This is a genomic window from Martelella radicis (assembly GCF_014196625.1).
GTDB lineage: Bacteria > Pseudomonadota > Alphaproteobacteria > Rhizobiales > Rhizobiaceae > Martelella > Martelella radicis.
The window spans coordinates 398,584-513,926 of the sequence record NZ_JACIDZ010000001.1; the positions used below are offsets into that span (position 1 = coordinate 398,584).

The 115,343-nt window shown below is 61.6% G+C and carries 98 protein-coding genes, 1 tRNA gene, 1 pseudogene and 1 riboswitch (1 of these 101 running past the window's edge); of the genes and pseudogenes, 59 read left to right on the top strand and 41 right to left on the bottom strand.

Features of this window, described 5'->3' with window-relative positions; all coding sequences use genetic code 11:
- Positions 1 to 752, top strand: partial view of a ComEC/Rec2 family competence protein gene (locus GGR30_RS01840; RefSeq protein WP_183481771.1) — the 3' end only. It extends 2,113 nt beyond the left edge of the window; 752 of the gene's 2,865 nt are visible here — the last part of the coding sequence; its start codon lies off the left edge, out of view; the stop codon is at positions 750 to 752.
- Here the strand turns inward: GGR30_RS01840 and lexA are convergent.
- Positions 706 to 1,413: a transcriptional repressor LexA gene (lexA, locus tag GGR30_RS01845; RefSeq protein ID WP_183481774.1), complete on the bottom strand. Its 708-nt coding sequence runs from the start codon at positions 1,411 to 1,413 to the stop codon at positions 706 to 708. The two genes, GGR30_RS01840 and lexA, sit on opposite strands and share 47 nt — an antisense overlap.
- Positions 1,414 to 1,593: 180 nt before the next feature.
- A tRNA-Lys gene (locus tag GGR30_RS01850) sits at positions 1,594 to 1,669 on the bottom strand.
- A gap of 351 nt (positions 1,670 to 2,020) precedes the next feature.
- Between GGR30_RS01850 and GGR30_RS01855 the strand changes: the two genes are divergently transcribed.
- Both GGR30_RS01855 and GGR30_RS01860 read left to right on the top strand, forming a co-directional pair.
- A complete protein-coding gene (locus tag GGR30_RS01855; RefSeq protein ID WP_183481778.1) occupies positions 2,021 to 2,755 on the top strand; it encodes a cytochrome c biogenesis protein CcdA in 735 nt (244 codons plus the stop codon).
- Between the two features lie 26 nt (positions 2,756 to 2,781).
- The gene (locus GGR30_RS01860) at positions 2,782 to 3,732 is read left to right on the top strand and encodes an AEC family transporter (protein WP_183481781.1); all 951 of its coding nucleotides are present in this window, start codon (positions 2,782 to 2,784) and stop codon (positions 3,730 to 3,732) included.
- 9 nt (positions 3,733 to 3,741) lie between these two features.
- Here GGR30_RS01860 and GGR30_RS01865 read toward each other — a convergent pair whose 3' ends face one another.
- Positions 3,742 to 4,926 (bottom strand): UbiH/UbiF family hydroxylase, encoded by a 1,185-nt coding sequence (locus tag GGR30_RS01865; RefSeq protein WP_183481784.1) that lies wholly within the window; start codon positions 4,924 to 4,926, stop codon positions 3,742 to 3,744.
- Between the two features lie 178 nt (positions 4,927 to 5,104).
- On the opposite strand from GGR30_RS01865, the gene pcsA reads away from it, so the two are divergent.
- From pcsA to GGR30_RS01905, 8 genes are all read left to right on the top strand, one after another.
- A complete protein-coding gene (gene pcsA, locus GGR30_RS01870) occupies positions 5,105 to 5,854 on the top strand; it encodes a phosphatidylcholine synthase (RefSeq protein ID WP_183481787.1) in 750 nt (249 codons plus the stop codon).
- A 184-nt stretch (positions 5,855 to 6,038) separates the two neighbouring features.
- Positions 6,039 to 7,619 carry an ABC transporter ATP-binding protein gene (locus GGR30_RS01875; RefSeq protein ID WP_183481790.1) on the top strand — a complete coding sequence of 527 codons (1,581 nt, stop codon included), beginning with the start codon at positions 6,039 to 6,041 and terminating at the stop codon, positions 7,617 to 7,619.
- Positions 7,609 to 8,697: an ABC transporter permease gene (locus GGR30_RS01880; protein ID WP_183481793.1), complete on the top strand. Its 1,089-nt coding sequence runs from the start codon at positions 7,609 to 7,611 to the stop codon at positions 8,695 to 8,697. Before GGR30_RS01875 ends, GGR30_RS01880 begins: the two co-directional genes overlap by 11 nt.
- Positions 8,694 to 9,611, top strand: a complete 918-nt coding sequence (locus GGR30_RS01885) for an ABC transporter permease (protein ID WP_183481796.1) — start codon at positions 8,694 to 8,696, stop codon at positions 9,609 to 9,611. Before GGR30_RS01880 ends, GGR30_RS01885 begins: the two co-directional genes overlap by 4 nt.
- A gap of 45 nt (positions 9,612 to 9,656) precedes the next feature.
- Positions 9,657 to 10,733: a BMP family ABC transporter substrate-binding protein gene (locus tag GGR30_RS01890; protein WP_183481799.1), complete on the top strand. Its 1,077-nt coding sequence runs from the start codon at positions 9,657 to 9,659 to the stop codon at positions 10,731 to 10,733.
- Between the two features lie 263 nt (positions 10,734 to 10,996).
- Positions 10,997 to 12,352, top strand: a complete 1,356-nt coding sequence (glmU, locus tag GGR30_RS01895) for a bifunctional UDP-N-acetylglucosamine diphosphorylase/glucosamine-1-phosphate N-acetyltransferase GlmU (protein WP_183481802.1) — start codon at positions 10,997 to 10,999, stop codon at positions 12,350 to 12,352.
- 24 nt (positions 12,353 to 12,376) lie between these two features.
- The gene (glmS, locus tag GGR30_RS01900; RefSeq protein ID WP_183481805.1) at positions 12,377 to 14,206 is read left to right on the top strand and encodes a glutamine--fructose-6-phosphate transaminase (isomerizing); all 1,830 of its coding nucleotides are present in this window, start codon (positions 12,377 to 12,379) and stop codon (positions 14,204 to 14,206) included.
- A 60-nt stretch (positions 14,207 to 14,266) separates the two neighbouring features.
- Positions 14,267 to 14,767 (top strand): GNAT family N-acetyltransferase, encoded by a 501-nt coding sequence (locus tag GGR30_RS01905; protein WP_183481808.1) that lies wholly within the window; start codon positions 14,267 to 14,269, stop codon positions 14,765 to 14,767.
- Between the two features lie 6 nt (positions 14,768 to 14,773).
- On the opposite strand, the gene recG is transcribed toward GGR30_RS01905, so the two are convergent.
- The gene (recG, locus tag GGR30_RS01910) at positions 14,774 to 16,873 is read right to left on the bottom strand and encodes an ATP-dependent DNA helicase RecG (RefSeq protein WP_183481811.1); all 2,100 of its coding nucleotides are present in this window, start codon (positions 16,871 to 16,873) and stop codon (positions 14,774 to 14,776) included.
- A gap of 93 nt (positions 16,874 to 16,966) precedes the next feature.
- On the opposite strand from recG, the gene GGR30_RS01915 reads away from it, so the two are divergent.
- Entirely contained in the window at positions 16,967 to 17,269 is a 303-nt protein-coding gene (locus GGR30_RS01915) for a succinate dehydrogenase assembly factor 2 (protein WP_183481814.1), read from the top strand.
- A gap of 16 nt (positions 17,270 to 17,285) precedes the next feature.
- Positions 17,286 to 20,792, top strand: a complete 3,507-nt coding sequence (gene mfd / locus GGR30_RS01920) for a transcription-repair coupling factor (protein WP_183481817.1) — start codon at positions 17,286 to 17,288, stop codon at positions 20,790 to 20,792.
- On the opposite strand, the gene GGR30_RS01925 is transcribed toward mfd, so the two are convergent.
- Both GGR30_RS01925 and GGR30_RS01930 read right to left on the bottom strand, forming a co-directional pair.
- A complete protein-coding gene (locus GGR30_RS01925) occupies positions 20,789 to 21,442 on the bottom strand; it encodes a DsbA family oxidoreductase (RefSeq protein ID WP_183481820.1) in 654 nt (217 codons plus the stop codon). The genes mfd and GGR30_RS01925 overlap by 4 nt on opposite strands.
- Before the next feature lie 130 nt (positions 21,443 to 21,572).
- The gene (locus GGR30_RS01930) at positions 21,573 to 23,390 is read right to left on the bottom strand and encodes an extracellular solute-binding protein (protein WP_183481823.1); all 1,818 of its coding nucleotides are present in this window, start codon (positions 23,388 to 23,390) and stop codon (positions 21,573 to 21,575) included.
- Positions 23,391 to 23,645: 255 nt separating this feature from the next.
- On the opposite strand from GGR30_RS01930, the gene GGR30_RS01935 reads away from it, so the two are divergent.
- Positions 23,646 to 24,290 (top strand): invasion associated locus B family protein, encoded by a 645-nt coding sequence (locus tag GGR30_RS01935; protein WP_183481826.1) that lies wholly within the window; start codon positions 23,646 to 23,648, stop codon positions 24,288 to 24,290.
- Between the two features lie 83 nt (positions 24,291 to 24,373).
- On the opposite strand, the gene hspQ is transcribed toward GGR30_RS01935, so the two are convergent.
- From hspQ to GGR30_RS01950, 3 genes are all read right to left on the bottom strand, one after another.
- Positions 24,374 to 24,703, bottom strand: a complete 330-nt coding sequence (hspQ, locus tag GGR30_RS01940; RefSeq protein ID WP_138749051.1) for a heat shock protein HspQ — start codon at positions 24,701 to 24,703, stop codon at positions 24,374 to 24,376.
- Between the two features lie 152 nt (positions 24,704 to 24,855).
- A complete protein-coding gene (gene glnA, locus GGR30_RS01945; RefSeq protein ID WP_183481829.1) occupies positions 24,856 to 26,265 on the bottom strand; it encodes a type I glutamate--ammonia ligase in 1,410 nt (469 codons plus the stop codon).
- Positions 26,266 to 26,338: 73 nt separating this feature from the next.
- Positions 26,339 to 26,677, bottom strand: a complete 339-nt coding sequence (locus GGR30_RS01950; RefSeq protein ID WP_024707846.1) for a P-II family nitrogen regulator — start codon at positions 26,675 to 26,677, stop codon at positions 26,339 to 26,341.
- 356 nt (positions 26,678 to 27,033) lie between these two features.
- Here GGR30_RS01950 and GGR30_RS01955 point away from each other — a divergent pair, with 356 nt between their 5' ends.
- Positions 27,034 to 28,500, top strand: coding sequence for an NAD(P)H-hydrate dehydratase (locus GGR30_RS01955; protein ID WP_183481832.1), 1,467 nt, complete (start codon positions 27,034 to 27,036; stop codon positions 28,498 to 28,500).
- Here the strand turns inward: GGR30_RS01955 and GGR30_RS01960 are convergent.
- Positions 28,493 to 29,296 carry a DUF72 domain-containing protein gene (locus tag GGR30_RS01960; RefSeq protein WP_183481834.1) on the bottom strand — a complete coding sequence of 268 codons (804 nt, stop codon included), beginning with the start codon at positions 29,294 to 29,296 and terminating at the stop codon, positions 28,493 to 28,495. The genes GGR30_RS01955 and GGR30_RS01960 overlap by 8 nt on opposite strands.
- 17 nt (positions 29,297 to 29,313) lie before the next feature.
- Positions 29,314 to 32,235: an excinuclease ABC subunit UvrA gene (gene uvrA, locus GGR30_RS01965; protein ID WP_183481837.1), complete on the bottom strand. Its 2,922-nt coding sequence runs from the start codon at positions 32,233 to 32,235 to the stop codon at positions 29,314 to 29,316.
- 246 nt (positions 32,236 to 32,481) lie between these two features.
- On the opposite strand from uvrA, the gene GGR30_RS01970 reads away from it, so the two are divergent.
- Positions 32,482 to 32,994: a single-stranded DNA-binding protein gene (locus GGR30_RS01970; protein WP_183481841.1), complete on the top strand. Its 513-nt coding sequence runs from the start codon at positions 32,482 to 32,484 to the stop codon at positions 32,992 to 32,994.
- A 126-nt stretch (positions 32,995 to 33,120) separates the two neighbouring features.
- Here GGR30_RS01970 and GGR30_RS01975 read toward each other — a convergent pair whose 3' ends face one another.
- Positions 33,121 to 33,765 (bottom strand): MarC family protein, encoded by a 645-nt coding sequence (locus GGR30_RS01975; protein ID WP_183481843.1) that lies wholly within the window; start codon positions 33,763 to 33,765, stop codon positions 33,121 to 33,123.
- A 245-nt stretch (positions 33,766 to 34,010) separates the two neighbouring features.
- Between GGR30_RS01975 and gyrA the strand changes: the two genes are divergently transcribed.
- From gyrA to GGR30_RS02020, 9 genes are all read left to right on the top strand, one after another.
- Entirely contained in the window at positions 34,011 to 36,809 is a 2,799-nt protein-coding gene (gyrA, locus tag GGR30_RS01980; RefSeq protein WP_183481846.1) for a DNA gyrase subunit A, read from the top strand.
- Positions 36,810 to 36,889: 80 nt separating this feature from the next.
- Complete coding sequence (locus tag GGR30_RS01985) at positions 36,890 to 37,606, top strand: methyltransferase (protein ID WP_183481849.1); 717 nt, start codon at positions 36,890 to 36,892, stop codon at positions 37,604 to 37,606.
- Between the two features lie 72 nt (positions 37,607 to 37,678).
- Positions 37,679 to 38,173 (top strand): pantetheine-phosphate adenylyltransferase, encoded by a 495-nt coding sequence (gene coaD / locus GGR30_RS01990; RefSeq protein ID WP_183481852.1) that lies wholly within the window; start codon positions 37,679 to 37,681, stop codon positions 38,171 to 38,173.
- A 37-nt stretch (positions 38,174 to 38,210) separates the two neighbouring features.
- Positions 38,211 to 38,789 (top strand): peptidylprolyl isomerase, encoded by a 579-nt coding sequence (locus tag GGR30_RS01995; RefSeq protein ID WP_183481855.1) that lies wholly within the window; start codon positions 38,211 to 38,213, stop codon positions 38,787 to 38,789.
- Positions 38,790 to 38,824: 35 nt separating this feature from the next.
- The gene (locus GGR30_RS02000; RefSeq protein WP_183481858.1) at positions 38,825 to 39,325 is read left to right on the top strand and encodes a peptidylprolyl isomerase; all 501 of its coding nucleotides are present in this window, start codon (positions 38,825 to 38,827) and stop codon (positions 39,323 to 39,325) included.
- A gap of 126 nt (positions 39,326 to 39,451) precedes the next feature.
- Positions 39,452 to 40,528, top strand: a complete 1,077-nt coding sequence (gene queA, locus GGR30_RS02005) for a tRNA preQ1(34) S-adenosylmethionine ribosyltransferase-isomerase QueA (RefSeq protein ID WP_183481861.1) — start codon at positions 39,452 to 39,454, stop codon at positions 40,526 to 40,528.
- Entirely contained in the window at positions 40,525 to 41,658 is a 1,134-nt protein-coding gene (gene tgt / locus GGR30_RS02010) for a tRNA guanosine(34) transglycosylase Tgt (protein WP_183481864.1), read from the top strand. Before queA ends, tgt begins: the two co-directional genes overlap by 4 nt.
- A gap of 144 nt (positions 41,659 to 41,802) precedes the next feature.
- A complete protein-coding gene (locus GGR30_RS02015) occupies positions 41,803 to 42,567 on the top strand; it encodes an SDR family NAD(P)-dependent oxidoreductase (protein WP_183481867.1) in 765 nt (254 codons plus the stop codon).
- Between the two features lie 124 nt (positions 42,568 to 42,691).
- On the top strand, positions 42,692 to 43,138 hold the full coding sequence (locus GGR30_RS02020; RefSeq protein ID WP_183481870.1) for a MerR family transcriptional regulator: 447 nt from the start codon (positions 42,692 to 42,694) through the stop codon (positions 43,136 to 43,138).
- Positions 43,139 to 43,353: 215 nt separating this feature from the next.
- Here GGR30_RS02020 and GGR30_RS02025 read toward each other — a convergent pair whose 3' ends face one another.
- Complete coding sequence (locus GGR30_RS02025) at positions 43,354 to 43,854, bottom strand: invasion associated locus B family protein (RefSeq protein WP_210287897.1); 501 nt, start codon at positions 43,852 to 43,854, stop codon at positions 43,354 to 43,356.
- Positions 43,855 to 44,158: 304 nt separating this feature from the next.
- Between GGR30_RS02025 and GGR30_RS02030 the strand changes: the two genes are divergently transcribed.
- The 3 genes from GGR30_RS02030 to GGR30_RS02040 are packed head-to-tail and all read left to right on the top strand — an operon-like array spanning position 44,159 to position 47,349.
- Positions 44,159 to 45,412, top strand: coding sequence for an efflux RND transporter periplasmic adaptor subunit (locus GGR30_RS02030; RefSeq protein WP_183482625.1), 1,254 nt, complete (start codon positions 44,159 to 44,161; stop codon positions 45,410 to 45,412).
- Between the two features lie 10 nt (positions 45,413 to 45,422).
- A complete protein-coding gene (locus tag GGR30_RS02035; protein WP_183481876.1) occupies positions 45,423 to 46,151 on the top strand; it encodes an ABC transporter ATP-binding protein in 729 nt (242 codons plus the stop codon).
- Positions 46,141 to 47,349, top strand: a complete 1,209-nt coding sequence (locus GGR30_RS02040; protein ID WP_183481879.1) for an ABC transporter permease — start codon at positions 46,141 to 46,143, stop codon at positions 47,347 to 47,349. Before GGR30_RS02035 ends, GGR30_RS02040 begins: the two co-directional genes overlap by 11 nt.
- A gap of 162 nt (positions 47,350 to 47,511) precedes the next feature.
- Here the strand turns inward: GGR30_RS02040 and GGR30_RS02045 are convergent, their stop codons facing one another.
- The 5 genes from GGR30_RS02045 to cysG all read right to left on the bottom strand — a co-directional run bounded on the left by GGR30_RS02045 (position 47,512) and on the right by cysG (position 52,399).
- A complete protein-coding gene (locus GGR30_RS02045; protein ID WP_183481881.1) occupies positions 47,512 to 48,324 on the bottom strand; it encodes a ferredoxin--NADP reductase in 813 nt (270 codons plus the stop codon).
- 145 nt (positions 48,325 to 48,469) lie between these two features.
- A complete protein-coding gene (locus tag GGR30_RS02050; RefSeq protein WP_183481884.1) occupies positions 48,470 to 48,973 on the bottom strand; it encodes a DUF934 domain-containing protein in 504 nt (167 codons plus the stop codon).
- Positions 48,974 to 48,983: 10 nt separating this feature from the next.
- On the bottom strand, positions 48,984 to 50,639 hold the full coding sequence (locus tag GGR30_RS02055; RefSeq protein WP_183481887.1) for a nitrite/sulfite reductase: 1,656 nt from the start codon (positions 50,637 to 50,639) through the stop codon (positions 48,984 to 48,986).
- 1 nt (position 50,640) lies between these two features.
- The gene (locus tag GGR30_RS02060; RefSeq protein ID WP_138749094.1) at positions 50,641 to 50,958 is read right to left on the bottom strand and encodes a DUF2849 domain-containing protein; all 318 of its coding nucleotides are present in this window, start codon (positions 50,956 to 50,958) and stop codon (positions 50,641 to 50,643) included.
- Positions 50,948 to 52,399: a siroheme synthase CysG gene (gene cysG, locus GGR30_RS02065; RefSeq protein WP_183481890.1), complete on the bottom strand. Its 1,452-nt coding sequence runs from the start codon at positions 52,397 to 52,399 to the stop codon at positions 50,948 to 50,950. The genes GGR30_RS02060 and cysG overlap by 11 nt, the downstream gene beginning before the upstream one ends.
- 217 nt (positions 52,400 to 52,616) lie before the next feature.
- On the opposite strand from cysG, the gene GGR30_RS02070 reads away from it, so the two are divergent.
- Positions 52,617 to 53,204 (top strand): deaminase, encoded by a 588-nt coding sequence (locus GGR30_RS02070; protein ID WP_183481892.1) that lies wholly within the window; start codon positions 52,617 to 52,619, stop codon positions 53,202 to 53,204.
- 26 nt (positions 53,205 to 53,230) lie between these two features.
- Positions 53,231 to 54,064, top strand: a complete 834-nt coding sequence (gene mazG, locus GGR30_RS02075; RefSeq protein WP_183481896.1) for a nucleoside triphosphate pyrophosphohydrolase — start codon at positions 53,231 to 53,233, stop codon at positions 54,062 to 54,064.
- Between the two features lie 80 nt (positions 54,065 to 54,144).
- Here the strand turns inward: mazG and GGR30_RS02080 are convergent, their stop codons facing one another.
- The 6 genes and pseudogenes from GGR30_RS02080 to clpP form a co-directional block, all read right to left on the bottom strand.
- On the bottom strand, positions 54,145 to 56,343 hold the full coding sequence (locus tag GGR30_RS02080) for an esterase-like activity of phytase family protein (RefSeq protein ID WP_183481899.1): 2,199 nt from the start codon (positions 56,341 to 56,343) through the stop codon (positions 54,145 to 54,147).
- 95 nt (positions 56,344 to 56,438) lie between these two features.
- A complete protein-coding gene (locus tag GGR30_RS02085; RefSeq protein ID WP_183481902.1) occupies positions 56,439 to 57,320 on the bottom strand; it encodes a DMT family transporter in 882 nt (293 codons plus the stop codon).
- Between the two features lie 95 nt (positions 57,321 to 57,415).
- Positions 57,416 to 57,566: riboswitch (FMN riboswitch) on the bottom strand.
- A 173-nt stretch (positions 57,567 to 57,739) separates the two neighbouring features.
- Positions 57,740 to 58,015, bottom strand: coding sequence for an HU family DNA-binding protein (locus GGR30_RS02090; RefSeq protein WP_018066007.1), 276 nt, complete (start codon positions 58,013 to 58,015; stop codon positions 57,740 to 57,742).
- 278 nt (positions 58,016 to 58,293) lie between these two features.
- Positions 58,294 to 60,643, bottom strand: a pseudogene (gene lon, locus GGR30_RS02095) (endopeptidase La); the annotation flags it as partial.
- Positions 60,644 to 60,884: 241 nt separating this feature from the next.
- Positions 60,885 to 62,162 carry an ATP-dependent Clp protease ATP-binding subunit ClpX gene (clpX, locus tag GGR30_RS02100; protein WP_183481908.1) on the bottom strand — a complete coding sequence of 426 codons (1,278 nt, stop codon included), beginning with the start codon at positions 62,160 to 62,162 and terminating at the stop codon, positions 60,885 to 60,887.
- Positions 62,163 to 62,508: 346 nt separating this feature from the next.
- Positions 62,509 to 63,135, bottom strand: coding sequence for an ATP-dependent Clp endopeptidase proteolytic subunit ClpP (gene clpP / locus GGR30_RS02105; RefSeq protein ID WP_183481911.1), 627 nt, complete (start codon positions 63,133 to 63,135; stop codon positions 62,509 to 62,511).
- A gap of 250 nt (positions 63,136 to 63,385) precedes the next feature.
- Between clpP and GGR30_RS02110 the strand changes: the two genes are divergently transcribed.
- Positions 63,386 to 64,609, top strand: a complete 1,224-nt coding sequence (locus tag GGR30_RS02110; protein WP_183481914.1) for a GGDEF domain-containing protein — start codon at positions 63,386 to 63,388, stop codon at positions 64,607 to 64,609.
- Between the two features lie 107 nt (positions 64,610 to 64,716).
- Here GGR30_RS02110 and GGR30_RS02115 read toward each other — a convergent pair whose 3' ends face one another.
- Positions 64,717 to 66,000 (bottom strand): O-acetylhomoserine aminocarboxypropyltransferase, encoded by a 1,284-nt coding sequence (locus tag GGR30_RS02115; RefSeq protein WP_183481917.1) that lies wholly within the window; start codon positions 65,998 to 66,000, stop codon positions 64,717 to 64,719.
- Between the two features lie 124 nt (positions 66,001 to 66,124).
- Between GGR30_RS02115 and GGR30_RS02120 the strand changes: the two genes are divergently transcribed.
- Positions 66,125 to 66,511 carry a DUF6455 family protein gene (locus tag GGR30_RS02120; RefSeq protein ID WP_183481920.1) on the top strand — a complete coding sequence of 129 codons (387 nt, stop codon included), beginning with the start codon at positions 66,125 to 66,127 and terminating at the stop codon, positions 66,509 to 66,511.
- Positions 66,512 to 66,518: 7 nt separating this feature from the next.
- Here GGR30_RS02120 and GGR30_RS02125 read toward each other — a convergent pair whose 3' ends face one another.
- Positions 66,519 to 66,953, bottom strand: a complete 435-nt coding sequence (locus GGR30_RS02125) for a CoA-binding protein (protein WP_183481923.1) — start codon at positions 66,951 to 66,953, stop codon at positions 66,519 to 66,521.
- A 77-nt stretch (positions 66,954 to 67,030) separates the two neighbouring features.
- Here GGR30_RS02125 and GGR30_RS02130 point away from each other — a divergent pair, with 77 nt between their 5' ends.
- Both GGR30_RS02130 and poxB read left to right on the top strand, forming a co-directional pair.
- Positions 67,031 to 67,384 (top strand): hypothetical protein, encoded by a 354-nt coding sequence (locus tag GGR30_RS02130; RefSeq protein ID WP_183481926.1) that lies wholly within the window; start codon positions 67,031 to 67,033, stop codon positions 67,382 to 67,384.
- A 227-nt stretch (positions 67,385 to 67,611) separates the two neighbouring features.
- Complete coding sequence (poxB, locus tag GGR30_RS02135) at positions 67,612 to 69,333, top strand: ubiquinone-dependent pyruvate dehydrogenase (RefSeq protein ID WP_183481929.1); 1,722 nt, start codon at positions 67,612 to 67,614, stop codon at positions 69,331 to 69,333.
- A gap of 108 nt (positions 69,334 to 69,441) precedes the next feature.
- Here the strand turns inward: poxB and GGR30_RS23280 are convergent, their stop codons facing one another.
- Positions 69,442 to 70,779: a threonine/serine exporter family protein gene (locus GGR30_RS23280; RefSeq protein WP_246413496.1), complete on the bottom strand. Its 1,338-nt coding sequence runs from the start codon at positions 70,777 to 70,779 to the stop codon at positions 69,442 to 69,444.
- 378 nt (positions 70,780 to 71,157) lie between these two features.
- Here GGR30_RS23280 and pstS point away from each other — a divergent pair, with 378 nt between their 5' ends.
- From pstS to GGR30_RS02170, 5 genes are all read left to right on the top strand, one after another.
- A complete protein-coding gene (gene pstS, locus GGR30_RS02150; protein ID WP_183481932.1) occupies positions 71,158 to 72,195 on the top strand; it encodes a phosphate ABC transporter substrate-binding protein PstS in 1,038 nt (345 codons plus the stop codon).
- A gap of 138 nt (positions 72,196 to 72,333) precedes the next feature.
- Entirely contained in the window at positions 72,334 to 73,305 is a 972-nt protein-coding gene (gene pstC / locus GGR30_RS02155) for a phosphate ABC transporter permease subunit PstC (protein ID WP_183481935.1), read from the top strand.
- Positions 73,306 to 73,326: 21 nt separating this feature from the next.
- On the top strand, positions 73,327 to 74,223 hold the full coding sequence (gene pstA / locus GGR30_RS02160; RefSeq protein WP_183481938.1) for a phosphate ABC transporter permease PstA: 897 nt from the start codon (positions 73,327 to 73,329) through the stop codon (positions 74,221 to 74,223).
- Positions 74,224 to 74,242: 19 nt separating this feature from the next.
- The gene (pstB, locus tag GGR30_RS02165; RefSeq protein WP_183481941.1) at positions 74,243 to 75,073 is read left to right on the top strand and encodes a phosphate ABC transporter ATP-binding protein PstB; all 831 of its coding nucleotides are present in this window, start codon (positions 74,243 to 74,245) and stop codon (positions 75,071 to 75,073) included.
- Positions 75,074 to 75,281: 208 nt separating this feature from the next.
- Positions 75,282 to 75,959, top strand: coding sequence for a hypothetical protein (locus GGR30_RS02170; protein ID WP_183481944.1), 678 nt, complete (start codon positions 75,282 to 75,284; stop codon positions 75,957 to 75,959).
- A gap of 6 nt (positions 75,960 to 75,965) precedes the next feature.
- Here the strand turns inward: GGR30_RS02170 and GGR30_RS02175 are convergent, their stop codons facing one another.
- The 3 genes from GGR30_RS02175 to GGR30_RS02185 form a co-directional block, all read right to left on the bottom strand.
- Positions 75,966 to 76,958, bottom strand: coding sequence for an MDR family oxidoreductase (locus GGR30_RS02175; RefSeq protein WP_183481947.1), 993 nt, complete (start codon positions 76,956 to 76,958; stop codon positions 75,966 to 75,968).
- A gap of 61 nt (positions 76,959 to 77,019) precedes the next feature.
- Positions 77,020 to 77,943, bottom strand: coding sequence for a pseudouridine-5'-phosphate glycosidase (locus GGR30_RS02180; RefSeq protein ID WP_210287898.1), 924 nt, complete (start codon positions 77,941 to 77,943; stop codon positions 77,020 to 77,022).
- Positions 77,936 to 79,066: a carbohydrate kinase gene (locus GGR30_RS02185; RefSeq protein WP_183481950.1), complete on the bottom strand. Its 1,131-nt coding sequence runs from the start codon at positions 79,064 to 79,066 to the stop codon at positions 77,936 to 77,938. Before GGR30_RS02185 ends, GGR30_RS02180 begins: the two co-directional genes overlap by 8 nt.
- A 280-nt stretch (positions 79,067 to 79,346) precedes the next feature.
- Here GGR30_RS02185 and GGR30_RS02190 point away from each other — a divergent pair, with 280 nt between their 5' ends.
- From GGR30_RS02190 to GGR30_RS02200, 3 genes are all read left to right on the top strand, one after another.
- The gene (locus GGR30_RS02190; protein ID WP_183481953.1) at positions 79,347 to 80,561 is read left to right on the top strand and encodes an NADP-dependent isocitrate dehydrogenase; all 1,215 of its coding nucleotides are present in this window, start codon (positions 79,347 to 79,349) and stop codon (positions 80,559 to 80,561) included.
- Between the two features lie 130 nt (positions 80,562 to 80,691).
- Positions 80,692 to 81,309 carry a glutathione S-transferase family protein gene (locus GGR30_RS02195; RefSeq protein WP_183481956.1) on the top strand — a complete coding sequence of 206 codons (618 nt, stop codon included), beginning with the start codon at positions 80,692 to 80,694 and terminating at the stop codon, positions 81,307 to 81,309.
- 118 nt (positions 81,310 to 81,427) lie between these two features.
- Positions 81,428 to 82,057 (top strand): glutathione S-transferase family protein, encoded by a 630-nt coding sequence (locus tag GGR30_RS02200; protein WP_183481959.1) that lies wholly within the window; start codon positions 81,428 to 81,430, stop codon positions 82,055 to 82,057.
- 34 nt (positions 82,058 to 82,091) lie between these two features.
- On the opposite strand, the gene metH is transcribed toward GGR30_RS02200, so the two are convergent.
- Entirely contained in the window at positions 82,092 to 85,868 is a 3,777-nt protein-coding gene (gene metH, locus GGR30_RS02205) for a methionine synthase (protein WP_183481962.1), read from the bottom strand.
- Positions 85,869 to 86,186: 318 nt separating this feature from the next.
- On the opposite strand from metH, the gene GGR30_RS02210 reads away from it, so the two are divergent.
- From GGR30_RS02210 to GGR30_RS02220, 3 genes are all read left to right on the top strand, one after another.
- Positions 86,187 to 87,440, top strand: coding sequence for an AGE family epimerase/isomerase (locus GGR30_RS02210; RefSeq protein WP_183481965.1), 1,254 nt, complete (start codon positions 86,187 to 86,189; stop codon positions 87,438 to 87,440).
- 101 nt (positions 87,441 to 87,541) lie between these two features.
- Positions 87,542 to 88,468 (top strand): N-acetyl-gamma-glutamyl-phosphate reductase, encoded by a 927-nt coding sequence (gene argC, locus GGR30_RS02215; protein WP_183481968.1) that lies wholly within the window; start codon positions 87,542 to 87,544, stop codon positions 88,466 to 88,468.
- 90 nt (positions 88,469 to 88,558) lie between these two features.
- Positions 88,559 to 89,392 carry a DODA-type extradiol aromatic ring-opening family dioxygenase gene (locus tag GGR30_RS02220; protein WP_183481973.1) on the top strand — a complete coding sequence of 278 codons (834 nt, stop codon included), beginning with the start codon at positions 88,559 to 88,561 and terminating at the stop codon, positions 89,390 to 89,392.
- Positions 89,393 to 89,398: 6 nt separating this feature from the next.
- On the opposite strand, the gene GGR30_RS02225 is transcribed toward GGR30_RS02220, so the two are convergent.
- On the bottom strand, positions 89,399 to 90,490 hold the full coding sequence (locus tag GGR30_RS02225) for a COX15/CtaA family protein (protein WP_183481976.1): 1,092 nt from the start codon (positions 90,488 to 90,490) through the stop codon (positions 89,399 to 89,401).
- Positions 90,491 to 90,627: 137 nt separating this feature from the next.
- On the opposite strand from GGR30_RS02225, the gene GGR30_RS02230 reads away from it, so the two are divergent.
- Positions 90,628 to 90,843, top strand: coding sequence for a DUF2842 domain-containing protein (locus tag GGR30_RS02230; protein WP_138749127.1), 216 nt, complete (start codon positions 90,628 to 90,630; stop codon positions 90,841 to 90,843).
- 111 nt (positions 90,844 to 90,954) lie between these two features.
- Positions 90,955 to 91,245 carry a helix-turn-helix domain-containing protein gene (locus GGR30_RS02235; protein ID WP_183481979.1) on the top strand — a complete coding sequence of 97 codons (291 nt, stop codon included), beginning with the start codon at positions 90,955 to 90,957 and terminating at the stop codon, positions 91,243 to 91,245.
- Positions 91,246 to 91,450: 205 nt separating this feature from the next.
- On the opposite strand, the gene GGR30_RS02240 is transcribed toward GGR30_RS02235, so the two are convergent.
- Together GGR30_RS02240 and GGR30_RS02245 are read right to left on the bottom strand one after the other, a co-directional pair.
- Positions 91,451 to 91,900 carry a DNA polymerase III subunit chi gene (locus tag GGR30_RS02240; RefSeq protein ID WP_183482628.1) on the bottom strand — a complete coding sequence of 150 codons (450 nt, stop codon included), beginning with the start codon at positions 91,898 to 91,900 and terminating at the stop codon, positions 91,451 to 91,453.
- Positions 91,901 to 91,917: 17 nt separating this feature from the next.
- Positions 91,918 to 93,408, bottom strand: coding sequence for a leucyl aminopeptidase (locus tag GGR30_RS02245; RefSeq protein WP_183481982.1), 1,491 nt, complete (start codon positions 93,406 to 93,408; stop codon positions 91,918 to 91,920).
- Between the two features lie 155 nt (positions 93,409 to 93,563).
- On the opposite strand from GGR30_RS02245, the gene GGR30_RS02250 reads away from it, so the two are divergent.
- The 7 genes from GGR30_RS02250 (at position 93,564) to rsmA (ending at position 102,063) form a co-directional block, all read left to right on the top strand.
- Positions 93,564 to 94,376, top strand: coding sequence for a phosphatase PAP2 family protein (locus tag GGR30_RS02250; protein WP_246413498.1), 813 nt, complete (start codon positions 93,564 to 93,566; stop codon positions 94,374 to 94,376).
- Positions 94,377 to 94,421: 45 nt separating this feature from the next.
- Positions 94,422 to 95,588 (top strand): LptF/LptG family permease, encoded by a 1,167-nt coding sequence (locus GGR30_RS02255; RefSeq protein WP_183482630.1) that lies wholly within the window; start codon positions 94,422 to 94,424, stop codon positions 95,586 to 95,588.
- Positions 95,585 to 96,655, top strand: a complete 1,071-nt coding sequence (gene lptG, locus GGR30_RS02260) for an LPS export ABC transporter permease LptG (RefSeq protein ID WP_183481985.1) — start codon at positions 95,585 to 95,587, stop codon at positions 96,653 to 96,655. The genes GGR30_RS02255 and lptG overlap by 4 nt, the downstream gene beginning before the upstream one ends.
- A gap of 152 nt (positions 96,656 to 96,807) precedes the next feature.
- Positions 96,808 to 99,000: an LPS-assembly protein LptD gene (locus tag GGR30_RS02265; RefSeq protein ID WP_246413539.1), complete on the top strand. Its 2,193-nt coding sequence runs from the start codon at positions 96,808 to 96,810 to the stop codon at positions 98,998 to 99,000.
- 256 nt (positions 99,001 to 99,256) lie between these two features.
- Positions 99,257 to 100,210, top strand: coding sequence for a peptidylprolyl isomerase (locus GGR30_RS02270; RefSeq protein ID WP_183481991.1), 954 nt, complete (start codon positions 99,257 to 99,259; stop codon positions 100,208 to 100,210).
- Positions 100,211 to 100,219: 9 nt separating this feature from the next.
- A complete protein-coding gene (gene pdxA / locus GGR30_RS02275) occupies positions 100,220 to 101,239 on the top strand; it encodes a 4-hydroxythreonine-4-phosphate dehydrogenase PdxA (RefSeq protein WP_183481994.1) in 1,020 nt (339 codons plus the stop codon).
- Positions 101,236 to 102,063 carry a 16S rRNA (adenine(1518)-N(6)/adenine(1519)-N(6))-dimethyltransferase RsmA gene (gene rsmA, locus GGR30_RS02280; RefSeq protein WP_183481997.1) on the top strand — a complete coding sequence of 276 codons (828 nt, stop codon included), beginning with the start codon at positions 101,236 to 101,238 and terminating at the stop codon, positions 102,061 to 102,063. Before pdxA ends, rsmA begins: the two co-directional genes overlap by 4 nt.
- Before the next feature lie 42 nt (positions 102,064 to 102,105).
- On the opposite strand, the gene gmk is transcribed toward rsmA, so the two are convergent.
- The 7 genes from gmk to fabD all read right to left on the bottom strand — a co-directional run bounded on the left by gmk (position 102,106) and on the right by fabD (position 108,850).
- Complete coding sequence (gmk, locus tag GGR30_RS02285) at positions 102,106 to 102,744, bottom strand: guanylate kinase (protein ID WP_183482000.1); 639 nt, start codon at positions 102,742 to 102,744, stop codon at positions 102,106 to 102,108.
- A gap of 5 nt (positions 102,745 to 102,749) precedes the next feature.
- The gene (locus tag GGR30_RS02290) at positions 102,750 to 103,637 is read right to left on the bottom strand and encodes a YicC/YloC family endoribonuclease (RefSeq protein ID WP_183482003.1); all 888 of its coding nucleotides are present in this window, start codon (positions 103,635 to 103,637) and stop codon (positions 102,750 to 102,752) included.
- Positions 103,638 to 103,742: 105 nt separating this feature from the next.
- A complete protein-coding gene (mltG, locus tag GGR30_RS02295; protein ID WP_183482006.1) occupies positions 103,743 to 104,888 on the bottom strand; it encodes an endolytic transglycosylase MltG in 1,146 nt (381 codons plus the stop codon).
- A 194-nt stretch (positions 104,889 to 105,082) separates the two neighbouring features.
- Positions 105,083 to 106,345, bottom strand: coding sequence for a beta-ketoacyl-ACP synthase II (fabF, locus tag GGR30_RS02300; RefSeq protein WP_183482009.1), 1,263 nt, complete (start codon positions 106,343 to 106,345; stop codon positions 105,083 to 105,085).
- Between the two features lie 231 nt (positions 106,346 to 106,576).
- Positions 106,577 to 106,813, bottom strand: coding sequence for an acyl carrier protein (locus GGR30_RS02305; protein WP_018062986.1), 237 nt, complete (start codon positions 106,811 to 106,813; stop codon positions 106,577 to 106,579).
- Positions 106,814 to 107,100: 287 nt separating this feature from the next.
- Positions 107,101 to 107,838 carry a 3-oxoacyl-[acyl-carrier-protein] reductase gene (fabG, locus tag GGR30_RS02310; RefSeq protein WP_183482012.1) on the bottom strand — a complete coding sequence of 246 codons (738 nt, stop codon included), beginning with the start codon at positions 107,836 to 107,838 and terminating at the stop codon, positions 107,101 to 107,103.
- Positions 107,839 to 107,905: 67 nt separating this feature from the next.
- Positions 107,906 to 108,850, bottom strand: a complete 945-nt coding sequence (gene fabD / locus GGR30_RS02315; protein ID WP_183482015.1) for an ACP S-malonyltransferase — start codon at positions 108,848 to 108,850, stop codon at positions 107,906 to 107,908.
- Positions 108,851 to 109,073: 223 nt separating this feature from the next.
- Between fabD and GGR30_RS02320 the strand changes: the two genes are divergently transcribed.
- From GGR30_RS02320 to GGR30_RS02340, 5 genes are all read left to right on the top strand, one after another.
- Entirely contained in the window at positions 109,074 to 110,117 is a 1,044-nt protein-coding gene (locus tag GGR30_RS02320; RefSeq protein WP_183482018.1) for an aldo/keto reductase, read from the top strand.
- A gap of 111 nt (positions 110,118 to 110,228) precedes the next feature.
- Positions 110,229 to 111,158, top strand: a complete 930-nt coding sequence (locus GGR30_RS02325) for a calcium/sodium antiporter (RefSeq protein WP_183482021.1) — start codon at positions 110,229 to 110,231, stop codon at positions 111,156 to 111,158.
- A 246-nt stretch (positions 111,159 to 111,404) separates the two neighbouring features.
- The gene (locus tag GGR30_RS02330; RefSeq protein ID WP_183482024.1) at positions 111,405 to 112,919 is read left to right on the top strand and encodes a BCCT family transporter; all 1,515 of its coding nucleotides are present in this window, start codon (positions 111,405 to 111,407) and stop codon (positions 112,917 to 112,919) included.
- Positions 112,916 to 114,763 (top strand): glycine betaine ABC transporter substrate-binding protein, encoded by a 1,848-nt coding sequence (locus GGR30_RS02335; RefSeq protein ID WP_246413500.1) that lies wholly within the window; start codon positions 112,916 to 112,918, stop codon positions 114,761 to 114,763. The genes GGR30_RS02330 and GGR30_RS02335 overlap by 4 nt, the downstream gene beginning before the upstream one ends.
- A 91-nt stretch (positions 114,764 to 114,854) precedes the next feature.
- On the top strand, positions 114,855 to 115,229 hold the full coding sequence (locus GGR30_RS02340; RefSeq protein WP_246413502.1) for a sodium:calcium antiporter: 375 nt from the start codon (positions 114,855 to 114,857) through the stop codon (positions 115,227 to 115,229).
- Positions 115,230 to 115,343 lie beyond the last annotated feature (114 nt).

Sequence of the window (115,343 nt, forward strand, 5' to 3'; positions counted from 1 at the left end):
TTTCCGGCGGCGCGATTGCCGGCTCCGGCACGCTCAGCGTGGCGCAGATCTTTCGCCCCGCACTTGACGGTCCGGCTTGCGATCATGCCAATATCGTGATCAGCGTCTATCGTCCGGGATTTGAGGCCTGCCGCTCGGGAAGTTTTCTCGTCACACCGGCGCTGCGGCGCCAGACCGGAACATTGCGGTTCGCTTTCCTGCCATCAAGGGACGGCGACCGGGTGCGGGCACTTGTGTCACAACAACCGGGCGTTGGCGAAATCGGCGGGGAGGACGCTCAGGTCGATGTCGTGGGACATGGCAACGCCGAAAGTCTCAAGGAAGGCGTCGCGGTCGCTCGCGCCGGCGAAGGCGGATTGGTCGCCGAGAACCCATTCTACGACCGGGGCGAGTACGATTCGCACTTCATGATGGCGCGCCGGTCGGCTGTCGGGCCATATGAGGGCCGCAAGAGCATTTCGCCCGAAGGATCAGACGGAGTTCCGTCGTCGATGCCCGGCGACGGCCTTCAGCGCGCCGCTGCAAAAAAGACCACCAAAGGAGACAGTTCGTCAGCGCTTCCTGACGGAGCCTGCCGCACAACGCTGTTGAGCATCACGCCGGCGATCTCATCGGTTACCCGTCCCTGGAACCGGCATCGCCTTTATGATTGGCGCTCGGAAAGTTATGATGCGCCGCTCGACCTGCCGAATACACTCAATTTCGTCAATGGTAGCGACGAATCAGGCCGACAAGCTTGCCCTGAACCTTGACCTGATCTGCCGCGAAAATACGGGTCTCATAGGCAGGATTGGCGGCCTCCAGCGCGATCGAGGCACCCTTGCGACGGAAGCGCTTCAGCGTGGCCTCCTCGTCATTGACCAGCGCGACAACGATGTCCCCGGGGGAGGCGGTGCTGACGTTGCGGATGATCACAGTGTCGCCGTCGAAGATGCCGGCTTCGATCATCGAATCGCCCTGTACCTCGAGCGCATAGTGTTCGCCCGTCCCCAGCATTTCGGCCGGCACGGCGATGGCGTGCGTATTTTCCTGTATGGCGGAGATCGGCACGCCGGCGGCGATCCGCCCCATGACGGGAATATCGGACGAACCGCTGTCGCTTGATGCGCTCGCCGGTTTGCTGGCAGGTGGCGTCTTGCCCAGACTGCCCTCTATCACGCTCGGAGAAAAACCGCGGCGCGGCGGCTGCGCCGCCATGCTGTCGGGCATGCGCAGGATTTCAAGCGCGCGGGCGCGATTGGGAAGCCGGCGAATGAAGCCGCGTTCCTCGAGCGCGGTGATCAGCCGGTGGATGCCTGATTTCGATGCGAGATCCAGCGCTTCTTTCATTTCATCGAAAGACGGGGGAATGCCTGTCTCCTTCATCCGCTCATGGATGAAATAAAGCAGTTCCTGTTGTTTGCGCGTCAGCATCTTCAGCCCCTTGCCCTCGAAACAAATACAGAACGTTTATATCTGTTCTTACTGTGTTCCGCAAGTTGAAATAGATAAACAGTGTGAGGCGGTGAAATAGCGAGGCGGAAACAATAAGCCGACGCAACCGGATGCAACCAGTTGCACAAACAGTGCGGAATGATGGGTGTTTCTGGTTGATGGTGAGCGCGCAGGGGTTCGAACCCTGGACCTACTGATTAAAAGTCAGTTGCTCTACCGGCTGAGCTACGCGCTCCCTCGTCCGGCCCCTTTCGAAGGGGCCAGCGGAAAGTGGGCGGAACATAGAAAGGGTCTTTGAGAAGGTCAACCCGGAATTTCGGCCATCGGCGACAATTCGGCGTCACGGCTTCTTTGCGGAAAGGTGATTGGAATTGATCCCCGCTCTGGTTTAAGAAGCCGCTGGCTGCGGCGATGCAGGTTCAGCGTGGCGCCGTCGGGGTGAGCGTGGATATTGAATGTCGTGATGGGCGTCGGAGAGCGTGCAGCAGACATTCTGTTAAAAACGCTCGAGAACAATGCAGTAGAGCTATCAGCAGATGTGAGTTCATCGCGATCCGCTCTTGCCGAAACGATGGGAGAAGACCTGGTGTCGATTGGCGATATCTCACTTTGGACTGCGCTTTTCGCCGGCGCGCTTTCCTTTCTGTCTCCCTGCGTTCTACCGTTGGTGCCGCCTTATCTTTGCTATATGGCCGGGATATCGATCGACCAGTTTCGCGGCGATACCAAGGTGAGAGCGGCAAGCGTGCTGCTGCCGGCGCTGTTTTTCACGCTCGGCTTTGCGACGGTCTTCGTGGCGCTCGGGGCAGGGGCGTCGTCGATCGGCCAGCTTCTGCGGCAATATATGGATATTCTTGCCAAGGTCGGCGGGGTGATCATCATCATCATGGGGCTGAATTTCCTTGGCGTGCTGAGAATTCCCTTCCTGTCGCGCGAGGCGCGGTTTCATGGCGGCGGCAAGCCGGCCAGCATTTCCGGCGCCTATGTGATGGGTCTTGCCTTCGCCTTCGGTTGGACGCCGTGCATCGGTCCGGTTCTGGGCGCAATCCTCGCGGTGGCGGCAACGAAGGCGACGGTGGCCAACGGCGCTGTGCTGCTCGCAATCTATTCGCTCGGCCTTGCCGTGCCCTTCTGGATCGCGGCGCTTTTCTCCGGCGCCTTCATGCGCTTCCTGTCACGCTTCCGCAAACATCTGGGCGCGGTGGAAAAAACCATGGGCGCGCTGCTGATTCTGACCGGGCTAGCCTTTCTTTTCGGCTTCATTGCCGATATGGCGATCTGGTTCCAGCAGACCTTCCCCGTTCTCTCGCAAATCGGCTAGGGCCTGCGAAACCAAGGTTTCGCATCATGTCAGGCATATTCGCGCTTCTGTTTCCCTTCTTCGGATTGATTGCCGTCGGCTTTATCGCGGCGAAGCTCATCAAACAGCCGGAGGCGGGGCTCGTCTGGCTCAACGTCTTCATCGTTTATGCGGCGCTTCCGGCGCTGTTCTTCAAGCTCGTTTCCAACACGCCCTTCGACCAACTCACGAGGCTTGACTTCATCTCGGTCGACCTGATGGCGACCTATGCCGTATTTGCCCTGCTGTTTGTCGCCGGCTATTTCTGGAAGCGCAATGGCGTGCGAGAAAGCACGATCCAGGCCTTTGCCGGGTCCTACGGCAATATCGGCTATATGGGACCGGGCCTGGCGCTTCTGGCGCTCGGAGAGGCTGCGGCCGTGCCGGTGGCGCTGATCGTCTGTTTCGAGAATGCGCTTCATTTCATTGTCGCGCCGACGGTGATGGCGGTGGCAGAGGGCGGCGCGGTGCGCAAGGCTGCGCTTGCCCGCCAGGTGTTGACAAAGGCGCTGCTGCACCCCTTCATCGCCGCGACGGCGCTTGGTTTCATCGTTGCCGCAAGCGGCGCGGATCTGCCGGCCGCCTTCGACAGGCTGGTCGATTACCTGGCGCAGGCGGCCGCGCCCTGCGCGCTTTTTGCCATGGGGGTCACGCTTGCGCTCAGGCCGGTCAAGCGGGTGCCGGCGGAGATCGGCTATATCGTGCCGGCCAAGCTGATCCTGCACCCGGTTCTGGTTTATGGTTTCATGATGATCCATGGCGGCTTCGACCCGGTCTGGGTCGAGGCGGCGGTGCTCCTGGCAGCCTTGCCCACGGCCACCAATGTCTTCGTCATCGCCCAGCAATACGGCATCTGGTACGAACGCGCTTCGGCCACGATCCTGATCACCACCATATGCTCGGCGGCTACGCTCGCCATTCTGCTGGCGCTGATCGATGGTCAGGTCTTGCCGCTTTGAGCCGGCGCGTCAGCCGGCAAACAGCGCACGCACACCGCGGAGCGGCTGCACACCCTCGCGCATGGCGAACTGCCGCAACGGCGGCACGGCGGAGAGCATGTAAAGGCCCGCGGAACGGGCAAGCTGGGCGGGAATGAAATCGGCCAGCAGCGAACGGTTCAGAAGGTCGACGCTCGCCGTCCTGCTCCAGACATCGGAGCGGCGCAGGAAATCATAACGTTCGCCGGTCCTTGGCGAAATCTTCGAGCCGTCGATGCCGTCCAGCATGCGGGCGAGGCGCATGATGTCGCGCAGCGAAAGATTGAGCCCCTGCGCGCCGATCGGTGGAAACGCATGGGCAGCCTCGCCGACGAGAACCATCCGGCCCTTGCCGAAGCGGTTCGCCACCATGGAGGAGAGCGGCCATTTTTGAACCGGTCCCTCAACGGTGACGGCGCCCAGGAGCGACTGCATGCGCTCTTCGATGGCAGCGGCGATTTCGGTTTCCGTCCGGGCGGCCATCGCCTCGGCGTCGGGCGTATCCATCACCCAGACAAGGCTGGAACGGTTCCTGTCCGGCAGCGGCACCTGCGTGAAGGGGCCGCCCCTTGTGTGAAACTCCGTTGAAATATCGTCATGGGAGAGCGCATGGCTGAAATTCAAGACGACGGCGGATTGTCTGTAGGACCACTGCCTTACGGCGATATCCGCACTTTGACGGACCTTCGAACGGCGTCCGTCCGCACCGACCACGAGTTCCGCCGAAACATCTCTGCCGTCGGCAAGCGTCAGTTCGACGGCGTCCTTGCCGACGGCAATCGCGTCTGCCGTGGTTTCAAGGTGGGTGATATTCGGCTCCGCTTCGACCGCTTGCGCCAGTTTTGTCACGAGAACCGCGTTCGGGATATTATAGCCAAAGGCCTCGAGATCGATCTCCGCCGAGCGGAATGCAACGGTCGGCGCGCGTACCAGGCGACCAGTGCCGTCGATGATGCGCATGGTCTTCAGGGCGGCGGCTTCTGGTCTGATCGCCTTCCAGAGGCCGAGGCGGGCGAGGAGCGCGATCGAGTGATCCATCAGCGCCGTGGTGCGATGGTCGCCCGCCTTTGGCGAAGGCGCGACGAGGGTGATGCTGCGACCGGCGCGGGCCAGAGCGAGCGCAGAGATCATTCCGGCTGGTCCGCCGCCGACTACGGCAATCTCATAATCTGACATTCGATAAACCTCGTCTCAACCAGGATCCGTTCGCATCCGATATAATGCGACTTGCCCGGTTTTGCCGCGAAAAATTATGGAAAAACATGTTTTTTTTGTACCTCGGCCCGGTTCTGGTGCATTGTGTGCCCAATCGAGGCCGAAGGGCCTTTTCTGGCCAGAACGTGACGGGAATCGAATGGGTTTATTCAGTCAGCGCAAAGTTCCTTATGCGGAGATCCGGGCGTTTTCCGTCCACATTCTGACGGCATCGGGTTCGTTTCTGGCTTTCCTTGGCGTGGTTGCCGCAGCCGAAGGGCGATTCGTGGCCATGTTCTGGTGGCTGGCCGCTGCCCTTCTCGTCGATGGCATTGACGGTCCCATCGCGCGACGGCTTCGAGTAAGCGAGGTTCTGCCGAGCTGGTCGGGCGTGATGCTCGACAACATCATCGATTATGTGACCTACGTATTGCTGCCGGCCTTTGCGCTCTATCAGTCGCACATGATCGGCGAACCGCTGTCCTTCGTCGCGGCGGCGCTGATCGTCGTCTCGAGCGCCATCTATTATGCCGATAGCGGAATGAAGACGGACGAGAATTTCTTCTCCGGCTTTCCCGTGGTCTGGAACATGGTTGTGTTCTCCTTCTTCGTGATCGAGCCTTCCTCTTTGCTGGCCATGGCGATCGTGCTCGTTTCCGTCGCGCTCACCTTCGCGCCCGTCAACTTCCTGCATCCCGTCAGGGTTAAGCGACTCCGGCCGCTCAATCTGGGCGTCTTCGCGGTCTGGTGCGTAACCGGTTTCATCGCGCTTCTCGCGCGCTTCGACGCGCCGGTCTTCATAGAGGCGCTGTTTGTCGCCAGCGGAGTCTATCTTTATCTGATCGGGATCGTATTGCAGTTTCTGCCGAAGCTCGGTTCGCGCGCGGCCGAGACCAGGGCGGAGTTCTAGGACGGAGCGGCATCGCAAACAAATAAAGTGGTTGGCAAACCGGCGAAAGTCATTGCGTTTCAATGAGGGTTCGTGCTTCATTTATGCGCAATGCGGGGGATGTTCTATTTTTTAGTCAATTTCCGGGATGTGATGCGTGCGGCAGTACCGGGGGTGCGTTTTCGGGTGAAGGCCGGAGGGCAGTTTGAACCAAAACAATAATCAGGAGAGCGGATCGCTGCTGTCCGTTCGGGGTCTGACAAAATATTTCGGGACTTTCGCCGCATGCGACGGCATCGATCTCACCATCGACAAGGGCGAAATTCACGCTTTGCTCGGCGAAAACGGCGCTGGCAAATCCACACTGGTGAAGATGCTGTTCGGGGTGCTGGAGCCCTCCGAAGGCGAAATCCTGTGGGAGGGAAAGCCGCAGCGGATTGAGGCGCCGGCCGCCGCCCGTAAGATCGGCATCGGCATGGTGTTCCAGCATTTCTCGCTGTTCGAGGCGCTGACCGTTGCCGAAAATATCGCACTGTCGCTCGATCCCGGCATTTCGCTTGCCAAGATCGCGGAGGAATCGCGCAGGCTCTCCGTCGAATACGGCCTGCCGCTCGATCCGCGCGCCCATGTGGCGGATCTGTCCGTTGGCGAGCGCCAGCGAATCGAGATCGTGCGCGCGCTGCTGCAAAATCCAAGTCTGATCATTCTCGATGAACCGACATCGGTGCTGACCCCGCAGGAGGCGGACCGGCTGTTCGAGACGCTCGCCAAACTGAAGGCGGAGGGACGATCAGTTCTCTACATCTCCCACCGGCTGGAGGAAGTGCAGCGCATCTGCGACAAGGCGACAGTGCTGCGCCACGGCAAGGTGACGGGCGACTGCAATCCGCGCAACGAGACGGCGTCCTCTCTGGCCCGCATGATGGTCGGTGGCGAAGTATCCGAGATTACCCGACCGGAAGCGATGACGGCCGGCAGGGTTCTGCTTGAGGCAAAGGGGCTGACCGCGCCGGCGCGCACCCCGTTCTCAACGGCGCTGAAAAACATCTATCTCGAGGTCAAGGCGGGAGAGGTGCTGGCGATCGCTGGGGTGGCCGGCAACGGTCAGTCGGAGCTGTTCGACGCGCTTTCGGGCGAATATCCGGTGGACGACAACATTTCCATCCAGATCGACGGCCAGCCTGTCGGCTCGAAAGGCATCAATGCCCGGCGAAAGCTCGGCGCGGGGTTCGTTCCCGAGGAGCGCCACGGGCATGCCGCGGTGACCGGCATGACGCTTTCGGAAAACCTCATCCTCGCGCGCAACCAGGCCGAATCGGAGACCTTTCTGGCCGCTGGGCCGCTGAGAGTCATCCGCCGCGCGGTCGCCCGCGCGAGGACCGGCGAAATCGCCGGCTTCATGGATGTGCGCAAGAGCGGCGAGAACCCGGCGGCGGGTTCGCTCTCCGGCGGCAATCTGCAGAAATTCATCGTCGGGCGCGAGCTTGACCGCAAGCCCAAGGTCATCATCGTCAATCAGCCAACCTGGGGCGTGGATGCCGGCGCTGCGGCCCATATCCGCCAGTCCTTGGTCGACCTTGCCAAATCCGGTTCCGCCGTTCTGGTGATCTCCCAGGATCTCGACGAGATCTTTGAAATTGCCACGAGGATCGCCGTGATTTCCGAGGGGAAGCTGTCCGACAGCCATCCGGCCGAAACGATGACGCGCGAGCGGATCGGGTTGTTGATGGGCGGCATCCATGGCGAGGATGCGGGCAAGGATGTGGAGACTGCCGATGCGCATTGAACTTGAACGGCGCGCCGACAGTTCGCCGCTGTTTTCGCTGCTTTCGCCGCTGATCGCCTTCGGCCTGACCGTGTTTTTCGGCGCGATCATGTTCGCGCTTCTGGGCAAGGACCCGATCGAGGCGCTCTACAGCTTCTTCATCGAGCCGCTGTTCGACATCTGGTCGCTGCACGAACTGATGATCAAGGCCGCGCCGCTGATCATGATCGCGGTGGGGCTGACGGTCTGTTACCGCTCCAACATCTGGAACATTGGCGCGGAGGGTCAGTTCACCGTCGGCGCCATCGTCGGCTCCATCGTGCCAGTCTATTTCTACGAATGGTCATCGCCGCTGCTTCTGCCGATCATGCTTGTCATGGGCGCTGTCGGCGGCGCGCTTTATGCCGGCATTCCCGCGCTGTTGAAGAACTATTTCAACACCAATGAGATCCTGACCTCGCTTATGCTGGTCTATGTCGCTCAGCTTTTCCTCGACTGGCTGGTGCGCGGCGCGTGGCGCAATCCGCAGGGCTTCAATTTTCCGCAGACGCGCGAATTCGTCGATGCCGCAATGCTGCCGGAAATGGTTGCTTCCGGCCGTGCCCATTACGGTTTCGCGCTTGCGATTCTGGCCGCGCTCGTCGTCTGGTTCATGATGCGCTTCACGCTGAAGGGCTTTGAAGTGAACGTCATCGGCCAGTCGCAGCGGGCAGGGCGGTTCGCCGGCTTCTCGTCGCGCAAGATGGTCTGGTTCTGCTTCCTGCTCTCCGGCGGGTTGGCAGGCCTTGCCGGCATCTCCGAGGTCTCCGGCGCGCTTGGTTATCTCCAGCCGCAGATTTCGCCCGGCTACGGCTTCACCGCCATCATCGTCGCATTCCTCGGGCGTCTCAATCCGCTTGGCGCGATTGTCTCCGGTCTGGTGCTAGCGCTGACCTATATCGGCGGCGAGGGCGTGCAGTTCACGCTGGGCGTCTCCGACAAGGTGACGCGCGTGTTCCAGGGCATGCTTCTGTTTTTCGTTCTCTCCTGCGACACTCTGATCCTCTACAAGGTGCGGGTCGTCTTCGCGGGCAAGTCGTCTGAGGGGAAAGCGTCATGATCGTCGAAGCCATTCTCCTCACCGTCATCACCGCATCGACGCCGCTGGTGCTGGCCGCAATCGGCGAACTCGTCTGCGAGCGCGCCGGCGTCCTAAACCTCGGTGTTGAGGGCATGATGGTCATGGGCGCTGTCGGTGCCTTCGCCGCCGCTCATGCCACCGGTTCGCCCTATGTTGGCATGCTGGCCGGCCTTGCAACCGGCGCGGTCTTCTCGCTGCTCTTCGGGTTCCTCACGCTGACGCTGGTGGCCAACCAGGTTGCGACGGGCCTGGCGCTCACCATTCTGGGGCAGGGGCTCTCGGCGATGATCGGCGAAAACCTTGTCGGCCGGGCCGGGGTGAAAATGCCGTCATTTGACATTCCGGTGCTTTCCGATATCCCCTTCATCGGACCGTTGCTGTTTGATCAGGATCTGTTCTTCTACCTGTCGATCGCCATTGTGGCCGGCACCTCCTGGTTCCTGTTCAAGACGCGCAAGGGCCTCGTGCTCCGCGCCGTCGGCGACAGTCACGCCTCGGCTCACGCGCTCGGCATCAATGTCATCGGCATTCGCTATCTCGCCGTCATGTTCGGCGGCGCGTGCGCGGGCCTTGCCGGCGCGCAGCTTTCTCTGGTCTACACGCCGCAATGGACGGAGAACATGGCCGCGGGCAGGGGCTGGATCGCGCTGGCGCTGGTGGTGTTTGCCTCGTGGCGGCCCTGGGGCGTTCTGCTCGGCGGTTATCTTTTCGGCGCCGTCACCATCGGCCAGCTTCATGCCCAGGCCTTCGGCATCGCCATCCCCTCGCAGTTCCTCTCGGCGCTGCCTTACGCGGTGACCATTCTCGTCCTCGTCATCATCTCGCAGAACCGCAGGATGACGCTGATCAACACGCCGGCGGCGCTTGGCAAACCCTTTGTGCCGGACCGCTAGGCAAGGTAAACTTATCATTTCAGATCAAACCGAAAGAGGTGAACGATGAAATCCCTGAAACTCGCACTTGCCGCCTCAGCGGCTGTCATGGCCGGCTTTGCTGCCACGGGCGCCGCTGCCCAGGAAGACGTCAAGGCCTGCTTCGTCTATGTCGGTTCGGCGACCGACGGCGGCTGGACCCAGGCCCATGACATAGCCCGTCAGGAGCTGGAAGCCACGCTGGACGTTGAAACCGCCTATATCGAAAATGTTCCGGAAGGCCCGGACGCCGAGCGTGCGATCGAGCGCATGGCCCGTTCCGGCTGCACCATCGTCTTCACCACCTCCTTCGGCTTCATGGAACCGACGCTGAAGGTTGCCGCCAAATATCCGGACGTGAAGTTCGAACACGCAACCGGTTACAAGACGGCGGACAATGTCGCGACCTACAATTCGCGCTTCTATGAGGGCCGTTACATTTCCGGCGTTATCGCCGGTTCGGTCTCCGAAAGCGGCATCGGCGGCTATATCGGATCCTTCCCGATCCCGGAAGTCGTGATGGGCATCGATGCCTTCCAGCTCGGCGCGCAGTCGGTCAACCCCGACTTCACCACCAAGGTCGTCTGGGCCAATACGTGGTTCGACCCGGGCCGCGAAGCCGACGCCGCCAAGGCGCTGATCGACCAGGGCGTCGACGTTCTGGCGCAGCATACCGACACGACCGCGCCGATGCAGATTGCCGCTGAGCGTGGCGTCAAGGCTTTCGGCCAGGCTTCCGACATGATCAAGGCTGGTCCTGAAACGCAGCTGACGGCGATCCTCGACACCTGGGCGCCCTATTACATCAAGCGCGTCAAGGCGGTTGAAGACGGCACCTGGACCTCGGAACAGAGCTGGGACGGCCTGAAGGACGGCATTCTGTCGATGGCGCCCTACACCAACATGCCCGATGACGTGAAGGCGCTGGCTGAAGAGACCGAGGCCAAGATCATCTCCGGCGAATTGAAGCCGTTTACCGGTCCGGTCACCCTGCAGGACGGCACGCCGTGGCTCGCCGAAGGCGAGGAAGCCGATGACGGCACTCTGCTCGGACTCAACGTTCTGGTCGAAGGCGTTGACGGAACAATTCCGAGCTCGGAATGATCCCGGCACAACCGATACAGGAAAGGCGCCCGCAAGGGCGCCTTTTTTGTTGCGTCCCGGCTAGCGCATCGGCCCGAAAATCGGAATCGATTTTCGGAAAGCACGATGCGTAGATTCAATAGTTAGAGCGTCCTTTGTGCGTCCGAATGGACGCACAAAGGACGCTCTAATGTCTGAAACGGATAAACTTCATTCATAATTTTTGAATAGGTCTCGGGCACGAATACGCTAAAAGCGGTAACCGGTTCGCATATGGAGGTTTCATGTCACGCAGCGCTCTGGCCATTGTTCTTGCCGCCGGCGACGGCACCAGGATGAAATCGGACAAGACCAAGATGCTGCATGAAGTGGCCGGCCGCGCCATGGCGGCCCATGTGGTCGACACCGTTGCCCGCTCCGGCGTGAACGAGACGGTGCTTGTCGTCGGGCGGGACGGCGACAAGGTCGCTGCCGCCTGCGCCGCGCCGCAAAAGGCGCTTCGAACCTTCGAGCAGACGGAACGCCTCGGCACCGCCCATGCCGTGCTTGCCGCGCGCGAGGCGATTGCCGCCGGCTTTGACGACCTCATCGTCACCTATGGCGATACGCCCTTGATCACCGCCGAAACGCTCGGCCGGGCCCGCTCCGCGCTGGCCGAAGGCAGTGACGTGGTGGTCATCGGCTTCGAAGCCGGCGATCCGACGGGCTACGGCCGACTGCTGGTGCGCGACGGGGCGCTGACGGCAATCCGCGAGGAAAAGGATGCAAGCGCCGACGAACGCGCGGTGAGGCTCTGCAACAGCGGCCTGATGGCGCTCAACGGCCGTCGCGCGCTCGCGTTCCTCGATGCGATCGGCAATGACAACGCCAAGGGCGAGTTTTACCTGACGGATGTGGTCGAAGTGGCGCTCGCAAAGGGTGGTAAGGCGAGCGTGGTGATGGCCGAGCCCGACGAGGTGCTTGGCTGCAACAACCGCGCCGAGCTCGCCGAACTTGAACGCATCTGGCAGGCGCGCCGCCGCCGCGAACTGATGCTTGAGGGCGTGACCATGATCGCCCCGGAGACGGTGTTCCTGTCCTATGATACCGAGATCGGGCCCGACACGGTGATCGAGCCCAATGTCTGGTTCGGGCCGGGCGTGCGCATTGCCGCCAATGTCACCATCCATGCCTTCAGCCATATCGAAGGCGCTTCGGTCGCTTCCGGCAGCCAGGTGGGGCCGTTTGCGCGCCTCAGACCCGGCGCGGTGCTGCATGACGATGCCAAGGTCGGCAATTTCTGCGAAGTGAAGAACGGCGATATCGGCGTCGGCGCCAAGGTCAACCATCTGAGCTATATCGGCGACGCCAGCATAGGCGCGAAGGCCAATATCGGCGCGGGAACGATCACCTGCAATTATGACGGCGTCAACAAGGCACGGACAACGATCGGCGACAACGCCTTCATCGGCTCCAATTCGGCACTGGTCGCGCCGGTCGCGATCGGCAACGGCGCCTATGTCGGCTCCGGCAGCGTGATCACCACCGACGTGCCGGACAATGCGCTGGCGATCGCGCGCGGTCGGCAGGAAAACAGGGAAGGGCGGGCCGAACTGATCCGCGCCCGCGCCATCAAGGCGGCGAAACAATCAAAATCCTAGAATTTCAGCGGAGAGAACAGCGGAATGTGCGGAATTGTCGGAATTGTCGGCCGCGAGCCGGTCGCCGAGCGGCTTGTCGATGCGTTGAAGCGCCTGGAATATCGCGGCTATGATTCCGCCGGCATCGTCGTCATCGAGGCTGATGGAGCGCTTTCCAGAAGGCGCGCGCCGGGCAAGCTTGAAAACCTGCGCGCCCGCCTTTCAGAGGATCCTGTCGACGGCGTGACCGGCATAGCCCATACCCGCTGGGCGACCCATGGCGTGCCGAACGAGACCAATGCGCATCCCCATGTCGCCGGCGATGTCGCCGTGGTCCACAATGGCATCATCGAGAATTTCGCCGAACTGCGCGCCGAGCTTGCGGCGGACGGCGTGGTGTTCGAGACCGAGACCGACACGGAAATCGTCGCGAGGCTGCTGGACAAGCACCGCCGCGCAGGCCTTGCGCCGCGTGACGCAGTGCTCGCCATGCTGCAAAGGGTCACCGGCGCCTTCGCCCTGGTGATCCTGTTCCAGGACCGGCCGGAAACGCTCTATGTTGCCCGCTACGGTCCGCCGTTGGCCGTCGGTTACGGTTCCTCGGAAATGTATGTCGGTTCGGACGCGATCGCGCTTGCGCCCTTTGCCGACGGAATTTCCTATCTCGAGGACGGCGACATGGCGATCATCGATCGTGACGGCGTCGAGTTCTGCGATTTCTCCGGTGCGCCCGTTTCCCGCAAGCGCCAGCCGCTGCAGCTCTCCTCGATGCTGATCGACAAGGGCAATCACCGCCACTTCATGGAGAAGGAAATCTTCGACCAGCCGGAGGTGATCTCGCACACGCTCGGCCATTATTGCGATTTCGCCAACCAGCGGGCGCAGACGGATGGCGACGGGATCGATTTCTCGAACGTCTCGAAGCTGGCAATCGCGGCCTGCGGCACCGCCTACCTGTCCGGCCTGATCGGCAAGTACTGGATCGAGCGCTTCGCCCGGCTGCCCGTCGAGATCGACGTCGCATCGGAATTCCGTTATCGCGAAATGCCGCTGTCGGAAGACCAGCTGGCGCTGTTCATCTCGCAGTCCGGCGAGACCGCCGATACGCTGGCATCGCTGCGCTATTGCAAGGCCAACGGTGTCAGGACCGGCGCGCTCGTCAACGTCACCGGCTCGACGATTGCTCGCGAGGCCGATGCGGTCTTTCCCATTCTCGCCGGGCCGGAGATTTCGGTCGCCTCGACCAAGGCCTTCACCTGCCAGCTCGCGCTGATGGCCTCATTGGCGCTGAGAGCAGGACGCGAACGCGGGACGTTGTCGCTGGAGGAGGAGCAGGCGCTCGTTCACCAGCTTTCGGAAGTGCCGCGACTGATGAACCGGGTGCTGCATGCAGTCCAGCCGCAGATCGAACGCCTGGCGCGGGAACTGTCGCGCTTCCACCACGTGCTCTATCTCGGCCGCGGCACAAGCTATCCGCTGGCGCTGGAAGGCGCGCTGAAGCTGAAGGAAATCACCTATATCCACGCCGAGGGCTATGCCGCGGGCGAACTGAAGCACGGACCGATCGCGCTGATCGACGAAAATATGCCGGTCATCGTCATCGCGCCGCATGACCGGTTCTTCGAAAAGACGGTCTCCAACATGCAGGAAGTCGCCGCCCGCGACGGCCGTATCGTCTTCATCACCGATGAGGCCGGAGCGGCCGCGTCCGACCTGAAGACCATGGAGACGATCGTGCTGCCGGACATGCCGGAATTCATCGCGCCCATGGTGTTCGCCCTGCCGATCCAGTTGCTGGCCTATCACACGGCCGTCTTCATGGGCACGGATGCCGACCAGCCGCGCAACCTTGCCAAGGCCGTGACGGTGGAGTGAGACGTATCAAGTCGCATTCCTATCAAATGTGATAATCTACGCGGCCAGGAGGATCACACCATGAAGATACGCCGCGAACGCTTCGAAGATGTCAGAGCCGTTGATGCGCTTGTGCGTCGCGCCTTCTACAACCATCCGCACAGCGACGGGAGCGAACCGGATATCGTGCGGCGGCTCAGAAAGACCTGCGCCCTTGCTCTGGCCCTTGTCGCAGAGGAAGACGGCAAGGTTGTCGGCCACATCGCGTTCTCGCCGGTTGGCTTTTCCGATGGCGCCAGAGACTGGTTCGGCGTCGGTCCCCTTGCGGTCGATCCCGACTACCAGCGCAAGGGCATCGGCTCGTCGCTGCTGCTGGGCGGGCTTGAACTCCTGAAGGATGATGGCGCGCGCGGCGCCGTTCTGGTCGGCGATCCCGGCTTTTACGGACGTTACGGCTTCCAGGCGGAACCCAGCGTGACGCTTGAGGGCGTGCCGCCCGAAAACCTTCTGCTTCTGCCTTTCGATGATGACGTGCCTTCGGGCGCGGTTGCCTTCCATCAGGCGTTTTTCGGTGAAGTGTGAAGGGCCTCAGCCGGCGCTGAGATTGCGGATCGCCTCGTCCCGGCGGAAGAGATAGAGCAGCATGCGCAGCGCCTTGCCGCGCTCCCCCTGAAGCTCGGGGTCTTGGTTGACGACATAAGCGGCGTCCTTGCGGGCAAGCGCCAGAATGTCGCCATGCGCCTCCAGATGGGCAAAGCGGAAGCCCGGCATGCCGGACTGGCGCGTGCCGAGAAGCTCGCCTTCGCCGCGCAGCTTCAGGTCTTCCTCGGCGATCCGGAACCCGTCATTGCTCTCGCGCAGGACGGAAAGCCGCGCCCGTCCGGTCTCCGACAACGGCCCCTTGTAGAGCAGGATGCAGGAGGAGGCCTCGTCGCCGCGGCCGACCCGCCCGCGCAGCTGGTGAAGCTGGGCTAGGCCGAAGCGCTCGGCATGCTCGATGACGATGATTGTCGCGTCCGGCACGTCGACGCCGACTTCGACCACGGTGGTTGCCACCAGAAGCCGTGTCTCGCCGCTCTTGAAGGCCTCCATGGCCGCTTCCTTGTCGGCGGACGACATGCGGCCATGCACGAGGCCGACATGTTCCGGCCCGAGCGCCTTCGCCAGCGTCTCCCGGCGCTCCTCGGCGGACACGAGATCGACGGCCTCCGATTCTTCCACCAAAGGGCAGATCCAGTAGGCTTTCTTTCCTTCGTCAAGCGCCTGCCGCAGACGGCCGACGACATCGCCGATCCGCTCTGTCGGGATCGTCACGGTCTGGATCGGCTTTCGTCCGGCCGGCTTCTCGGTCAGGTTGGAGACATCCATGTCGCCAAAGGCTGCCAGCACCAGCGTGCGCGGGATCGGCGTCGCGGTCATCACCAGAAGATGCGGCGACATGCCCTTGGCGGTCAGTTTCAGCCGCTGGTGCACGCCGAAACGGTGCTGCTCGTCGACGATTGCGAGCCGCAGATCATGATAGCTGACATTGTCCTGAAACAATGCGTGGGTGCCGATAACGATCCGCGCCGTCCCGTCGGCGATTTCCGCCTCGATAACGCGGCGCTCGGCCGCCTTTGTCTTGCCGGTCAAAAGCTTGACCGCGACGCCCGCCTTTTCCGCCAGCGCGGCGATGCCTTCAAAGTGCTGGCGCGCGAGGATCTCGGTCGGGGCCATCAGAACGGCCTGTCCGCCATCCTCCACCACCGCCAGCATGGCCAGAAGCCCGACGACCGTCTTGCCGGAGCCGACATCGCCCTGGAGCATGCGCAGCATGCGCGTTTCCTGGGCCATGTCCGCAAGGATCGCCGAGACGGCTTCTTCCTGGCCGGAGGTCAGCGCGAAGGGCAGGGCGGCGCGGACCTTGCCGGAAAGCGCGTCCGTCGGGTGAACCGGCCGTCCCTTTGTCCGGCGCATCCGGCTTCTGACAAGGGCAAGCGACAGCTGGCCAGCCAGAAGTTCGTCATAGGCGAGCCTGCGCCGTGCCGGGGCCTGCGGTTCGAGATCGGTTTCGTCGCGCGGATTGTGAAGCGCAAGCAGCGCTTCCCTCAGCGCCGGAAAGCCTTGGCGCCTGACAATTTCGCCGTCAATCCATTCAGGAAAGGCCGGGACCCGCTCGCTGGCACTGTCGATCGCCCGCCGCAGAACTTTCGGCGAGAGCCCCGCGGTCATCGGGTAGACCGGTTCGCACTCCGGCAGCGTATCCGCCTTGTCGGCGGTTACCATGTAATCGGGATGCACCATGGAGGGGCGGCCGTTGAACCATTCGGCCCGGCCGCTGACCAGCACCGTCTCGCCGACGGGAAGCGCCTTTTCCAGCCAGTCGGCCTTGGCGCGGAAAAAAGTCAGCGTCAGCTCGCCCGTGTCGTCATGGATGAACACCCGGTAGGGCGCACTGGAGCGCGCCGGCGCCGGCTGGTGCCGGTCGACACGGCCTTCGACCGTCACGATCGCGCCTTCGGGCAGATAGGCAATGCCCGGCCTCAGACGACGGTCGATCAGCGAGGTCGGCGTATGGAACACCAGATCGATGACGCGCGCCTCGTCGTCGCGCCCGGTAAGGCGGGCGAGAAGCTTTTCAAGCTTCGGCCCGATCCCGGAAAGCGAGGTGACGGGCGCGAACAGGGGGTCGAGCAAAGCCGGGCGCATTATTCCCAATTGGACCCAAGGAAGCGCTTTGGCAAGGCTGACAAGCGCGAAACGAGCGGTTATAGAGACCAATCAACAAAGAAGGTTTTTGAAATGACCGGTCTGAAACGTTCGAGCGCCGATCTCGACCCCCGCCGCCGGCGGATCCTGTTTCGCTGCTGGCACCGCGGCATCCGCGAGATGGATCTCGTTCTCGGCCAGTTCGCCGAGGAGAATCTCGCCGACATGGATGACGAGACGCTCGACGCGCTCGAAATGATCATGGCCGAGGAAGACAATGACCTGATCAAATGGATCAACGGCGCCGAACCGGTGCCAGACCACTTGCGTATTCCGCTCTTCGAACGCATCTGCGCATACAGGCCGGATTTCGATCCGGTCGAAAAAGACATCTGAAGATTTTTGCGACAACATGATAGCCGGATTTAACCCGAAAAAGCTGGATGGCCTCAGCGGCGCCGTCACCATCGCCAATGCCGTGCCGGGAACCGAACCGCTGGTCTTGGCAGAGATGGCGCGCGCCGGCCAGTCGGTTGCCTATGTGCTGTCCGACGGCCAGCGGATCGCCGATTTCGAGCAGATGCTCGGCTTTGCGGCACCTGACATTCCGGTGCTGACGCTGCCCGCCTGGGACTGTCTGCCCTATGACCGCGTTTCACCGGGAGCGGACACGTCCGCGCGGCGGCTTTCGGCTCTGTCGGGCCTCATTGCGCATGCCGAAAAGCCGCATCCGGCGATCATCCTCGTCACCGTCAATGCCATGCTGCAGAAACTGCCGCCGCGCGAGATTGTCGCGACGCTCGGTTTTTCCGCCCGCGCCGGCCAGGTGATCGACATGGAGGTGATTGTCCGCCGGCTGACCGATGCGGGCTTCGAGCGCGTGCCGACCGTGCGTGCCGTCGGCGAGTATGCGGTGCGCGGCGGCATTCTCGATGTCTTTGTGCCGGGAGCCGAAAACGGCCTGCGTCTCGATTTCTTCGGCGACACGCTGGAATCGATCCGCGCCTTCGATGCCGCGACGCAGCGCACCATCGGCTCGGTCAAGGCGTTCACGCTCAACGCCATGAGCGAGGTGACGCTGAACGACGAGAACATCGCCCGCTTCCGCAAGAACTACCTGTCGCTCTTCGGCGCCTCAACGCGTGATGACGCGCTCTACCAGGCGGTTTCGGAAGGCCGTCGCTATGCCGGCATGGAACACTGGCTGCCGCTGTTCTACGAGCGTCTGGAAACCATGTTCGATTATCTTTCCGGCTTCCGGATCGTCTTCGACCATACGGCGCGCGAGGCGGCGAATGACAGGGCGGATCTGATCGAGGACTATTACGAGGCCCGCCGCACCAATCTCGGCGCCGCCCATGGCGGGCAGGGCGCGCCCTACAAGCCCGTGCCGCCGGACATGCTCTATCTCGATGAGACCGCATTTGCCGCCGGGCTCGAAGCGAACGCGGCCGTGCGGCTTTCGCCCTTCAACGAGGCATCCTCGCTCGGCAAGCCGGTGATCGCGCTCGAGGCCCATGCCGGCCCGCGCTGGGCCGTTGCCGCGCAGGCGCGAAAACAAGAAGACGGCGAGCGGGCGAATGTGTTTGAGGAGGCCGTCCGGCATATTGCCGACACGCGCTCGAAGGGCGGCAAGGTGCTGATCACCGGCTGGTCGGAGGGCTCGCTCGACCGTCTGCTGCAGGTCCTGAAGGAACACGGGCTTTCGAAGATCAAGCCGGTCAAGGCGCTTGCGGACCTTCAGAGCCTTGCCAAGGGCGAGGCGGCGAGCGCGGTCCTCAGTCTTGAGGGCGGTTTCGAGACCGGCGACCTGCATGTGATCGGCGAGCAGGACATTCTCGGCGACCGGCTGATCCGAAAGACCAGAAAGAACAGGAAAGCCAGCGACTTCATCACCGAGGTTTCCGGACTGGATGAAGGATCGCTGGTCGTTCACGCCGAACACGGCATCGGTCGTTTCACGGGACTGAGGACGATCGAGGCGGCCGGCGCGCCGCGTGATTGCCTGGAACTGCATTATGCAGACGATGCCAAGCTGTTCCTGCCGGTCGAGAATATCGAACTCCTGTCGCGCTATGGCTCCGATGCGGCCGATGTGCCGCTGGACCGGCTTGGCGGCGGCGCCTGGCAGGCTAAGAAGGCGCGTCTGAAGAAGCGGCTTCTCGACATGGCAGACGAGTTGATCGCGATCGCTGCCAAGCGTGCGACGCGCACCGCGCCGCCGCTGGTGGCGGCCGAGGGGCTCTATGACGAGTTCGCCGCCCGTTTCCCCTATGAAGAGACGGAAGACCAGTATAACGCCATTGAAGCCGTGCGCGGCGACCTCGGCCTTGGCCGGCCGATGGACCGGCTGATTTGCGGCGATGTCGGCTTCGGCAAGACAGAAGTGGCGCTGCGGGCTGCTTTCCTGGCGGCCATGAACGGTGTCCAGGTGGCCGTGGTCGTGCCGACGACGCTGCTGGCGCGTCAGCACTACAAGACCTTCATAGAGCGTTTCCGCGGACTGCCCATCAAAGTTGCCCAGGCCTCGCGTCTCGTCAGCGGCAAGGAACTGGCGCAGACCAAGAAGGACCTTTCCGAAGGCAAGGTCGATGTCGTGGTCGGCACGCATGCGCTCCTCGGCACCTCGATCAAGTTCGCCAATCTCGGCCTCCTGATCATCGATGAGGAGCAGCATTTCGGCGTGCGACACAAGGAGCGGCTGAAGGAGCTGAAGAGCGATGTGCACGTGCTGACGCTCTCGGCGACGCCCATTCCGCGCACGTTGCAGCTTGCCATGACCGGCGTGCGCGAACTGTCGCTGATCACCACGCCGCCTGTCGACCGCATGGCCGTCAGGACCTTCATCTCGCCCTTCGATCCGCTGGTGATCCGCGAGAACCTGATGCGCGAACACTATCGCGGCGGCCAGAGCTTTTATGTTTGTCCGCGGCTTTCCGATCTGGAAGAGGTGCAGGCCTTCCTGCAGGCGGAAGTGCCGGAACTGAAAGTCGCCGTCGCCCACGGGCAAATGGCGGCGGGCCAGCTCGAGGACATCATGAATGCCTTTTATGACGGCAGCTATGATGTGCTGCTGTCAACGACGATCGTCGAATCCGGCCTCGACGTGCCGACGGCCAACACGCTGATCGTCCACCGCGCCGACATGTTCGGCCTGGCCCAGCTCTACCAGTTGCGCGGCCGGGTCGGCCGTTCGAAGATCCGCGCCTTCGCGCTGTTCACGCTGCCGGCGAACAAGCGCATGACGGATACGGCGGAGCGCCGGCTGAAAGTGCTGCAGTCGCTCGACACGCTCGGCGCCGGCTTCCAGCTTGCAAGCCACGATCTCGATATTCGCGGGGCGGGCAATTTGTTGGGCGAGGAGCAGTCCGGCCACATCAAGGAGGTCGGCTTCGAGCTTTACCAGCAGATGCTGGAGGAAGCGGTCGCCGAGGCCAAGGGCGACGAGGATGCCGGCGGCAGCGACTGGTCGCCGCAGATTGGGCTCGGAACCTCGGTGATGATCCCGGAAAGCTATGTGCCGGACCTAAACCTCCGCATGGCGCTCTATCGCCGCCTTGGCGAACTGACCGATGCCGGCGAGATCGACGCTTTCGGCGCGGAACTGATCGACCGGTTCGGGCCGATGCCGGAGGCGGTGCAGTCGCTGCTGAAGGTGGTCTTCATCAAGTCGCTCTGCCGCACGGCCAATGTCGAAAAGCTCGATGCCGGGCCGAAGGGCATCGTCGTCACCTTCCGCAACAAGGAATTCCCGAACCCGGCGGGCCTTGTCCAGTTCATCGCCGAACAGAGCGTCTCGGCCAAGATCAGGCCGGACCAGAGCGTGTTCTTCAACCGCGACCTGCCGACGCCCGAAAAGCGCCTCGGCCAGGCCGCGATCATCATGAACAAGCTATCGAAGATTGCCGAAGCTGGTTAGGCGACGTCGCCGGAGGCGAGCTGCTGCAGTGCGTTCTGCAGCACTTCGGCCGGCTGGGCGCCGCTCAGGGCGTATTTCTGGTTCAGAATGAAGAAGGGCACGCCGGTGACGCCCATCTGTTCGGCATTGGCGATTTCGTTGCGCACCATGTCGACATCGGCGTCACTTGCCAGAAGCCGCGCGACCATCTCGCGGTCCATGCCGCATTCGGCGGCGATATCGGCCAGCACCGCATGGTCGCCGAGGTTGCGCCCCTCCTCGAAATTGGCCTTGTAGAGCCGATTGACCACCACATTCTGCATGGCGATGCTTTCGGTATGGGCCCAGAGCAGCAGGCGGTGGGCATCGAACGTGTTCGGCCTGATCAGGATACGGTCGAAATTGAAGGTGATGCCTTCCTCGCGGCCAAGATTTGTGAGTTGTTCATGCATCTCGTCGCGGCGGATCGGACTACCAAGCTTTTCGGCGAGCATGGCCTGATTGTCGACGCCCTCCGGCGGAATGGTCGAATCAAGCTCGAAGGGACGCCACTGCACGACCACTTCGACATCCCCCTCGAGCGCGGAGATGGCGCGGTCGAGACGTGCCTTGCCGAGATAGCACCATGGGCAGACGACATCGATGACGGCGTCGATGGTTACGGTGTTCATACCGTTCCTTTCCAAAATTAGGAGGCGCTGGTTGGCCGTTTTGCCCGCCGGCAGGCTTACCCTTTCCGGTGTCACTCCCGGGTCAAGTCCGAGTATGGCTCAAGAGGGGGCGCCGGCATGCAGGCAGGCCTCACTGCGCGGACGCATCCCACCAGGTGGGAAGCTGATAGCCATAGATAGGTGTTTCAGCCGGCGGCTCAATATCGCTCCAGCGCGCCACCCACTGACCGTCCCGATGATAGAGCGGCAGCATGTAGTGACCGTTGACGAGCAACCGGTCAAGGGCGCGCACGGAATCGGTGAAGTGCTCGGTCGAGCGCGCCTCCAGCATGTCATTGATCATGCGGTCGACATCGGTGTTGGCTACGCCGGCGAAATTGAACGTGCCCTCGATATCGCGCGAGCGCGTCTCCCAGCGCCAGATCTGCTCGGCGCCCGGTGACAGCGATGACGTATAGTAGAAGCCCGGCGCGACCAGCACGATCATGTCGTAGTCGAAGGTGTTGAGCCGCTTCTGGTACTGGGCGTCATCCACGGTGCGGATGGTCATCGCCACGCCGATGAGGTTCAGCGAATGCTGATAGGCGAGCGCCAGTTTCTCCTGGGCGGAATTGGTTGTCATCACCTCGAAGGACAACTGGTTGCCGTCCGGTCCGATCATCTTGCCGCCGTCGATCTTGTAGCCGGCTTCGGCCAGAAGACGCACGGCAGCGCCCAGCACCTTGCGGTCGGAACCGGATCCATCGGTGACCGGCATGGCGTAGTCGCCGGCGAGGATTTTCGGGTCGATCACGTCGATCGCGTCCTCGAGCAATTCGCGCTCGGTTTCGGTCGCGGGATTGCCGTATGCGCCAAGCGCGGAATTCTGCCAGTAGCTTTCGGTGCGCTGATAGGCGTTGTCGAAGAGGGTGCGGTTGACCCACTGAAAATCGAAGATATTCGACAACGCCTCGCGCACCCGCGCGTCCTCGAACTTCGGACGGCGCGTGTTGAAGACGAAGCCCATCATGCCCGTCGGCGTCTCGGGCGAAAACGTATCCTTGATCACCTGGCCGTCATTGGCGGCGGGGAAATCATAGGCCCTTGCCCAGTGGCTGGGGTCGTCGTCGGGATAGATATCGACCGCGCCCTTCTTGAACGCCTCGAAGAGCGTCGAACTCTGCAGGTAATAGTCGACGGTGATCTTGTCGTAATTGGCGAAGCCAACCATCGAGGGCAGGTCCTTGCCCCAGTAATCGTCGCGGCGGGTGTAGACGATCCGCTGGCCGGGCTCCACCGTGTCGATCGTGTAGGGGCCGGAACCGAGCGGCATGGCCATCGTATTCGTGTCGAAGGTTTCCGGATCAAGCGCATGCGCGGGGAAAACCGGCATCAGCGCGAAGATCAGCGGCGTTTCCCGGTTGGCCTTGTCGTTGAAGGTGAAGCGCACGCCGCGCTCGCCGACCTTTTCCATCGTTTCGACCAGATCGAGGCGGCGGTTATAGGGCGGGCGGCCCTTGTCCTTCAGCAGGTTGAAGGTGAACATCACATCCTCGGGCGTCACCGGCTCGCCGTCCGCCCATTTTGCGCGCGGATCCATGTTGAACTGGATGTAGCTGCGTTCCGCGTCCCATTCGGCCGTTTCCGCGAGAAGGCCGTAAAGCGTGAAGGGTTCGTCGCGCGAGCGTTTCATCAACGGCTCGTAGACGAGGTGGCCGAACTCTTCCTCCCACAGGCCGCGGGCGGATGAGCGCATGCCCTTCAGCACGAAGGGATTGAGCGCGTCGAAGGAGCCGACCACGCCATAGGTGATATCGCCGCCCTTCTTGACATCCGGATTGACGTAACTGAAATGCTGATAGTCCGGCGGCAGGGCCGGGTCGCCATGCATGGCGATGCCGTAGAGCGGATCGGCGACGGCCGCGCCCGCCCACGCCACGGAAAAGAGGAGAGGAACAATGATGCGCATCGATTCGTCCTGTCTTGATCCCTAGTTGCCCGAGACTAGCATGGGCGCAGCGGCTTGCGAAATACAGGCGGGATTTTGCGGTTTCGCGGCAATTTAGACGTTTTCGGGGGTAGAACACGAACGAATGTGACGATATCAGGGGAAACACTGGCGGTTGAGGCCCGAATGAGGGATGGTCTGCCGCATTTCGGTAACATTAGGCATGCAGGTTCCAGCACCATTGACCTCATGCAGACGAACCAGGAGAGATATTTCATGCTTTCACGCGCCAGATTTATGAAGCATGTCGCGGTTTGCGCTTTCACTATTGCCGGCATCTCCGCCGGCGGCGCATCGGCCCAGGACCAGCAGGCGGCCCAGCAGCAGGGCCAGGGACTGCCCACCCAGGGCTGGTTCAAGACCTGTAACGACAACGGTCAGGCCAATGTCTGCATCGTTCAGAATTATGCCCGCGCCGAGAACGGCCAGGTGCTGACCGCCGTTGGCCTGATCACGCCGCAGGGCGGCAACGGCCAGCCGATGCTGCAGATCACCGTGCCGACCTTCCGCGTCATTCCGGCCGGCGTGACCATGCAGATCGACAATTCGAGCCCGCAACGCGTCGACTATGCGCTCTGCACCAACGAACAGTGCATCGCCCAGGCGCCGCTGACCGACACGCTCGTCAACGCCATGAAGCGCGGCGGCAAGGTGACCTTCACCTCGGTGAACGTGCGCCAGCAGCCGAACCCGGTCGACGTGACGCTCAGTGGCTTTACGGCCGCCTTTGACGGCGACCCGATCAGCCAGCCCGATCTCGTCGAGAGCCAGCGCAACCTAGACGAATCGATCAAGAAGATGGCCGTCGACCGCCGCAAGAAGATCGAGGAAGCCCAGCAGAGCGCCACCGGCGGCAATTGATCAGGCAGATCCGAACAAAAAGAAAGGCCCGGTCGCCCCATGGCGGCCGGGCCTTTTCATGTCGGGTCAATATCCGCATCACATCAGTGGGAGACTGCGTAACGCGGGGCAAGCTGTCCATTGTCCGTCACGGTGAAAATCTCGCCGATCTGCGGGTTGCGCAGCGGTTCGCCGCTCAGATCATGTTCGAGATTGCCTTCGGAGACATAGGCCACATAGCCCTTCTCGTCGTTTTCCGCGACGAGGTGATAGAAGGGCTGATCCTTGTCCGGGCGGATTTCCGGCGGAATCGAATTGTACCATTCGTCGGTGCGGGAGAATTCCGCGTCCACATCGAATATCACGCCCCGAAAGGGAAGCGTACGATGGCGGACGATGTCGCCGATATTGTATTTCGCTTCGCGTATCTTCATGAGCATTTCCTTTCGAATACTATATGGAAACGCACCACGGAGACTGCAAGAGGCGCATCGGTTTTGCCGCAAAAGCTTTTGAAAACAAAAAGAAAACCGGCCGCCCGAGGGCGACCGGTCTTGATCTGTCCGAAAGACGGCTCGGGCTGAAATCAGACCGAGTAGTACATGTCGAATTCGACCGGGTGCGGCGACATTTCGAAACGCAGCACTTCTTCCATCTTCAGGTCGATATAGGCATCGATCTGGTCGTCGTCGAACACGCCGCCGGCGGTCAGGAAGGCGCGGTCGGCATCCAGGCTCTCGAGCGCTTCGCGCAGCGAACCGGCAACCGTCGGGATTTCCTTCAGCTCTTCCTTGGGCAGGTCGTAGAGGTCCTTGTCCATGGCGTCGCCGGGGTGCAGCTTGTTCTTGATGCCGTCGAGGCCGGCCATCATCAGGGCTGCGAAGGCGAGGTAGGGGTTAGCGCCCGGATCGGGGAAGCGGACTTCAACGCGCTTTGCCTTCGGCGAGGAGCCGAACGGAATACGGCAAGAGGCCGAACGGTTGCGGGCGGAGTAGGCCAGCAGAACCGGAGCTTCAAAGCCCGGGACCAGACGCTTGTAGGAGTTGGTCAGCGGGTTGGTGAAGGCGTTGATGGCCTTGGCATGCTTGATGATGCCGCCGATGTAGTAGAGGCAGGTTTCCGACAGACCGGCATACTCATCACCGGCGAAGGTCGGCTTGCCGTCCTTCCAGATCGACTGGTGAACGTGCATGCCCGAGCCGTTGTCGCCATAGACCGGCTTCGGCATGAAGGTTGCGGTCTTGCCATAGGCATGGGCAACCTGGTGCACGCCATACTTGTAGATCTGCGTCTTGTCGGCCATGCGGGTCAGCGTGTCGAAGACCATGCAGAGCTCGTGCTGGGCGGAAGCCACTTCGTGGTGGTGCTTTTCGACGGTGATGCCCATTTCGGCCAGAACAGTCAGCATTTCCGAACGCATGTCCTGGACGCTGTCGACCGGGGGAACCGGGAAGTAGCCGCCCTTGGTGCGCGGCCGGTGACCCATATTGCCGGTTTCATATTCTGTGAAGGCGTTCGACGGCAGTTCGGTGCTGTCGAGCTGGAAACCGGTGTTGTAGGGATCGGCAGCGAAACGAACATCGTCGAAAACGAAGAATTCGGGCTCGGGGCCGAAGAAGGTGGTGTCGCCGATGCCGGTCGACTTCAGATAGGCTTCAGCCTTCTTGGCCGTGCCACGCGGGTCGCGGTTATAGGCTTCGCCGGACAGCGGCTCGAGAACGTCGCAGAAAACAGCCATTGTGGACTGTGCGAAGAAGGGGTCCATGTGGGCCGTTGCAGTGTCGGGCATCAGGACCATGTCGGACTCGTTGATGGCCTTCCAGCCCTCGATCGACGAACCGTCGAACATGATGCCGTCGGCGAACATGTCTTCATCGACAGCCGAAACGTCCATCGTCACGTGCTGCAGCTTGCCCTTGGGGTCGGTAAAGCGCAGATCGACGAACTTGACGTCGTTGTCTTTGATTTGTTTCATAATTTCAGCAGCTGTCGTCATTTAACGTTTTCCTTGCATAAGAAGATGACGATAGGGATTCCCCGTCTTTCCGGATGGAAAGAGGAGGGATGGATCAGATGGCGTCAACGCCGGTTTCGCCGGTGCGGATACGCACGACGCCCTCGACATTGGAAACGAAGATTTTTCCGTCGCCGATGCGCCCCGTCTGCGCGGCATTGCGGATGGCATCGATGACGGCATCCACATTATCGTCTGCCAGCACGACCTCGACTTTGACTTTGGGAAGAAAGTCGACGACGTATTCGGCGCCACGGTAAAGTTCCGTATGACCCTTCTGGCGCCCGAAGCCTTTCGCTTCCGTGACAGTGATGCCTTGCAGGCCGACTTCCTGAAGGGCTTCCTTCACTTCGTCGAGCTTGAAAGGCTTGATGATCGCTTCGATCTTTTTCATGAGAAAATTGCTCTCCGCTTCTCCCGTTGAAGCAGGCATCAGCCCGCTCGGAACTTCAGATGCACATTGCATGCCAGTTTGATCATATTGTCCCGTAATCGCACCAAAAGGGAAGGGTGTTTTTACGGATGCCACGGCTTTGCTGAATTGCCGCCGAAATCAGGCTCGCCAAAAGGCGGGCTTGCGTCAAGAGCGGGGCATTTCCATCGCAGAACTCTGTCGATGCCTGACGATTCAGCAGACATTCGTGTTTAAATATTAGGCAATTGACCATTGTATGAACATTATAAACGTAGCGCTTGCGCTTACGCCGCATTTGCCGTTCTACTCGTTGGCGCAATACGGAGGTCTCTGACATGCTGCTCCTGACACCGGAAGAGATGGGCCGCGCCGACCGTCTTGCGGCCGAAAGCGGGATCGACAGCTACGGCCTGATGATCAAGGCCGGCCACGCCGTTTCCGCTGCCTTCCTGCGTCTTTACCCGGCGGCCTCGAGGGCAGATGTCCTCTGTGGGCCGGGCAATAACGGCGGCGACGGCTATATCGCGGCCGAGTCGCTGAGACGGGCTGGCGTTGAGGTTGCGCTCTATCACCTGGGCGATCCGGAAAAGCTCAAGGGTGACGCCCGACGCGCCTGGCAGGCCTGCGGCATAGACGGCAAGCCGATAGAGGATTACCGGGCAGCCGCCGACGCGGTGATCATCGATGCCCTGTTCGGGGCCGGCCTGCAGCGGCCCCTTTCCGATGCGCTCTGCACCTTGATCGGTCAGGTGAACGAAGCGGCGGCGCCCGTGATCGCCGTCGACCTGCCTTCCGGGATCAGCGGGCTGACCGGCAAGGTTCAGGGCGCGGCCTTCACCGCAGCCCACACAGTCACCTTCCTGCGGGCAAAGCCGGGTCACTATCTTCTGCCGGGGCGCGAGCATTGCGGCAGGCTGGAAGTGTTCGATATCGGCATTCCGCAGCGCATTCTTGAAGAGGCGGGTGGCTGCCATCATCTGAACGGGCCGGATCTGTTTGCCCCTGCGCTGCCCGCGCTGACGGCATCATCGCACAAGTTCAGGCGCGGCCATCTCGGGGTGTTCAGCGGCGGGCCATCGGCCTCCGGCGCGGCGCGGCTTTCCGCGACGGCAGGGCTCAGGATCGGGGCAGGGCTGGTGACGCTCGCCGTGCCGCCGAATGCGGCGATGGTGGTGGCGAACCAGGTGACCGCGGTGATGCTGAAAGCGATTCCCGACGTTGCGGCGCTCGAGGAATGGCTAGAGGACAAGCGGCTTTCAGCCTTTGTGCTCGGGCCGGGATTCGGTGTCGGGGAAAAGGCGCGGGCCTTCGTCTCTGCCTTGGCTTCCCGGCCGCTGGTGCTGGACGCCGACGGGATCTCATCCTTTGCCGATGATCCCGACGCCTTGTTCGCGCTGTTTTCCGACGCCGATCCGCATTGCGTGCTGACGCCGCATGAGGGCGAGTTCGCGCGGCTTTTTCCCGATATCGCCGCCGACGAAGATATCGGCAAGCCGGAGAGGGCCCGCCGCGCTGCCGAACGCGCCAATGCGATCGTGCTCTACAAGGGCGCCGATACCGTGATCGCGGCCCCGGACGGCCGCATTGCCATCAATGCCGATGCCCCGCCCTGGCTGGCAACGGCGGGTTCCGGTGATGTTCTGGCGGGGATCATCGGCGGCCTTCTGGCGCAGGGCATGCCGGCCTTCGAAGCGGCTTGCGCCGGCGCCTGGCTGCATGGCGAGGCGGCGAAACGGGCGGGCGAGGGGCTGACGGCGGAGGATCTGCCGAACCACCTGCCGCCCATAAGCGGGATCAGCTGAACCTCTGCTGCAGCGCCATGGCGCCGGCAGGCGCGCGGACCTTGCCATTGGTGATGAAGAATGCATAAACGTCGCGCGGCGTTTTCTTCGGGCTCGTCTCATCCAGCAGCGGCAGGTCGTCCGGCGCGCCGCCCTCGGCCCAGGCCTTGAAGCGCCCGGCCCAACGATCCATCGCGTCGTCAGGATAGCAGTGCGGATTGTCATCCGCGCCCTTCTGCAGCCGGCAATAGACGAAATCGCCGGTGACATCGGCGATCATCGGATATTCGGGATGATCCGCACATACCACCGCCGCGCCATAGCGGCGCACCAGCTCGACGAATTCCGGAACGACAAAGGACGGATGCCGAACCTCGATCGCATGGGAAAGCTGAATTCCATCATGGCTTTGCGGCAGAAGTTTCAGAAAATCCTCAAAGTCGTCCGGCTCGAATTTCTTTGTCGGCATGAACTGCCAGAGGATCGGGCCGAGCCGGTCTCCCAGCTCGGTAAGCCCCTGGTTCAGGAATTTCTCGATCGAGCCTTCGGCTTCGGCCAGCTTCTTGCGGTTGGTGCAATAGCGGCTCGCCTTCAGCGAAAAGATGAAACCATCCGGCACGCTCGCTGCCCATTTGGCGAAGGTGGCGGGCTTCTGCGAGGAATAATAGGTGCCGTTGACCTCAATGACCCTTAGCTTCTCCGAAGCATATTCCAGCTGGCGGGTCTTCGGCAGCCTGTCCGGATAGAAACTCTCGTTCCACGGATCGAAGGTCCAGCCGCCGATCCCTGCACGAATTTCACCTGTCTCGGATGTCATCGTGTCCAGCTCCCGGGCTATTCAGCCGCTTCCGTTTTCTTAGGCGGACGCCGCTCGAGCAGCTCCTGCATGTAGACGCCGGTATAGGAGCGCTTCTCCTTGACGATGTCCTCCGGCGTGCCGGTCGCGACGATCTCGCCGCCGCCGTCGCCGCCCTCGGGGCCGATGTCGATCACCCAGTCGGAGGTCTTGATCACTTCGAGATTGTGCTCGATGACCACGACCGAATTGCCCTGTTCGACCAGCTTGTGCAGCACGTCGAGCAGCTTGGCGACGTCATGGAAATGCAGGCCCGTGGTTGGCTCGTCGAGAATATAGAGCGTCTTGCCGGTGGAGCGGCGCGACAGTTCCTTGGCCAGCTTGACGCGCTGGGCCTCGCCGCCCGACAGCGTGTTGGCCTGCTGGCCGACCTTGATATAGCCGAGGCCGACGTCCTGCAGCGTCTGCAGCTTGTCGCGCACCGAGGGGACGGCTGAGAAGAACTCGACGCCTTCCTCGACCGTCAGCTCGAGAATATCGGCGATCGACTTGCCCTTGAACTGAACCTCCAGCGTCTCGCGATTGTAGCGCTGGCCGTGGCAGACGTCGCAGGTGACGTAGACATCCGGCAGGAAGTGCATCTCGATCTTGATCAGTCCGTCGCCCTGGCAGGCCTCGCAGCGCCCGCCCTTGACGTTGAAGGAGAAACGGCCGGGTTGATAGCCGCGGGCCTTCGCCTCCGGAAGGCCGGCGAACCATTCGCGGATCGGCGTGAAGGCGCCGATATAGGTCGCCGGGTTGGAGCGCGGCGTGCGGCCGATCGGCGACTGGTCGATGTCGATCACCTTGTCGACGAATTCCAGCCCCTCGATCCGGTCATGCGGCGCCGGGTTTTCGCGTGCGCCCATGATCCGCCGCGCCGCCGCCTTGTAGAGCGTCTCGATCAGGAATGTAGACTTGCCGCCGCCGGAAACGCCGGTGACGGCGGTGAACATGCCGAGCGGGATCTCGGCGGTGATGTTCTTCAGATTATTGCCGCGCGCGCCGACGACCTTCAGCGCCTTGCCCTTTTTATGCTTGCGCCGTTCGGCGGGCACGGCAACGGCCTGCGCTCCGCTCAGATATTGCCCGGTCAGCGATTTCGGGTTGGCCATGATGGCAGCCGGCGGTCCCTCGGCAATGATTTCACCGCCGTGAATGCCGGCGGCGGGGCCGATATCAAGCACATAGTCGGCAGCCAGGATCGCGTCCTCGTCATGCTCGACCACGATCACCGTATTACCGATATCGCGCAGATGCTTGAGCGTGTCGAGAAGCCGCGTGTTGTCGCGCTGGTGAAGCCCGATGGAGGGCTCGTCCAGCACGTAAAGCACGCCGGTGAGCCCCGAGCCGATCTGCGAGGCAAGCCGGATGCGCTGGCTTTCGCCGCCCGACAGCGTGCCGGAATTGCGCGAGAGTGTGAGATATTCGAGGCCGACATCGTTGAGGAAGCGCAGCCGCTCGTTGATTTCCTTCAGGATCCGAACGGCAATATCGTTCTGCTTCTGCGAAAACCGTTCGGGCAGGCTGTCGAACCAGTCGCGCGCGCCCCTGATCGACATCTGGCTGACATGGCCGATATGACAGCCATCGATCTTGACGGCGAGCGCCTCGGGCTTCAGCCGGAATCCCTCGCAGGCCGGGCAGGGGGCGGCCGACATATAGCGCTCGATCTCTTCGCGCGCCCAGGCGGAATCCGTCTCTTTCCAGCGGCGCTCGAGGTTCGGCATGATGCCTTCGAAGGTCTTCGTCGTCTTGTAGGAGCGGGCGCCGTCGGCATAGTGGAACTCGATCTTCTCGTCTGTGCCGTTGAGGATCGCATCCGTCGCGGACTTCGGCAGCTTGTCCCAGCGCTCGGTCATCTTGAAGCCGAAATGCCTGCCAATCGCCTCCAGCGTCTGCTTGTAATAGGGCGAGGAGGACTTTGCCCAGGGCGCGATCGCGCCGTCGGAGAGCTTCTTGGTGCGGTCGGGAACGACCAGTCCTTCATCGATCTTCTGCTGGAAGCCGAGGCCGTCACAGGTCGGGCAGGCACCGACGGGGTTGTTGAAGGAGAACAGGCGCGGCTCGATCTCGGAAATGGTGAAACCGGAAACCGGGCAGGCGAATTTTTCCGAGAAAACAAGCCGTTCATGCGTTTCGTTGAGAGATTTGTTCTTCGCGCCACCGGCCGCTGTTTCCCCCTCGGGCAGCGGCTTGTCGGCGAATTCGGCAATGGCCAATCCGTCGGCAATTTCCAGGCAGGTCTCAAGGCTGTCTGCGAGACGGGTCGCGAGGTCGGAACGCACGGCGACGCGGTCAACCACCACGTCGATGTCATGCTTGTATTTCTTGTCGAGCTTCGGCGCGTCTGCGATCTCGTAGAATTCGCCGTCGATCTTGACGCGCTGAAAACCCTTCTTCTGCAGCTCCGCCAGTTCCTTGCGGAACTCGCCCTTGCGGCCGCGCACGAGCGGCGCCAGAAGATAAAGCCGGGTCCGCTCCTCCAGCGCCAGAATGCGGTCGACCATCTGCGTCACCGTCTGGCTTTCGATCGGAAGCCCGGTCGCCGGCGAATAGGGCACGCCGGTGCGGGCGAACAGAAGGCGCATATAGTCGTAGATCTCGGTGACCGTGCCGACGGTCGAACGCGGGTTCTTCGACGTGGTCTTCTGCTCGATGGAGATCGCCGGCGACAGACCGTCGATGCGGTCGACATCGGGCTTTTCCATCATCTCCAGGAACTGGCGCGCATAGGCCGACAGGCTCTCCACATAGCGACGCTGGCCTTCCGCATAGATCGTGTCGAAGGCGAGCGATGACTTGCCCGAGCCCGAAAGCCCGGTCATCACGATCAGCGAATTGCGCGGAAGGTCGACGTCGATGCCCTTCAGATTGTGCTGGCGCGCGCCGCGAATGGAGATATTTTTGAGTTCGCTCATAGGTTTCGGCTTCTCGGCAAAGGAAAATCGGTTCTTATGTAGTTCGCAAGGACGGCCTGTCGAGGCTTTGCTTCAATACGTCGCCGGAAATGAATCGGTTGACGAGATCATATCAGCGCATTAGAACAAATAAAGAACATTTTTATTGTGGATTTCACGCCTGCCATTGGTCGCCATGCGGCAGATCGTTTATGCTGGCGCGAAATTCTTCAAGAGGGCCGCGATCGCGGCCAAACAGGTGGTTTCATGGCAGGTAGTGTAAACAAGGTCATCCTCGTCGGCAATCTCGGAGCGGATCCGGAGATCCGGCGCACCCAGGACGGCCGGCCGATCGCCAATCTCAGGGTCGCAACCTCGGAAACCTGGCGCGACCGCAATTCCGGCGAGCGCAAGGAGCGCACGGAGTGGCACCGCGTCGTCATCTTCAATGAAGGCCTGTGCAAGGTCGCCGAGCAATATCTGCGCAAGGGCTCCAAGGTTTATATCGAGGGCCAGCTGCAGACGCGCAAGTGGACCGATCAGGGCGGCCAGGATCGCTATTCGACGGAAGTCGTGCTGCAGGGCTTCAACTCGACGCTGACCATGCTCGACGGTCGCGGCGAAGGCGGCGGCCAGGGTGGCGGCGGAGGCTTTGGCGGCGGTCAGGGCGGCGGCTATGACGATTACGGCTCCCAGCCGGCCTCCGGAGGCGGTGGCCGCAGCAGCGGTGGCGGCGGCGGCGGTTTCTCGCAGGACCTCGACGACGACATTCCGTTCTGATTTCTCATACCGGCCTCGCGATCACGCAGTAAGGCCAGGTTGACCTCATGAAATGCCGTTTCGCGCATGCGGAGCGGCATTTTTCGTGGGAGATCCATCGCCGTCCCGTTTTCACAAGCGGAAATGTCAGCCCGCTGGTGGAGAAAGATGAAATGCCGTTTGCAGGCCGTCGATGACGAACTGCACGGCGAGCGCCGTCAGCATCATGCCGAGAATACGGGTCAGGATGTTGCGCCCGGTCTCGCCCAGGAACCGATCAATTAGTCCAGCCATCAGCATCGCGCCGAGGACCACCAGCGAAGCGATGAGAATGACTGCCACCAGCGCGAGCTTGTCGAGCCATGTTTCCATCTTCGAGCCGAGCAGGATCGTGGCGGAAATGGCGCCCGGGCCGGCGATCAGCGGCATGGCGAGGGGAAAGGCGGCGAGATGGGCGATATTGTCCTTGGTGATCGCGGTCTCGGTGGTCTTTTCCTTGCGCTCCTGGCGCTTCTCGAAAATCATCTCGCAGCCGATCCAGAACAGCAGGATGCCGCCCGCAATGCGGAAGGCGCTCATGGATATGCCAAGCGCCCCGAGGATTCGGTCGCCTAAAAGCGCGAAGGCGACGAGGAGGCAGAAGGAGATCAGCGCGCCGCGCATGGCGACCATTCGGCGCTCGCTCTGCGTCATTCCCACGGTCAGCGCCAGGAAGATCGGCACCATGCCGGGCGGATCCATCGTCACCATCAAGGTGGTGAAGCCGCTGAGGAGCGTTCCCATGTCTGCCATTGAAATGTCCCGGTCCTGTTGATCCCAAAACGCGACGCGATCCGCCTGCCACCTGTTCTCCGGCAAAAACCCAGGGTGGTATCCGGCGCGCTTTTGACACCCTGCCACAACTCCGCCGTCAAATCCGAATTAAATCTGACAAAAGCCGTTTCTGTCCACTGCGCAAGGCCCTGCCAAATTGGCGTTCGCCGCAGGATTCGGCTATAAACGCGCGATATGATTCTAGCTTGAGATCGTGATTCATTTTGACTGATCAAACGACACCATCGGGCGGGGGGCTCCCGCCGGGCATCGAGCCCATTTCCATCGTGGAAGAAATGCAGCGCTCCTATCTCGATTACGCCATGAGCGTGATCGTCAGCCGTGCGCTGCCGGACGTGCGTGACGGGCTGAAGCCGGTCCACCGCCGCATTCTCTACGGCATGTCGGAACTCGGCGTCGACTGGAACAAGAAATACATGAAGTGCGCCCGTATCACCGGCGACGTCATGGGTAAGTTCCATCCGCACGGCAATGCCGCGATCTATGACGCGCTGGCGCGTATGGCGCAGGACTGGTCGTTGCGCCTGCCGCTGATCGACGGGCAGGGCAATTTCGGCTCGGTCGACGGCGACCCGCCGGCAGCCGAACGCTATACCGAGTGCCGGCTGCAGAAGGTTGCGCACACCATGCTCGACGATCTCGACAAGGAGACCGTCGATTTCCGCGAGAACTATGACGGCACGCTGTCCGAGCCCGTCGTTCTTCCGGCGAAATTCCCGAATCTGCTGGTTAACGGCGCCGGCGGCATCGCCGTCGGCATGGCGACCAATATTCCGACGCATAATCTCGGCGAAGTGATCGACGGCGCTATCGCGGTGATGGAAAACCCGGCGATCGAACTGCCGGAGCTGATGCAGATCATTCCGGGCCCTGATTTCCCGACGGGCGCGCAGATCCTCGGCCGCGCCGGCATCAAGTCGGCCTACGAGACCGGACGCGGTTCGGTCATCATGCGCGGACGGGCGACGATCGAACCGATGCGCGGCGACCGCGAGCAGATCATCATCACCGAAATTCCCTATCAGGTGAACAAGGCGACGATGATCGAGAAAATGGCCGATCTGGTGCGCGAAAAGCGCATCGAGGGCATTTCCGATCTGCGCGACGAGTCTGACCGCGAAGGCTACCGCGTCGTCATCGAATTGAAGCGCGACGCCAATGCCGACGTCATCCTGAACCAGCTTTACCGCTACACGCCGCTGCAGACCTCGTTCGGCTGCAATTTCGTGGCGCTGAACGGCGGCAAGCCGGAGCAGATGACCCTGCTCGACATTCTGAAGGCCTTCGTCGCCTTCCGCGAGAATGTCGTCAGCCGCCGGACGAAGTACCTGTTGCGCAAGGCGCGTGAACGCGCCCACGTCCTGGTCGGCCTCGCCATCGCGGTCGCCAATATCGACGAGATCATCAACCTGATCCGCCGCGCGCCTGATCCGCAGACGGCGCGCGAGCAGTTGATGGAACGGCACTGGCCGGCGCAGGATGTGGAGGCGCTGATCCGCCTCATCGATGATCCGCGCCACAAGATCAATGATGACGGCACCTATCAGCTTTCCGAGGAACAGGCCCGCGCCATCCTCGAACTGCGCCTGTCGCGCCTGACGGCCCTTGGCCGCGACGAGATCGGCGACGAGCTGAACAAGATCGGCGACGAGATCAAGTCCTATCTTGAAATCCTGTCTTCGCGTGTGCGGATTCAGGAAATCATCAAGGAAGAGATGGTCGCCGTGCGCGACGAATTCGGCACGCCGCGCCGCACCGAAATCCTCGAAGGCGGCCCCGACATGGACGATGAGGACCTCATCGCCCGCGAGGACATGGTCGTTACCGTTTCGCGCAACGGCTACATCAAGCGCGTGCCGCTCAATACCTACCGCGCCCAGCGGCGCGGCGGCAGGGGGCGCGCCGGCATGTCGATCCGCGACGAGGATTTCGTCACCCGCGTGTTCGTTGCCAATACCCACACGCCTGTGCTGTTCTTCTCCTCGCGCGGCATCGTCTACAAGGAGAAGGTCTGGCGTCTGCCGATCGGCACGCCGCAATCGCGCGGCAAGGCTTTGATCAACATGCTGCCGCTGCAGCAGGGCGAGGCGATCACCTCCATTCTGGCGCTGCCGGAAGACGAGGAAAGCTGGGCCGAGCTCGACGTGATGTTCGCCACCACCCGCGGCACGGTCCGCCGCAACAAGCTGTCGGACTTCGTGCAGGTGAACCGTAACGGCAAGATCGCGATGAAGCTCGATGACGAGAATGATCGCATCCTGTCGGTCTGGACATGTACGCCGGATGATGACGTGCTGCTGACGACGGCCATGGGCCAGGCGATCCGCTTCCCGGTCCCCACCATCCGCGTCTTCGCCGGACGAAACTCCATCGGCGTGCGCGGCATCGCGCTGGCAGATGGCGACGAGGTGATCTCGATGACCATCGTCAGCCATAACGACGCCGAGCCGTGGGAGCGCGCCGCCTATCTGAAACGCGCAGCCCTTGAGCGCCGCACCGAGACCGGGGAGGGCGAGGATATCGCGCTTGTCGGCGAGGAAGTCGCGGAAGAGGGCACGCTCAACGATGATCGCTACGAGGAACTGAAGTTCCGCGAGCAGTTCATCCTGACGGTGACGGAAAAGGGCTTCGGCAAGCGTTCGTCGTCCTATGACTTCCGCATCTCCGGCCGCGGCGGCAAGGGCATCCGCGCCACCGACACGTCGAAGACCGGCGAGATCGGACGTCTGGTCGCGGCCTTCCCGGTTCTCGACCGTGACCAGCTCATGCTGGTCACCAATGCGGGACAGCTGATCCGCGTGCCGGTCGACGATATCCGCATCGCCAGCCGTGCCACAAAGGGCGTGACGGTGTTCAAGACCGGGGCCGATGAAAAGGTCGTCTCCGTAGAGGTCATCTCCGAACCCGAGGAGGCCGAACCCGTCGAGGAGGAAGGCGCGGAAGAGGCTTCGGCCGACGGCGCACCCGCCGCCGAGACAGGCGAGGGTGACGGCGACGCCTGAGCGGTTCTTCGCGAATTCAGGAAGCCGGGCTGCTGAGCCCGGCTTTTTTTATCGATCGAGATATCCTGAGGGGTGCCAGCGTGACAGAGAATTCCGCAGCCAAATTTGACCGGTCAAGAGCCGGTGAATATGCCCGCCAGAGCCGTATCGGCCTTGCCGGCTATGACGCCTGCCATGAACTCTCCGCCTGCATGCTGTCTGCCGCAATCGGCGCGGGCAAGCCGGCGCGGCTCCTGATCGTCGGCGCGGGCGGGACAGCGGGCGAGATCATCGAAGCGGCACGTCTGGAGCCAGAATGGCGCTTCGTCGCCGTCGATCCCTCCGAGCCGATGATGGAGCTTGCGCGGTCTTATCTGGCCGAGGCCGATCTATCCGACCGGATCGAGATCGTTCTCGGTTCTGTTTCCGACATCGGGCCGGACGAGCCTTTCGACGCGGCGATCATGATCGGCGTCCTGCACCACCTGCCCGGCGACGCGGCAAAACGCGATATCCTGGCGGAGATTTCAACGCGCCTGAAACCGGACGCCCCGCTGGTTATAGCCGGGAATTATCGTTCCTATGCCTCCGAGCCATTGCTCATGGCGGCCTGGGCCAATCGCTGGCGCCTGCATGGCGAGACCCCCGATGTGGTGGAGCAAAAGATGGGGCGGCTGATCCAGGGCGCCGAGCCGCCTCAATCGGAGGAAGCGGTACTCGCTCTCCTGGCGGAAGCCGGCTTTGTCGGCCCAGTCCGTTTCTTTGCAAGCCTCTTCTGGGGCGCTTGGCTGGCGCGTCGCGAAAACGCGGGCGCATGAACCGCCTGCAAGCGGCTTGCGGCCTGCCACATTCCATGACAAAAGGCCGAGACCGAAACCGAGGCATGACGAATGGCAACGGCTTTTTACCCCGGCTCCTTCGACCCGATGACCAATGGCCACCTCGACGTGGTGCTGCAGGCGCTCAATATCGCCGACAGGCTGGTATTGGGCATCGGCATCAATGCGGGCAAGAAACCGCTTTTCGAATTCGAGGAGCGCGCTGATTTCCTGCGCCGTGCGGTCGCTGAAAACCTGCCGCAAAGAGCGAATGATCTTTCCGTCGTAGCCTTCCAGGGCCTTGCCATCGACGCCGCCCGCAACAATGGCGCCGGCATGATCATCCGCGGCCTGCGCGACAGCACAGATTTCGCCTATGAAATGCAGATGGCCGGCATGAACGGCGCTATGGCGCCGGATATCCAGACCGTATTTTTGCCGGCAAAGCCGGCGTCGCGTCCGATATCGGCCACATTGGTGCGGCAGGTCGCTGCCATGGGCGGCGATGTGGAGCGCTTTGTGCCGGATTTTGTGGCAACCGCGCTGAAGGCGAAATTCCCGCGCTAGAGCCCGGGCAGAGGAAACGACTTTCAAGGAGAAAACCATGAGGAAGACGATTGCTGGACTGGCTGCGGCCACAATGATGACGGCGGCCTCGCTTGCAGGCATGGCACACGCGCAGCAGGGCGAGGACCTTCTGACCCTCAACACGACCGATGGTCCGGTGGTCATCGAGCTTTTCGATGAGGAAGCGCCTGAGAACGTCGCCCGTGTCAAGGAACTGGCCGAGGAAGGCGCTTATGACAATGTGGTCTTTCATCGTGTGATCGGCGGCTTCATGGCGCAGACCGGCGATGTCCAGTTCGGTGATACCGAGGACGGCTTCGATCTCAACAAGGCCGGGATGGGCGGTTCCGACATGCCCGACCTGCCGGCCGAATTCTCCGACATTCCGTTCAAGCGCGGTGTGGTCGGCATGGCCCGCTCGCAGAACCCGAATTCGGCCAATTCGCAGTTCTTCATCATGTTCGCCGATGCCCCGCATCTGAACGGCCAGTACACCGTTATCGGCGAGGTCGTTGAAGGCATGGATAATGTCGACAAGATCAAGAAAGGCGACGCCGCGCAGAATGGCAAGGTCAGCAATCCGGACAAGATCCTGAGCGCGACCGTCAGCCAGTAACCCATTTCGACCTAGCTCAGCCACAGGAGAACCAGATGGCCGAAATCAAAGACCCGGAAAGCACTTTCATCATGGAGACGACCAAGGGAAAGGTCGTCATCGAGGCGTTTCCGAATGTTGCCCCCAAGCATGTCGACCGAATTCGCGAACTGACCCGCGAAGGCGCCTATGACGGCGTCGTCTTCCATCGCGTCATTTCCGATTTCATGGCGCAGGGCGGCGACGTCGAGCATGGCAAGAAGGGCGGCAACGCAGGCCGCGCCGGCACGGGCGGTTCGGACAAGCCGGACCTTCCGGCCGAGTTCTCCTCCGTGCGCCACATTCGCGGCACCTGCTCGATGGCCCGCTCGCAGAACCCGAATTCCGCCAATTCGCAGTTCTTCATCTGCTTCACCGATGCCCCCTGGCTCGACAAGCAGTACACCGTCTGGGGCCAGGTCGTCGAAGGCATGGACGCCGTTGATGCTTTCGAACGCGGCGAGCCCGTACGCAATCCCGACCACATCATTTCGATGAAGGTGGCAGCGGACGTTTGAGGTCGGAGCCACCCTTCAATCTCTCCCCTCAAGGAAGGGGGGAGATTGGTTGGAGCAAAGCTGAGAAGCCACAACCCGCCCGGCCAAGGCCGGCGGGTTTTCGAATTTGAGAAATGTCCTGATACAATGCGTGTAGACCTCTTCGACTTCGATCTTCCGGACGAGAATATCGCCTTGCGGCCCGCAGATCCGCGCGACAGCGCGCGCATGCTGCTGATCCGGCCCGACGGCACGCCGGCACTCGAAGACCGCATCGTCAGTGAATTGCCATCCTTTCTGAAACCCGGCGACGCGCTGGTGTTCAATGATACCAAGGTCATCCCGGCGCAGCTCGAAGGCATTCGAAAGCGCGACGGCGGCGAGGATGTGCCGGTTTCCGCCACGCTGCACTTGCGCAAGGCCGACAATCTCTGGCACGCCTTTGCCCGGCCCGGAAAGCGCATCAAGGTCGGCGACCGCCTTTACTTCGCCGCTGCCGACGGATCGGCCGAGCTGGTGGCCGAGGTAACCGAGAAGCGGGAAGGGGGAGAGGTGGCGCTGACCTTTGCCGCACGTGGTGCTCTCCTCGACGAAGCGCTGATGCGGGTCGGCCATGTGCCGCTGCCGCCCTATATCGCCTCAAAACGCGCCGAGGACGGCAAGGACCGGGATGACTACCAGACCGTCTATGCGCGCGAGAACGGCGCGGTCGCCGCGCCGACAGCCGGCCTGCATTTCACGCCGCGGCTTCTGACCGCGCTGGAGGAAGCCGGCATCGAAAAACATTTCGTCACGCTTCATGTCGGAGCAGGAACGTTCCTGCCGGTCAAGGCCGACGACACCGACGACCACAAGATGCATTTCGAGCGCGGCATCGTGACGCCGGAAACCGCCGAAGCGCTGAACGCGGTCAAGGCGCGGGGCGGTCGGATCGTCTCGGTCGGCACGACCTCGCTGCGGCTGCTGGAAAGCGCCGCCGCGGAAGACGGGACAATCGGCGCCTGGGAAGGCGAGACCGGCATTTTCATCACGCCCGGCTATCGCTTTCGCGCCGTCGATATGCTGATGACCAATTTCCACCTGCCGAAATCGACGCTGTTCATGCTGGTTTCGGCCTTTAGCGGGCTGGACACCATGCGCGCGGCGTATGCGCATGCGATCGGAACCGGCTACCGTTTCTATTCCTACGGCGATTCCAGCCTGCTGTTCAGGAAAGACCGATGAGCGAGACCTTCGAATTCACTCTCAAGGCGACGGACGGCAATGCCCGTCTCGGCGCGATCACCATGCCGCGCGGCGAAATCCGCACGCCGGCCTTCATGCCGGTCGGCACGGCCGGCACTGTGAAGGCGATGTATCTCGACCAGGTGCGCGACCTCGGCGCCGACATCATCCTCGGCAACACGTATCACCTGATGCTTCGGCCTGGAGCCGAACGGGTGGCGCGCCTTGGCGGCCTGCATTCTCTGATCCGCTGGCAATACCCGATCCTGACGGATTCCGGCGGCTTTCAGGTGATGTCGCTGGCCGCCCTTCGCCAGATCGACGAGAAGAAGGGCGTCACCTTCAAGTCGCATATCGACGGCAGCGTGCATCACATGAGCCCCGAACGCTCGATCGAGATCCAGGGGCTTCTGGGTTCCGATATCCAGATGCAACTTGACGAATGCGTCCGGCTTCCGGCGGAGCGGCCGGAGATCGAAAAATCGACCGAGATGTCGTTGCGCTGGGCCGAACGCTGCCGCATCGCCTTTGGCGACCAGCCCGGCAAGGCGATGTTCGGCATCGTCCAGGGCGGCGATATTCCGGATCTGCGTATTCGTTCGGCGCGCGGTCTTGCTGACCTCGATCTCAAGGGTTACGCCGTCGGCGGCCTCGCTGTCGGCGAACCGCAGGACGTCATGCTGGCGATGCTGGAGACCACGCTGCCTGAGTTGCCGACGACAAAGCCGCGCTATCTGATGGGCGTCGGCACGCCTGACGATATCATCAAATCGGTGGCGCGCGGGATCGACATGTTCGACTGCGTGATGCCGACGCGGGCAGGGCGCCACGGCCTCGCCTTCACCCGGCGCGGCAAGGTCAATCTCAGGAATGCCCGTCATGCCGAAGACCTGCGCCCTCTGGACGAGGAAAGCGATTGCCCGGCCGCGCGCGACTATTCCCGCGCCTATCTGCACCACCTCGTGCGCGCCAATGAATCGCTTGCCGGCATGCTGCTGACCTGGAACAACCTGCATTACTATCAGTATCTGATGCAGGGCATCCGTGCTGCTATTGCCGAGGGCCGTTTCGCCGATTTCGTGGGTGAGACCCACCAAGGCTGGGCGCGGGGTGACATTCACGCTCTCTAGGCAATTGGCAGCGCCAAATCGCCGGTCTGAAGATTAATTCGACAAGCCGCTTGACCTTGCCACTAGTGTCAAGCCGCTAGGACAAGGGCCTTATCCGGTCGGGCGATACCCGCCCAGACCTGTTTCAGGAAAGGCATGTCCAAGATGGCTGTTGAAAGAGAATGGCAGGGAAAAGTCGCAATTGTAACCGGAGGGAGTTCCGGTATCGGCAAGGCGACCGCTATCGCGCTCACAGAGCGCGGCGCCAATGTTGTCGTGACCGGGCGTGACCCGCGCAAGCTCGAGGATATGCGCGGTTTGTCAGACGCCGTGATCACGGTCGAAGCAAACAGCGCCGACCCGAAATCCGCCGACGACGCTGTTGAAGCAGCGCTCGCCAGGTGGCAGAGGCTTGATCTCGTGGTCAACAATGCCGGCGCAGGCAGGCCGTTGCCGATCGAATCCTATGATGCGGTCAGCATTTCCGAGATCGCCAATGTCAACATTCTCGGTCCCTCAATGCTCCTCAAAGCCGCGTTGCCGGCACTGCGCAAGACGAGAGGCGCAATCGTGAATATCGGAACCGCAGTCACTCAAGGGGCCGCGCCCGCGCTGGCGCACTATGCCGCCACCAAGGCTGCGCTCGACCATCTGACGAGGTCCTGGGCCGTCGAGCTTGCAGGCGAGGGCATCCGCGTCAATGCAGTCGCGCCCGGCCCGGTCAAGAGCGCAGCGCTGACCGCCATGATGGGCCTTTCCTCGGACGCTGCCGAAGCTATCGAAAGGCAGGAGACATCACAGATACCGCTGGGCCGCCGCGGTGTCACCTCCGATATCGTTCCCTGGATACTGAGCCTCGGCGCTGCTTCGAATGAATGGCTGACGGGACAGGTTATCACCATTGACGGCGGCTGGTCGCTCCGGTCATAGCTCCGATAAGCGCCGGCGGCGCGATTTGCCGCTGGCGCGGTCTTGCGGATCAGTTCCGGCATCAACACCTAAGTCAGGCGGGCCGAGAAGTGCCAGGCAGATGAAGAGACGGAAGAGAAACCCAATGCAGATCAAGGAAGCCGCCGCAAGGCTCGGAATCACGCAGCGCATGCTGCGCCACTACGAGACGGCTGGCCTGATGGAGGCCCGCCGCTTCGAGAATGGATATCGTGATTACAGCGCGTCCGATCTGCGCCGCGCCGAAAGGATTCGCGATCTGATCGAAACCGGTTTTTCCACACGCGAGATCCGGTCGATGGCTGCATGCCTTTCGGATGAGGGCGCGGGCCCTTGCGAGGGCGGCATCACGCAGCTGCTTGCGAAGCTCGAACATATCGACAGGCTTCGAGCCGATCTGGACACCCGGCGCGACGCCGTGCTGAGCCGCATCGCCAGCCTTCGCAAGTCGCTGTCGAAAGGCCATGAGGACGAGGAGGCCTTGGCCGCGGTTTCGGCAAGCCGACCGGAAAGCGCGCCTCGGCAAGCGCCAGTGCATGGCGGCAATTGGTGAGGCTCTCCAGTTTCCCGCGCGATAAGAAAGGTCGCCAGACAGGGAGCAGGACAGAACATGCAGCATCGGAATGCGCCAGGCAGAGCCCGCGTCAAAACCACCCACAGTAAAATCGCATAAGGTAGATTATGGAACTAAAATAGGTCTACGAATACGGCGTGCCCACGCACGGCTTGTCTTCGCGACCGCATGTGGGCACCAAATCGCGCAGCGAATTAGCGCAGAGCATTCAACCTGTTGAAGGCTGCTGTGAAACCTTTGAGTGATGCTGAAATGTCAATCCGATCGCTCCCGTCGATCGGCGTCGCCATGATATGAAGAACGCCTCCATTCTTCAGTCGCTCCAGCATGTTGGCGTCGAATTCGATCGGCACCAGGCAGCCCTGCGGCAGACAGGTCGAGAACCCGAAGGTCGCCCCGGTGCCATCAGTATCGATCGTCATCGTGACGCCCTTAGCCAGCGCAAGGCCAAACGGCATGATGAGCATGCCTTGAGCGCGGTCGGTCGCAGGCGCATTCAATTCGATCGTGAGAACTCGCTGACCGCTGTCCTTGGCGACCTGGCTGTGGATCATCGCGCAACGGTCGGTCGTGCCGTCGGAAACACAGGTCACGCGCCAGTCCTGATAGGTTTCGTTGAGCGAGCTGGCGCCATCCGGCAAGGCCGAGAAAGCCGGATTGACTGGCGCCGCAGCAAGAAGAATAGCCGCGGCCACGGCTGTCGCAAGACGAGTTTTCACCGAATATCTCCCATAAATCCCTGCCCGTCATGGCGCTTGCGGCGCTTCCGGGTTCCTGATTGCATGTATGGATAGCATGATTCGCCCGAGGCTAAATACATGGACGGCTACCCTGGGTTGCCTTCCCTTTGAAATAAAGTTTTATGAAGCCGTCAGTATTCCTTTTGTCCAAGCCGATTTCGTCTGTCCTGCGCTTGCATGCGGGCAGCTTCGTGGCCATAGTCGCGGCAATTCGTTCAATGCGCAGCCCCAGACAGGAGCTCCACCAATGTCCTCCGATATGGACAGAACCGGCCGGCGCGGCGGCCCGGACGCTTATGAGCGACCGCGCCCGCAGGTTCCTGATATTCATGCAATTCTCGGTGATGACAAGCCCGGACGCGGTTTTCGCATCCCCTGGGGGCTGATCATTCTGGTCGTTGTGCTCGTCGGCGGCGGTTACGCCGGATATCGCTATCTTTCCTCCGGCGACCTGCAAATCGTGGCCGCCAAGCCCAGCTATGTCACCGAAGAGGTCGAACGCGGTTCGATGACCGTGACGGTCGCGGCCACCGGTGCGATCGAGCCAACCGTGCGTGTCGATATTTCGAGTGAGTTGTCCGGCACTGTCAAAGCCGTGCGCGCCGATTTCAACAGCGAGGTCGAAGCTGGCGCGGTCTTGCTCGAGCTCGAGACGGATGAGCTGAAGGCCGATATTCTGAGCGCCAAGGCGAAGCTTGCCGCCGCCGAGGCCGACGTCGCCGCAGCCAAATCCGATCTTGAATCCGCGAAGGCGACCATGGAGCGTACGCGTACGCTGGCCGAGCGCGATGTGGCGCCGCGTCAGGAGCTCGAGGATGCCCAGTTCGCCCATGCGGCGGCCCTTGCCGACCAGCAGAGCGCCGAAGCGCGCCTTGCCGTCGCCAAGGCGGAGCTCGAGCTTGCGGAATTGCGCCTCAGCAAGGCGACGATCCGATCGCCGATCGACGGCGTCGTGCTCTATCGCAATGTCGATGTCGGCCAGACCGTGGCGGCCTCGCTGGAGGCCCCTACTCTCTTCGTGATTGCCGGCAATCTGACGGAGATGGAGCTTCGGGTGAATGTCGATGAGGCGGATGTTGGTCAGGTCAGACCGGGGCAAAAAGCCTCGTTTACCGTCGAAGCCTTTCCCGGGCGGCGGTTTCCGGCCGAAATCCGCTCCATCCGCTACGCATCGGAGGTCAACAGCGATGTCGTGACCTACAAGGCCGTTCTCGCCGTCGACAATTCCGACCTTCTGCTGCGTCAAGGCATGACGGCGACGGCCGACATTCTCGTCGATGAGACGCCGGACGCGATTCTCGTGCCGAATGCGGCCATGCGTTTCACGCCGCCAAATATGACGGCTGGCTCATCGGAAGGCGACGAGCGCACCGTGTGGATATTGCGCAACGGCGAACCAATGCCGATCGAGATCACGGTAGGCGCCAGCAATGGCAGCGCTTCGGCGGTTGTCGACGGAGACCTTCGCGCCGGCGACAAGGTCATCATCGGCACAGGTCGAAACGGGCAATGAGGGCAGGATCATGACGACGGCGCCGCTTATCGAATTTCGCAACGTCTACAAGACCTATGGCACCGGAGAGGCCGAGATCGTCGCGCTCAACGGCGTCGATTTCGCAATCGAGGCCGGTGAATTCGTGTCGATCATGGGGCCGTCCGGTTCGGGAAAGTCGACGGCAATGAACATTCTCGGCTGGCTCGACCGGCCAACCAGCGGGCAGTTCTACTTCCAGGGGGTCGACACAACGGAGCTCAAGACCGCGAAACTAACGCTGCTGCGCCGCCATCTGCTGGCTTTCGTCTTTCAGCGCTACAATCTTCTGCCCCGATCCTCGGCGGTGGAAAATGTGGAACTGCCGCTGCTTTATCGCGGCATCAACCGGCGCGAAAGGCGCGAGCGGGCGGAGTTCGCGCTCTCCCAGGTCGGCCTTGCCGACCGCCTCGACCAGCGCACGCAGGAGCTTTCCGGCGGTCAGCAGCAACGCGTTGCGATCGCGCGCGCGCTGATCACCGAACCTGCCGTGCTTCTCGCCGACGAGCCGACCGGTAGCCTCGATACGCGCACAAGCAACGAGATCATGGAGCTGATTACGGGGCTGAACACGGAAATCGGGATCACGGTGGTCATGGTCACGCATGAGGAGAACGTGGCGCGTTACGCGAGCCGGCGGATGCAGTTCCTCGACGGCACGCTGGAACGCGGTTACCGCCCGGGCCGAAGCGAAAGACAGGAGAGCGGCCATGTTTCTTGAGATGATCAAGCTTGCCCTGCGCGCGGTCCGGCGCAATCTGCTGCGTTCGTTTCTGACCGTTCTCGGCGTGGTTATCGGCGTCTCCGCCGTGATCGCCATGGTCACGATCGGCAACGGCACTGCCGAGCAGGTGCGCAGCGAAATCGCGCGTCTTGGAACCGATATCCTGTTCGTGAGGCCGGGACAGCGCGCGCCCGGCGCGCCGGCCGAGGCCGCCAAGGGTTTCACCGAGCGCGATATCGCGGCGCTGCGCAACCAGGTCCCGGACCTGCGGGCCGTGGCGCCGCAGAATGTCTCGACCGTTACCGTAGTCGCGGAAGGCGAAAACCGCAGAACGACGGTGATCGGCACGAATGACGACTTTCTCGCTGCGCAGGACTGGACGATCGAATCCGGCAGCGACTTTTCCGGCGCGGCTGCAGAAGGCGGTGGCGATACGGCCTGCATTCTCGGCGAGACCGTGCGGCGCGCGCTTTTCGCCGAGCGCGATCCTGTCGGTGGCAATGTGCGCGTCGGCAATGTCTCCTGCGCGGTGATCGGCACGCTTCGCGAGAAGGGCGAAAGCAGTATGGGCCGCGACCAGGACGATATCGTCCTGATGCCGATCAGCGCCTTCCAGCGTCGCGTCGGCGGCGACAGCTATATCGAGAGCATTCTGCTCGCCGCGCGCGATGGCGTGTCAACGCAGAAACTGGAGGCCGATGTGACCGCCCTGCTCCGCCAGCGGCGCAACATCCAGCCCGGTCAGGCCAGCGACTTCGAGGTCAATGACATGACCGAGATCGCCAATGCGGTGACGGGGACGAAAAGCCATCTGACAGGCATGCTCACCGCCGTTGCGGCCGTCAGCCTGCTTGTCGGCGGCATCGGCATCATGAACATCATGCTGGTGTCGGTCACCGAGCGCACCCGCGAGATCGGGCTGAGACTGACCGTCGGAGCGCTCGAGCGACAAGTGCTGCTGCAATTCATCATCGAGGCCGTGGTGCTGTCGCTGCTCGGCGGCATTGTGGGCGTGGTCGCCGGTCTCGCCGTCGCCTATGCTGTGGTGCAGTATCTGGCTGTGCCCTTCGTCATCGCCCCATGGATGATCCTCGGCGCCTTTGCCTTCTCAGCGCTGATCGGCATCATTTTCGGCTATTTTCCGGCCCGCCGCGCCGCCCGCATGAACCCTATCGAGGCGCTGCGCCACGAATAAAGGAGCGGAAGCCAGGGCCGCCGGTCTCCGCCTGAAAACGTCTGCCCTCGCTAAAGCAGCTCGCAGCCAGATGGAAACATCTGACTGCGAAAATTCGTCAAACAAATACATAGAACGTTTCCGCGGTTCCGTGAAAGGCTGATCCGTTCCGGTGTGGGAAAACTACCCCACGAAAGCGCGTTCGATCACGAATTCGGAAGGCTTGTTGTTCGCGCCCTCATCCATACCGGCGGCTTCCAAAAGGGCCTTGGTGTCCTTCAGCATGTCGGCGGAACCGCAGATCATGCCGCGATCCGTTTCCGGGTTCAGCGGCGGCAGGCCGAGGTCTTCGAACAACTTGCCGCTTGAGATCAGGTCGGTGATCCGGCCGGTGCGCTCGAAGGGTTCACGCGTAACGGTGGCGTAGTGCGTGAGCTTGTCGCCGACGACCTCGCTCAGAAGCTCGTCATTGCGGATTTCGCTGACAAGATCGAAACCGTATTGCAGTTCCGCCACTTCCCGGCAGGTATGGGTCAGGATCACCTCATCGAACTTCTCGTAGGTTTCCGGTTCGCGGATCAGGCTGGCAAAGGGCGCGATCCCGGTGCCCGTGGAGAACATGTAGAGGCGCTTCGCCGGCGTCAGCGCATCGAGCACCAGCGTGCCAGTCGGTTTCTTGCGCATCAGCACGATGTCGCCGTCCTGGATGTTCTGCAGGTGCTGGGTCAGCGGGCCGCCGGGGACCTTGATCGAGAAGAACTCCAGTTCCTCGGCCCAGGATGGGCTTGCAATCGAATAGGCGCGATAGACCGGTTTGCCGTCGACCATCAGCCCGATCATGGCGAATTCGCCCGAGCGGAAGCGAAAACCGTCGGGCCGCGTCATGGTAAAGCGGAACAGACGGTCGGTATAATGCTGAACGCTCAGCACCTTCTCGCCATAAACCCCGGCGGGCAGCGTGGCGGCAAATTCCTCGGTCGTGGCTTGCATGTTCATGTCGACGTCTCGTCCTGTCTGCTGAACGCCGGGCTGGGACCGGCGCAATCAAAATTTTGCGCATTCGCGACTGTCTACGGGCTCAAATAATACCCTTGGCGAAAGATTGCAAAGGCGCCGGCCCTAAAAAACCTGCCAGCGACCGTCATATTTTCGCGACCCGACGCCAGCTATAGCCGCCCGGCGCGGCAGCGTTGCGGACGGAGGGCTGGTAATGACGGTTGACGGCCGGAAGCCGACCGTCTTTCAGGCGGTTGATGGCCGTGGCGTTGGTAACAGCGAAACTGTCGAAGCCGCAACGCAACATCAGCACCAGAGGATCGATCAAAACGTCGCCCACAGCGCGCAGCTCTCCCTTGTATCCAAGCCGCTCGCGCAACAATGTCGCCTGCGAAAAGGCGCGGCCGTCGCTGAAGGCTTTGAAGGTGAGGGCGATGATCTCGATGCGGTCGAGATAGGGTTTTAGCCTGGTCGGGTCATCGAAGGGACCTAGAACAACCCCTCCCCCTTCATCGCCGGCACGCCCGTTCTCAAGCACCTCCGCGAGCGGCAAGAGCACGCGTTCGCCCTCGCCCGCCTTGCGGTCTTCAGTTTCGACCACCCAGGGATCGTCTTCGATGAAGCCCGTTTCTTTCCATATCGTCGTCATTGACAATTCCTCATGCCGCCTTGGCTTTTTCCGGATAAAGCGCGTCCTTGAAAGGCTGCGCGCCAAGCCTGCGATAGGCCTCGATGAATGTCTCGCTGTTGTCGTGGCGCAAATGCAGATAGGTGTCCACGATGGTTTCCACCGCATCGGTCACCTTTTCCGGCTCGAAGCCGCGTCCGACGATCTCGCCGATCGAGGTGTTCTCATCAGCGGAGCCGCCGAGCGTGATCTGGTAGAGCTCAGCCCCCTTCTTCTCCACGCCCAGAAGGCCGATATGGCCGACATGGTGATGGCCGCAGGCATTGATGCAGCCGGAGATCTTGATCTTCAGATCGCCGATTTCCGCCTGGCGCGCAGGATTGCCGAAACGCTCGGAAAGCTGCTGGGCCAGCGGAATGGAGCGCGCATTGGCGAGCGCGCAATAGTCAAGCCCGGGACAGGCGATGATATCGGTGATCAGTCCTGCATTGCCGGTCTCAAGACCCGCCTCCTTCAGCGCCGCATAAACGGCCTGCAGATCGGCGCGGGCGACATGCGGCAGGACGAGGTTCTGCTCGTGGCTGACGCGAATTTCGTCAAAGGCAAAGCGCTCGGCGATATCGGCGACGGCTTCCATCTGCGCGTCGGTCGCATCGCCCGGAATGCCGCCGATGGGTTTCAGCGAGATGGTGACCATGGCGTAGTCATCGCGGCTGTGGGCAGCGGTGTTGCGCGTCAGCCAGTCGAGATAGCCGCTGTCTGCTGTATCGAAGCGATCGCGCTCGCGTTCGGGGAGTTCGGGAAGAGCAAAATACCTGCGAATGGCCTCGATATCGCCGTCAGGTAGCGTCAGTTCGCCGTTCTTCAGCGCCTCGAACTCGCGCTCGATATCCGTCTTCAGCTCCTCAAGGCCGGTCTCGTGGACCAGGATCTTGATTCGCGCCTTGTACTTGTTGTCGCGGCGACCGTTCAGATTGTAAACGCGCAGGATCGCCGTCGCATAGGCCAGAAGGTCGGCCTCCGGCAGGAAATCACGTACCTTCTTGGCAATCATCGGCGTGCGTCCCTGCCCGCCTCCGATATAAACGGCAAAGCCGAGTTCGCCAGCTTCGTTCTTCTTCAGATGCAGGCCGATGTCATGCACCTGAATGGCCGCGCGATCACGCTCGGCGCCCGTCACCGCGATCTTGAACTTGCGCGGCAGGAAGGAAAATTCCGGATGCAGCGACGACCATTGCCGCAGGATTTCCGCATAGGGACGCGGATCGGCGACCTCGTCGGCGGCAGCGCCGGAGAAATGATCGGCCGTGACATTGCGGATGCAATTGCCCGACGTCTGGATCGCATGCATCTCGACCTCGGCGAGATCGCTCAGGATTGCCGGAATGTCCTCCAGCTTCGGCCAGTTGAACTGGATGTTCTGACGCGTGGTGAAATGGCCGTAACCCCGGTCATATTTGCGCGCGATATGGGCGAGCATCCGCATCTGCCGACCGTTCATCGTGCCATAGGGCACGGCGATCCGCAGCATGTAGGCGTGTAGCTGCAGGTAGACGCCGTTCATCAGCCTCAGCGGCTTGAACTGGTCCTCGGTGATTTCGCCCGAAAGCCGGCGCTCCACCTGATCGGTGAACTGCGCGACGCGCTCGCGAACAAAATCATGGTCGAATTCGTCGTAGCGATACATGTCACGCCTCCACATGTTCGGGTTTGGCAGGGGCATAGCCCGCTGCATAGGGGATGGTCGGGCCTTCGGCGCGAATGCGCTCGCGCAGCCTGACCGGCCAGATCCGGCCATCGGGCCGCTCGTCGACGTCGATCACGGCAACATCAACGATCAGATTGCCGGAGAAGTCGCGCTTGCCGATCTCGTCCAGGCTTTCAATAGCGGCTTCGTGGCGGGCGACGAGCGCATGCTGCAGATCGCGCGTCCAGCGACCGTTGGCGTCGAGCCAGACGGCAAGGCCATCGGTCAGGCGGTTGGCGGTCAGAACCTTAGCGGACATGGAGGGCTCCCGTGAATTTCTCTTCGACAAGATTGTTGTTGAGCGCGAGCGCGCTCGAATTCTCAAGACTGGCGCCTGCGACCGCATCGCCGATGATCACCATGACCGGTCCCGTCAGGTCCTCGCGCGCTTCAAGCTGCGGCAGTTCGGAAAGGACGCCATGGAACAGCCGGCGGTTCTTGCGGCTGGCATTCTCGACGACGGCGATCGTGGTGTCGGCGGGAACGCCCGCTTCCTGCAGCCGGGCGCCGAGCTTTGCGGCAACGGAACGGCCCATATAGACGGCAATGGTGGCACCCCGGACCGCAAGTGCGGCCCAGTCCGGCAAGGTGTCGCCATTAAGGTCGTGGCCGGTCGTAAAAACCAGTGTGGAGGCAACGCCGCGCAGCGTCATCGGCAGGCCGAAGTCGGCGGCAGCGGCGGAAGCGGAGGTGATGCCGGGCACCACTTCATAGGAAACGCCGGCAGCCCTGAGCGCGGCCATCTCCTCGCCGGCCCGGCCGAAGATCAGCGGATCGCCGGATTTCAGGCGCACGACGCGCTTGCCTTCCTTGGCAAGTTTCACCAGCAGGTCGTTGATTTCATTCTGCGACTTCGAATGGCAGTTCTTGCGCTTGCCGACGGAGATGCGCTCCGCGTCGCGTCGTCCCATATCGACGACAGCCTGCGGCACCAGCGCGTCGTAGGCGATCACATCGGCCTCCATCAGCAGTCTGTGGGCGCGGATCGTCAGCAGGTCTTCCGCCCCCGGCCCCGCGCCGACAAGCGCGACATGGCCCGACACGGCGGAGCCGTCGGAGATGATCTCGTCGGCGAGGCATTCGGCCTCCAGAAGGCGACCCTTTTCGACGGCGCCTGCGACCGAGCCGTTGAAGAAACGCGACCAGAAGGCCCGCCGCGCCGCGCCGCGCGGAATGTTGGCGTCCACCTTGTCGCGCAGATTGGCGGCAAGCCGCGCCAGCGGCCCGAGCGAACGCGGCAGCATGGTGTCGATCTGGGCCCGGATCATCTGCGCCAGCACCGGCCCAGCCCCTTCCGTGCCGATGGCAACGGCCACCGGCGGACGGGCAACAAGCGCGGGCGTATAGAAATCACAGTCTTCCTTCTGGTCGACGGCATTGACCGGAACGGAAAGCGCGCGGGCGCAGTCGGCGATCAAATGGTCCTGCCCCGGCTCGCCGGTTGCAGCGAAGGCGAGAACCGCGCCGTCAAGCTGCTCGGCGGCAAAGGGAGCCTCGACCAGGCTAGCGCCATGCTCGGCCAGAAAGGCACGGTAGTCCTCGTCAGGGTTTTCGCCATAGGCGGCAATCTCTGCGCTCGTCTTCGCCATCAGCCGGGCCTTGGCATAGGCCTCCGCGCCGGAGCCGAAAATCGCGACCTTGCGGCCCTCAACCCTGAAAAATGCCGGAAAAGCCGACAGCAATTCTTCTTTAGCGACCATCTCTGACCAGTCCTTCCTTAGTTCCAGGAATGATGGCCTTCGACGCCCTTTCCTTGAAGGAACGAAAGTGCGCGGCTATGGCTGCAGAAACATTTCATTCCTCAATTCGCCCATCGAGACAGCAAATTTAACTGCAGCTCGCATACGCTCCCTTGCGCACGCTTTGATTGCCATCTTAACTGGCTGCAGCAAAAGCCTGCCACAAAGGGGACCATGAATGAGCGATGCGCGATTGACCCAACGTCTGCTGGACGTCATCGAAAATGACATCCTCCCTCTTACTGCCAGAGGTGTGCAGACCGGCAACAAGGTCTTCGGTGCCGCCATATTGAAGAAATCGGACCTTTCCCTTGTCATTGCCGGCACCAATGACGAGACCTCCAACCCGCTCTGGCATGGCGAGGTGCATACGCTGAAGCAGTTCTACGAATTGCCGGAGAAACCCGACACGAAGGAGCTTCTGTTCCTCTCCACCCACGAACCCTGCACCATGTGCATGTCGGCGATCACCTGGGCCGGGTTCGATAACTATTTCTACTTTTTCAGCCACGAGGATTCGCGCGACAGCTTCGGCATTCCCCATGACCTGAAGATCATGAAGGAACTCTACGGGCTCGAGCCCGGCGGCTACCGGCGGCACAACGCCTTCTTCGACGCCCGTTCGATCGTGGATATGGCAGAGGCCGCCGATGAACCGGACCGCACCCGCTTCCTTCGACAGATCGAAAGGATCAAGGCGACCTACGCGCTTGCGTCGAACACCTACCAGTCGCATAAGGGCGAGACTAACATCCCGCTTGGGTGACATTTCCGACGCAACGGAGCATTCCCTTGGAGCCTTCCCGAGACATCACTCGCCTTATCGACATCATGGCAGCCCTTCGTGATCCGGATACCGGCTGCCCCTGGGACATCAAGCAGGACTTCGAAACGATCAAACCCTACACGATCGAGGAGGCCTATGAGGTGGCCGACGCGATCGAGCGCAAGGACTTTGACGATCTCTGCGACGAACTGGGCGATCTCCTGCTACAGGTCGTCTATCACGCCCGCATGGCGGAGGAGGACGGCCTTTTTGCCTTCGGCGATGTGGTGCATGCGGTCACGGCAAAAATGATCCGCCGCCACCCGCATGTCTTTGCCCGCAACGAGGCCGATACGCCCGAGGCGGTGAAGATCCAGTGGGACGAGATCAAGCGGCAGGAAAAGGCCGATCGTGCAGCGCGGCGCGCAAAGGCCGGTGTCACCGAAGATTTCAAGGCGGGCCATCTCGGCAATGTCCAGCGCAGCTTCCCTGCCCTGACCGAGGCCCTGAAACTGCAGGAACAGGCCGCCCGGGTCGGTTTCGACTGGTCGGAACCCGAGCCGATCCTCGACAAGTTCGAGGAAGAAATCGGAGAGTTGCGTCAGGCTCTCTCGAGCGGCGATCAGGGAAAGATCGCGGACGAACTTGGTGACCTCATCTTCGCCGCCGTCAATCTCGGTCGCCACACGAAGACGGATCCAGAACAGGCGCTGCGCGGGACCAACACCAAGTTCAGGCGCCGGTTCGGCCATATCGAGCGCTCGCTCGAGGAAAACGGCGAAAGCCTCGACGACGCCACGCTGGAACGCATGGAAGCGCTCTGGCAGGATGCCAAGGCGATCGAACGCAGGCTGAAGTAGGTCGGAATGGAAAAGGCCGCAGCGCCTTTCGCGCCGCGGCCTCTCTTATCAGGAACGGGCCTATTGCCGGCCTCGTCTCGTTACATCTTCATCGGAACCGTGAAGAACAGCGTCTCGCCGGAGCTGTCGTCGACGCCGTCATTGTCGGTCACGGCATAGGCCGTGCCGTCGGCGGCGATAGTGAAGCCCTCGATCTTGTCGACGACATAGCCGTTGGTGGCCGACTTCATCAGCGGCAGAAGGTCGACGACTTCCTGCTTTTCGACGACGGGAAGTTCCGAGCCGATCGCGGCCGGCTTCATGTCGGCAAGCGAAACCTTGAACAGCTTCTTGACCTTCGCGGCAGCGCCGATCTGGTTGTCACGCTCGACGATATAGACATTGTCGCCATTGACGGTGATTTCCGACAGGCCCATCCAGCCCTTTTCCGGCGTTTCCAGCGGATAGGAGACCGCGCCCCATGCGCCCGTTGCCGGCGTATAGGCCAGAAGCTTGACGAAGCCCTTGGCGTCATCGGCCCATTCGCGCTGAACGGCCATCCACAGCGTCAGGTCATCGCCCTCGCCCACCGTGGTGATGCCTTCCATGCCGAAGCGCGTCTGGTTGGCCAGCAGTTCCTCCGGCAGGTCGATGGTTTCGGTGATCTCGCCCGTGCCGTCGATGTGGAGAACCGCATGCGACACGTCCTTGTCGGGATTGCCTTCAGACGCCAGCCAGAAGCCGCCCTTGCCGTCGACGGCAACGCCTTCGAGGTCGAGCTTTTCGGCCGGCTCGCCGTTACGGGTCACGCGGATCGCGTCGGTGATCAGCGCCGGCTTTTTCGAAGCGTCGATGATGAAGACCGAAGGCTGGCCCGAATAGAAGCTGTCATTGACGGCATAGAGCTTCGAGGCGTCCGCCGGGTCGGCGGCAAGGCCGGAGAGCGCGCCGAAGCCGATCAGCGGATCGCGGGAAACGTCGGAAGCGATCTGCGGATAGTCCGCCTCGCCCTCTTCATAGGCGTAGAGCATCACATGGGCGCGTACGCCGCCGTCAGGGCCGAGGTCTTCTTCATTGGCCGTCACCAGCAGGTTGCGGGCCGGAATGGCGACGCCGCTTTCCGGGCCGATGCCCGACGGCAGAAGCTGGACGAGCTCCGGCGCGTCCTGAACGTTGTCATTGTAGACGCCGACGACCGAACCGCGCTCGGACATGACGAAGAGGTAGTTGGTATCGCCGTACTGGCCAACGATCAGGCCTTCCGGTTCCACGCCCTTCTTGCCGGCGCGCTTGTCCGGGAAGTGGCCGATGGCAGCGACGGCGCGTTCGAAGGACGATCCGGCCTCGTGCAGCAATTCGCCGGCATCGGAGAAGATCGAGAAGCCGCGCGAACCACCCTTGTAGTCGCCCTCATTGGCGATGACGAAGCGGTCATTGTCGAGCCACTTGACGGTGTCGGGCTCGCGCGGAACGTCGTTCAGCGAACCGGTAAAGTCGAGCTTGCCGTCCTTCTCTGTGTCGATGCCCGTCAGGTCGACCGTGCCGGCGGAGAAGTGAGCCTTCACCGCGCCGGTATTGCCATCGACGATGGCAATACCGTTGTTTTCCTGCATGGTCACGACGATCTCGTTTTCGTCGTTGATGTCGATGAACTCCGGTTCCGGATCGCTCGGCGCGGTCAGCTCCTCGAAGCCGGTCATGGCAACATGCTTCGTGGTGGCGCAATCGGCGGCGCCGTCCTTCAGCGAAATGATCACCAGGTCGCCGGCCGGCATCTGCGGGATCTCGCCATCGTTCAGGTCCTCGTCGCGCTCGTTCTCGATGGCGATGGCGACGATCGAGCCATCGGGAGACACGGCGACCGAATCGGGCTGGCCGCCGAGGTCGCACTGCGCCTCGACGGTCTTCGACGCGATGTTGATGACGCCGAGGAAGCCGGAGGGCGCGGTGAAGCTTTCCGAGGTGTTGACGCCGACAAAGGCCTTGGCGCCGGATACGGCAACCGAGGTCGGCTCGCCGTCAAGCTTGACGATACCGGCAGGCTTCGGCGCACGCGGGTCCTTGATGTCGATGAAACCGACGGCTTCCAGTGGGCTGTCGGAATAGACGAGCATGTTGCCGTCCTCGGTCGCGGTGATGATCTCCGCAGAGGTGGCGCTCATGGCGTCCATGTCGACGGGCAGGTTCTCGTTGACCGGGAATACGGCGATGCGGTTGAAGACCGGGTCGGCGGATGCCGGAATGGCGGCCGATGCGAGAAGTGCGGCGGAAAGCGCCGCACCGGAAAGGCGCAGTTTCATGGGTTTCCCTCCTGGGCTTGAAATACCGGAGGGTTGTGCGTCATGCCCGTGACAGGACGATAACGTCTTGATGACGCGGGCATGACAGATTTGTCTCAGCGCTCCCGCCTGCGCTCGATCATCATGATGGAGAGCGACGCGCCGAGGATCATCAGTCCGCCGACCCAGAACAGCGCGTCGGGCGCAAATCCGAAGACCAGCCAGCCGCCGAGCACGTTGAGCGGCAACTTGAGGTCATCGAAGGGCTGGACGTAAGCTGCGTCCGCGCTGGAATAGGCGAGCGTCAGGAAATACTGCGCCAGCACCGTCATCAGCCCGAGCGCCAGCATGATCCAGATCGCGTCGCCCATGGGCACGGCGAAGCCGCCGCCGACCGCGACAAGGGCGTTGATCGGCGTCAGCAGCATCAGCAGCCAGACGGTGATCGATTCCGGCCTCTCATGCGCCGTCAGCTTCTTGGTGATCAGCGATGTTCCGCCCCACAGCAGCGCGGAGAGAACCGGCAGCAGCGCCGCCCAGGTAAAGCTCGCCGACCAGGGCTGGAGGATCAGCAACGCACCGGAAAAGCCGACGGCCGTCGCAATCCAGCGCGACGGACCGACGCGTTCGCCCAGAAACAGCTTGGCGCCGACGATGATGAAGAAGGGCGACGTCATCACCAGGGCGATCGCCTGGCTGATCGGGACCGACTGAAGACCGAACACCCAAGCCTGCACGCCGAGCGCGGAAAGCGCCACGCGGACGATGTGCTGGCCGGGATAGGCGGTGCGCATCACTTTCAGCCCGGTGCGCCACAGATACGGAATGGCAAAGAGAAAGGCGATGCCATACTGCCAGAAGGCAACGGATGAGGAGGCAAAGCCCATTTTCATGGTCAACTGCTGGATCAGCACATTGGCCGCGGCATAGACCACGCCGGCGAGCACCATCCAGAATGCGCCGGTCAATGCGGGGGAACGATAGATTGCCTTGTCCATGCCTGTCTCGATCCTTCATGGCGCTCAAAAAACGCGCGGAATGCGGGACGACGCATGGCGCCGGCGGCAATCGACAAGGCGATGCTTCCGGCAGCTTGCATTCTCTATCTTCCGGACTGTGACCGTCGGCTCCGGTTTCTCACCGGATCTGCTGACCCTTTCCGGCAATGTCCGGAAAGACGCTCGCGGGCTCGCGCCGAAACGCATACCGCCGGTGGGGAATTTCACCCCGCCCCGAGAATGTGCCGCAGAGAGGGTTCCTCCCTGCAGCGTTGTTGTGCGCCAGATTTAGTCAACGCGCGGGGGTCCGGCAAGTGCTATCTGGCGCGCGCTTCGGTAACTGAGCGTCAACAAAACGGTCAACAAAAAACCCGGAGCGAGACGCTCCGGGTCGATACTCCGTCAGAAGACGGCAGAAATCACGAGTTGCAAGCTTCCTTGAGACCCTTGCCGGCCGTGAACTTCGGAACGTTGCGGGCCGGGATATCGACCTCGGCGCCCGTCGACGGGTTGCGGCCCTTGCGCGCTGCGCTGTGCGAAACGGTGAAGGCGCCGAAGCCGGCCAGGCGAACTTCGCCGCCGTTCTTCAGTTCGCCCTGCACGGCGTCGAATACGGCGTCGACAGCAGAAGCGGCATCGGTTTTGGACAGACCGGCCTTTTCGGCAACGGAGGCTACGAGTTCACTCTTGTTCATGTTTCCACCCTTTCTCAAATGGTTCGAAACGGATCTCTTGTTTCTCGGGCGTCGGCCACGCTGCGACCGCCGCCCGCTGACTTTCAAAAGCCCTGCGTTTCAAGGAATTGCAATAGGCTTGGGGTAATTTGTGAGGAAAAGGCCGACCAAAGCACGACCTCAGGGGCCCCTTTTCCACAGGAGCCCCTGAAAAGTGGCAATATTTCGGCGTTAATGCGCCACTGACTTGTTCGATTCGGCGTCCGATTCATCGGACGACATGGAGACAGGATCGGCTTCCGGATCCCACTCGATCGGCTGCGGCATCTCCAGAAGAGCGTGCTGCAGGACCTCGCCCATGCGCGACACGGGCACGATCTCCAGACCGTTCTTGACGTTATCCGGGATCTCGGGAAGATCCTTGGCGTTCTCCTCGGGGATCAGCACCTTGGTGATGCCGCCCCTGAGCGCAGCAAGCAACTTCTCCTTCAGACCGCCGATCGGCAGGACGCGGCCGCGAAGGGTGATCTCGCCCGTCATGGCGACGTTCTTGTTCACCGGAATGCCAGTCATGACCGAGACGATCGCGGTTGCCATGGCAACGCCTGCCGACGGTCCGTCCTTGGGCGTGGCGCCTTCCGGAACATGGACATGAATGTCATTCTTGTCGAACATAGGCGGCTTGATGCCGAAGTCGACGGCGCGCGAGCGGACATAGGATGCCGCTGCCGAAATCGACTCCTTCATGACATCGCGCAGATTGCCGGTCACCGTCATGCGGCCCTTGCCGGGCATCATCACACCCTCGATCGTCAGCAGTTCGCCGCCGACCTCGGTCCAGGCAAGACCCGTGACCACGCCGACCTGATCGTCGCCTTCCGCTTCGCCGTGGCGGAAGCGCTGGACGCCGAGATAGTCCTCGAGATTATCGGCGGTGATATGGACGGCGGTCTTGTCGCCCTTGACGATTTCGGTCACGGCCTTGCGGGCAAGCTTCATCAGCTCGCGCTCAAGGCTGCGCACGCCCGCCTCGCGGGTGTACTGCTGGATCGTCCGCGTCAGCGCGGCATCATCGACGGAGAATTCCTCCGGCTTCAGCGCGTGCTCGCGGATCGCCTTTGGCAGCAGGTGACGCCGGGCGATTTCCAGCTTCTCCTGCTCGGTGTAGCCGGCGATGCGAATGATCTCCATACGGTCCATCAGCGGGCCCGGAATGTCGAGCGTATTCGCCGTGGTGATGAACATCACGTTGGACAGGTCATATTCGACTTCCAGGTAGTGATCCATGAAGGTCGAGTTCTGTTCCGGGTCCAGCACCTCGAGCAGGGCCGAGGACGGATCGCCGCGGAAATCGGCGCCCATTTTGTCGATCTCGTCGAGCAGGAAGAGGGGATTGTTCTTGCCGACCTTCTTCATCGACTGCACGATCTTGCCCGGCATGGAGCCGATATAGGTACGCCGATGACCGCGGATTTCGCTTTCGTCGCGAACACCGCCGAGCGCCATGCGCACATATTCACGGCCGGTTGCCTTGGCGATCGACTGGGCAAGCGAGGTCTTGCCGACGCCGGGCGGGCCGACGAGGCAGAGGATCGGTCCCTTCAGCTTCTTGGCCCGCGCCTGCACCGCGAGGTACTCGACAACGCGTTCCTTGACCTTCTCGAGGCCGAAATGATCCTCTTCCAGCACCTCCTCGGCGTGCTTCAGGTCGCGCTTGATCTTCGACTTGGAGTTCCACGGCAGGCCGGTGAGCCAGTCGAGATAGTTGCGCACCACGGTCGCTTCCGCTGACATCGGGCTCATGTTGCGGAGCTTCTTCATCTCCGCCTCGGCCTTTTCGCGGGCTTCCTTGGAGAACTTGGTCTTCTTGATGCGCTCTTCCAGCTCGGCCATCTCGTCGCGGCCGTCCTCGCCCTCGCCGAGTTCCTTCTGAATGGCCTTCATCTGCTCATTCAGATAGTATTCGCGCTGGGTCTTCTCCATCTGCCGCTTGACGCGGGTGCGGATGCGCTTTTCGACCTGCAGGACGGAAATCTCGCCTTCCATGAAGCCTAGCGCCTTTTCCAGACGTCCCTTGACGCTGGTGGTTTCCAGCATTTCCTGCTTCTCGGTGATCTTGATCGCAAGATGCGAGGCAACCGTGTCGGCAAGCTTCGAGTAGTCCTCGATCTGGCCGGCGGCACCGACGACCTCGGGCGAAACCTTCTTGTTCAGCTTCACATAGTTCTCGAACTCGGAAACCACCGAGCGGGCCAGCGCCTCGATCTCGACGGCATCTTCCTCCGGCTCGCCGAGCACTTCGGCATTGGCTTCGTAGAAATCGTTCTCAAGGCGCACGTCGCCGATGGCCGCGCGGGCCTTGCCCTCGACCAGCACCTTGACCGTGCCGTCGGGCAGTTTCAGAAGCTGCAGCACGTTGGCGATCGTGCCGATGCGGTAAAGCGCATCGGGTTCAGGGTCGTCATCGCTTGCGTTGACCTGGGTGACCAGCATGATCTGGCGGTCGGCGTTCATCACCTCTTCCAGGGCGCGAATGGACTTCTCGCGGCCAACGAAGAGCGGAACGATCATGTGGGGGAAAACCACAATGTCACGCAATGGCAACACCGGGAACGCAGCATTTTCCGCTGCAGGCGCGTTCTGCGTCATGTCTTTTTCCTTTCAGGCAGCCCGGAAGGTCTCCGGGCATTGACGGGCTCTGGGAGACAGCCCGAACATTCTTGTCAATTGTTGCGGAACAAGTGGCGCTTTGAAAGGCCGATTTCAACCTTTGCCCCTGTTTTCACCGGAACAACGGACGATTGCAGGCGTTGGATGAGTTTGGCCGGCAAAAACGACGAAGGCAGGGACCCTGCCCTGCCTTCCGAATCATTCCTGCGTAACGCCCGCGTCACGCCGAGGCATTCGCCTTGTCGTCCGAGCGATTGGCGTAGATGTAGAGCGGCTGGGAGGTTCCAGAGACCACTTCGTCCGAAATCACCACCTCGCGCACGCCCTTCATCGCCGGCAATTCGAACATCGTGTCGAGCAGGATCTTCTCCATGATCGATCGCAGCCCGCGCGCGCCGGTCTTGCGCTCGATGGCCCTGCGCGCGATCGCCATCAGGGCATCCTCATGGAAGGTCAGTTCCACGTCTTCCATCTCGAACAGGCGTTGATACTGCTTCACGAGCGCGTTCTTCGGCGCCGTCAGGATCTGGACCAGGGCTTCCTCGTCGAGATCCTCGAGCGTGGCGATGACCGGCAGACGACCGATGAATTCAGGGATCAGCCCGAACTTGACCAGATCCTCCGGCTCCAGGTCGCGCAGCACGTCGCCGACCTTGCGGTCGTCGGCGGCCTTCACCGAAGCGCCGAAGCCGATCGAGGTGCGTTCGCCGCGCGCGGAGATCACCTTGTCGAGACCGGCGAACGCGCCGCCGCACAGGAACAGGATGTTGGTCGTGTCCACCTGCAGGAATTCCTGCTGCGGATGCTTGCGGCCGCCCTGCGGCGGGACGGAAGCCACCGTGCCTTCCATGATCTTCAGGAGCGCCTGCTGCACGCCCTCGCCCGAGACGTCGCGCGTGATCGACGGATTGTCGGACTTGCGCGAAATCTTGTCGACCTCGTCGATGTAGACGATGCCGCGCTGGGCGCGCTCGACATTGTAGTCGGCCGACTGCAGCAGCTTCAGGATGATGTTTTCGACGTCCTCACCGACATAGCCCGCTTCCGTCAACGTCGTCGCGTCCGCCATGGTGAAGGGCACGTCGATGATGCGGGCCAGCGTCTGGGCAAGATAGGTCTTGCCGCAGCCGGTTGGGCCGACCAGCAGGATATTCGACTTCGACAATTCGATATCGGAACTCTTGGAGGCGTGCGACAGCCGCTTGTAGTGGTTATGCACCGCCACCGAGAGAATACGTTTCGCATGGCTCTGGCCGATCACATATTCGTCCAGAACGCCCATGATTTCCTGCGGCGTCGGCACGCCGTCGCTCGACTTCACCATCGAGGTCTTGTTTTCCTCGCGGATGATGTCCATGCACAACTCAACGCATTCATCGCAGATGAATACGGTCGGGCCAGCGATCAGCTTGCGGACTTCGTGCTGACTCTTGCCGCAAAAGGAACAATAGAGCGTGTTCTTCGAGTCACCGCCATTGTTACCGCCGACTTTGCTCATTATCACTTCCTTCCAGTCAGCCGTCCCTTCTGGTGAACGGCTTCACATTCTTGCTTCTGTCGCGCGTCCGGATGCTTTCAAAACATCGGGGCAACAAAACGACGCGACAGACTTACAGGCAACAGGCGCAAACGCGAAACAACGCCAAATCTTCAAAAACCGGGATAACAGCTCCGGTTTTCCATACTATTAACGGCTTCAGCACCGGTTTAAAGCCAAAAAACGCAATCGTGATCCCGAAATGCCAACATGGCGCGGTCCGCTACCGGACCACGCCTCCGGCCGATCAAGGTCGGCACAGCAGAGCCATACTCAGTTTCACCTGCGAATTCATTCCGGCCTAAGATCAGTTGCCGCCCTCGATTTCGCTGCGCGATGTCATGACCTTGTCGATCAGGCCCCAGTCCATCGCCTCGCTTGCATCCATGAAATGGTCACGATCCAGCGTCTTTTCAACCTCTTCGTAAGTCTGGCCGCAATGACGGACATAGACCTCGTTGAGGCGGCGTTTCATCTTCAGAATATCGCGGGCATGGCGCTCGATATCGGATGCCTGGCCCTGGAACCCGCCGGAGGGCTGGTGCACCATCACCCGCGCATTCGGCGTGGCAAAGCGCATGCCCTTCTCGCCGGCGGCAAGCAGGAGCGACCCCATCGAGGCGGCCTGGCCGATGCAAAGTGTCGAGACCGCCGGGCGGATGAACTGCATCGTGTCATAGATCGCCATGCCGGCGGTCACGACGCCGCCTGGCGAATTGATGTAGAGCGCGATTTCCTTCTTCGGGTTTTCCGCTTCGAGGAAAAGAAGCTGGGCGCAGATCAGGGACGCCAGATGATCCTCGACCGGACCGGTGAGGAAGATGATCCGCTCCTTCAGGAGGCGGGAGTAAATGTCATAGGAACGTTCGCCGCGATTGGTCTGCTCGACAACCATGGGCACAAGCGCCATCGCGGTATCTACGGGATTTGTCATGTCTGTCCTTCGGCCGGCTGATCGGAACCGTTATCTGTCGAATCTTTCATTACTCTCCTACATAGAGTGCCACACCCCGTCACTTCAAGAGATGGATTGCGTCACCTGATCGCAGTTGAGAACGCTGCACCTGCTGCGCTGCGTCATTCAGGACGACAGCCAAGGCGACTTCGTGCCGAGTTGGCAGTTTAAATCGTTTAACTTCAGAAATGATCTGGAACGCATGTGGTGCGCGCGCGGCAGGAGGGCTATGAAGCCAGACCTTGTGGTTGAATTCGGGGAGCGATCTTCGGCCTTGCAATATAATCTGACGGCCGTTTTTGCATGGGCAGCGGACTGCATCCTTCTGTCCATCCTGCTCTTTCCGCTCTGGCTGCGCAACAGGGACCGCCTGTTCATCCTGCTCTGGTCGGCAGCGCTGGCCCTTATGGGACTCGGGCTTCTGGGCCTCACCTATGTCACGCCCCAGGCAAGCCTGCTGTTTGCATTGCCGATTGCGGCTCTGGTGGTGGCCGAAGCGCTGTCGGCGGCAGGCCTGATCTCGCTTTACGGAGAAGACAGGCCGCTGCGCTTCACCGTGCTATCGCTTTCAGTCTGGTTCGCCACCTTCGTCCTTTTCAACCTCTCCGCTTTCGGACCCGTCTCTGCCGTCGCCAGCTATTTCCTGGCTGTTATCGTCATCGCCGTCTATGCCCTGCATTTTCTCTGGTACCAGGCCACATTCGAGGAGGTCCGCTTCCATCGTTCGATTCCGGTGATCTTCCTGCTGGAGGCCGTATCCGCCCTCGCCATTGCCGTCTTCTACGTTCTGGAGAGCCCTGCCGCTCCGCATGAAGGCACATTGACGTCGATCACCCTGATCTCGGGTTTCGTGCTGTTTTCAGCAAAGGTTTGCCTGGCCGTCTGGCTCTCGATCGAAAAATACGAGTTCCATCTCAAGAAACTCGCATTCCACGATCCCCTCACGGGTATTCTCAATCGCCGGGGCTTTTTCGAGAGGATCAACGAAAGGCTGAAGTCCGCTGCTCCTTCCGATCTTTTTGCCTATCTGACGATCGACATCGATCACTTCAAATCGGTCAATGATCGCTTCGGGCACAGTGCCGGAGACGATGCGCTCGTCTGCTTTGCCCGATCCGTAGAGGAGGCGGTCGACAGGCCGCATCTGTTCGGCCGGACAGGCGGCGAGGAATTCGCCATATTGCTCAAGGTGGACGATGCTCGATCGGCAATCGGTTTTGCCGAAAGGATCCGGCACTGGCTCGCCGATGCCGGCCACTGCCACACTTCCAGTTCTACACCTCTGACAGTCAGTATCGGCATCGCCATCCAGCAAGGGGCCGGTTTCAATCTGGAGACAATGCTCTCGCAGTCCGACCGCGCGCTATACGAGGCCAAGAACAGCGGCCGTGATTGCGTCGTTGCCTACGGACTTGAAAAGGCACGGCCGACGCCGGACCGGCTCAAGGCCTGACGGCCGGGTGCCCGGCGTTTACCCGGACCTGTTGACAACTCGGTGAAAAAAACGGGCGACCCTGTGGATCGCCCGTTCTCCGTATCGTTCACATTGTCGTCCGGATCTCAGATCTTGGCGAAGGCCTGCTCGAGATCGGCAATGATATCAGCGACATCCTCGATGCCCACCGAAAGACGCACCACGTCCGGCCCGGCGCCGGCGGCAACCTGCTGTTCCGGCGTAAGCTGTGCATGGGTTGTGGATGCGGGGTGGATAACCAGTGACTTGGTGTCGCCGATATTGGCCAGATGCGAGAACAGTTCCAGCCCTTCGACAAAGGTCTTGCCGGCCTCGTAGCCGCCCTTCAGGCCAAAGGTGAAGACGGCGCCGGCGCCCTTCGGCGAGTAGCGCTGCTGCAGGGCGTGGTTTTCGTCGCCCTCAAGCCCCGGATAGCCGACCCAGGCGACCTTGTCGGACTGTTTCAGCCACTTGGCGACGGCGAGCGCATTGTCGCAGTGACGCTGCATGCGCAACGGCAGGGTTTCGATGCCGGTCGAGATCATGAAGGCGTTGAAGGGTGATATCGCCGGTCCAAGGTCGCGCAGGCTCAGGACCCTTGCACCAAGGGCAAAGGCCATCGTTCCGAAAGCCTCGTGCAGGACGATGCCATCATATTCGACGCGCGGTTCGCTCAGCATCGGATACCGGCCGGACTTCGACCAGTCGAATGTGCCACCATCGACCAGGATGCCGCCCATGGAGTTGCCGTGCCCGCCAAGGAACTTGGTCAGTGAATGCACGACGATATCGGCGCCGTGTTCGAACGGGCGAACCAGATAGGGCGTCGCCATCGTGTTGTCGACGATCAGCGGCAAACCGTGGTCGTGGGCAACCTTGGCGATCGAGGCGATATCGACGAAGGTGCCGCCTGGATTTGCAAGGCTTTCGATATAGACGGCCTTGGTTTTCTCATCGATCTGGGCGGCGAAGCTGTCGATGTCGCCGCTGTCGGCCCAGCGCACGGACCAGCCGAAATTCTCGAAGGCATGGCCGAACTGGTTGATCGAGCCGCCGTAAAGCCTGCGCGCGGCGACGAAATTGTCGCCCGGCTGCATCAGCATGTGGAAGGTGAGAAGCTGAGCGGAATGACCCGAGGCTACGGCAAGGGCAGCCGCTCCGCCTTCAAGCGCCGCCACGCGCTCCTCCAGAACCGCCGTCGTGGGGTTCATGATGCGCGTGTAGATGTTGCCGAATTCCTTCAGGCCGAACAGAGCCGCGGCGTGGTCGGAATTGTTAAAAACGTAGGATGTGGTCTGGTAGATCGGCGTCGCCCGCGCATTGGTCGCGGTATCGGGTGCCGCCCCGGCGTGAATCGAGAGCGTCGAAAAGCCCGGTTCTTTGTTATCCATAAAGTGCTCTTCCCTTTCTTGCGGGCCGGTCTCATCTGCTTTGCCGCCGGCCCTGTTTTGATCAAGATCAATGTCGCCTTTTATACAAACGTCAATATTGCTGTCGACCAATAGGAGCATCGCAATGGACGTTTTGACTGACGACAATCGCGCCGACGATCGTTATGCCGATTGGCGCAATACCGCCCATTTCGAAGGCGAAGAGGCCGCCGTGCTGGCCTTCCTCCAGCGACTTGCCGAAGAAGACATTGCCATGGCGGAGCCGCGCGACGCCAGCGAAATGACCGAGATGATGAAGGCGCTCAACATCGATCCGGTCGAGGCGGAGTTCCAGTATCGCCGCCTCTATTATGGCATGCAAGCCAATTGCGCCGCCTGCCGGGCGAAAGAGCGCTGCCGCGACGATCTCGCCTGCAACACCGCCGGCAGCCATTTCCGTGAATATTGTGAGAATGCCGAGGTGCTGAGCGAAATGCGCGCCGACCCGGACATGCTCCGCTACGAGGGGTAGGCCCGCCTCACTCCGTCTCCATCAGCCGCGGATATTCGATCGCCGGGCAGCGGTCCATCACAACGTCGAGGCCGCGCGCCTCGGCTCTGCTTGCGGCGTCCTCATCGACAATGCCGAGCTGCATCCAGATCACCCTGGGCAGCGGTTCAAGCGCCAGCGCCTCGTCCACCACGCCGCCGACAAATTCAGATGCCCGGAAGATGTCGACCATGTCGATCTCGCCCGGTATCGCGGCAAGGCTTTCATAAACTGTCCGGCCGTGGATCTGCTTGCCCGCAAGCCCCGGATTGACGGGGAAGACATCGTAGCCTTTCGAGAGCAGGAAACCCAAGACCCGGTTGCTTGGCCGTTCGGTTTTCGGCGAAGCCCCGACAAGCGCGATCCGCTTCACAGATTGCAGAATATCACGAATCTGTGCATCCTTATCCCCAGGTTGTGTCATGGCGCCGAACATCTCCTTATGGTATCAACAGGCTATACAAGTCCATGGAGGAGCCCCTAGCGGGCATTGGGTAGACCATGAAGCTCATAATCGCATCACTTGTGCTCTTTGCCGCCGCTGGAACTGCCGCGGCCCAAGATCCGATCAATCGATACGACATTCAGGACATGACCTGCAATCAGGTCCACAGCATTCTTGGCCGCGAAGGTGCCGCGATCCTGCGTTATCCCTCGCCAAGCGGCAGCGGCCGAATGCTTTATGACCGCTATGTCAACAGCCCGACGATCTGCTTCGGCCAGGGCGGACACGCCGTCCAGCGAGTCGTTCCGACCAAGGACACCAAAGGCTGCCCGACCATTTCCTGCAGGCCCGGCCCGCCGGAATGCGACACGCTTGGCTTCGACATGTTCTACTGTGACGACGATAACTGATTGATCTTCCGGTCTTCTGCGCATTGGGCCCCGGTGCCGGCGGCAAACCCGCCGTAAAAACGCCGCCGGGGCTTCACCTCTTTTTGGCCTGTTGGTAAGCTTTTGCCGATCTCCGACGTTTTATTCGATAAATCCGCAACATGCGCGGCAACGGATGATCGCTCCGGCAGGTGATGGCGCGCGCTGCCGGTCCCTTCCCGGGCGCCAGCAAGGAAAAGAGCTTACCCATGGCAGAGAGCATCGCACATTACATCGCCCGCTATCTTGGCGAGGCAGGGGTGAAGCGAATCTGGGGCGTGACCGGCGACTCGCTGAACGGCCTCAGCGACAGTATCGGCCGGTTGAAGAACCTCGAATGGATGGGCACCCGCCACGAGGAGGCGGCCGCCTTTGCCGCGGGAGCGGAGGCGCATGTCACCGGCGAGCTGGCCGTCTGCGCGGGGTCCTGCGGTCCGGGGAACCTGCATCTGATCAACGGGCTCTATGACTGCAATCGCAACCACGTTCCCGTCCTGGCGATCGCCGCCCACATTCCCTCCTCGGAAATCGGCAGTGGCTATTTCCAGGAGACCCATCCGCAGGAACTGTTTCGTGAATGCAGCGTCTATTGCGAACTGATCTCCTCGCCCGACCAGATGCCCTATATTCTGGAAGTTGCCATGCGCACGGCGATTGCGAAAAAAGGCGTCGCCGTCATCGTTCTACCGGGCGATATCGCGCTGAAGGAAATGCCCGGCGAAACGGCGATCCGCTGGAACGCGCCGGCTCAGCCCGCCATGGTTCCGCCAGAGGCGGAGATCGACAAGCTTGCCGAGCTGCTGAATGCCGGGAGCAATATCACGCTTCTGTGCGGCGCGGGATGCGCCGGCGCCCGCGATGATGTGCTTGCGCTCGCCGAGGCGCTGCAATCGCCCATGGTCCACGCCATGCGCGGTAAGGAATTCATCGAATACGACAACCGCTACGATGTCGGCATGACCGGGCTCATCGGCTTTTCCTCGGGCTATCATGCCATGGGGTCGGCCGATACGTTGCTCATTCTCGGGTCCGCCTTTCCTTACCGCGCCTTTTATCCCGAAGAAGCGAAGATCGCGCAGGTCGACACGCGCGCCGAGGCGCTCGGTGCCCACACTCAGGTCGATCTCGGAATTCTGGGCGACGTCGGCGCGACGATCCGCGCGCTGCTGCCGAAGCTCACGAAGGGCCGCAGCTCCAAATTTCTCGACAACGCCATCAAGCATTACCAGAAGGCCCGTGAGGGGCTTGATTCCCTCGCCTCGGAGAAAAGCGCCAAGGGCAACATCCATCCCCAATATCTCGCCAGGCTGCTCAGTGAAAAGGCAACCGACGACGCGATCTTCACCTGCGATGTCGGCACGCCGACCGTCTGGGCCGCGCGCTATGTCGGCATGAATGGCAAGCGGCGGCTGATCGGTTCGTTCTCGCACGGTTCCATGGCCAACGCTCTGTCGCAGGCGATTGGCGCCCAGGCCATCGATCCGGACCGGCAGGTGATCGCCATGTGCGGCGATGGCGGTTTTTCCATGCTGATGGGCGATGTGCTGTCGGTCACGCAGCTGAACCTGCCGATCAAGATCGTCGTCTTCCACAACCGCTCGCTCGGCTTCGTGGCGATGGAAATGAAGGCGGGCGGTTATATCTCCGATTCGACCGATCTCAGCAGCCCCGACTTTGCCCGCATCGCGGAAGCCGCCGGCATGAAGGGCATACAGGTGGAAGACGCCAAGGCGCTCCCCGCCGCCCTCGATGAAGCGCTCAAGACGCCCGGCCCCGTGCTGGTCGATGTGATGACGGCGAAGCAGGAACTCGCCATGCCGCCGCAAATCACCATGGAACAGGCCAAGGGTTTCAGCCTCTACATGATGCGCGCGATCCTCAACGGCCGCGGCGACGAACTGGTGCAGCTGACGAAGACGAACCTGCGCTGAAAAACGAAAGAGAGAAGGCTCGCGATCGATGCGGGCCTTTTTCCGTTCCATGCCTGAAACTGACCTCGACAGAGCGAAGCTTCTGACGAAGGATGTTCAGCCAGAGGCTCAATCCTCATGGTCCCTGGTCGGAAACTCCGGCCGGCGGAAGGTGGAGGAAACCATGGTGAGGCCCGCGCCGATCGCGCCGACGGTGAAGATCACCTGCAGGCCGGCGCTGGTGGTTGCCGCCAGCATCATGTCCGATTTTTCGAGCGGCTGGACCGTGATCTCCAAGAGGCCGATGATCCAGTGGGCTGCAGCACTTCCCGGCACCATGGGAATACAGCCGGCGACGGCAATGGCATTGCCGACGCGGCGCACCGGAAACGGCGTGTTGTAGGAGAGTTCGACGACCAGCGCGACGGCGACGGCAGCTGCAAAGGAGGCAGCTTCCAGCGGCCACCCATTGAGCATGCAGAAGGTTCTGACCGCAAGCGCCAACGCACCGGCAAGTGCTGCCCAGCCGAGATTGCGATAGCCGAAATTGAACAGCACGCCGAAGCCGGCTGCCGCGACCGCGCCAAAAAAGGCGTGATGAACGATATTGGGCGTCGATTTGATTGCGTCCTGCAGCCCGCCGCCAAGCACGATATGCGCCGCGCCGACGCCCAACGTAATAAAGACGAGAATCATCGCGACGGTGACGAAACGGGCGCTGCCGAGCGTCGGGAACCCCTCCATGATATCCGTCTGCGCGTTCATCGACGGCACGCCCGGCACGAGCATCAGCACGGCCGCGCTCATCGAAGTGTCGATCATCGTGCTGCCCATGGCCATCGCCCCGATACCGGACAGCACGGCGGCGGCAAAGGCAACCGTGGCAGTGACAACGAAGGCATTGTAGTGCCGTTCAAGCAGCACCAGACGTATATACTGGCCGATCATGCTGGCGACCAGCGTCGTCACAAAGGCTGGCGCATCGGCGCCGAGAAGCCTTCCGAAGGCGGCGCAGGCAAGGCCGGCGGCAAAGACGTTCAGCAGCTTGTGATGCTTGGGCGTGGTCTTTGTCGCCGCGGCCAGCTTTTGCTCAACCGCGTCAGGCGTCAGCCCGCCCCTGCCCGTTTCGGCGCAGATTTCGCGTACACGATGGTTGATGCGCATGTTGACGCCGTGATGGCCGACCCCGATCATGTGCGTGGACGAGCAGACGCCGTCGCCGACCGTCGTCGATATCGAGGCGAAGCCGACGCGGATGTCTGCGGTCTTAACGCCGAGGCCGAGCGCCACCTTCCTGACGCCCTCGCGCACGACGGCGGATTTCGCCCCGGTCTCCATCAGGATTCGGCCGGCTTCGAGCGCCACGAGTGCGGCCCGCTCCAGCGTTCGTTGCCGCATCAGCAATTCGGCGACGCTGTCTTGATGCAATCCGCCTGTCTCAGGGAGCGGTGTTCCTGTTTCTGTCATTGCCTCTCCTGTCGCGTGCGCGGCGTCTAGCAAGGGTGATCGGGCGGTGTGGCGGTGCGGCCGGCGGCGAAACTAGTCGGCGCCAGCGCATTCGCCTTGCTCTATGTCAAGCAGACCTCGCGTGCCGCTATTCGATCCTAGCCAAAACGCGCGGAAGAAAAAATGGGGTCAGCCCAGGGCTACGGTGCGACGCAGAAATCGCAAGTACTGATGCAAGCCGAACCCATTTATGACAGTTTTACGACAGTTGTGTGACGGTTTTTTAAAAGAAAACACGGGTTTTTCCCCGTTTATGAATTTTTTACAACATGCTATGCTTGCCTATATTTCGTTGTTATACGACTTCCGTTTTCAACCAAACCTCAAAAGGGCTATCTGATGAAAATCGGAAATTTTACCAAGGGCGCTAAGGTTGCTGCCGTTGCCGCCGCTATGGTCGTAAGCGGCACTGTCGCTCAGGCTGCAGACACCTCGCTGACGGGCTCCGGCGCCTCTTTCCCCTTCCCGCTCTACTCGGCCTGGTTTAAGGATTTTGGCCAGAAGACCGGTATTGAAGTCAACTACCAGGCCAAGGGCTCCGGCGGCGGTATCGAAGACTTCACCAACCGCGTTGTCGATTTCGCAGCGTCCGACGCTGCCATGAACGACGAGGAAATGGCCAAGGTTGACGGCGGCGTCGTTCTCCTGCCGATGACGGCCGGTGAAATCGTTCTCGCCTACAATCTCGACGGCGTTTCCGAGCTGAAGCTGCCGCGCGACGTCTACCCGAAGATCTTCCTTGGTGAAATCACCAAGTGGAACGACGAAGCCATCGCCGCCGCCAACGAAGGCGTCGACCTCCCCGACGAAAACATCACGGTTGTCGTTCGCGCCGATAGTTCGGGCACCAACTTCAACTTCACCAACCACCTTTCCGCGATCTCGAAGGAATTCGAAAGCACGGTCGGCGGCGGCAAGACCGTTCCGTGGCCGAAGGCTTCGAACTTCGTAGCCGCTCCGGGCAACCAGGGCATCACCGCCACGGTCAAGCAGACCCCCGGCGCCATCGGCTACATCGAATACGGCTACGCCCAGCAGACCAACACGCCTTACGCCATGCTTGAAAACCAGGCTGGCAACTTCGTGAAGGCCGGTCCGGAAGCTGGTAGCGCCGCTCTCGCTTCGGCCGAGCTCGACGAAAACAACGTCGCTTTCATCGTTGACCCGAAGGGCGCCGACTCCTACCCGATCGCCACCTTCACCTGGATCCTGCTCTACAAGACCGGCCAGGACGCCGACACGGTTGCCGCGCTGAAGGAAATGATCAACTACGGCCTGACCACCGGTCAGACGATGGCCGACAAGCTGGGTTACATCCCGCTGCCGGAAAACGTCATCGAAATCAACAAGAAGTCGCTGGAAGAAATCGGCGGCTGATCTCGGTCACATTGAACTTCGGCCGGGGCGTAACGTGTTGCGCCCCGGCTTTGTTGGAATGAATACACGCAGAAGTTTTACGCTCTCTCCAGTCAGATCGCGGTAGACGTCCCGATCGCCGTTACCAGGAGCCCCTTGATGGCCGACAAGCCGAAATCCGTTACGCCACGCGATGGCAGTGTTTCGCGACCACCGACCGCCTTCGAATACGGTTACGACAAATCCTTTCGCTTTCTGACATTTTTCGCAGGCCTGATCACCGTCGTCCTGCTGGTCTACATCTTCTGGAAAATCGGCTCCCAGGCCGCCCCGGCGATGCGGACATACGGCCTTTCCTTTCTGACGACCGTCGAGTGGAACCCCAACACGAACGAATTCGGTATCCTCGCCGAGATCTGGGGCACGCTCTACTCCTCGCTTCTGGCGCTGCTCTTTGGCGGCGGCCTCGGCATCGCCGTCGCGATTTTCCTGACGCAGGGCTTCCTCAATGCACGCCTTGCCTGGATCTTCCGCCTGATCGTCGAAATGCTCGCGGCCATCCCTTCGGTTGTCTACGGTCTCTGGGGCATCTATGTGCTGATCCCCGCCATTCGTCCCGTCGCCCGCTGGCTGCATGACACGTTCGGCTTCGTTCCGTTCTTTTCCACATCGCTTGCCGGTCCCGGCATGTTCCCGGCCATGATCGTCCTGTCGATCATGATCCTGCCGACGGTTGCCGCGATCTCGCAGGATGCCTTCAAGGCGATCCCGCTGAAGGTCCAGGAAGCCGCCTACGGCATGGGCACGACCAAGTGGGAAGCGATCCGCAAGGTCATCCTGCCCACCGCTTCGGGTGGCATCTTCGCCTCGCTGGTGCTTGGCTTCGGCCGCGCGCTCGGCGAAACCATGGCGCTTGCCATGTTGATCGGTAACTCGCAGCAGGTCTCGCTGTCGCTGTTCTCGCCGGCAACAACGCTGGCATCGCTTCTGGCCTCGACATTCCCCGAGGCTGGCGCAAACCAGATCGGCCCGCTGATGTATGCCGCGGTCGTGCTGCTCATGATCACCATGGCGGTCAACATCATCGGTACGGTCATCATGAACTACACATCGCGTCAGACGGTCACGTAAGGCCTTGAGGGGATAGAAACCATGAGCACCACCGACGACATGAACCCCGAAGTTGTTGCCCTCGGCAATCCGAACCTCAGCTTTTCCTTCGCCGAACGGCGGACGCTGATGAACTTCATCCAGACGATCATCCTCTGGATCCTCGCCGGCATCGCCGCCATCCCGCTGATCTCCGTTCTTTGGATGCTGATCAGCCGCGGCGGCGTGCGCCTCAGCCTTGCCATCTTCACAGAGCTGCCGCCCGCCCCATTTGAACAGGGCGGCGGCATCGGCAATGCCATCCTCGGCACGCTGGTTATGGTCGCGATCGCCTCGCTGATTTCCATCCCAATTGGCGTGCTCGGCGGCATCTATACGGGCCTGATCAACCCCGACAGCCGGTTCTCTTCGCTTGTCCGCTTCGTCGGCAAGGTCCTGACCGGGTTTCCCTCGATCCTCGCCGGTGTCTTTGTCTACGCCTGGCTGGTGATCATGATGAAGACCTACTCGGCGATCGCCGGCGGTCTCTCGCTCGCCATCCTGATGCTGCCGACGGTGCTTCTGACCGCCGAGCAGGCGTTCCGCATGGTGCCCCAGCGGATGAAGGACGCGGCCTACGGAATGGGCTGCAATTCCACACAGGTTGCTACCAAAATTGTTTTGCCGACAGCGCTGCCAGGTGTTATGACCGGCGTAATGCTTGCGGTAGCGGGTGCGTCCGGTGAATCGGCCCCGCTGCTGTTTACGGCACTCTTTTCGAATTACTGGATCGGAAGCTTTACGGAGCCGACAGCATCATTGTCGATATTGATCTACAATTTCTCGGCAATGCCCTATGAAAACCAGATTGAACTGGCGTGGACAGCTTCCCTCGTACTGGTGCTGATCGTGCTCGTTTTCAACATTCTCAGTCGCTCGTTCGGCACCCGCCGCGTGTAAGAGATAAAGGTCGCTTATCATGTCTATCGAAATGGAAATGAACAAGTTTGACGCCACGGCCGGCAAGCAGGACGTCGGCGATGTCGCGATCGGCGCGGACATCGACAAGATCTATTATGGCGACTTCCTTGCCGTGCGCGATGCCAATGTCGATATCGAAAAGGGCAAGATCACTGGCTTCATCGGTCCCTCGGGCTGCGGCAAGTCGACCGTGCTGCGCTCGCTGAACCGCATGAACGACCTGATCCCGATCTTCCGCCTCGAAGGCCATGTGCATTTCCTCGGCCAGGACGTCTACGGCAAGAATGTCGATCCGGTGGTTGTCCGCCGTCACATCGGCATGGTTTTCCAGCAGCCGAACCCGTTCTCGATGAGCATTTTCGAAAACGTTGCCTTCGGTCTGCGCCTCAACGGCTTCAAGGGGGACATCAATGCCCGCGTTGAAAAGGCACTGCGCCGCGCGGCCCTCTGGAACGAGGTCAAGGACAAGCTGAAGCAGAACGGCCTGTCGCTTTCCGGCGGCCAGCAGCAGCGCCTGTGCATCGCCCGCGCCATTGCCACCGAGCCGACCGTGCTTCTGATGGACGAGCCCTGCTCCGCGCTTGACCCGATCGCCACCCGCCAGATCGAGGAACTGATGCTCGAGCTGAAGAAGGACTATACGGTCGCGATCGTGACCCACAACATGCAGCAGGCGATCCGCGTTGCCGACAAGACGGCCTTCTTCTCCGTCGACATGTCGCAGGGCGGCCGCACCGGCTTCCTCGTCGAGGTCGGCGACACCAAGCAGATCTTCGAAAACCCGAAGGAACAGCTCACCAAAGAATATCTTTCGGGCGAATTCAGCTAAGGCTGTTCTGCCAATCGGACTGTTTTTCGGGCGGCTTTCTTCGCAAAGCCGCCCTTTTGATTGTTCGGCGCGCATGGAATGGCCGGGGCTCTGTCCGGAGCGGCCATTGATCTGAACCTCTGCCCGCCCTACCATTGGCCACATCATTCAATCGTTTCGCGACCCTGCGCATGCGAGAAACACCGGTCTTGAGGCACTGAAACGCAACATGTTCAAGCACAGCCTTGACCTTGCCAGGATTGAACAGAAGCTGCGCGACACCCAGCGTCAGTTCGACCGCATCAATGCGGTCCTGACCATGCATCGCGACGGCATGCCTGACAGCGTGGTCGAGCACATGCTGGAAGGCTACGCCTATGTGAACGGCCTGTTGCGGGAGGGTACGGATATCCTCAAGCTCGGCCAGTTCCACCATCTGCTCGAATTGAACCACCTGGTGCTCTGCGGTTCCTCGCGCGAGGCCCGGTCGGAATTCAGCAATCACATCGAACGCACGGAAGAACACTTCTACGATCGCGAGGCCGGGGACATCGGCGGGCTGGTCGACTGGTACCAGCGCGCCAAGGGCAAAACGGTGCGCAAGCGCGCCGCTGGCGTCTATGTGCGGGTCTTGAGCCGTCCGCAACTTTTCATCGAGGGCAACCACCGCACCGGCGCACTGATCATGAGCTATATCCTCGGCCGCGAGGGCCTGCCGCCCTTCGTGCTGACGCCGGAGAACGCGGAAGCCTATTTCAACCCCTCGACACTGGTGCGCGACGCGCACAAATATTCGATGGACGAGCTGGTCAAGATCCCGAAGCTCAAGCGTTATTTCGCCAAGTTCCTCGAGGAAACCGAGGACGACAGCCTCGTGGTGAAGACAAAGTCGCTGGAGACCACCTGAGCGACCTTAGCTCACCTTCACGACAATACGACCGCGCACCTTGCCGGCAAGAATATCTTCAGCCGCTTGCGGCAGATCCTTGAGAGCGACTTCGCCTTCCGTTGCAAGCGCGATCTGCTCGGATGACAGTTGCGTCTGCAGCAATCGCCAGGCCGCCTCCCGGCGCTTCTTCGGCGCCATCACGGAATCGACACCGATCAGCGCAACGGATCGCAGGATATGCGGCATCACCGTTGCCGGAAGATCCGGTCCTCCGGCAAGACCGCAGGCCGTCACCGCGCCGCCATAGACCGTCTGCGCCAGCACATTGGCAAGCGTCGTTGAGCCGACGCTGTCGACCGCGCCTGTCCAGCGTTCCGCCTGCAGCGGCTTTCCGGCTTCGGAAAGCTCGCGTCGATCGATGAAATCGGAAGCTCCGAGCTGCCGCAGGTAGTCATGCGTTTCCGGCCGGCCGGTGGAGGCGGTGACGCTGAAGCCGAGCGAGGCGAGAAGCGCAACCGCATAGGAGCCGACGCCGCCGGCAGCCCCGGTGACCAGCACCTTTCCGTCTTCCGTGGAAAGCGAACCCCAGGCCAGCAGCTGATTGACGCAGAGCGCCGCCGTATAGCCGGCCGTGCCGATTGCCATGGCCTGTTTCTGGGTCAGCCCCTCGGGCTGCGGCATCAGCCATTCCGGCCGGACCCGCTGATAGGCGCTATAGGCGCCCCATTCGGTTTCCGACATGCCGTTGCCATTGGCGATCACTCTGTCGCCGGGTTTGAAGGCCTCTGACGCCGATTCGACGACCGTTCCGGCGATGTCGATGCCCGGCACCATCGGAAAGCGGCGCGCGATGCGCCCCTTGCCGGTGACCGAAAGACCGTCCTTGTAATTCAGGCTCGAATAATCGACCCGCACAAGGACAGGCAGATCCGGAAGGTCTGAAAGGCTGAGTTCCGCCAGGCTTGCCTTCGGATTGTCCTTGGCGCGGATCAGCAGAGCTTCAAAGGTTTCGGTCATCATGCACTCCCTGTTTGCCGGGAGGATAACGTCGTCACCGCGCCGATGGCAATGCGTCCTGTCAATCCGAGATGGCGACGCGCGCCACTGCGATCTGTGCTGCCAGCGCGGCGTTGTTCTTCACCAGCGCGATATTGGCGGCAAGACTGCGGCCTTCCGAAAGCTCGTTGATCCGCGCAAGCAGGAACGGCGTCAGTTCCTTGCGGGTTATGCCCTTCTCGCTGGCTTCCCTGAGCGCGTCCTCGATCGTCCCGTCGATGAAGTCGTGGCTGAGCGCATCGGCTTCCGGAACGGGGTTGGCGACGAGAATGCCGGTTCCGGTGCCAAGCGCGTCATGCAGCGCCATGGCCTTGGCGATATCCTCGGCGCTGTCCATGCGATGATCGGCCGCATAGCCGCTCGAGCGGGTGAAGAAGGCCGGGAAATCGTCACTCCGATAGGCCATGACCGGCACGCGCTGCGTCTCCAGCACTTCCAGCGTTTTCGGAATATCGAGGATCGACTTCACGCCGGCGCAGATGACGGTGACGGCTGTGCGGCCGAGCTCGGTGAGGTCGGCGGAAATATCGAAGGTCTGCTCCGCGCCGCGATGGACGCCGCCAACTCCGCCGGTGGCGAAGATCGGAATGCCGGCAAGGGCCGCGATCTTCATCGTCGCCGAGACGGTCGTCCCCGCCGTCTGGCCCTTGACCATCGCCACGGCAAGATCCCGTCCCGATGCCTTGACGATGCCATCCTCGACCTTCGCGAGGCGTTCGATGACGTCTTCTTCCAGGCCGGCATGCAGCTTGCCGTCGATCACCGCGATCGTTGCCGGAACCGCGCCGTTTGCCCGCACCACGGCCTCGACCGCAAGCGCGGTCTCGAGATTGGCCGGATAGGGCATGCCGTGGGTGATGATGGTGGATTCGAGCGCCACGACCGGCTTGCCGCCGGCCAACGCGGTTTCGACTTCGCCGCTCTTGATGATTTCGATCTCAGACAAGGTGATCTCCTTCAGTCGTGCCGAGCCGGTGAAGATTGGCCTCGACGAAATGGTTGGACAGGTCCGGATGGACACTCGCCGCCGTTTCAGTGGTCAGCGAGCCGATCAGCGCGCCCTTGCGCACCGCCTCGGTCAGCGTGTCATTCCGGGTATAGAAGTTGAGCGTGCCGGCGATCATCGCATCGCCGGCGCCGGTCATGTCGACGGGCTTCGCCCTGACGACGGGGATGTGGACAGTGCCCTCCGGCGAACAGACGACGACGCCGATTGCTCCGCAGGAGAGGATGACGGCTGCCGCTCCGGTTTCATGTAGAAGTTCGGCTCCGCCACGCATGCCATTGATATCGTGCGTAAAAGACTTCCCAAGAAAGGCTGATGCTTCGTCCAGATTCAAAAACAGAAGGTCGACCCCTTCCAGGTTTTGCGGCAGACGCATGACCTTCGGCGTCGAGACGGCGTCGATGGCCAGCCTGAAACGGCTTTGCGGACGCTTTGCAATCAGCGTCGCAAGCGTTTCGGCAGGAAGGTTGCAGTCGGCAAAGACGAGGCTGGCGGACGCAATCGCCGGCCAGACGGTTTCGATCATCGCCGGCGTCAGCCGGTCGAAGATCGCCATGTCGGCGATGCCATAGGCAAGCTCCCCGCTGGGTTCGAGGATTGCCGCATATTCGGCCGTGCGCTGATCGGAAAGCGTCATGACATGGGCGACGTCGACGCCCCGCTCTCGCAAATGCGCAAGAAGCGAGCGCCCGTTCTCGTCATTTCCGATGGTGGTCACAAAACCGGTCGTGGTGCCGAGCAGCGCCAGGTTTTCGGCAACATTGCGGGCGACGCCGCCGAAACTGCGCATGCCCTCGACCGGGTTCGAGGTCCCGGCGATCAACGGCGTGCGGGCAAGATATTTGCGGTCGATCACCGCGCCGCCGATGGCGATCACGCGACCCTCCGGCGGCAGGACATAGCCCCGGCCGAGAATATGCCCGCGCTCCGTCAGCCGCATGATATGGGCCGCCACGGCCGGACGCGAAATTCCGAGCCGTTCGGCCATGGCCTGCTGGCCGGCAAAGGGGTCTTCGCGGATGAGGCGAAGAAGCGCGCTTTCGATTGGACTGAGTTCCGGCATGACAATGAACCGTTGGGCTGCTGATAGCCGCTTGTAACACAAGTTATGCAGAAAACAACTGTTACACTACTGCCTGTGTCGATCCGGGACGTCCGGCGTCGGCGCAATTCATCCCCGGCTCCTGCCATCCGTCATTTTGACGCACCGGGCAAATCGGGGCTTTTTTACCAAAGTTTAGCGCCCGAATGCCTTTTTTCCCCGGCATCGCGGTGCTATAGCCCACGGGACTTCTTGCAACAAAAGGGCGTTTCCGACGGCGCCCGCTAGACGAGGATGGATAATGACGAAGATCAAGGTGGCAAATCCGGTCGTCGATCTCGACGGCGATGAAATGACCCGCATCATCTGGCAGTTCATCAAGGAAAAGCTGATTTTCCCGTATCTCGACCTGCCGATCGAATATTACGACCTTTCGGTCCAGAACCGCGACGCCACCGACGACCAGGTTACCGTTGATGCCGCCAACGCCATCAAGAAGCACGGCGTCGGCATCAAATGCGCAACCATCACGCCGGATGAGGCTCGCGTCGAGGAATTCTCGCTGAAGAAGATGTGGCGCTCGCCCAACGGCACGATCCGCAACATCTTGGGCGGCGTGATCTTCCGCGAGCCGATCATCATGCAGAACGTGCCGCGCCTGGTTCCCGGCTGGACCCAGCCGATCATCGTCGGCCGTCACGCCTTCGGCGACCAGTACCGCGCCACCGACTTCAAGTTCCCCGGCAAGGGCAAGCTGACCATCAAGTTCGTTGGCGAAGACGGCCAGGAGATCGAGCACGAAGTCTTCGACGCCCCCTCCTCCGGCGTTGCCATGGCGATGTACAACCTCGATGATTCGATCCGCGATTTCGCCCGCGCCTCGCTGAACTACGCCCTGATGCGCGGCGTTCCCTGCTACCTGTCGACCAAGAACACCATCCTCAAGGCCTATGACGGCCGCTTCAAGGATCTGTTCCAGGAAATCTACGACGCCGAGTTCAAGGAACAGTTCGAAGCCAAGAAGATCTGGTACGAACATCGCCTGATCGACGACATGGTCGCGGCCGCCCTGAAGTGGTCCGGCGGTTATGTCTGGGCCTGCAAGAACTATGACGGCGACGTCCAGTCCGACATCGTCGCCCAGGGTTTTGGCTCGCTCGGCCTGATGACCTCGGTTCTGATGACCCCGGACGGCAAGACGGTGGAAGCCGAAGCCGCCCACGGCACGGTGACCCGTCACTACCGCCAGCACCAGAAGGGTCAGGAAACCTCGACCAACTCGATCGCCTCGATCTTCGCCTGGACGCGCGGCCTTGCCCATCGCGGCAAGCTCGACGGCAACGAGGAACTGACCAACTTCGCCCACACGCTGGAGAAGGTCTGCATCGACACGGTCGAAAGCGGCCACATGACCAAGGACCTGGCGCTGCTGATCGGCCCCGACCAGCCGTGGCTGTCGACCACCGCCTTCCTCGACAAGATCGACGAGAACCTGCAGAAGGCCATGGCTGCCTGAGGCAATCATCCATAAAGATCATGAAACCCGGCCTTCGCGCCGGGTTTTTTGGTGCCGGATTTTCAGTTTACTTCCGCCGCGAATAGCGGCATGATGAAAGAACATAGAGGGAACATTTCAGGGGCGCGTCATGGCCGTACTCGATTTCTATACCAATCCACAGTCACGTGGACGCATGGTGCGCTGGATGCTGGAAGAGACCGGCGCGCCGTATGAAACGCATATCCTGACCTATAACGGGACGATGAAGTCGGCCGACTATCTGGCCATCAATCCGATGGGCAAGGTGCCGACGATCGTGCACGATGGCAAGGTGGTGACCGAATGCGCCGCGATCTGCGCCTATCTCGCCGACGTCTTTCCAGATGCCGGCCTGGCGCCGGCCGTGGATGACCGTGCCGCCTATTACCGCTGGCTGTTCTTCGGCGCCGGCCCGCTTGAGGCGGCGGTCGTCAACAGAACGTTCGGCTTCGAGGTACCGGCGGAGCGCGAGCGCGCCATTGGCTACGGCAATTTCGGCCACGTGATGGATACGCTCGACACATGGCTATCGACACATCCCTACATCGCGGGCGACGCATTCACCGCTGCGGACGTCTATGTCGGATCTCAGCTTGCCTGGGGCATGCGCTTCAACACGGTCGAAGACCGGCCGTCATTCCGCGCCTATGCCGAACGGCTTATTTCCCGTCCGGCCTTCATCCGCGCCAGCGAACTGGATGACGCCGCGGCTGCGGAAATGTCGTAACGCAAGAGCCTGGCTGCGACCTTTTCGCGCGCACCCGATTGTCCACGCTATTCCGTCTTGCTGCAGCCGCTAACCAGGCATAAGCCGGAAGCGCACAAATGGATGGAGGGAATGCCCGATGGGGGATTTGCACTTCTATACCAACCCGCAGTCGCGTGGTTGCATTGTTCGCTGGATGCTCGAGGAAACCGGCGTCCCCTATGAAACGCATCTGCTCGCCTATGGTGGCGCGATGAAGACGCCGGACTATCTGGCGGTGAACCGCATGGGAAAGGTGCCGGCCATTCGCCACGGCGAAGCCATTGTCACCGAGGTTGCAGCGATCTGCACCTACCTGGCGGAAGCCTTTCCCGAAGCGGGACTCGGGCCAACCCCGGACGAGAGGCCCGATTATTACCGCTGGATGTTCTTCGCCGCCGGACCGCTCGAAGAGCTCGTCACCAACCACGAAATGGGCTTTACGGTCCCGCAGAAGCGTCAGGGCATGATGGGTTACGGCCGGGCCGAAGATGTGACGGCAACGCTGGAAGAGGCACTGACCGGCAGGCCTTATATCTGCGGCGATCACTTCCGCGCCGTCGACATCTATTTCAGCTCGCAACTGATCTGGTGCTTCAACTCCGGCGCCATCGAGAAACGCCCGGTCTTCGAAGCCTATGCCGATCGCGTCTCGGATCGTCCGGCCCTCAAGCGCGCCACGAGCCTTGACGAAGAGGCTCTGGCGGCGATGAAGGCCAGCGCGGCCTGAGGCATTCTCGCCTCAGGCAGTGTCTGCCAGCCACTCAGGCTGCCGCGTCGTCCGCCTCGCTGCCATTATCGCCGGGAATATAGTTGAGCACCGGCCCGAGCCAGCGCTCAACCTCTTCCACATCCATGCCCTTTCGCGCGGCATAGTCTTCCACCTGGTCGCGCTCGACCTTGGCGACGCCGAAATAATAGCTGTCGGGATGGCCAATATAGATGCCGGAGACCGAAGAGCCCGGCCACATGGCATAGCTTTCCGTCAGTTCCACGCCCGATGCCTTTTCCGCATCCAGCAGGTCGAACAGCGTGCGTTTTTCCGTATGGTCGGGCTGGGCCGGATAGCCGGGTGCCGGACGGATGCCGCCGTAAGGCTCGCCGATCAGTTCGGCATTGGTGAAGTTCTCGTCGGGCGCATAACCCCAGAACTCGCGGCGTACGCGCTCGTGCATGCGTTCGGCGAAGGCTTCGGCGAAGCGATCGGCGAGCGCCTTGACCATGATCGAGGAATAGTCGTCATTGGCGCGTTCGAAACGCTCAGCGATCGCGATTTCCTCGAAACCGGCCGTGACGACAAAGCCGCCGACATAATCCCGTTTGCCGCTTTCGACCGGCGCGACGAAATCGGAAAGCGCCACATTCGGGCGGTCGCCGCGCTTGGAGAGCTGCTGGCGCAGTGTGAAGAAGGTCGCGAGCTCTTGCCCGCGGCTCTCGTCCTTGTAGAGGCGGATATCGTCGCCGACGGCATTGGCCGGCCAGAATCCGATGACCGCGCGCGGCCGGAACCACTTCTCCTCGATGATCTTCTTCAGCATCGCCTGCGCATCGGCAAAGAGCTGACGCGCGGTCTCGCCCTGCTTTTCGTCTTCCAGAATGTTGGGATAGCGGCCTTTCAACTCCCAGGTCTGGAAGAACGGCGTCCAGTCGATATAGCGGGACAGCTCTTCCAGATCGTAATCATCGAAAACCTTCGTCCCGAGGAAGGACGGCGCGTGTGGCTCGTAGGCGTTCCAGTCGACCTTGACATGGTTGGCGCGCGCGGCCGCGAGCGGCAGGCGGTTCTTCTGCGCCTCGGCCCGGCGGTGGCTTTCCGCCACCTTGGCATATTCCTCCTGAATGCCGGCGATGTAGCCGCCCTTCAGTTCCGCAGACAGGAGATTGTTGACCACGCCCACGGCACGGCTCGCATCCACCACATAGACAACCTGGCCCCTGTTATAGGCCGGGTCGATCTTCACCGCCGTATGCGTCCGGCTGGTGGTCGCGCCGCCGATCAGAAGCGGGATGTCAAAGCCCTGCCGCTCCATTTCGGAAGCCACATGCACCATCTCGTCGAGCGAGGGCGTGATCAGGCCGGATAGCCCGATGATATCGGCCTTGTGCTCCTTCGCCGCCGCCAGGATCTTCTCCGCCGGCACCATCACGCCGAGATCGATGATCTCGTAATTGTTGCAGGCGAGCACGACGCCGACGATGTTCTTGCCGATGTCGTGCACATCGCCCTTCACGGTGGCCATGATCACCTTGCCGTTAGAGCCGCCCTCCTCCGCGCCGCTCAGGCGTTTTTCCTCTTCCATGTAGGGCAGAAGCACGGCCACGCCCTGCTTCATCACGCGCGCGGACTTCACCACCTGCGGCAGGAACATCTTGCCGGCGCCGAAGAGATCGCCGACGACATTCATGCCGGCCATCAGCGGACCTTCGATCACATGCAGCGGCCGCTCCGCGGCCTGGCGCGCCTCTTCAACGTCGCCCTCGACATATTCGGTGATGCCGTTGACGAGCGCATGCTCCAGCCGTTTCTCCACCGGCCATTCGCGCCAGGCGAGATCCTGCTTGCGCTCTTCCGTCTTGCCGGTTCCGCGATAGCGCTCGGCAATATCGAGCAGGCGTTCGGTGGCATCCGAGCGACGGTTGAGGACCACATCCTCGCAGGCCTCGCGCAGTTCCGGATCGATCGTCTCGTAGACGATCAACTGACCGGCATTGACGATGCCCATGTCCATGCCCGCCTGGATGGCGTGATAGAGGAACACGGCATGCATGGCCTGGCGCACCGGCTCGTTGCCACGGAAGGAGAAGGAGAGGTTCGAGACGCCGCCCGAGACATGCGCGTAAGGCAGGTTCTTGCGGATCGCCCGCGTCGCCTCGATGAAATCGACGCCGTAATTGTCATGTTCCTCGATCCCGGTCGCGACGGCGAAGATGTTCGGGTCGAAAATGATGTCTTCGGGCGGGAAGCCGACCGTCTCGGTGAGGATCTTGTAGGCGCGCGAACAGATCTCGACCTTGCGCTCGAAGGTGTCGGCCTGTCCCTTCTCGTCAAAGGCCATGACCACGGTTGCCGCGCCATAGTCCCGGATCAGTTGCGCCCGTTCGACGAACTGCTCCTCGCCTTCCTTCAGCGAGATCGAGTTGACCAGCGACTTGCCCTGGGCACATTTCAGCCCGGCCTCGATGATCTCCCATTTCGACGAATCGATCATCAGCGGCACGCGCGCAATGTCCGGTTCGGCGGCGATCAGGTTCAGGTATTCGACCATCGCCCGCTCCGAATCGATCAGGCCCTCGTCCATGTTGATGTCGATGATCTGCGCGCCGGCCTCCACCTGATCGCGGGCGACATCAAGCGCGGTCGCGTAGTCGGCATTGGTGATCAGCTTGCGGAACTTCGCCGAGCCGGTGACGTTGGTGCGCTCGCCGACATTGACGAAGGGAATGTCCTTGGTCAGGTGAAACGGTTCGAGCCCCGAAAGCGAGAGCACCGGCCTGTGTTCCGGCACTTCGCGCGGTGCAAAATTCGAGGCGATCTCGGCAATGGCGCCGATATGTTCCGGGGTCGATCCGCAGCAGCCGCCAACGATGTTGACGAGGCCCTGCTGGGCGAAGGGGCGGATCAGCCCGGCCATTTCCTCCGGATCCTGATCATATTGGCCGAATTCGTTCGGCAGGCCGGCATTGGGATAGGCGCAGATATAGGTGTCGGCAACGCCGGAAAGCTCCTGCAGGTGCGGCAGCATGGCATCAGCCCCGAGCGCGCAGTTGAGCCCGATCGTAAACGGATCGGCATGCGACAGCGAGTTCCAGAAGGCGGTCGGCGTCTGGCCGGAGAGCGTGCGGCCGGAAAGGTCGGTGATCGTGCCGGAGATCATCAGCGGCAGTTCGATGCCCTTGGCGCGGAAGGCCTGGCGGGCGGCGAAGACGGCGGCCTTGGCATTCAGCGTGTCGAAAATGGTCTCGATCAGGATCAGGTCCGATCCGCCGTCGATCAGTCCCTCGATCTGCTCGCGATATGCATCGCGCAATTGATCAAAGGTTACAGCGCGATAGCCCGGATTGTTCACGTCAGGTGAGATCGAGGCCGTGCGGTTGGTCGGCCCAACGGCGCCGGCGACGAAGCGGCGGCGGCCATCTTCCTGCTGAGCGCGGATCGCGGCGCGGCGGGCAAGCCGCGCACCGTCGCGATTCAGCTCATAGACCATGTCCTCCATCTGGTAGTCGGCCTGGGCGATGCGGGTGCTGGAAAACGTGTTGGTCTCCAGAATATCCGCGCCGGCGATGGCGTATTCGTAATGAATATCCTCAAGCGCCTTCGGCTGGCTCAGAATCAGAAGGTCGTTATTGCCCTGCTGGTGGCAGGCGCAGCCGATAAAGCGATCGCCGCGGAAATGGTCCTCATCGAAGCCCAGACCCTGGATCTGCGTGCCCATCGCGCCGTCGAGGATGAGGATGCGCTCGCGCGCCGCCTTTTCCAGCGCGGCACGGATTTCCTTGCCGGTGCGCTTCGGGGCTTCTTCTCCGAACAGTTCGTCAAGCATGAGCCATCTCCAGTTTCCGAAGTCGTGAAATCACATAAAGATATGTTTATGTCAATATGTGGAAAGTGGCCGAGTACGGCCGCTATTGCGCCCCAGAAGACGATTTCCTTCGCGCGGGCGGTGGTTTTCCAGCATTCTTTGCGCATGATCAAGCAGGATGCAAATCGGAATTGAGATGCTATCCTGCGCGCGATATAAACTAATCAAGTGACTGAACGGAGCGTGCGCGGCCAATCCGGATGCCTCATCCGACAGTAGCGATCAACATTTCCCGTGCGCCGGCGCAGCGCCCGGTTGCATGAAAGGGAGGGTTTGCCCATGAAACCGAAGATCAACACACTTGTCGCCCCGCCACGCTGGATCAACAGGCCCTATCACCGTGAATGGCTGTGGAAGCAGGCCAACGACCTGTTCGACTATTTCCAGTACCGCTCGATCAACCCGAAGGGCGGCTTCTTCGAGTTTGACAAGGATGGCAGGCCGACCGGCGGGGACAATCCGGTTCGCGGCATCCACACCACCGCGCGCATGGTCCACTGCATGGCGATCGGTCACCTCCTTGGACGGCCCGGCTGCGATGACCTGATGGACCACGGCATGCATTATCTGTGGGAGAACCACCGCGACAAGGAACGCGGCGGCTATTTCTGGCAGATCAACGACGACGGCCCCGTGGCCGACCCCTCGAAACAGGCCTATGGCCACGCCTTCGTGCTGCTGGCGGCGTCCTCTGCGAAATTCGCCGGTCATCCGCTGGCCGACGCGATGATCGCCGACGTCACCGAGGTCATCAACAAACACTTCTGGGAAGAGAAGCACGGCGCGGTCGCCGAGGAGTTCGAGACCGACTGGACGCCCGTGCGCGGCTATCGCGGCCAGAACTGCAACATGCACATGACCGAGGCGCTGATGGAGGCCTATGAGGTCACCGGCGATATCGAATATCTCACCAAGGCCAAGCGGATCGCCGAGCTGATCATCAACAAGCACGCCCGCGAGTGCGGTTTCCGTGTCGCCGAGCATTTCACCGAGGACTGGAAGATAGACTACAACTATTCGGGCAACGAGATGTTCCGCCCCTCCGGCACCACCCCCGGGCACTGGCTGGAATGGACCCGCCTCCTGCTGCAGCTTCACACGCTCACCGGCCGCTCGCACAGCTGGATGCCGAAGGCCGCGCACGAGCTGTTCGTCTCCGCCTTCAAGCTCGGCTGGGATTACGAAAAGCGCGGCATGTTCTACACGCTCGACTGGGACAACAAGCCGAAGAACCGGGCCAAGCTCTGGTGGCCGCATTGCGAGGGCATCGGCGCGACGCACTTCCTCACCTCGCATTTCGGCCAGGACATGCACATGTATGCCTACCGCAAGCAGTGGAGCTTCGTCGCCAACCATCTGATCGACCACGAGAAAGGCGGCTGGCACGAGGAGCTTTCGGAGGATCTGGTGCCGCAGGCAACGCTTTTCCCAGGCAAGAGCGACATCTACCACGCGCTTCAGGCCTGCCTCATTCCGCTCTACCCGGCGCTCGGCAGCCTTCCGGAAGTGATCTTCCGCGAGGTCAAGCACTGAACCATTGCGATATTCAGTCAGGTGAAAACATTGCGGGCCTTCGGGGCCCGCTTTATATATGAGCTGAAGCGACATGCCCCTCACAGCGACAGGACAGGAAAATGGCAGCGAAGATCTTCATCGACGGCGAACACGGCACGACTGGGCTGCAGATCCGCACCCGCATGGCTGAACGCCGCGCCGTCGAGCTTCTGTCGATCCCGCATGAGGAACGGCGCAATCCGAAGATGCGCGAGGACCTGATCAACAGCGCCGATATCGCCATTCTCTGCCTGCCCGATGATGCGTCGCGCGAAGCCGTCGGCATGCTCGCGGGCAATAACAGCGTGCGCGTCATCGACACGTCGACGGCCTATCGCGTCAATCCCGACTGGGCCTATGGCTTTGCCGAGATGGACAAAGGCCAGGCCGAGCGCATCCGTGGCGCCCGTCATGTCGCCAATCCCGGCTGCTACCCGACCGGCGCGATCGGCCTGATCCGGCCTTTGCGTGCGGCGGGCATCATCCCCGACGCCTATCCGGTCACCATCAACGCCGTCTCCGGCTATACGGGCGGCGGCAAGAACCTGATTGCCCAGATGGAGGATAAAAGCCGCGACGACCACATCGACGCGCCGCATTTCCTCTATGGCCTCAACCTGGCGCACAAGCACGTGCCGGAAATGACCACGCACGGCCTTCTGCCGCGCGCGCCGATCTTCTCGCCGTCCGTCGGCCGGTTCCCGCAGGGCATGCTGGTTCAGGTGCCGCTTTATCTCGAGGAGCTTGAGGGCGACCACAACCAGGAGAGCATCCACGCGCTGCTTTCGGAATACTACGCCGGCCAGGATATCGTTCAGGTCGTGCCGCTTGCCGAAAGCGGCTCGCTCGCCCGCCTCAATGCCGAAGAGCTTGCGGGCCAGGACATCATGAAGATCTACGTCTTCGGCGGCGGTGCTCATGTCAATCTCGTGGCTCAGCTCGACAATCTCGGCAAGGGCGCATCGGGCGCCGCCGTGCAAAACATGGACCTGATGCTGTCTGCCTGATCAGTGAACAATCCGTCGACCGGTTCGCCCGTCGCGGCCGGTCGCCCGCCTCGCTATATTGGGTGAAAGCAATCAGCGAGGATTTATCCGATGTCTACGCAATCGCGTCTTCCCGTCTTCTTCATTCCCCATGGCGGCGGTTCTTGGCCATTCATGCACGGGCCCGAAGGCATCCTTCCGCCCAATGACCCGTGGAAGGAGCTCGAAGTCTATCTCAAGGGCTTCGATGAAGCGCTCGGACGCCGCCCGAAGGCGGTTCTGGTGATCTCGGCCCATTGGGAAAAGGTCGACAGGCTGACCGTTTCAACGGCAGCGCACCCCGGCATGTATTTCGACTATTACGGCTTTCCGCCCCATACGTTCGAGCTCGACTACCCCGCCCCCGGTGCGCCGGATGTCGCCGAGCATGTGCGTGACGTTCTGGCGTCCTCCGGCATTGAAACGGCGGCCGATTCCGAGCGCGGCTTCGACCATGGCGTCTTCATCCCGTTCATGATGATGTACCCGCAGGCCGATGTACCGATCGTGATGATGTCGCTCGACCCGGACCTTTCGGCCGAGACCCATTTCCGGATCGGCGAGGCGCTGCAATCCTTGCGCGACGAGGATATCCTGATCGTCGCCTCGGGCCTTTCCTACCACAATATGCGCATGTTCTACCGCAGGGATGAAGAGCATGCGGCGGCCGCGACCCGGTTCGATGACTGGCTGAAGGACGCACTGTCCATCGCGGACCCGGCCGAGCGCGCGGCCCGGCTCGCCACATGGACGCAGAACCCGGATGCGCTGGAATGCCACGTGCCCGACCACGACCATCTGGTTCCGGTCTTCGTCGCCGCCGGCGCTGCCGGCGAAGATACCGGCAAGCAGGTCTTCCAGGGCAATTTTCGCGGCAAGCCCTATTCGGCCTACCGCTTCGGTTAGTCCCTCTCAGACCTCTTCGATGAGAGGCCTGCGATAGCCGCGCAGATGGCCGGTGACGAGAATCAGAACGATGATCGCGCCGGCCTGATGCGACAGCGCCAGCCACAGCGGCATCTGCAGCACCAGCGTGAAGATGCCGAGCACCGCCTGCAGCAGGATGACGATCAGGATTGCCAGCGCCCCGCGCGCATGCTGGGAAAGTTCCAGATCAAGCCCGCGCGCCACCGCACCGCGCCATTCCACGACATAATGCAGCAGCGCCAGAAGCAGCAGGACATAGCCGCCCATGCGGTGGGTGAACTGCACGGTCTTCGGATTTTCGAAGAAGTTCAGCCATGCCGGCTGATGCAGCAGCAGGTCCTGCGGCACGATCGCGCCATCCATCAGCGGCCAGGTATTGTATGAAAGCCCGGCATCAAGCCCGGCCACCAATGCGCCGAGATAGATCTGGATGAAGGCCGCGACGAGAAGCACGATCGCGAACCCATGCGAAGCACCGGTCGGCGGATCCTCATGGCGGCGGGGTTTAAGCCCCCTTGCGATGTAGACGCAGGCCGCAATGATCAGACAGGCCATGATCAGGTGGACGGCGAGGCGATACTGGCTGACATCGGTGCGTTCCGTCAGGCCCGATGACACCATCCACCAGCCGATGAAGCCCTGCAGCCCGCCAAGCGCAAGCACGCCGGTCAGCGGCCAGCCAAGCCCCTTCGGAAGGCGCTTCGACATCCAGAAGAACAGGAGCGGCAGGGCGAAGATCAACCCGACCGTGCGGGCCAGAAGGCGATGGCTCCATTCCCACCAGAAGATGTTCTGGAACTCGGCAAGCGACATGCCCTTGTTCAGCAACTGATATTCGGGAATTCTCTTGTAAAGGTCGAATTCCTCCTGCCACTCGGCAAGGCTCAAGGGGGGAATGATGCCGTGGATCGGCTTCCACTCGGTGATCGACAGGCCCGACTGAGTCAGCCGCGTCGCGCCGCCGACCAGCACCAGACAGAACAGCGTCAGAACAACGAAATAAAGCCAGCCCCGCACGAGCGCGGCATTGAACCGCTGTTCGCTCTCGCTAATGGCGGGGGAAGTTACATTTGCCATCGGCCTTTTTCTCCAGTCAAAACCAGCATTGTCGTCACCGCTCATGTGCATGACCTGGCGGATCGCGTCCGCCGGGCTTCACACATGCCGATCGACGGCATAGTCTCAAATCACTTCATAAGGGGGGAATTGCCGCCGTGCCAGTCAGATTGCGTAAATTTATCGGAACGATACTGATCGTCACGCTGGTGATTGTCTATGCCCTGACGGCCACGACGCTGGCAACCGTCGTGCTGGACGGTCGACCCGCCTGGGCCGCCCTGCTCTACTTCTTCCTGACCGGTCTTCTCTGGATCATACCGGCGATGTTCATCATCAAGTGGATGGCTGGTCCGCCGGCGAACCGGCGCTGATCCTGTCTCGACGATGATTTTTCGACCGGGCATGGAACCGCCGAAGATTTTCCACATTGGAAATGTTATAGATCGTCAACACAGACAACGCTCGCCGAAGGCATCACGACCATGATCACATCGCACCAGATCCGCGCGGCCCGCGCTCTGCTCGGACTTTCGCAAGATGAAGCCGCGGCCAAGACCGGCGTTGACCGCGACGCCATAGCCAAGGCGGAAACGGATGGCGGCGACCGCGATTTTGCCGTTGCCGATGCGCTGGAAAAGGCGTTCGAGAAAAATGGCGTTGCCTTTATCGAGGACGGTGAGCACGGCGGAGGACCCGGCGTGCGCCTCGCGCGCTCCCTCGATCCGTGCGACGGAATCCGCCCGGAGGACCTCAATTCGACGAATGACGGCTAGAGCGCCGTCGGTCCATTCGGACGCACAAAGGGCGCTCTAGCCTATTCGATCTACGCTTCGTGCTTTGGAACGTTTCGCAGTGCTGCGGAAATGTCCCGCCTGCCCGCGAGATGCGCCAAGACAGCAAGACGAACCGGGTTCGCGTTTGCGGGATGGGCTCGACGGCGGCAGCCCAAGCCCCGCGCTCACGCCCTCTTGCTCCCGGTCAGGCTTTTTTCTGCCATCGTCCACCCTCGCCCTGCTGCCAATAGGTAAGGCTGTGATCACCTTGCCGCAGTGCCTTCCATTGCGCGCGCGCTTTGGTGAGTTCATCGGTGTCGTGGCCGTCGAACATCACCACGACGCGACTGTAGCCATCGACATCGTCCACCTCGGCGCCTTCGACGAAGAAACGGATATCGGCGGCGTTGCCGTTCGTGCCGGCGGTCGTCAGCAGCACCGGCTGGGCATCGATATTGTCTTCACCGTCCGTTCCATGCGGAATGAAGCTGTCGGCGCGAAAAGTCCACAAAATGCCGTCGAGGCGGTCGCGCTCGGCCTCGCTTGCGGTCTGGATCGCGACCCGCCAGCCGCGCTCCAGACTTTTCTCGACAAGCGGCGGCAAGGCGGCCTCGCGCAGTGATTCCGTCAGATGATAGAACAGGATTTCGGTCACCGGGCCGCCCTCTCCGCTCAATCGCGCGCTTCGTACTGACTGCGGACCAGTTCATCGAGGAGGCGTACGCCGAAGCCCGAGGCCCAGCCGCGATTGATCTCGCTTTTCGGTGCGCCCATGGCGGTGCCCGCTATGTCGAGATGCGCCCAGGGCGTTTCGCCCACGAAGCGCTTCAGGAACTGCGCGGCCGTGATCGATCCGGCATGGCGCGAGCCGCCGGTATTGCGCATATCGGCAAACCGGCTGTCGACCATGCGGTCATATTCCTCGCCGAGCGGCAGGCGCCAGATCTTCTCGTCGGTCGTCTCCGATGCCTTGGCGAGTTCGGCGGAAAGGCCGTCATCATTGGAAAACAGGCCCGCGCGGTGGGCGCCCAGCGCCACCATCACCGCGCCTGTCAGGGTCGCAAGATCGATCATGAAACGCGGTTTGAAGCGCTGATTGCAGTAGAAAAGCGCATCGGCGAGCACCAGACGGCCTTCGGCGTCGGTGTTGATCACCTCGATTGTCTGCCCTGACATCGAGGTCACGATATCACCCGGACGCTGCGCGTTGCCATCGGGCATGTTTTCCACAAGACCCAGAATACCGACCGCATTGACCTTCGCCTTGCGCGCCGCAAGCGTGTGCATCAGGCCGATGACCGCCGCTGCGCCGCCCATGTCGCCTTTCATGTCCTCCATCGAAGCCGCCGGTTTGATTGAAATACCGCCGGTGTCGAAGACGACGCCCTTGCCGACGAAGGCGATCGGACGCTCGTCGGTGCTGCCGCCATTCCATTCGATGACGGCAAGGTAGGGCGGGCGAACCGACCCCTGCGCGACGCCGAGAAGAGCGCCCATGCCGAGCTCGCGCATCTTGGCCTCATCCAAGAGCTCCACCCTGGCGCCAAGCGATTCGAGTTCCCTGGCCTTGTCGGCGAATTCGCGGGGACCCAGAATATTGGCCGGTAGGTTGACCATTTCCCGGGCCAGAATCACGCCCTCGCCGATTGCCTGGCGCTCGGCAAAGGCGGCTTCTGCGGCAACGGGATCCGATGTTACGATCTCGACAGCGATCTCCTTCGCCTCGTCTTCATCGTCGCGCCCGGTCGTCTTGAAACGATCGAAATTGTAACCGCCAAGCATCATTCCGAGCGCGAATTCGGCTATATTGCCGGCAACGGCCGCAACGCCTGCTGCTTCAGGAAAAACCACCAGGGCCTTGGCCTTCGGCGCCAGCCCCGCCGCCTTGCCGCCGGCGCGCAGAAAACTGTTCGCCGAAAGCTGTTCGGCTTTCCCGAGGCCGAGCACGAACAAGCGCGCGGCGGAGCATTCTGCGGGCGAGATAAGATCGAGCGCGGAACCGGGTTCAGCCTTGAAGCCGGCCGTGGCTGCTGCTTTTTCATAAAGCGCGCCGACATCGCCCAGCGCGCCGAAGCCGGCCGGAGCGCCGTCTTCCGTGCCGAGCGTGATGACTGTCTTGTCGGCGATGTCGGCCGTTTTCACAAAGGAAATCGAGAATTTCATTTCGGTGCTCCGGGTTTCTGGAATGCGCGTCGTGTTTCTGCCGTCAGGTTGTGAAATGGGAAATCTACTCCTCGTTAACGCAACGCAGCAAGAACGGTTGACGCTGTCCTCATAACACTTAAAACCACCAAATTGGAAACGGTGTGCATCCATGCATGACGAACGAAACCGGAAAACCTGCATTGCCAAGTTCTAGACCGAAACGAAGGCTAACAGATATGTCCGGTCGCCTTGGCGAAATGCCTCCGCTCAAGGCGGCTTTTGTCGTTTTGTTTGTCCTGTGGTGGTTGGTGCTCGCGTTCTTCTACCTCTTTCCCGGCGTCGACGTCGCTGCCTCCCGCGCCTTCTTTGAAAAGACCGAATGTGAACCGACCTCTGCGCTGGCCGCTGTTTGCGGCATTTTCCCGATATCGCAGGACAAGGCGCTCGGCCTGCTGCGCGAGGCGATCTTCTACCTTCCGATCGGCCTGGGCATTTTCATTATCTACAGGCTGGTCGTCGTCCTTTCCCATCATGGCGCGACCTATGACGGGAAAGGCGCAAGGCGCTTGTTGGCGGGCCTCACGTCTCTCATTCTCGGCCCTGGCCTTCTCGTCAATGTCATCCTGAAGGAGCATTCGCACCGCCCGCGCCCGCGGAACACTGATTTCTTCGGCGGCGACCTGAGCTTCGTGCCGGCCGGTGATTTTTCCGGCGCATGCGGCTCAAACTGTTCGTTCATTTCAGGCGAGGCAGCAGGCGCGGGCTGGCTTTTCTGCTATGCTGTCTTTCTTGTGCCGGATAGGTATAAACTTTTGTTCTCACCGCCGCTGATCGCGGTCGCCCTTGCATCCCCCGTCATGAGGCTTGCCTATGGCGGCCATTACCTGTCCGATGTCATTCTCGCCTGGCTGGCATCGGTCATCGTCTTTATTGGAACACTTTATTTTTTCACGAGGAACGATACGGCAGGCTCGAAAAATGATTGAGTGCTGCCCACGCACTCGATTGGCCTGAAGACCGGCATTGCGCGCATGAAGATACTGGAACGCTACATTCTGGCCCGTGTGGTCCGCATGTTTCTGGCAACCCTCCTGCCGGTGCTGGCGATCCTTTGGCTAACGCAGGTTCTGGGGCGAATCAATCTGGTGACAGACAGCGGCCAGTCGATCCTCTCTTTCCTCACACTCGCGACACTCATCCTGCCCACAGTCATTCCGACCGTACTCCCCTTCGGCCTTGTGCTCGGCGCCGCCCAGACGCTGACGACGATGAACAATGATTCGGAGCTGGCCGTGATCGATGCGGCGGGAGCGCACCGTTCGATCATCTACCGCCCCATTCTGGCCTTCGCCGTCGTACTGTGCGCCTTCTCTTTCATTCTCGACAACTATATCGAGCCGAAATCCCGCGCCGAGGCCCGCACGCTGATCGCCTCTGTCTATGCCGACCTGCTATCCACCGTGATCGAGGAAAAGACTTTCCGCGAGATCGAGGACGGGCTTTACATCCAGATATCCGAGCGTCTTTCCGGCCGGGTGCTGAACGGGCTTTTCGTCGCGGATTACCGCGAGCCGGAGAACTCCTACATTTATTATGCCCGCGAAGGCGCGGTCGATGAGAGCGGCAGCCAGCTTATCATGCGCAACGGTCAGGTGCAGCGCGAGGATGAAACCGGAAACGTCTCCATCGTGCAGTTTGATTCCTACAGTTTCGACCTGTCGGAACTGACCAGCGACCGTAGCCAGGCGTCGCGCAAGGCAACCGATCGCGGGCTGCCGTTCCTCCTCAATCCGGATCCGGAAGACGCTGACTACCAGAGCAATCCGGGCGCCTACCGCGCCGAGTTGACGCGCCGATTGACCGACTGGTCGCTGCCGCTGATCTACGCGATCTTCACCATTGTGATCGTCGGCGATGCCCGTTCTCACAGGGAACGCCGCATACCGCCGATGGCGACGGCCTTCGTTCTGACCTTGATTTTGAGGCTGATGTCGCAGTTTTCGACCAACCGCGCGGAAAGCGATGCCTTGTTCGTTCCGATCTCGTACGCCATCGTCATCATTCTCTTCGCCATCGGCCTCTACCTGCTGCTGAAGCCACGCCGCGCGCGCAAAAGGGCGAGCACGCTGGAAAGCGCCTATTCCGCGACCGCCCGTCTTATCGGTCGCAAGACCCCGAGTGACGGAGGGGTTTCATGATCTTTTCCGTCCTCGGCCGTTATTTCTTCATGCGCTATGTCGTGACCGTCGGCTGGTTCTTTTTTGGCGTGATTTCGATTATCTATCTGATCGATTTCTCCGAGGTGATCGGGAATATCTCGTCAGACGCCGGTCAGGGCACGACCGATGCGATGTTCATCACCCTGCTCCGCCTACCATACATACTCCAGCAGACGATTCCCTTCATCGCGCTGTTTTCCGCAATGGTGGCGCTGATCGCGCTCAACCGGCGCAACGAGCTGGTCGTCACCCGTTCCGCCGGCATTTCCGTCTGGCAGTTCATTCTGCCCTTCGTCATCGGCGCGGCGCTTCTGGGCGCGGCCAGCGTCGTCATCCTCAATCCGCTTGCCTCCTTCACCCAGAAGAAGGCGCTCGGCCTCGAGGCGATCGGCCATGGCCAAGATCGCACCGTACCCTGGCTGAGGCAGATCTCCGATGGCCAGGACACCATTATCGGCGGGCGCGGAATTGCCGAGAACGGCACGGAGCTTCTGCAGGCCGTGGTGATCTATTTCGATGACCAGGGCGGTCTCGTCAAACGGCAGGATGCCGAAAGGGCAGCACTCGAGAATGGCTGGTGGACGCTTTACGACGTAACGGAAACCGAGGTTGGCGAATTATCCACACATCATGACGAGGTTCGGGTGAAAACCAATCTGGACGAACAATTCGTGCAGCAGAACCTCGTTCAGCCCGACCTTGTCAGCATTTTCGCACTGCCGAGACAAATTGACCTCGCGCGTCAGTTCGGGATTTCCACCAAAGCTTTGGAGACCCAATATAACTATTTGTTATCCTTACCATTCCTTTTAGTCGCTATGACCCTGATAGCGGCCACGGTCTGCCTCAAATTTTCACGCTTTGCGCAGTCGCCGGCTGTTATTTTGGGTGGAATCCTGTCCGGGTTTCTGCTTTATGTGACAAGTGTTCTTGTAAAGGCGTTTGGCAGCAGCGGAGTTTTGTCGCCGCTTCTTTCGGCCTGGATTCCGGTGGTCGTGGCGATGGCGTTGGGTCTGACGATATTACTGCATCAGGAGGACGGTTAGTGTCCCGGCGAGTTACGAGTAGATTGCGCCTTGCCGGGCTTCTGGTGCTTGCCAGCGCGTTGACGCCAGTCAGCCTGCTCGCGCAGACCGCGGCGCCGGCAAATATCCAGGACGACTACGGCATTTCCGTTCCCGACGATGATTCGGGACCGATGCTGCTGACAGCCAACGAACTCATCTACAATCACGATACGCAGAAGGTCTCCGCTGTCGGCGGCGTTCAGATTTACTATGCGGGCTATCGCATGGTCGCCGACAAGGTTGAATATGACCAGCAGGCCGGCCGGATGATGGCCTATGACGGAATCGAAGTGATCGACCCCGACGGCAACCGTCTGAGGGCAGAGAAGCTCGATGTTACCGATGACTTCGCCAATGGTTTCCTCGATGCCATCAGCGTGCGCACGCCGGACAATATCGCGATCGCCGGCGAAAGGGCCGAACGCATAGACGGCACCAAGATGGTTCTGGAAAACGGGGTTTATACCGCCTGTGTTCCCTGCGCCGAGAACCCGGAAAAGCCGCCCTTCTGGCAGATTCGCGCACAGCGCGTGATCCAGAACGGAGAGACTCGTACCGTCAGGCTCGAAAGCCCGCGCTTCCAGCTCCTTGGTCACACGATCGCGATCCTGCCTTCGATCACGGTTCCGGATCCGAGCGTCAAGCGCAAGCGCGGATTCCTCTTCCCGTCGATGAGCATCGCGGAAAATCTCGGCGTCGGCTTTTCCCTGCCCTATTACATTCCGATCTCACCGAGTTCGGATGTCACATTTACCGGAACCGGCTATTCAGAGCAGGGTTTTCTTCTGGAGGCAGAATACCGCAAGCGCTACCGCAACGGCCAGCACACGCTGCGCTTTGCCGGGATCGACCAGATGGGAAGCAACCGGTTTTCAGGCGGCACCAGTGACGCAGAAGTCGATGGCCGCGCCATGATCGCCTCCACTGGCGAATTCCAGATCAATCCGCGTTGGGTATTCGGCTGGGACGCGATGGTGCAGACCGACAATAATTTCGCCCGGACCTATTCAATCGACGGCCATGACGACAAGATCTTCAACAATCAGGTCTATCTGGAAGGCTTGGGCAAGCGCAGTTCGCTCTCGGTCAAGGCCAATTATTTCGACGTCCAGGACGCCGACAGCCAAAACGCCGCCGAAGGCAAGCAGGCGATTGTCGTGCCGGTTGTCGACTATGACTATATCGTGCCGGAACCCGTCTTCGGCGGTCAGCTTTCCGTCACCAACAATCTGACAAATATCGTCCGCGACAAGAATGACGTCGTGCCGACCAGCGTCAACGACCGCTTTCTCGGCCTCAAGGGAAACAGCACTCGTCTGACCAGCGAAGTCGAATGGAAACGGACCTTCACAACGGATGACGGCCTTCAGCTGACGCCGCTTCTCGCGGCCCGGGCCGATGGCTATCTGCTGAACGTCGACGACCCGAACCAGATCAATGGCGGCGCCTATTCCTATGTCGGCAATTTCGTCGATCAGGATGCGGCCGCCCGCGCCATGGTCACGGCGGGTCTGGAAATGAAATATCCGATCCTGATGACCAACAGCTTCAGCTCGCACATCTTCGAGCCGATCGGTCAGGTCTATGTGCGCCCCGACGAACAATATGCCGGCGGGCTGCCGAACGAGGACGCGCAAAGCTTCGTGTTCGACGCCCTGACGCTTTTCGATCGCGACAAATTTTCCGGCTATGACCGGGTCGAAGGCGGGACGCGCGCCAATCTCGGCTTTCGTTATCGCGGCGTCTATGATTCCGGTATTCTGGTCAACGGCCTGTTCGGACAGTCCTTCCAACTCGCGGGAAAGAATTCGTTCGCTTCGCCCGATCTTGCAGGCGTCGGCATTGATTCCGGCCTCGAAACGACGCGTTCCGACTATGTCGGCGCAGCATCCGTCTCCTTCCCTTTCGGCCTTTCGTTCACCGGCGGTGCTCGTTTCGACGAAGAAGACTTTACCTTGCAGCGCACCGACTTCGGCGTCGGTTACAATTCTCGCTGGTTCAACACGGCCCTCGACTACACCAACATCCTAGCCCAGCCCGGCTACGCCTACAATGTGCGCAACAGTGAGATCAAGTCGACCAGCACGATCCGCCTCAACGACAATTGGGGCGTGTCCGGCTCGCTGACCTACGACCTCGCCAACAATGTCCTGACCAACCGCTGGGTCGGCCTGACATATGAAGACATCTGCACGATCTTTTCGATTACCTATCAGCAAGACTGGGACAACGACAATCGTGAAGCGGTTGACTGGACGATCGGCGCCCGGCTCACCTTCCGCACACTTGGCGACATTGTGATCGGCAGCGACTCCTTCAATTGACCGGAACGGCATTCCCGATCCGATCAATGCCTTGCTTTTGCCCCTAAAATGGACAAAACATTGCCATCGAGAGATGGGCATGGAACCGTTGTATTACATGTCCGCGAACGAAACAGACACCTTATGGCTCCACGCCTTGGGAGGGGCGGCAGCCGGCGCAGGGCGTATCATCTGATACGCTCCCGCCCTGCCTGAGGGCCGTATCGGATGCCGAGCGCCAGCCTGCCGGTGCGCGAGGTTGTTGAAAGGAAAGAACATGACTGCCGCAAGATTCTCAGTGACCGCCTTTGCCGCCGCCATGATCGCCACGGCAAGCATAGTGGGCGTTGCGCCTGCGCCCGCCTTCGCCAAAACCGTCGATATCGCCGTCATCGTCAACAATGTTCCGATCACCAATGACGATATCCAGAAACGGCGAAACCTTCTCCGCCTGATGGGCACGAGCGGTAATCTCAACGAAAAGGCCCGCGAGGCGATGATCGATCAGGCGCTGAAGCAATCCGAGATCGCGCTGCGCAGCATGTCGGTCACGCAGCCGGAAGTCGACGAGGCATTCGCGAATTTCGCCAACAGCAACGGCATGTCCGTTTCCCAGATGAGCAATATTCTCAATCAGGCCGGCGTCGGCGTCGATCATTTCAAGTTCTACATCGCCGTCTCGATGAGTTGGGGGCAGCTTCTGCGCGCGCGCTATGGCGGCAACTCGCTCTTGCCGGAAGACCAGTTCATCGCGCAGCTTGAGGCAGCGGAGAAGGAAGGCAAGAAGCCGGAAACCACCGAATACCTCCTGAAGCGCATCGTCTTCGTCGTACCGGAAAAGGAGCGCGGCTCGCTTCTCGCCAAACGCAAGCGCGAGGCCGAATCCGCCCGTTCCAAATTCCCGGGATGCGATCAGGCAATCTCCTTTGCCGCGACGATGAACGATGTGACCGTCCTCGACTACGGTCGCTTTCTCGAGCCGCAATTGCCCGGTGAGTGGAAAGATGCGGTATCAAAGGCCAAGGGCGATACCACATCGGTCCAGACGACGCCCTATGGCGCGGAATTCCTCGCGATCTGCGAGCGCAAGACCACCTCTGACGACTATGCCGCGCGTCTTGTCCTCAGCGAGCAAGAGAACTCGGCCGAGGAAGATCGGGACAGCGAGAGTGAGCGATATATGGAGGAACTGAAGAGCAAGGCCCAGATCGTCACCCCGGGCAAGTCCTGATCGCCCGGCATGACCACTGACCTGCCGCTAGCTCTTTCCCAGGGAGACCCCGCCGGCATCGGGCCGGAGATCGCGCTCAAGGCCTGGTCACGCCGTCGCGAGGCTGGCCTTCCTCCCTTTGTCTATCTCGGCGACCCCCGCATATTAAAGGCGCGCGCCGCCATGCTCGGCCTGGAAGTGCCGGTCGCGGTTTCCGCGCCGGAGGCCGCTGTCGATGCATTCGGTGACGCGCTTCCGGTTTTCGCCATCGATGCGGCCACGCCCGTTGCGCCCGGAAAACCCGATACGGCCACCGCAACCGGTACGATCGCGGCGATCGAAACCGGCGTGAAACTCACCATGCGCGGCAAGACGGCTGCACTCGTCACCAACCCGATCGCGAAATCGGTGCTTTACAGTTCCGGCTTCCGGTTTCCCGGACATACGGAATTCCTGGCCGAACTCGCCCGTCGAGAAACCGGAACCGAGTATCGCCCGGTGATGATGCTGGCCTGCCCGGCCCTGCGCGTGGTTCCGGTTACCATTCACATCCCGCTGGCCAGCGTTCCAGGTGAACTCGATCAGGCGCTGATCATCGAGACGATCCGGGTCACGGCGCGCGACCTGTCGCAGCGCTTCGGCATCAAGGCGCCCCGGCTTGCCGTGGCGGGCCTCAATCCGCATGCGGGCGAACAAGGTACGATCGGCCGCGAGGACGAGGAGACGGTTCGGCCGGCTCTCGATCTCTTGCGCGCCGAAGGCATTGACGTTGCCGGCCCCCTGCCCGCCGACACCATGTTCCATGCGAGCGCCCGCGCGCGCTACGATGCGGCGATCTGCATGTATCACGACCAGGCGCTTATTCCGGTGAAGACACTCGGCTTTGAGGAAGGCGTCAATGTGACGCTCGGCCTGCCTTTCGTCAGGACCTCGCCCGACCACGGCACGGCTTTCGACATCGCCGAACGCGGCGTTGCGGATCCGACAAGCCTTGAAGAAGCGTTGAAACTTGCGGCACGGCTAGCCGACGGACCCGGGGGCCTGGCATGAGCCAGATCGACGATCTGCCGCCGCTACGGGAGGTTCTGGCCGCCCATGAGCTGAACGCCAGGAAGGCGCTTGGCCAGAACTTCCTGCTTGACCTGAACCTCACGCAGAAGATCGCGCGCACGGCCGGCGATCTTGCGGGCGCGCATGTTATCGAAGTGGGCCCGGGACCGGGCGGCCTGACCCGCGCCATCCTGTCGCTCGGCGCCGAAAAGCTGACCGTGATTGAACGCGACCAGCGTTGTCTGCCGGCCCTGGAGGAGATTACCGCGCATTATCCGGGCCGGCTCGAGATCATAGAGGGCGACGCGCTAAAGACGGATTTTGCGGCAATAGCCGGCGGCAAACCCGTCCGCATCATCGCCAATCTGCCCTACAATATCGGCACGCAACTACTGGTGAACTGGCTTCTGCCCGAAACCTGGCCGCCCTACTGGCAATCGCTGACACTGATGTTCCAGAAAGAGGTTGCGCAACGCATTGTCGCCGCTCCCGGCGACAGCCACTACGGCAGGTTGGGCGTCCTGGCCGGCTGGCGGACAGCGGCGCAGATCGCCTTCGACGTGCCGCCGCAGGCCTTCACGCCGCCGCCGAAAGTGACCTCCAGCGTGGTCCACCTGACGCCGCGCGATAAGCCGATCGCAGTCGAGGCCGCTTCCCTTGAAAGGCTCACTCAGGCTGCCTTCGGCCAGCGCCGCAAGATGCTGCGCCAGAGCCTCAAGCCCCTGGGCGGAGAAAGCCTGCTGCAAAAGGCGGGCATCGACCCGACGCGCCGGGCCGAAACGCTGAGCGTCGCGGAATTCTGCACGCTCGCGGACGCGCTTTAAGGTACTGAGCGGATCCGTCGAAGCCACCGGGTCGTCAGGAGCCTATTCCGACAGAAGCGCGTCGACATGGTGCGGGATGACGCTTTCATATTCGCGTTTTGCGCGCTCGGCCCTGAGGATGGAGCGCACCAGATCATATGCATCCTCAAGATCGTCATTGACGACGACATATTCGTAATCGCGCCAGCGCGAAATCTCGCCGGTCGCGTTTTTAAGACGCACCTCCATGGCCGCCTTGCTGTCTTCGGCGCGCGCCATCAGACGCTCCTTCAGCGCCTTCATTGACGGCGGCAACACGAAGATGCCGACGACGTCGCGCGGCAGAGCCTGCTTGAGCTGTTCGGCGCCCTGAACGTCGATGTCGAAAAGAACGTCACGGCCGGCCGCAAGCGAACGCTCGACCGCTGCGCGCGGCGTCGCATAGTAATTGCCATGCACCTCGGCCCATTCGAGAAAGGCGCCCTGATCGCGACGGGAGATGAATTCTTCCTTTTCGAGAAAGAAGTAGTGCACACCCTCTTCCTCGCTCTTCCGGCGCATGCGGGTCGTCGCACTGATCGACAGGTCGATCATCGGATCCTCGGCGAGCAGCCTCCGGGCAATCGTTGACTTTCCAGCGCCCGAAGGGGCGGCCAGCACCAGCATGATACCGCGTCGGGTGACGGTCTCGTTTCCTGTCATGGGGCTTACTCCAGATTCTGTATCTGCTCGCGAAACTGATCGATGACCGTCTTCAGTTCGAGGCCCGCCGCAGTGACCGCTACGGCGTTCGATTTAGAGCAGATCGTGTTGGTCTCGCGATTGAATTCCTGCGCCAGAAAATCAAGCCGTCGCCCGCATGGCCCGCCTTGCGCGATGAGCGCGCGCGCGGCCTCGACATGGGCATTCAACCGGTCGATTTCTTCCTGCAGGTCGGCCTTGGTGGCAAGGAGAACGGCTTCGGCGTAAAGCCGCGAATCGTCCAGCGCAGGCGAGGCCTCGACAAGCCTGGAGACCTGCTCGGCAAGCCTTGCGGCGATCGCTGCCGGCTCGCGAGTGGGGTCGGCCGCAATCGTCGCGGTCAGCGTTTCGATCCTGTCGATCTGGCGGCCGAGCACCGCAACGATCTTGTCGCCCTCGTCTGCGCGCATGGCGCACAACCGGTCGAGGGCGAGATCGAGATCCGCCAGAATCATCCGGTCGCGGGTCTCGATCGTTTCTTCGCTTTCCTCCGCCTCTCGGAAATCGGCGATGCCGCGCATGCCGAGCAATCCCTCGAAGGTCAGCTTCCCGTCATCGACACGATCGCCAAGCCTGGCTTTGAGGTCGAGTATGGCCTGAAGCGCGGCTTCGTTGACGACCAGCTCCAGCTTGCTTTCAGAAAGCGTTATCGAAAGCGCCACCTGGACATTGCCGCGCGAAAGCCGGCCGGAAAGCCGCTTGCGGACTTCGCTTTCCAGATGGTCGCTGCCCTGCGGCAATCTCAGCCTGAAGTCGAGGCCCTTTCCATTGACCGACCTGAGTTCCCACGACCAGCGATAGCGCTGCCAGTGTCCGTCACTCCGTGCAAAGCCCGTCATTGATTGCGGCTTCATGTTTTCCCCTCTTGGCCACTGTCAGACTGCGGCCGGTGCTGGCGGTTGCGGCGCAAACTACAGCATTTTGTCCCAAACGCTAAGAAACACCTGCCAGCCTCGCGGTCAGTTGCCCCCCAGCTCCGCCTCGAGCCGGCGCCAGCGGCGCACATTGGCATTGTGTTCGTCCAGCGTTTTCGCGAAGGCATGGCCGCCGCTGCCATCAGCGACGAAATAAAGGTCGTCGGTGCGTGCCGGGTTGGCGACAGCCTCCAGCGCGGCCCTTCCGGGATTGGCGATCGGCCCCGGCGGCAGGCCGCTGATCCTGTATGTGTTGTAGGGCGTTTCCTTGTCGAGGTCCGACCGGTAGATCGGTCGATCGGAAGGTTTGCCCTCGCCGCCGAAGATTCCATAGATCACCGTCGGATCCGACTGCAGCCGCATGCCGCGATCAAGCCTGTTCAGGAACACGGCGGCGACCTGCGGCCGCTCGGAGGCGATGCCGGTTTCCTTCTCGACGATCGAGGCCAATGTGACAAATTCGTCCTTGTTCTCGATCGGCAGTCCCTGATCACGCTTCAGCCAGATTTCATCGACAAGCCGCTGTTGCCCCTCGCGCATCTGGTCAATGATCTCGACGCGGTCCGTGCCGCGCGAGAACCGGTAGGTCTCGGGCATGAGACTGCCTTCCGGCGGCAACTCGTCCGGCAGATCCCCGCTCAGGTTCGGATCGGCGGCCAGACGGTCGAAGATCTCCTGCACCGTGAAGCCTTCAGGAAACGAGATGCTGTAGAGAATGGACTTTCCGGACTCCAGCAGCGCGGCGACGTCAGCCATCGAGGAGCCGGCCTTGATCTCGTAGTCGCCAGCCTTCAGCGTCTCGCCGTCACGCATATGGGCGGCGGTCACATAGCGGAAGATACGCGAATCACTGATGATGCCGTTGCGTTCAAGATCCCGCGCGATCGTCGCAAGCCCCGCGCCGGCACGCACGGTGAATTCCGAATTGACTGTCAGCGGCCCGGGCTCGTTATAGCTCGATTTCGCATAGTAATAGACGCCGCCAATGGCAACGGCGCCGAGAACCAGCAACGTCATCACGAAATTCAGAAAGATGACGAACTGACTCTTGGCCTTTTTCGAACGCTGGACCGGCTGAGGAACGCGTTCGGGCCGCAAGGCCTCCTTGGCCGACTTCGGGACGGTCGGCCTGCGCTCATCGCCGCCACCCTCACCGTTTTCGCGTCCGTTATCCTGATCAGAACCGCGCACCGGTACCTCTTTTCATAAAGTCTGGCCGCCATGCCCGGCAATGCACTTGATCCATGCGGCCAGCACCGTGGGTCGGTGTCTTGAGCCGTGGCGGCGAACAATCGAATCCAAAGCCGAAGCCATTGAACCTAGATAAAAAAACGGCCTCAAAATGTCAGCCGTTTCTTTTTCTCATCCACAAAGGTGGGACCGGCTCAGCCGTTATAGCGGCGCAGAACCAGAGAGGCATTGGTGCCGCCGAATCCGAACGAATTCGAGAGAGCAACATCGATATTGCGCTTACGCGCGACCTTGGGCACGAGGTCGATCGCCGTCTCGCGTTCCGGATTGTCGAGATTGAGCGTCGGCGGAGCGACATTGTCGCGAATCGCCAGCGTCGAGAAGATCGCCTCGATTGCGCCGGCGGCGCCCAGAAGATGCCCGGTCGCCGATTTGGTCGATGACATGGAGACCTTGCCGGCATCATCGCCGAGAAGCCGTTCGACCGCGCCGAGTTCGATCGTATCGGCCATGGTCGATGTGCCGTGGGCGTTAATATAGTCGATTTCGCCGGGCGTGATGCCGGCGCGTTTCAACGCCGAAGTCATGCAGCGGAAAGCGCCCTCGCCGTCTTCGCTTGGAGCGGTGATGTGGAACGCGTCGCCGCTGAGCCCGTAGCCGACAACTTCCGCGTAGATCGTAGCGCCGCGAGCCTTGGCGTGTTCGAGCTCTTCAAGAACCACGACCCCGGCGCCCTCGCCCATGACGAAACCGTCACGGTCGACATCATAGGGCCGCGAGGCGCGTTGCGGATCGTCGTTGAAATCGGTCGAAAGCGCCTTGCAGGCAGCGAAACCGGCCAGAGAAAGCCGGCAGATTGGCGATTCCGCGCCACCGGCGACCATCACATCGGCATCGCCGAAACCGATCAGCCGGCTGGCATCGCCGATGGCATGCGCCCCGGTCGAGCAGGCGGTGACGACGGAATGATTGGGGCCGCGCAGCTTATGGCGGATCGAAACCTGGCCGGAAGCCAGATTGATCAGGCGGCCGGGAATGAAGAAGGGAGAGACACGACGCGGACCGCGATCACGAAGAGTGTAACCGGCTTCTACGATGCCATCGAGGCCGCCAATGCCGGAACCGATCAGCACGCCGGTCGAAATCTGTTCCTCGTCGCTCTTGGGATGCCAGTCGGCATCGTTGAGCGCCATATCGGCCGCGGCCATGGCATAGACGATGAAGGGGTCTACCTTGCGCTGCTCCTTCGGTTCAAGCCATTCGTCGGCGTTGAAGGTGCCGTCGCTGCCGTCTCCGACGGGAATAGAGCAGGCAATCTTGGCTGCAAGATCTTCCGTCTCGAAAGCGGTAACCTTGGATGCTCCGTTCCTGCCTTCCAGCAGACGGGACCAGATGATTTCGGTTCCGCATCCAAGCGGCGTTACCATACCCAAACCGGTGATTACTACACGCCTCATTGGTGGATCGCCCCTTCTTGAATTTTGTATCGCGCCCTGCTTGATGTCGAAGCCCGGCTGCCGCCTGCCCAGTCAAGCGGCTCATTGTCCTGAAGACCGGTCGCCCGGCGCGACAAGATGCGCCGCCGAAAGGCAGACCCGGTTCCGGATAAAAAAATGGCCCGTTTGACCGGGCCGATCAAGGCGGTATTCGGGCAATGCCCAGAAAACCGCCTGCTATTTATCGTTCGATCAGGCCTGGGCCTTCTCGATAAACTTGATCGCGTCGCCCACCGTGAGGATGGAGTCGGCCGCATCGTCGGGGATCTCGACACCGAACTCTTCTTCGAAGGCCATGACAAGCTCGACGGTGTCGAGCGAATCTGCGCCCAGATCGTCGATGAAGCTGGCGCTTTCAACAACCTTGTCGGCATCAACGCCCAGGTGGTCAACTACAATTTTCTTAACGCGTTCTGCGATATCGCTCATGTCGGTATCCTCGACCTGTCTCAAGTTCGATGGAATGCGTATCGGCATTCCTTGAAGTTAACGCCGTCTGATCCCCGGCTGAACCGGAAGATGCGGCGGCAAACACGTGAACCAACGCCCACATTGGAAAAATACCGGCCCACTGGACCGGATATCATCCGCTGGACTGTTCTTGGCAGTCCCGGCCCGCTTACCATGCTTTGTTCACGGCGCAAAGCCTAAAAAGCGCCGCTTTGCGGCAAGCGCAGGCAATTCAACTTCCCGCGCCCGTCGAAAACGGCCCTCAGTCAGACCATCACCATACCGCCATTGACGTGCAAGGTCTGGCCGGTGACATAGCTCGCCTCGTTGGAGGCAAGATAGGTGACGGCAGAGGCAATGTCATCACCGCTGCCCATGCGCTTCATCGGCACAGCGGAAAGAATCCCTTCCTTCTGCTTGTCGTTCAGCTTGTCGGTCATCGCCGTCTCGATGAAGCCCGGTGCAACACAGTTGACCGTGACGTTGCGCGGCGCGACTTCCTGCGCCAGCGACTTCGAGAAACCGATCATGCCGGCCTTGGCGGCGCAGTAATTGGCCTGGCCCGGATTGCCGGTGACGCCGACGATCGAGGTGATGTTGATCACCCGGCCGAAGCGGCGGCGCATCATCGGATGCATGATCGCCCGCGTCAGGACGAAGGCGGCCGTCAGGTTGACCTCAAGCACGCTTTCCCAGTCGGCATCGCTCATGCGCACGAACAGCCCGTCCTTGGTGATGCCGGCATTGTTGACCAGAATGTCGATGCCGCCGAGATCGGCCTCGGCCTTTTCGCCGAGCGCCTTGACCGCGTCGCGGTCCGAAAGGTCGGCGGGGAACACATGCGCCCGCTCGCCAAGATCGGCGGCCAGAGCCTCGAGCTTTTCCGCCCGCGTGCCGTGAAGGGCGACAATTGCCCCCTGTCCGTGGAGCTGGCGGGCGATCGCCTCGCCGATGCCGCCGCTTGCTCCCGTCACGAGCGCCTTGCGCCCTGTCAGATCCAACATGTCAAAACCTCGTCCCGTAATAACGTGAGTGTCAGGGTCCGCGCGCGGCGACCCGGTGTCAATCCATTCAGCCCTTGATGGCCTTCAGCACGCCGTCAATATCCTCCGGTCCGCCGACGGCGATGCCGTTGACCGAGCGGTCGATGCGGCGTGCTAGCCCGGTGAGGACCTTGCCCGCGCCGATCTCGTAGAGCGTCTCGACCTCGTTGGCCGCAAACCAGCTCACCGTTTCGCGCCAGCGCACCCGGCCGGTCACCTGGGCAACCAGCAGGCTCGCGATCTCTTCCGGGTCGGTCACCGGCTCGGCACGCACATTGGCAACCACCGGCACGACCGGCACACCCTTGCGCACCTCGGAGAGCGCTTCTTCCATGGCATCGGCGGCAGGCGCCATCAGCGAGGAATGGAAGGGGGCCGAGACCGGCAGCAGCAGCGCGCGCTTGGCGCCCTTGTCGGTTGCCAGCGCAACGCCCTTTTCCACGCCGGCCTTCTCGCCGGAAATCACCACCTGGCCGCCGCCATTGTCATTGGCGATCTCGCAGACGCCAGCCGAGGAGGCGTCCTTGCATACCGCCTCGACATCTTCAAAGGAGAGCCCGATGATCGCCGCCATGGCGCCCTTGCCCACCGGAACGGCCTTCTGCATGGCGTTGCCGCGAATGCGGAGCAGCCGCGCCGTATCGGCGAGCGAGAATGTGCCGGCGGCGCAAAGCGCGGAATATTCGCCGAGCGAGTGACCGGCCACATAGGAAATGTCGCTCTTCAGGTCGAGGCCTTCGGCCTCCAGCACGCGGATCACCGCGAGCGACACGGCCATCAGCGCCGGCTGGGTGTTGGCCGTCAGCTGCAGCTGGTCTTCCGGGCCTTCCCAGATGGTGCGCGACAGCTTTTCGCCGAGCGCGTCATCGACTTCCTCGAAGACATGCCGTGCGGCTGTAAACTCATCGGCCAGCGTCTTGCCCATGCCGACGCTCTGGCTTCCCTGTCCGGGAAAGGTGAATGCGACTGTCATCTGCGGTCCCCTCAAGCCAATCTTTGAATGCTTTGAAGCGCGGTTCATGGAAAAACCGCGCGGGAAAGGCCCTCCATTTGACGTTTCGGCTGCCGGTGTCAATAGCTGCCATCCCGCATCCGCAGTTGAATTTGCGCGCGAAAATGGTGCTAAATGCTTGCGCTGCGGCGCCATCCGGCTAAGTTCCGTCAAATCCCGCCATTCCAGAATTTCAGGTAATTTCATGAAAACCAATAGTTTAGGCCGCACCGGCATAGAAGTTTCGCAAATCTGCCTCGGCACCATGACCTGGGGCACGCAGAACAGCGAGGCGGAAGCCCACGCCCAGATGGACTATGCCGTGGAAAACGGCGTGAACTTCTTCGATACCGCCGAAATGTATCCGGTCACGCCCTTGAGCGCGGAAACCTATGGCCGCACCGAGGAATATGTCGGCACCTGGTTTGGCGCCCGCAAGAAGCGCGACGACATCGTTCTGGCGACCAAGATCGCCGGCCCGGGGCGCCCCTGGGTGCGCGACGGCAAGCCGATCACACCGCAGGCGATCCGCACTGCGCTTGACGCCAGCCTGAAGCGGCTGAAGACCGACTATATCGACCTCTACCAGATCCACTGGCCCAATCGCGGCCATTTCCACTTCCGCAATTCCTGGACCTACACGCCCTACGGCCAGGACCGCTACCAGAGCCATGTCGACATCGCCGAGACGCTCGACACGCTGGACAGGCTGGTGAAGGCCGGCAAGATCCGCGCCATCGGCCTTTCCAACGAAACGGCCTGGGGCACGATGCGCTATCTCAACCGCGCCGAACAGAACGACCGGACGCGGATTTCCACCGTCCAGAACGAATATAGCCTGCTCTACCGTCACCACGATCTCGATATGGCCGAGCTCGCCTATTACGAGGATGTCGGCCTGCTCGCCTTCTCGCCGCTCGCCACCGGTCTCCTGACCGGCAAATATCTCGGCGGAAAGGTGCCGGCCGGCTCGCGCGCCTCGATCCAGCCGGAGCTTGGCGGCCGCCGCAAGCCGCAGCAGGAGCCGGCCGTGGAAGCCTATATGGCCGTTGCCGAAAAGCACGGCCTCGATCCGGCGCAGATGGCGCTTGCCTTCGTGCTGTCGCGGCCCTTCGTCACCGCAGCAATCATCGGCGCGACCTCGATGGAACAGCTGAAGATCAATATCGCCGCCCGCGAACTGACGCTGTCGGAAGCGGTTCTGGACGACATCGCAAGAGTTCACCGGCAATTCCCGATGCCGATCTGACGGCAAAAGCCGGCGGCATATTGTTTCCGCGCGGCCGCGCCCCATATGCGGTCGCTGGGACGCAATTTTCGCCGGTTTATCAGCCGGCTTGGCAGGGACAGGGACCGGAACTTGGACTATCTTTATATCGCACTCGGTCTCCTCGGACTTTATTTCGGCGCGGAATGGCTGGTCTCCGGCGCGGTGGCCACGGCCCGGCGGATCGGCATCTCGCCGCTCATCGCCTCGCTCGTCATCGTCGGCTTCGGCACATCGCTGCCGGAACTGCTGGTCTCGGTGCGCGCCGCGCTTACCGGCGTGCCCGGCATCGCGCTCGGCAATGTCGTCGGCTCCAACATCGCCAATATCCTGCTGATCGTCGGCATCTCCGCGATCATCTTCCCGATTGCCGGCTGGGACCGCTCGGTCCGGCGCGACGCGGCGACGATGGTGGCCTCGGCCGTCATCCTGCTCTTCCTTGTGCAGTATGAAGTAATCGACCGCATTGCCGGCGTCGTGCTGCTGGCGATCCTCGCCTTTTATCTTCTGCGCACATATATGTGGGCGCGCAGGACCGGCGCCAGGCTGAATGACGATGTCGAAGCCGATGTCGACGCCATGCCGGTGTGGAAAATGGCGCTGCTGATCATCGCCGGGCTCGTCATCCTTCTGTTCGGCGCGGAGTTCCTCATACGCGGCGCGACCGAGCTTGCCGCCCATTTCGGCGTGTCCGACGCGGTTGTCGGCCTCACCGTGGTTGCCATCGGCACCAGCCTGCCGGAACTGGCGACCGCCGTCGTCGCCGCCACGCAGCGCCACTCCGACGTCACCATCGGCAATGTCACCGGTTCCTGCATCTTCAACACGCTCTGCATCCTCGGCGCCACCGCGGCCATCGCGCCGCTTCCGGTTTCCGCCGGCTTCGCCACGCTTGACGTGCCGGTGATGCTGGCGGCAAGCGTGTTTTTCGCGGGGATGCTGTTCTTCGCCCCGAAGTTCCATCGGGCGACGGGTATCGCGATGCTGGTGGTCTATGCCGGCTATATCGCCTACCTCGTTTGACAAAGGCTTCAGCGGCCTTGGATTTCAGCCCCTGATTCGCTCACGTGCTCGCATGTCGTGCAGGCGGCAGTATGTTCGCGCGTTGGCCTGCGTGTGTTAACCCGGCTTTGCTTAAGAGGCGCCAGGTTCGGCACCCAATTTACGCCCTTCGGTTGACTCCCGCTTACTCACATGTTGGGACAGAAACAGGATGGATGTCGCGGGTCGCTTCCGCCTGCGACGGGCAAAACCGGGGGCTGCTCGATCGTGCAAATCAACAAGACCGTCATCATTTCACTGCTTCTCTGTCTGCCGATCGGCGCATGGGGGGTGCTTGCGCCTGAGCAGATGGCGGCAAGCGTTCTTGGTTTCACCAGCTATTTCATGATCGGCGCCAGCTGGTGGTGGCTTGGTCTTTGTTCGAGTTTCGTGATCCTCGCTGCGTTTCTGGCGCTTGGCCCCTATGGCAACATCCGGCTGGGCAAGGATGACGAAAAGCCGGAATTCTCCTATTCGTCCTGGATTGCGATGCTGTTTGCCGGTGGCATGGGCGCCGGCCTGCTGTTCTGGGGCGTTGCCGAACCGGTAACGCATTTCGAGAACCCTCCGGTCGGTGTCGGCGGTTCGGCGGAGGCCGCCCGGCAGGCTCTGGTGATCACCAACCTGCACTGGGGGCTTCATGCCTGGTCGATCTATGGCGTCTGTGCGCTCGTGATCGCCTATTTCACCTTCCGCCTCGACAAGCCTCCGCTGATCTCGACGCCGCTGCGTGGCCTCTTCACCGGCCGTTCCGCCGACGTCGCAGCCACGACGGCCGATGTCCTCGGCGTCGTCGCCGTGGTCTTCGGCCTTGCCGGCTCGCTTGCCATGGGCGCGCTTCAGGTCCGCTCGGGCCTGACGGCGATGTTCAATGTGCCGGAAGTCAACACGACCTCGCTACTGATCCTCGCCGTCCTTTTCGCCATGTACATGATCTCGACGCTGACCGGCGTCGAAAAGGGCATGAAGCTGCTTTCCGACATCAACATGGCGCTTGGCCTTGCGCTGATGGCGTTCATCCTGATCTTCGGCCCGACCGCCTTCATCATGGAAACCTTCGTCACCACGATCGGCGCCTATGTCTCGCAATTCGTGAGCATGTCCTTCCGCCTGTTCCCCTTCGAGGGCGTCACGGAATGGTCGGCAAACTGGACGCTGACCTATCTGATCTGGTGGCTGGCATGGGGGCCGTTTGTCGGCGTCTTCATCGCCCGCATCTCGCGCGGCCGCACGATCCGCGAATTCTGCATGGGCGTCATCCTGATCCCGACGGCGTTTTCGCTGTTCTGGTTCGCCGTCTTCGGCGGCGCCGGCATCTATGTCGAGATGTACGGTCCGGGCGGCCTTGCCTCCGTCATCACCCAGGATGTCGCGGCAGCGCTTTTCACCTTCCTCGATTACTTCCCCTTCGCGACGGTCTTGAGTATCGGCGCACTGGTTCTGATCGTCATCTTCCTCGTCACCTCGGCCGACAGCGGCACATTTGTGCTGTCGATGATGACGACGAATGGCAATCTGAACCCGCCGTCCGTCTCGAAGATCGTCTGGGGCTCGATCGTCGCCATCATCACCGCCGCCACGCTTCTGGCGGGCTCAGTGGATGTGGCGCGGGCCATGTCGACGCTTGGCGCGATCCCCTTTTCCGCGATCCTGATGCTGCAGATCGTGAGTTTCCTGAGGCGGCTCAGAAGCGATCCCTCGCGAACCAAACCTGTTGAAGACACGACCGGTGAGGTGGCATGATGAAAAAGCTTTTTGCCATTCTGACCGTGCTTGTTCTGACAAGCTGCTCTTCTGAGCCCGTCCGCATCGGTTCGAAGGATCTCGCGGAAAGCCGGATCCTTTCCGAAATGTTCGCTCTTCTGCTCGAAGAGGACGGAGTGAAGGTCAAGCGCGTTTCGGCGCTCGGCTCAACCGGCGTCGTCTTCCAGGCGCTGATCGACGACGACATCGACCTCTATCCGGAATATACCGGGACGGCGCTGGCCTTCATGGGGTCGCAGCGCATCGACAATGCCGACGATGCCTACGCCTTCGTCACCGAAGGTCTCGCACGCAACAATCTCGTCATGCTCGAAAGGCTTGGCTTTGAGACGGACTATGCCGTGCTGACGCGCCCTGCCGTTGCCGCCGCCAATGGTCTCGAAACCATCTCGGACCTTGCCGGCGCCGACCACCGTCTGACCCTCGGCGTCATGCAGTCCTTCGCCGAGCGCCCGCGTGATGGCCTGGAGCCCTTCCTGGATCGCTTCGGCCTCACCTTCGAGGACGTCGAGGTCTTCCCCGAAAACCAGCGCAACGATCTCTACGATGCTCTGGTCGAACGGCAGGTCGATATCGTCGTCGGGCTGACGACCGATCCCGAGATCGTCGATTACGATCTCGTGGCGCTTGATGATTCGACCGGCTTCTTCCCGGTCTACGAGGCCGCCCCCCTGACCTCCGAGGCGGCACTTGCCCGCTCACCCGAGATTGCCGAGGTGATGGCCAAGCTCGCCGGCAGGATCGATGACGAGACGATGCAGGCGCTCAATGCCGCTGTCCGCCTCGATGGCCGCCCTGTTGCCCGCGTGGCCCGCCGCGCACTCTATGACATGGGCCTTGTCGAAAAGCCGCCGCGTGAGCTGACGCCTGTGCTCGGCATCGCCATTGCGCCCGAAACCATGGGCACGGATCCCGCCATCGACACCCTGCGGGCCGTGCGCCAGGCCATGCGCGGCCGCGATGTGAACCTCGTTGCCACAGACACGCCGATCGATGCCATGGCGGCAGACGAAGCCCGCCTGGCGCTTGCCCCTGCCGTTTCCGGTTTCACCGTGCTTGATGGCAAGATCGTGCGCAATGACGCGCTCGAAGCGGTTGCAGCCATCGGCTCGACGTTCCTGCACGCGCTGTCGCTGTCGGATGCGCCGGTCTCCCCCGCTGATGCCGCCGTCATCGCCGCCGGACCGGAAGGGTCAGCCTCCCACATGCTCGCCACCGTCATGGCCATGAGCGGCGAAGGCGAAACCACGGTTCTGGCGCTGGACGATGAAAGCGTGGAGACGGCAGCCGCCGCGCTCGAAAACGGCGATGCCGAGGTGGCGCTCGTCTTCGCGACGCCGGGCCGCCAGGATCTCGCCGATCTCCTCGGCGAAAGCCAGGCCATAACGCTTGTCGATGCGGATGCCTGGTGGCAAGGCTCGGCGCAGCTTTATCTGCCGGTCATGCGCGAGGCCCAGATCAGCGCCGAGACCTATGACGGCATAAACCGGCCGGTCGCAACGCTTTCTACACAACTGATCCTGTTCGGACCGGCAGCACCGGACCGCTTCGTCGTCGGCCAGCAGGGCCCGGGCGCCTTCTTCGACGAACAGCGTCCGCTGCAGGACCGTAATGTCGAGGCGATCAACCGCAATCTCGGCCTCCACGCCGCCGTCGACCCTTATCTGAGAAAGGCCGCAGCGCTCACCCCACAGGTCAACATCCGCGACGACCGGATCAACCCCTATCCCGGCCGCGCCATCCTGATGATCGTGATTCTTTCCTATCTCGTCTGGGTGATCTGGCTGTTTATCCGGCCGGAACGACCGGGGGAGCGGGATTAGAAACAATCGGGCGCGCGAGAAGGCAGCCCCTTTCGCGTTCGGCTCGCCAAGAGAGGCACTCGTCGAGCTCCGTTTCGGCAGGTCTTGCTGATTGATCTGCGGCGCGACCGAGCTTGCCGCCCATTTCGGCGTGTCCGACGCGGTTGTCGGCCTCACCGTGGTTGCCATTGGCACCAGCCTGCCGGAACTGGCGACCGCCGTCGTCGCCGCCACGCAGCGCCACTCCGACGTCACCATCGGCAATGTCACCGGCTCCTGCATCTTCAACACGCTCTGGATCCTCAGCGCCACCGCGGCCATCGCGCCGCTGCCCGTCTCAGACGGCTTCGCCACGCTTGATGTGCCGGTGATGCTGGCAGCCAGCATGTTTTTCGCGGGGATGCTGTTTTTCGCGCCGAAGTTTCAACGGGCGACGGGCGTGGTGATGGTGGTGATTTATGCGGGGTATATCTGGGCGCTGGTGTAGGGCGAAACTTGTCCCACGCCGGAGGCCTGGCGCCGCACTGGCTCATCAACCCCGAACCCCGGCCATCACCCGCAAAAAATTCGAAACCTTCGTCCGCGCCCTTTTCTGGCGTAA

Excerpts from the sequence above, each read along its gene's own strand:
- GGR30_RS01915 (WP_183481814.1), top strand. The coding sequence starts at position 16,967 with ATGACCGGTCTGAAACGTTCGAGCGCCGATCTCGACCCCCGCCGCCGG.
- GGR30_RS01885 (WP_183481796.1), top strand. The coding sequence starts at position 8,694 with ATGATCGTCGAAGCCATTCTCCTCACCGTCATCACCGCATCGACGCCG.
- GGR30_RS02265 (WP_246413539.1), top strand. The coding sequence starts at position 96,808 with ATGCTGCTGACAGCCAACGAACTCATCTACAATCACGATACGCAGAAG.
- hspQ (WP_138749051.1), bottom strand. The coding sequence starts at position 24,703 with ATGAAGATACGCGAAGCGAAATACAATATCGGCGACATCGTCCGCCAT.
- GGR30_RS02080 (WP_183481899.1), bottom strand. The coding sequence starts at position 56,343 with ATGAAACTGCGCCTTTCCGGTGCGGCGCTTTCCGCCGCACTTCTCGCA.
- GGR30_RS01890 (WP_183481799.1), top strand. The coding sequence starts at position 9,657 with ATGAAATCCCTGAAACTCGCACTTGCCGCCTCAGCGGCTGTCATGGCC.
- GGR30_RS01975 (WP_183481843.1), bottom strand. The coding sequence starts at position 33,765 with ATGGCAGACATGGGAACGCTCCTCAGCGGCTTCACCACCTTGATGGTG.
- GGR30_RS01860 (WP_183481781.1), top strand. The coding sequence starts at position 2,782 with ATGTCAGGCATATTCGCGCTTCTGTTTCCCTTCTTCGGATTGATTGCC.
- GGR30_RS02060 (WP_138749094.1), bottom strand. The coding sequence starts at position 50,958 with ATGTCCGCTAAGGTTCTGACCGCCAACCGCCTGACCGATGGCCTTGCC.
- GGR30_RS02130 (WP_183481926.1), top strand. The coding sequence starts at position 67,031 with ATGAAGCTCATAATCGCATCACTTGTGCTCTTTGCCGCCGCTGGAACT.
- GGR30_RS02070 (WP_183481892.1), top strand. The coding sequence starts at position 52,617 with ATGAGCGATGCGCGATTGACCCAACGTCTGCTGGACGTCATCGAAAAT.
- tgt (WP_183481864.1), top strand. The coding sequence starts at position 40,525 with ATGAGCGAGACCTTCGAATTCACTCTCAAGGCGACGGACGGCAATGCC.
- GGR30_RS02255 (WP_183482630.1), top strand. The coding sequence starts at position 94,422 with ATGAAGATACTGGAACGCTACATTCTGGCCCGTGTGGTCCGCATGTTT.
- GGR30_RS02195 (WP_183481956.1), top strand. The coding sequence starts at position 80,692 with ATGGCCGTACTCGATTTCTATACCAATCCACAGTCACGTGGACGCATG.
- GGR30_RS02085 (WP_183481902.1), bottom strand. The coding sequence starts at position 57,320 with ATGGACAAGGCAATCTATCGTTCCCCCGCATTGACCGGCGCATTCTGG.
- lexA (WP_183481774.1), bottom strand. The coding sequence starts at position 1,413 with ATGCTGACGCGCAAACAACAGGAACTGCTTTATTTCATCCATGAGCGG.
- GGR30_RS02235 (WP_183481979.1), top strand. The coding sequence starts at position 90,955 with ATGATCACATCGCACCAGATCCGCGCGGCCCGCGCTCTGCTCGGACTT.
- pstA (WP_183481938.1), top strand. The coding sequence starts at position 73,327 with ATGAGCACCACCGACGACATGAACCCCGAAGTTGTTGCCCTCGGCAAT.
- GGR30_RS01930 (WP_183481823.1), bottom strand. The coding sequence starts at position 23,390 with ATGCGCATCATTGTTCCTCTCCTCTTTTCCGTGGCGTGGGCGGGCGCG.
- GGR30_RS02040 (WP_183481879.1), top strand. The coding sequence starts at position 46,141 with ATGTTTCTTGAGATGATCAAGCTTGCCCTGCGCGCGGTCCGGCGCAAT.
- GGR30_RS01905 (WP_183481808.1), top strand. The coding sequence starts at position 14,267 with ATGAAGATACGCCGCGAACGCTTCGAAGATGTCAGAGCCGTTGATGCG.
- pdxA (WP_183481994.1), top strand. The coding sequence starts at position 100,220 with ATGACCACTGACCTGCCGCTAGCTCTTTCCCAGGGAGACCCCGCCGGC.
- GGR30_RS02305 (WP_018062986.1), bottom strand. The coding sequence starts at position 106,813 with ATGAGCGATATCGCAGAACGCGTTAAGAAAATTGTAGTTGACCACCTG.
- glmS (WP_183481805.1), top strand. The coding sequence starts at position 12,377 with ATGTGCGGAATTGTCGGAATTGTCGGCCGCGAGCCGGTCGCCGAGCGG.
- GGR30_RS01950 (WP_024707846.1), bottom strand. The coding sequence starts at position 26,677 with ATGAAAAAGATCGAAGCGATCATCAAGCCTTTCAAGCTCGACGAAGTG.
- GGR30_RS02320 (WP_183482018.1), top strand. The coding sequence starts at position 109,074 with ATGAAAACCAATAGTTTAGGCCGCACCGGCATAGAAGTTTCGCAAATC.
- GGR30_RS02030 (WP_183482625.1), top strand. The coding sequence starts at position 44,159 with ATGGACAGAACCGGCCGGCGCGGCGGCCCGGACGCTTATGAGCGACCG.
- GGR30_RS01880 (WP_183481793.1), top strand. The coding sequence starts at position 7,609 with ATGCGCATTGAACTTGAACGGCGCGCCGACAGTTCGCCGCTGTTTTCG.
- GGR30_RS02270 (WP_183481991.1), top strand. The coding sequence starts at position 99,257 with ATGACTGCCGCAAGATTCTCAGTGACCGCCTTTGCCGCCGCCATGATC.
- GGR30_RS02020 (WP_183481870.1), top strand. The coding sequence starts at position 42,692 with ATGCAGATCAAGGAAGCCGCCGCAAGGCTCGGAATCACGCAGCGCATG.
- glnA (WP_183481829.1), bottom strand. The coding sequence starts at position 26,265 with ATGACGACAGCTGCTGAAATTATGAAACAAATCAAAGACAACGACGTC.
- GGR30_RS01995 (WP_183481855.1), top strand. The coding sequence starts at position 38,211 with ATGAGGAAGACGATTGCTGGACTGGCTGCGGCCACAATGATGACGGCG.
- GGR30_RS01970 (WP_183481841.1), top strand. The coding sequence starts at position 32,482 with ATGGCAGGTAGTGTAAACAAGGTCATCCTCGTCGGCAATCTCGGAGCG.
- coaD (WP_183481852.1), top strand. The coding sequence starts at position 37,679 with ATGGCAACGGCTTTTTACCCCGGCTCCTTCGACCCGATGACCAATGGC.
- GGR30_RS02290 (WP_183482003.1), bottom strand. The coding sequence starts at position 103,637 with ATGAAGCCGCAATCAATGACGGGCTTTGCACGGAGTGACGGACACTGG.
- pstC (WP_183481935.1), top strand. The coding sequence starts at position 72,334 with ATGGCCGACAAGCCGAAATCCGTTACGCCACGCGATGGCAGTGTTTCG.
- GGR30_RS02110 (WP_183481914.1), top strand. The coding sequence starts at position 63,386 with ATGAAGCCAGACCTTGTGGTTGAATTCGGGGAGCGATCTTCGGCCTTG.
- pcsA (WP_183481787.1), top strand. The coding sequence starts at position 5,105 with ATGGGTTTATTCAGTCAGCGCAAAGTTCCTTATGCGGAGATCCGGGCG.
- GGR30_RS02175 (WP_183481947.1), bottom strand. The coding sequence starts at position 76,958 with ATGACCGAAACCTTTGAAGCTCTGCTGATCCGCGCCAAGGACAATCCG.
- GGR30_RS02220 (WP_183481973.1), top strand. The coding sequence starts at position 88,559 with ATGTCTACGCAATCGCGTCTTCCCGTCTTCTTCATTCCCCATGGCGGC.
- GGR30_RS02190 (WP_183481953.1), top strand. The coding sequence starts at position 79,347 with ATGACGAAGATCAAGGTGGCAAATCCGGTCGTCGATCTCGACGGCGAT.
- recG (WP_183481811.1), bottom strand. The coding sequence starts at position 16,873 with ATGCGCCCGGCTTTGCTCGACCCCCTGTTCGCGCCCGTCACCTCGCTT.
- GGR30_RS01935 (WP_183481826.1), top strand. The coding sequence starts at position 23,646 with ATGCTTTCACGCGCCAGATTTATGAAGCATGTCGCGGTTTGCGCTTTC.
- GGR30_RS02090 (WP_018066007.1), bottom strand. The coding sequence starts at position 58,015 with ATGAACAAGAGTGAACTCGTAGCCTCCGTTGCCGAAAAGGCCGGTCTG.
- GGR30_RS02035 (WP_183481876.1), top strand. The coding sequence starts at position 45,423 with ATGACGACGGCGCCGCTTATCGAATTTCGCAACGTCTACAAGACCTAT.
- GGR30_RS01960 (WP_183481834.1), bottom strand. The coding sequence starts at position 29,296 with ATGACATCCGAGACAGGTGAAATTCGTGCAGGGATCGGCGGCTGGACC.
- cysG (WP_183481890.1), bottom strand. The coding sequence starts at position 52,399 with ATGGTCGCTAAAGAAGAATTGCTGTCGGCTTTTCCGGCATTTTTCAGG.
- GGR30_RS01925 (WP_183481820.1), bottom strand. The coding sequence starts at position 21,442 with ATGAACACCGTAACCATCGACGCCGTCATCGATGTCGTCTGCCCATGG.
- GGR30_RS02055 (WP_183481887.1), bottom strand. The coding sequence starts at position 50,639 with ATGTATCGCTACGACGAATTCGACCATGATTTTGTTCGCGAGCGCGTC.
- poxB (WP_183481929.1), top strand. The coding sequence starts at position 67,612 with ATGGCAGAGAGCATCGCACATTACATCGCCCGCTATCTTGGCGAGGCA.
- GGR30_RS01955 (WP_183481832.1), top strand. The coding sequence starts at position 27,034 with ATGCTGCTCCTGACACCGGAAGAGATGGGCCGCGCCGACCGTCTTGCG.
- gmk (WP_183482000.1), bottom strand. The coding sequence starts at position 102,744 with ATGACAGGAAACGAGACCGTCACCCGACGCGGTATCATGCTGGTGCTG.
- GGR30_RS02050 (WP_183481884.1), bottom strand. The coding sequence starts at position 48,973 with ATGACGACGATATGGAAAGAAACGGGCTTCATCGAAGACGATCCCTGG.
- fabD (WP_183482015.1), bottom strand. The coding sequence starts at position 108,850 with ATGACAGTCGCATTCACCTTTCCCGGACAGGGAAGCCAGAGCGTCGGC.
- fabG (WP_183482012.1), bottom strand. The coding sequence starts at position 107,838 with ATGTTGGATCTGACAGGGCGCAAGGCGCTCGTGACGGGAGCAAGCGGC.
- GGR30_RS02170 (WP_183481944.1), top strand. The coding sequence starts at position 75,282 with ATGTTCAAGCACAGCCTTGACCTTGCCAGGATTGAACAGAAGCTGCGC.
- lptG (WP_183481985.1), top strand. The coding sequence starts at position 95,585 with ATGATCTTTTCCGTCCTCGGCCGTTATTTCTTCATGCGCTATGTCGTG.
- uvrA (WP_183481837.1), bottom strand. The coding sequence starts at position 32,235 with ATGAGCGAACTCAAAAATATCTCCATTCGCGGCGCGCGCCAGCACAAT.
- GGR30_RS02120 (WP_183481920.1), top strand. The coding sequence starts at position 66,125 with ATGGACGTTTTGACTGACGACAATCGCGCCGACGATCGTTATGCCGAT.
- queA (WP_183481861.1), top strand. The coding sequence starts at position 39,452 with ATGCGTGTAGACCTCTTCGACTTCGATCTTCCGGACGAGAATATCGCC.
- GGR30_RS02185 (WP_183481950.1), bottom strand. The coding sequence starts at position 79,066 with ATGCCGGAACTCAGTCCAATCGAAAGCGCGCTTCTTCGCCTCATCCGC.
- GGR30_RS23280 (WP_246413496.1), bottom strand. The coding sequence starts at position 70,779 with ATGACAGAAACAGGAACACCGCTCCCTGAGACAGGCGGATTGCATCAA.
- GGR30_RS02200 (WP_183481959.1), top strand. The coding sequence starts at position 81,428 with ATGGGGGATTTGCACTTCTATACCAACCCGCAGTCGCGTGGTTGCATT.
- GGR30_RS02045 (WP_183481881.1), bottom strand. The coding sequence starts at position 48,324 with ATGAACATGCAAGCCACGACCGAGGAATTTGCCGCCACGCTGCCCGCC.
- GGR30_RS02210 (WP_183481965.1), top strand. The coding sequence starts at position 86,187 with ATGAAACCGAAGATCAACACACTTGTCGCCCCGCCACGCTGGATCAAC.
- pstS (WP_183481932.1), top strand. The coding sequence starts at position 71,158 with ATGAAAATCGGAAATTTTACCAAGGGCGCTAAGGTTGCTGCCGTTGCC.
- mfd (WP_183481817.1), top strand. The coding sequence starts at position 17,286 with ATGATAGCCGGATTTAACCCGAAAAAGCTGGATGGCCTCAGCGGCGCC.
- GGR30_RS02250 (WP_246413498.1), top strand. The coding sequence starts at position 93,564 with ATGACGAACGAAACCGGAAAACCTGCATTGCCAAGTTCTAGACCGAAA.
- clpP (WP_183481911.1), bottom strand. The coding sequence starts at position 63,135 with ATGACAAATCCCGTAGATACCGCGATGGCGCTTGTGCCCATGGTTGTC.
- rsmA (WP_183481997.1), top strand. The coding sequence starts at position 101,236 with ATGAGCCAGATCGACGATCTGCCGCCGCTACGGGAGGTTCTGGCCGCC.
- GGR30_RS02125 (WP_183481923.1), bottom strand. The coding sequence starts at position 66,953 with ATGACACAACCTGGGGATAAGGATGCACAGATTCGTGATATTCTGCAA.
- GGR30_RS02000 (WP_183481858.1), top strand. The coding sequence starts at position 38,825 with ATGGCCGAAATCAAAGACCCGGAAAGCACTTTCATCATGGAGACGACC.
- GGR30_RS02225 (WP_183481976.1), bottom strand. The coding sequence starts at position 90,490 with ATGGCAAATGTAACTTCCCCCGCCATTAGCGAGAGCGAACAGCGGTTC.
- pstB (WP_183481941.1), top strand. The coding sequence starts at position 74,243 with ATGTCTATCGAAATGGAAATGAACAAGTTTGACGCCACGGCCGGCAAG.
- GGR30_RS02015 (WP_183481867.1), top strand. The coding sequence starts at position 41,803 with ATGGCTGTTGAAAGAGAATGGCAGGGAAAAGTCGCAATTGTAACCGGA.
- argC (WP_183481968.1), top strand. The coding sequence starts at position 87,542 with ATGGCAGCGAAGATCTTCATCGACGGCGAACACGGCACGACTGGGCTG.
- GGR30_RS02335 (WP_246413500.1), top strand. The coding sequence starts at position 112,916 with ATGATGAAAAAGCTTTTTGCCATTCTGACCGTGCTTGTTCTGACAAGC.
- clpX (WP_183481908.1), bottom strand. The coding sequence starts at position 62,162 with ATGAGCAAAGTCGGCGGTAACAATGGCGGTGACTCGAAGAACACGCTC.
- fabF (WP_183482009.1), bottom strand. The coding sequence starts at position 106,345 with ATGAGGCGTGTAGTAATCACCGGTTTGGGTATGGTAACGCCGCTTGGA.
- GGR30_RS01865 (WP_183481784.1), bottom strand. The coding sequence starts at position 4,926 with ATGTCAGATTATGAGATTGCCGTAGTCGGCGGCGGACCAGCCGGAATG.
- glmU (WP_183481802.1), top strand. The coding sequence starts at position 10,997 with ATGTCACGCAGCGCTCTGGCCATTGTTCTTGCCGCCGGCGACGGCACC.
- metH (WP_183481962.1), bottom strand. The coding sequence starts at position 85,868 with ATGCTTGACGAACTGTTCGGAGAAGAAGCCCCGAAGCGCACCGGCAAG.
- GGR30_RS02245 (WP_183481982.1), bottom strand. The coding sequence starts at position 93,408 with ATGAAATTCTCGATTTCCTTTGTGAAAACGGCCGACATCGCCGACAAG.
- GGR30_RS02115 (WP_183481917.1), bottom strand. The coding sequence starts at position 66,000 with ATGGATAACAAAGAACCGGGCTTTTCGACGCTCTCGATTCACGCCGGG.